Here is a 108,249-nt window from a genome sequence, read left to right as displayed (position 1 = left end):
GCGCGGCAGCACGATCGCCTACATCTTCCTCGGCTGGTCGCTCGCGGCTGCGATCGGGCTGCCGTTGATCACCTTCATCGCCAGCCGTTACGGCTTTCGCACGACCTATGGCGCGATCGCGCTGACCGGGCTCGTGAGCTCGCTGCTGCTGTGGTGGCGGCTGCCCGGCGGACTGCATGGCGCGCCGGTGGCCTTGCGGACCTGGGCCGAGCTCGGCCGCAATCCGACCGTCATCCTGCTGCTGTCGGTCACGACGCTGCAGATGTCCGGCCAGTTCGTGGTGTTCACCTTCATGGGCCCGCTGCTCGCCAAGCTGACCGGCGCCAATGCCGACGCCATCAGCATCGTGTTCGCGCTCTACGGCATCTTCGGATTCGTCGGCATCGCGATCGCAACGCGCATCGTGGATACCTGGGGAGCGTGGAAGACGTCGGTGCTGTTCACCGCGATGCTGCTCGCCGGCGTCGCCGGCTGGGCACTGAGCGCCGGCGCCTATGCGTTGATGGCGGCCTCGGTTGCGGTGTGGGGGCTCGGCTTCGCGTCGACCAATTCGATGCAGCAGGTGCGGCTGGTCGGTGCCGCGCCGGCGCTCGCGTCGGCATCGGTCTCGCTCAACACCTCGGTGCTGTATGTCGGCCAAGCCATCGGCTCCGCGATCGGCGGCTTGCTGTTCGCGCGCGAATGGCTCTACAGCGCGGGCTACGTCGCCACCGCCTTCGTTGCGGCGGCCCTGGTGGTCGTGCTGATCACGCGGCCGCGCCCGGTGCGCGCTGCCGCGGCGGAGTGAGCAAGCGCTTCACCACTTCACGCTCTGGCTCGGCACGATGAATGCCGTCGTGCTCGGCTTGCTCGAATTGTGGGTGAAGTAGCCGTAGGCACCAACAATCACGACGAGCAGGGCAAGCACCGCCAGCAAATCGATCTGCCGGGGATCGTGACCATTGTGGCTGATTTTCCAGCGCATTGTTGCTTCCTCCCCAAAGGGGATCCCAAGAGGGCAGAGAAACAATGCGCAAGGTATCGCCACAGTTCCGCCGAACCAGCAATGCGCGCCGCGCTTGGAAGCGCCGCAGCAATCGATCAGCTGTCGTTGACGCCGCGCCAGCGACCATAGCGCCAGGGTAGATACCAGTGTGCGCCCGGTGGCTTTGCCGCCGGCACGTTATCGATTCCCGACGTGCCCCAGGGCTGGCAGCGCAGCAGCCGTGCCAGCGTCATCCATCCGCCGCCCCATAATCCGAAGCGCTCGATCGCCTCATCGCCATAGACCGAGCAGGTCGGCAGATGCCGGCAGTTGTAGCCGACCAGCGGCGACAGCGTGTGCCGGTAGATCCAGATCAGGGCGCGGCCGAAATTGCGCGGCAATCGGCGCGCGGTGGTGGCACAGTCCATGCATCGTGGATGATGAGATGTTGAATGATCTGTCGACGGCATACGCAAGTATGTACGTAGTCTTGCGGGGGTTCCAAGCGAAGGAACTGTTCAATTGCAGATATTTACGCCACAGTTCGTGACTATTGCACAGCGCAAATGGCGCTGCAGCAAGGGTCCTATGGACGGTCCAGGTCAGCAAGGCTACCGTTCCCATAACGCGCCGATGACGGAATCGTGGCGCATTGCCATGGGGCCATTGCCACCGCTCGCATCACCAAGGGCTTGGGGGAAGGAACCAAATTGAGGCTCGTCAAGTCGCTCTCGTTGCGCAGTTGGGCGCTCACCGGCGCCGTTGCTCTTTGCTTTGCAGTGTCCGGCACCGTCACGACAGCGGGAAGTTCCGCACAGGCGAGCTCCACCCTCGAAGAGCGCAAGCTGCCGATGAAGTTCAGCTGGATCTCATGCCAGCCGAATTGCCGGGGCTGGGTATCGGCGGTCGGCATCATCACCGCCGACAGCCCCAAGGATTTCGACGAGTTCGCGCGCAGCCGCCAACTCAACGGCGCCACCATCGTGCTCGACTCCAGCGGCGGTTCGGTCAATGACGCGATCGCGCTCGGGCGCCGCTTCCGTGGTCTCGGCGCGCTGACCACCGTCGGCACCAGCGTCGTCAATCAGGCCGCGCAGGGCGACCGCGCCAGCGTGCTGCCGGATGCCTATTGCGAGTCGATGTGCGTATTCCTGCTGTTGTCCGGCAAGACGCGCTACGTGCCGCCGGCCGCCCATGTCCGCGTGCATCAGATCTGGATGGGTGACCGCGCCGACGACGCCAAGGCCGCGAGCTACACCGCTCAGGACCTGATGATCGTCGAGCGCGATATCGGCCGTCTTGCCAAATACACCTTCGACATGGGCGGAGCAGGTGAGCTGCTGTCGCTCGCACTCAGCGTGCCGCCGTGGGAAGACCTGCATGAATTGTCGGCGGCCGAATTGCGGCTGACCAATCTCGTCACCACGGATGCGGTCGCCGACGTGCTGCCGCGGCAGGATGACACAACCCCCGTCGCCGAAGCGAAGCCGAAGAACAGCGATCGCTTCGTGAGCAGCGCGATGGAGGGTGAGGCGTTGCCGCAGGTCGCGAAGGCGACCAAGACCGCCGAGGCCGTGGTGCCGACCGGAGGCACCGCAGCGCCGGCGCCGGTTCAGCCGGCTCAGTAGGGCTGACGCCGGCAATCAGTCTTACGCCGGCTGCTTCGCCTTGGCCTCGATCTGGCCGATTGCATCGACCACGGCATCGAAGGTCAGGAGCGTCGAGGCGTGGCGGGCCTTGTAGTCGCGCACCGGCTCGAGCAGCGCGATGTCGGCCCATTTGCCGCCCTGCGGGGGCTGGCCATTTTCCTTCAGCATCTTGCGGACGGTCTCGCGCAAGTCACGCAGCTCGTCCGCGGTCGAGCCCACCACATGGCTCGCCATGATCGAGGAGGAGGCCTGGCCAAGCGCGCAGGCCTTCACGTCATGGGCGAAGTCGGTCACCACGGGGCCGTCCATCTTAAGGTCGACCTTGACGGTCGAACCGCACAATTTCGAGTGGGCGGTGGCGCTGGCGTCGGGGTCGGCGAGCCGTCCGAGGCGCGGAATATTGCCGGCCAACTCAATGATCCGCTTGTTGTAAATGTCGTTCAGCATGGGGACAGATGCCTGGTTCCGGCCGAGCCGGGCGCTCTTGGCGGCTGGGTTTCACCGTCCTATATATGGACGGTAGCGCCGGAAACATAGCCCGGCCATGCGGCCACCGCGGCCCACATACGCCACGATGGTGCTACAAGAATGGGACTCAGGCGCCCGGCGGTTCGACGATCCGCCCCGTCTGCCCGGTGACACATCCGGCCCGAGGGCAGTGCCAGGGCCGGTCGAACGGAGAAGACATGGACGCCTTGATCAAACCGATTCGCCCCAACAAGCCCGCCGACGCGAAAGCCAGCGAGCTCGACCCCTCAGAATTCATGGCGGCGGCCGTCCGTGCCGACCAGCCGCGCCCGTCGCGGGCGGAAGCCGAGGAGGCCGTCAAGACGCTGCTCTCCTATATCGGCGAGAACACCTTCCGCGAGGGCCTGCTCGACACGCCGCGCCGCGTCGTCGAAGCTTATGACGAGCTCTATCAGGGCTATCATCAGTGCCCGGCCGAAGTGCTCAACCGCACCTTCGGCGAGACCGCCGGCTACGACGATTTCGTGCTGGTCCGCGACATCGAGTTCACCTCGCAGTGCGAGCATCACATGATGCCGTTCTACGGCAAGGCGCATATCGCTTATACGCCGGTGGAGCGGGTCGTGGGTCTCTCCAAGTTGGCGCGGCTGACCGACATCTTCGCCCGCCGCCTGCAGACGCAGGAGCATCTCACCGCGCAGATCGCCGCCGCGATCGACGAGGTGCTGAAGCCGCGTGGCGTTGCGATACTGATCGAGGCGGAGCATACCTGCATGTCGGTGCGCGGCGTCGCCAAGCACGGTGCATCGACCTTCACCAGCCGCTTCACCGGCATGTTCCGCGACAATCCGGCCGAGCAGCAGCGTTTCCTGTCCCTGGTGCGAGGACCGAACCGGTAACCTCGCATTGTCCTGAGCGAGGTTTTCCGTGTCCGCATCGACCCACGATCACGACCGCGAAGAGGGGCTGGCCTTCCAGCCCAAATTCGACGCGGCAGGTCTCGTGACCTGCGTCGCGACCGATGCTGCGACCGGTGACGTGCTGATGGTCGCGCACATGAACGACGAGGCCCTGCGCAAGACCATCGCGACCGGCGAGGGCTGGTACTTCAGCCGCTCGCGCAATGCGCTGTGGCGCAAGGGCGAGAGCTCGGGCCAGACCCAGCGCGTGGTCGAGATACGCTTGGATTGCGATCAGGATGCGGTGTGGATCAAGGTCGAGCAGATCGGCGCCGCCTGCCACACCGGACGGCGCTCCTGCTTCTATCGCGCGGTGAAGGGCGAGGGCGGCGATGTCAGCCTGTCCTTCGTCGACGCCGATCGGCTTTTTGACCCGGCAGCAGTCTATCGCACCTAACCATTGATCTGAATCAAGGACGACGCGCTGAATTTTGCGCATCGTAGCCTCCGGTTTCGCGACGCGGTCTCATCGTCGCGCTGGGGGCCAAACGGTGACTTGTCTTCTCATTCGGCTGGCTGCGTTTCTGGCGCTCGTTGCGCTGCAAATCGGTGCTGCCCGGTCGCAAACGACCGAGCGCGCGCCCGATACGATGGCCGCGCGTGTCCTCGCCTGCGCGCCCTGTCACGGCGCCGAAGGCGAGGGCACCAGCGACGCCTATTTTCCCCGTCTTGCCGGCAAGCCGGCCGGCTACCTCTATAACCAGCTCATCGCGTTCAGGGACGGACGGCGGAAATATCCGCCAATGAACTACCTGCTGGAATTCCAGACCGACGATTACCTGAAGAAGATCGCCGAGTATTTCGCTTCGCTCAGGCCGGCATTTCCGCCGCCGGTCCCGCCAGTCGACAGCAAGGAGATCCTGGCGCGCGGCGAGTCCATCGTGAAGAACGGCGATGCGCAGCACGGTATTCCGCCGTGTTCGGCCTGTCATGGTCAGACCTTGGGCGGCATGGAGCCGGGCATTCCCGGCCTGCTTGGCCTGCGCGCCGCCTATATCAGCGGCCAGCTCGGCGGCTGGCGCTACGGAACGCGGACCGCGTTCGCCCCCGATTGCATGCAGATCGTCGCAGGCCTGCTGACCGAGGACGACGTCAAGGCGGTTGCCGCCTATCTGTCATCGCGTCCGGCTCCGGCCGATCCATCCTTCGCGCCGCGAGGCAGCCTGCCGATGCCGCTCGAATGCGGCAGCGAACCGCACTGAAGGGATCGTGCCGATGTCGCGAATCTCAACAGGACTGCTTGCCGGGCTGATGCTGGTGCTGTCGCCGATCGCAACATCGGCGCAACAGCCAGCCGATCCCGCCGTCATCGCCAAGGGCGAGTATCTCGCGCGCGCCGGCGATTGCATCGCCTGCCATACCGCGCGCGAAGGCAAGACCTTCGCCGGCGGCCTTCCGATGAAGACGCCATTCGGCACGCTCTACACCTCGAACATCACGCCCGACCCGCAGACCGGGATCGGCACGTGGACGTCGGATCAGTTCTACCAGATGATGCACAGTGGCCGCTTCCCCGATGGCGGCCTGGTCTATCCGGCGATGCCGTTCGCCTCCTATACCAAGGTGACGCGCGAGGACAGCGACGCGATCTACGCCTATTTGCGCACGGTGACGCCGGTCAAGCAGCTCAACAAGCCGCATGACCTGACCTTCCCGTTCAACAACCGCTCGCTGATCCTCGGCTGGCGTACGCTGTTCTTCAGGGAGGGCGAGTTCAAGCCTGACCCAACGAAGTCGGCAGAGTGGAATAGAGGCAACTATCTGGTCGAGGGGCTGGGTCATTGCGGGATGTGTCACACCCCGATCAATGCGCTTGGCGGCAGCAAGCAGTCGCAGGCCTTCGAAGGCGGCCTGATCCCGATGCAGAACTGGTACGCGCCGTCGCTGACCTCGAACAAGGAGACCGGGCTCGGCGACTGGACGATCGAGGAGATCGTCGACTATCTGCGCAAGGGCGTGTCCGCCAAGGGCGCCGTGTACGGGCCGATGGCCGAGGTCGTCTACAACAGCCTGCAATATCTCAACGATGATGATGTGCGCGCGATGGCGGTCTACCTGAAAGGCCTTGCGCAGGGCGGTCCGCCAGAAAAGGCGTCGACCTCGCTGCCGTCGGCCGAGAGCAGTCTGCTGCTGTCCCTTGGCAAGTCGATCTATGACCGCGACTGCGCGAGCTGTCATGGCGCGACCGGGCAGGGCATGCCGCCGGACTATCCGCCGCTTGCCGGCAACCAGTCGATCCAGATGGTCTCCTCGGTGAACCCGGTCCGGATGGTGCTCAATGGCGGCTACCCGCCGGGCACGTCGGGTAACCCGACGCCTCACGGCATGCCGCCGTTTGCGCAGAAGCTCTCGGACGACGAGGTCGCGGCCGTCGTGACCTACATTCGAACCGCCTGGGGCAACCGCGGCGAGCCGGTGTCGGCGCGGCAGGCCAACGAATTGCGTGCGGCAACGCTGAACTAAAGCATGATCCGGAAAAGTGCGAAGCGGTTTTCCGAAAAGATCATGCTCAGACAAGGAGCTAAAGCGCGATCATGATCAACTCATCTTCGCCGCAACCGAACACATCCGTCTCAGAGGACGAGGCCGTCGAGACCATCGTGCGCAGCGGCCCAAGCGGTGCGGTCGCGATCGCTGGTGTTGCGACGGCCATCGTGGTCGGATTGTGGTTTGCATTCTACCTGCTGGTCTTCCTGCCGCGGAGCGCTCCGTGATGGCGACCGAGACGGACCATAGCCTCGGCGAAGCGGTCGCCGCCCGGATCGAGCGGCGCTGGGCGACACTGTCGATCGTCATCGTCGGCGTGCTGGTCGGCATGGCGGCCTATATCGGCATCCATCAGGCGACGATGCCGCAGGGCCGGGTCGAGACCGCCGATCCCAGGACTCTGCACCTGTCCGGTGAGTTCATCGAGAGCAATCTCGGCAGCGAACTGGCAGCCGACGGCTCGGTCATCGTGCGCGCGATCGGTCAGCAATATTCCTTCACGCCGCAATGCGTCGTGGTGCCGGCGGAAACACCGATCACATTCCGCGCCACCAGCGCGGACGTCGTCCACGGCTTCCTGATCGAGGGCACCAATATCAACACGATGCTGGTGCCGGGCTACGTTACGGACCTGCCGGTGCGCTTCAAGGCACCGGGCGATCATCTGATGCCGTGCCAGGAATTTTGCGGCATCGGCCACCAGGGCATGTGGGGCAAGGTCAAGGTGGTCGACAAGGCCGCGTTCCGCGACATGGCGGCGGCGAAGCGGAGGCTGACCTGTGTTGACTAGCAAGCGGCTCATTCTCGCTCACTTCTGGCTCGCGTTCATCGTATTCGGTGCCGCGCTGGTGCTCGGCGCCTGGCAGATGTTCGTGCGCAGCCCGTTGAACGCCTGGCATTTCAATCCGGAGTTCTATTATCGCTCGGTCACCGCGCATGGCTCGGCGATGGGATACGTGTTCCCGACTCTGATCGCGATGGGATTCGGCTACGCGATCACCGAAGCATCGTTCGAGAAGGCGCTGATTGGACGGCGCTGGGCTTGGACGGGCTTCTTCCTGGTCGCGGTCGGTGCCGTCGTCGCGATGATCCCGGTGTCGCTCGGGCTCGCCTCGGTGCTCTACACCTTCTATCCGCCGATGGTCGGCAATCCCTTCTATTACATCGGCGTCGTCATGGTCGTGGTCGGCTCATGGATCTGGGTCGCGCTGATGGTGATCAATTTCGTGATCTGGAAGCGCGAGAACCCGGGCAAGCCGGTGCCGCTTGCGATGTACGCCAACGTCGCGGGATGCTTGCTCTGGGGCTGGACTGCGGTCGGTGCGGCGCTGGAGATCCTGTTCCTGATCCTGCCCGTGGCGTTGGGGTTCAAGTCGACGATCGATGCCGGGCTGGCGCGCGTGTTCTTCTCGTGGTCCCTGCATGCCATCGTCTATTTCTGGCTGATTCCGACCTACATCGCCTATTACACGATCTTCCCGCGGGCGATCGGCGGCCGGCTCTACAGCGACGCGATGGCGCGGATTTCGTTCATCCTGTTCGTCGTGGTGGCGATGCCGATCGGCGTGCACCATCTGTTTGCTGACCCGCAGGTCGGCGCCGGCTTCAAGTTCATGCACTCGGTGTTCACCGGTCTCGTCGCGCTGCCGACGTTGCTCACGGTGTTCACGATCTGCGCGTCGGCGGAGATCGCGAGCCGCCTGCGCGGAGGCCGCGGCGCATTCGGCTGGATCGGCGCGCTGCCATGGTCCAATCCGATCATGCTGGCGACGGCGCTGTCGCTGGTCATGCTCGGCTTCGGCGGCGCCGGCGGTCTGATCAACATGAGCTATCAGCTCGACGCCACCGTGCACAACACGCAGTGGATCACCGGCCATTTCCACCTGATCTTCGGTGGCGCCATCGTGATCATGTATTTCGCCATCGCCTATGATCTGTGGCCGCATCTGACCGACCGCGCACTGGACAGTTTTGGCCTGATGCGCACGCAGCTCTGGCTGTGGTTCATCGGCATGATCGTGACCACTTTCCCATGGCACTATGTCGGCATTCTCGGCATGCCACGCCGCATGGCCTATTACGACTATGCCAACCCCGCGATCTCACCGCAGGCCTTCTCGGTGACGATGTCGGCGATTGGCGGCTTCATTCTGCTGTTGTCGGGCCTGCTGTTCCTGCTGGTGCTGATCCGCGGCCAGTTCGGCGCGCGAGGCGAGGCGGGTGCCTATCGCTTCGCGGTGCCGCTCCACATGCCGGCGCGGATTCCGGTCGCGCTCAACTCGTTCGGCCTGTGGCTTGCGTTGATGGTCGGTCTCACGGTGGTGAACTATGGCTTCCCGATCGCGCAGCTGATGGCGCTGAACGAGACCAGCGTCCCTGCCGTCTATGTCGGAGCCGGCCGATGAGCGATCAGCCGCTGTTCTCCCCGCGCAATCCGTGGTTCGGCATCAGCGTCGGCGTTACCGCCGCCATTGCCGTGTTGTCGGCCGTCGCGGGCCTGATCTGGTTGCCGCTGGCGCAACCCAACCTCAAGCTCGCCAGCGTCTGGGACGCGATCTGCAGCGCGGCCGGCGTTCCGCGCGCCGCTGTGCAGGAGGCAGCCGTCAAGCCGGATTTCAAGACTTCCAATGTCGTGATGACGTCGGAGATGCTGACCAAGGTCGATCAGGTCTCGATCGGGCGAGGGGCGACGCTGGCGCAGCGTTGCGCGATCTGCCACGGACCGCAGGGTGTCAGCGACGCCCATTCACCGAACCTCGCCGGGCAGTTTGCCGCGGTGACCTACAAGGAGCTCAACGACTTCAAGACCGGCGCACGGGTCAGTGTGGTGATGAGCCCGTTCGCGGCGGCGATGAGTGACCAGGACATGAAGGACGTCGCGGCCTACTACGCCTATCTGCCGCGGGTGCCTTCGAACAATCTGGATACCGGGCGCGCCGCGCCGGCGGTCGTGGTGACGGGCGCCCCGCTGCGTAACATCCCGCCCTGCGGCTCGTGCCATGGCGATATCGACAACAAGGCGGGGAGCCCCTGGCTCGGCGGCCAGTCGGCGGTCTACATCAAGGCGCAGCTCGAAGCCTTCGCGTCAGGGACCCGCCGCAACGACATCAGCCAGCAGATGCGCAATATCGCCCGCCAGATGACGGCCGAGGAGATCGACCAGGTCGCGCACTACTACGAGGCCCAGCCTTGAGGGGTATTAACGCGCCGTTAACCATAATTACGGCAGCTTAACCGGATGTGGGTGCCGATTGCCGGCGCCCGGCAAGGCACCCGGACAGATGGCGGTCGACCTCTCCATTGCGACGGCTTCGGCAGGTGTCGATCCGTCGCGTCTGAAGGTCGCGAGCTCGATCAAGCAGGCGGCCGCGACCACCGGCACGAGCTTCGAATATCTGCTCACCACCGCGAAGATGGAATCCAATTTCAATCCGCGGGCCGGCGCCACCATCTCGTCGGCGCATGGGCTTTATCAGTTCATCGACCAGACTTGGCTCGGCACCGTCAAGGAAGCGGGGAGCCAGCTCGGCTACGGCCAATATGCCGACGCCATCACCAAGAATTCCGACGGCAGCTATTCGGTTAGCGATCCCTCCGCAAAGAGCGCGGTGATGAAGCTGCGCGACGATCCCGATGCGGCCTCGTCGATGGCGGCGGTGCTGACGCAATCCAACAGCTTCAAGCTCACCGGCACGCTCGGCCGTCGTCCGACCGATGCCGAACTGTACATGGCCCATTTCATGGGCGTCGGCGGCGCCGGTAAGCTGATCTCGAGCGCCGAGGACAGCCCGAGCGCCAACGCGGCCGCGATGTTCCCGAAGGCGGCGGCCGCGAACCAGTCGATCTTCTACGACAAGTCCGGCAGCGCACGCAGCGTCAGCCAGGTCTATTCGGTGCTGACCACGCGCTACGCCGCGGCGGCAAACGCGACCGACACGCGCACCGCCTACGCCGCAGCAGGCGGCGACACCATGAGCCCGTACGCGATCGCAAGCGCGGCGCCGACATCGGCGCCGGCCACCGACACCGCGTCGTTTCTCTCGAGCTTCCCGAATGCCCGCGCGGTCACGCCGGCCGCTGCAAGTACGGCTGCGGCATCGACGCAGTCGGCGCCGGCCTTCCGCTCGCTCTACCAGGTCGGCGACCGCTCGGAGCCGATCTCGCCCGCGGTGCAGGAGCTGTGGGGCAATTCCGGCTCGCTGACCGCGTCGGCGACGCCAAAGGTCCGCGCACCCGGGCGGCTCGATCTGTTCAGCGATCCCAGCGGCACCTACAGCAACAGCTAGCCTGGCGTGCACGGATCCTGATCGGATCAGCCCGCCAGAGGGCGGCGGTAGCGCAAATCCAAAACATCGAAAACAACCCCATGCAAAGTAGCCGGCGGAGGTCGCCGGCGGCCGAATGACGACTTGACATGTCGGGCAACTCAGCGCCACACTTCCATTATTCCGAAATTTTGCAAGCCGCCCTTGGCGTCCAGCCCGAGTTGATTGAAGGCGGGGCGAGGCGGCTTGCCGGCAGGATCATCCGCTTGCTGCGCGTGCGAAGCCGCGCGCCCCGAACGCATTAACGAAACGTCAACAATCCCAAACGTTTATGGTGAACCCTTTGTTAAGCGTCATGGTTTATTTTTTCTTGTAGTTGGCATCGTCAGTCGATGCCGTTTCGTTGCGTAAGCCGGAAGGACCATGATCGTTCGGCAGTTCATTAGTTGGATTAGGACCGCTCCGGCAGGCGAGCGGGCAGAGGCGACGCGGGCGTTGGCCCGGGCTTGGCTCATTTCAGATCTCACCGAGGACGACCGCATTGCGGCGGAAGGCGCGCTGCTGATGCTGCTCGACGATCCGTCGCCGCTGGTTCGCCAGGCGATGGCCGAGGTGTTCGCGCACAGCACGGAGGCGCCGGCTGCGATCGTGCAGGCGCTGTCGGCCGATCAGCCGGCGATCGCGCTGCCGTTGCTGGAGCATTCACCGCTCTTGATCGATGCCGACCTGGTCGACATCGTCGCGACTGGCTCGGACGAGATGCAATGTGCGATCGCGCGCCGGGTCAATCTGCCGGCTTCCGTTGCAGCTGCGATCGCCGAAGTCGGTTCGGCCGCGGCCGCGCTCGAACTGATCGAGAATCCCTATGCCGGCCTCGCGCCGTTCTCCTGGGACCGCATCGTCGAGCGCCACGGCCATCTCGCGGCGATCAGGGAATCGATGCTGGCGCTGGAAGACCTGCCGTCGGCGACGCGGCTGGCGCTGGTCGCCAAGCTCTCCGACACGCTGGCGCAGTTCGTCGTGGCGCGAAACTGGCTCGGTGCCGTTCGTGCCGAACGGATCGCGGACGAGGCGCGCGAACGCTCGACGGTGAACATCGCCGCGCGCGCGTTCGGCGACGACATGCAGAATTTGATCACGCATCTGCGCGCCACCGGTCAGCTCACCGCTGGGCTGATCCTGCGCGCGCTGCTGTCCGGTAATCTCGATCTGTTCGGCGCGGCGCTCGCCGAACTGTCCGGGCTGCCCTATGGCCGCGTCTCCGCGCTGTTGAACGACCGCGGCGGCAACGGCCTGCAGGCGCTGCTGCGCCGCGCCGGCCTGCCGGAATCCACCTACGCCGCGTTCCGCGTCGCGCTCGAAGCCAGCCACGAGGTCGGCTATGTCGACAGCGGCGACGGCGCGGCGCGGCTGCATCGCCGCATGGTCGAGCGGGTGCTGACCCATTGCGAGACCGATCATTCGGCGGCCGAGCCGCTGTTGATCCTGCTGCGCCGCTTCGCGACCGAGTCGGCCCGCGAGGATGCGCGGATGTTCTGCGAGGAGCTCGCCGCCGAAGACGCGGTCGCGGTGCTGCCCTACGACGACGATCTCATCGCGGCCTGAGGGCCGCGTTTCCCACAATTGATGATGATTGAAGCCGTGGCCTTTGGCCGCGCCGCTATTCGCCTGGCGCGATGCTCGGTGCGAGGATTGCCTCGAGATGCTCGGGCCGGTCGCGGTTGGCGTGGGTCAGGAATTCATCGGCGATACCGCGGAGCTGCTTGCTCAGCACGCCGGCCACAACAGCGGTATCGAGCTTGGTGCGGTTGCGCACGATCGCCTGCACGGCATTGATGTGGTGGGCAATCAGCTGCGGCGGCACGGCGGAAAGATCCGGCGCGTGCTCGATGATGCGGCACAGGCTTTCGGCCGCCGCCGCCGCCGACGGATAGCCGAACGTCGCGGCATCGCCCTTGATGTCGTGCGCGGCGCGGAACAGCTCGTCGCGGGTCTTGTCGCTGAAGCCCTCGCGCAGCACGGTGGCATGCGCGGCGGAGAGGCGGTCGGCCTCGATCGTCATCCATTCCTTGAACTCGCCCGACAATCCGGCAAGCGCTTTTTCGGCGCGGCCTACGGGATCGTCGAGATCGCTCTCGGGCACGCGCAGCAGCATCTTGCGCAGCGGGTTCGGCTGCGTGATCACGTGATGCGTGCCGAAGCTCTTGATCTCGATGCTGCCGGGTTTGTCCTTGGAGTTGTCTTTGGCCATGACGGTTTCCTAGATCGCGGAGCGCGCCTTCTCGAGCAGCGACGGCTGCTGCAGGATTTCGACCTCGCCGCTGCCGCGGCGTTCGGGGCCGATATAGGTGTTGGTGGTGTTGCGGCGGCGGTCGGGGCCGAAATAGGTCTTGGTCTTGATGAACGGGCGCGGATTGGCAACCACGTTCATGATCCGCTGGTAGAGGCCCTTGGCCGAGATCGGCTTGGCCAGGAATTCGGTGACGCCGGCATCGCGCGCCACCGTGACGCGGCGCTTCTCGGAATGCCCGGTCAGCATGATGATCGGTGCGTAGGGATTGCCCTTGGATTCCGGCTGCCGGATCATTTGCGCGAGCTCGAGCCCGTCGAAGATCGGCATCGACCAGTCGGTGATGACGATGTCGGGCACATAGTGCGTATACATTTCGAGTGCGGTGGCGCCGTCCTCGGCCTCATAGACTTCGCGTGCACCGAACGAATGCAGCAGCGTGCGCAGGATGCGGCGCATGTGCGGATTGTCGTCGCAAATCAAGAACCGCAGCTTGTTGAAATCAATGCGATACATGGTCCGGTCCCGAAGGGGCATACCGGGCCAAACGCGGTATTACCCAACGTTAACCATATCCCGCCCGGGGTTAATGATTGGTTGCCGGGCAAGGCGGAGCTAGGGGAGGCGTGCCGCGGTCAATATCCGAACTGCTCGCGCAGGATACGCTCTTCCAGCGAGTGGCCGGGATCGAACAGCATCCGCATCGCGATGGTCTTGTCGGAGAGGATCTCGACGCGGCGGACGTCGCGGACCTCGTCATGGTCGGCGACCGCAGCGACCGGGCGCTTCTCGCCCTCGATCACCTCGATCACCACGAAGGCGGAGTTCGGCAGCAGCGCGCCGCGCCAGCGTCGTGGCCGGAACGCGCTGATCGGGGTCAGCGCCAGCAGCGCGGCGTTGATCGGCAGGATCGGACCCTGGGCGGAGAGGTTGTAGGCGGTCGAGCCGGCCGGCGTCGCCACCAGGATGCCGTCGGCCATCAGCTCGGGCATCCGCTCGTGCTCGTCGATCAGGATGCGCAGCTTGGCAACCTGGTAGGTCTGCCGGAACAGCGCGACCTCGTTGATCGCGTGATGCAGATGCACGGCGCCGTGGATGTCGGTCGCGCGCATCAGCAGCGGATTGATCAGCGACTCCCGCGCGGCGGAAAGCCGGGTGCGCAGATCATGCGTCGAATATTCGTTCATCAGGAAGCCGACGGTGCCGCGGTGCATGCCGTAGATCGGCTTGTTGCTGCGCATGTTGGCGTGCAGCGTTTGCAGCATCAAGCCGTCGCCGCCGAGCGCAACCACGACGTCGGCATCGGCAGGTAGATGGTTGCCGTACATCGCGGTCAGCTGCTCGAGCGCGGTCTGCGCTTCCGCGCTCGCACTGGCGACAAAGGCGATCTTGTCATACCGCTTGGGGCTAGCCATCGCTCACGAACTCGTTTGGCCCGGAATACGCCGCGCTCGTCTATACATCCCGGGCGACCTTGTCGAGATGGTCCGGAAACGGACCAGATGCCATACCGGTGTCGCCAAGCTACCGCAGTTTGAAGGCGGAATGCGTAAACATCGGCCCAGGGAGTGAACGGCATGGCTAACAGTTTTGCGACACGGCTCACCGCGGCGTTGCTGGTGGCCTGCCTCGCAACCGTGGCGAGGGCCGAGGATGAGGCCCCGCAGCCATCGCCGTCGCCGAGCGCGCAGGCGCCAAGCAGCCAGAACCCGAGCGGCCAGAAGGGGCGGGCAGGGCGCGGCGAGGCCGGCTCCGGCGCTGCGGCCAACGCGCCGACCCCCGAGCAGCACCGCCTGCCGCCGGATTCCACCACAAAGCAAATGGTGGCGCTGCCCGGCCGCACGCTGAACTTCAGCGCGACCGCGGGTTCGATCCGCGTGTTCGACGACAAGGGCGAGCCGCTCGCCGACATCGCCTACACGTCCTATCAACTCGACGGCGCCGATAAGGCCAACCGCCCGGTGACCTTCCTGTTTAATGGCGGGCCGGGCTCCGCGTCGGCCTGGCTGCAATTCGGCAATGTCGGGCCGTGGCGGCTGTCGTTCGATGGCGACGGCGCGGTGTCTTCGGCCTCGCCCGATCTGCAACCCAATGCCGACACCTGGCTCGACTTCACCGATCTCGTCTTCATCGATCCGGTCGGCACCGGCTACAGCCGCTTCGTCACCACCTCCGAGGAGGCGCGCAAGCGCTTCTTCAGCGTCGACGGCGACGCCAATTCGGTCGCGCTGGTGATCCGCCGCTGGCTGGAGAAATACGACCGGCTGACCTCGCCGAAATATGTCACCGGCGAAAGCTATGGCGGCATTCGCGGGCCCAAGGTGGTGCGCAATCTGCAAATGCAGCAGGGCGTCGGCGTGCGCGGCCTGGTGCTGATCTCGCCGGTGCTGGATTTCCGCGAATATACCGGCTCCAGCATCCTGCAGTATGTCGCGAGCCTGCCGACCATGACGGCGGTCGCGCGCCAGGTGAAGGGGCCGGTGACGCGTGACGATCTGGCCGACGTCGAGCGCTATGCGCGAAGCGATTTCATGCTCGATCTCATCAAAGGCCAGGCCGACACCGAGGCCACCACGCGGCTCGCCGACAAGGTCGCTGATCTGACCGGCATCGATCAGGCGGTGAGCCGCAGGCTCGCCGGCCGTTTCGACATCGGCGAATTCCGCCGCGAGTTCGATCGCAAGAACGGCAAGGTCACCGGCCGCTACGACGCCTCGGTCGAAGGCTTCGATCCCTATCCGGATTCGAGCTACTTCCATTTCAATGACCCGTCCGGCGACCCCCTGATGGCGCCGCTGACCAGCGCCGCGGTCGATCTCACCACGCGCAAGCTGAACTGGCGGCCGGACGGCTCCTATCAGCTGCTCAGTGAAAGCGTGAACAAGGCCTGGGAGTTCGGTCACGGCATCAATCCGGCGGAGTCGGTGACGCAGCTGCGCCAGATGCTGGCGCTCGATCCGAAGCTGAAACTCCTGATCGGCCACGGCCTGTTCGATCTCGCGACGCCGTATTTCGCTTCGAAGATCATCCTCGACCAGCTGCCCGCCTTCGCAGGTCCGAGCCGCACCAGGCTCGTGGTCTACCCCGGCGGCCACATGTTCTACTCCCGCGACGGCTCCCGCCAGGCGTTCCGCAAGGAGGTCGAGGCGTTGATGCGGTGAGGGGGGCGTGGATAGCGAATTGGGCTGATCCGATTGCCGCAATGGCAGTGTCGTCCCTGCCTAGTGCGCAATTGCGCACGGGAGCAGGGACCCATAACCACAGGCTCCCGTTGTCGGAGCGAGCTGTGGCCCCAGCTTCGCGCAGCAATTGCCATTTGGGGTAATGGGTCCTGGCCTTCGCCAGGACGACGGCGAGTTTGATACGGTATCAAGAGCCGTATTCGCCCTCTCGCGACATGCAGCTGGCGGGATCGTGAAGTCCGCCGCATTTGCAGGCAGCTCGGGAACATGCGACAAGTGGGCATGCATCTGAGGCGGCTCGCCAATCTCTGGATTCTGTTGCTGGTCACGGCCGGGCTGTTGCTCGCGCCCGTGGCGCCGGCGTTTGCCCGGATGATGCCCGATGCCTCGGCCGCCGCGATGCAGGCGATGCCCGGTCACGAAGCCATGTCGGACCACGTTATGTTCGATCAGGCCATGTCTGACCAGGCGATGGCGGAGAACATGCCGTGCTGTCCGGACCAGTCGAAGAGCAAGGGCTGCGAGGACTGTCCGTTCCTCGCACTCTGCATGCTGAGCATTCCGCTGCCGATTCCTGCCGGCACGGCGTCGCTGGTCAAGCGTGATCCGCAGCTCAGCAGATTTGCCGCGCGTGACGACCGCCTGCTCGACGATCTCGGCGCCAAGCCGCCCGATCATCCGCCTCGAACCCACGTCTGACAGGCGCTGAAAGCGCCTGATCGCTGACGCGTGCGCCTGACGGCGCGCGTGCCTTTGCATGCCGCTGACGCGGTTCATCAGACGTATCGAGGATCACAACCAATGAAGTCTTTGCAGCTTGCGCGCGCCGCTGCGGCCGCGCTGATCGGCGTTGCCGTAACGGCATTTCCCGCCCACGCCGAAATCAAGAACTACGAATTCCAGCTCGTGCAGCCGACGGTCAAGGCCGGCGCCGACCGCGTCGTCACGGTGCGGCTGGTCGACAAGGCCACCGGAAAGTCCGTGCCGGATGCGGTCATCTTCTCGACCCGGCTCGACATGGCGCCCGACGGTATGCAGGAGATGGCCACCAAGGTGACGCCGATGCCGGGCACCGAACCGGGCACGTATCGCTTCAAGGCGACCTTCGGCATGGCCGGCCGCTGGCAATTGTCACTCGGCGCCAAGGTGCAGGGCGAGACCGGCTCGGTCGAGAACAAGCTCGTCGTTACGGCCGAGAAATGAGCCGCCTCATCTGGGCCGGCGCTGCCGTTGCGATCGCCGCATCGGCAGGCGTCGCATGGACCGCTCGTGGCCTGTCGCCGCGACCGGCGACCGCTGCCATCGTCTCCGCCGCGCGTGCGGCGGAGAGCGCTGCGCCGATCTACTACCGCGATCCCGACGGCAAGCAGCTGTATTCGGCGACGCCGAAGCAGACGTCTGACGGACGCGATTATCTGCCGGTTTTCCCGGACGCCGACAAGGAAGCCGACGACGCCATGCAGCCGGCGGAGATGAAGGCCACCGCCGCGAAGAGCGAGCGCAAGGTCAAATATTATCGCAACCCGATGGGCCTTCCCGACACCTCGCCGGTGCCGAAGAAGGACTCCATGGGGATGGACTACATCCCCGTCTACGACGGTGAAGACAGCGATGACGGTTCGATCACGCTGTCATCGGGCAAGATCCAGCGCACCGGCGTCACGTCGGAAGCCACGGAAATGCGCCGCATCCGCACGCTGGTGCGGGCGCCCGGCACGATCCAGCTCGACGAACGTCGCGTCTCCGTCATTGCGATGCGCGCCGAGAGCTACGTGCAGGGCGTTGCGGACGTCACGACCGGAAGCCGGGTGACGAAGGGACAGCCGCTGATGGAGATCTACAGCCCGACGATCTCGTCTGCCGCGGCCGAATATGTCGCGACCATCAGCTCGAAGGCGACCGCCGGGATCGAGCCCTATGGGCGCGGCTCCAAGCAGCGGCTGACCAATCTCGACGTGCCTGAGCCGGTCATTGCCGAGATGGAGAAGAGCCGCACGGTCCCGATCGCGATCCAGTGGCTGTCGCCGCGCGACGGCATCGTCTTGCAGCGCGCCGCGATCGAGGGCATGCGCGCGCAGCCCGGCGACGTGCTGTTCCGGATCGCCGATGTGTCTGTCGTGTGGGCGCTGGTCGATGTCGCTGAGCGCGATCTCGGCAGCATCGTGGTCGGGCAGCAGGTCACGGTGCGTGCGCGGAGCTATCCGGGCCGCAGTTTCACCGGACGGATCAGCGTGATCTATCCGCAGGTCAACAAGGAGACGCGCACCGCGCGGGTGCGGATCGAGTTGCAGAACGCCGATCTCGCGCTGCTGCCGGACATGTATGTCGACGCCGAGATCGACACCGGCAGTGCGGCGCCGGTGCTCGCGGTGGCCGACAACGCCATCCTCGATACCGGGAGCCGCCAGACGGTGCTGCTCGATCGCGGTAACGGCCGGTTCGAGCCGCGCGAGGTGAAGCTCGGGCGCCGTGGCGAGGGCTATGTCGAAATCCGCGAGGGCATCGCCGAGGGCGATGCGGTCGTTACGTCGGCGAACTTCCTGATCGATGCCGAAAGCAATCTGAAGGCGGCGATCAAGGGCTTTGCCGAAGCCGGCACAAAGCAGGCGGCGGGCGAGGGCGGGATGACGATTGGAGGCAAGCCATGATCGCGCGCATCATCGCCTGGTCAGCGCGCAATCTGCTGCTGGTGCTGTTCGGCACCGGCTTTGCGGCGGCCGCCGGCCTCTACGCGTTGCTGCATCTGCCGCTCGATGCGATCCCCGATCTCTCCGACACCCAGGTGATCGTCTACACCGAATATCCCGGCCAGGTGCCGCAGGTGATCGAGGACCAGGTCACCTATCCCCTGACCACGGCGATGCTGACGGTGCCGAAGTCGAAGGTGGTGCGCGGATTCTCATTCTTCGGCGTCTCCTTTGTCTATGTCATCTTCGAGGACGGCACGGACATCTACTGGGCACGCTCGCGCGTGCTTGAATTCCTCAATGGCGCGGCGGCACGGTTACCTGCAGGCGTGTCGCCGACGATCGGTCCCGACGCGACCGGCGTCGGCTGGGTCTACCAGTATGCCGTGATGTCGAAGCAGCTCAATCTGGCTGATACCCGCACAATTCAGGACTGGAACCTGAAATTCGCGCTGGCCAGGGCGGAAGGCGTCGCCGAGGTCGCGAGCGTCGGCGGCTTCGTCAAGCAGTACAACGTGATCCTCGATCCGCAGCGCATGCGCGACCGCGGCATCACCATGCAGCGGATGCGCGATGCGATCCGCGCCAGCAACGCCGATGTCGGCGGCCGCACGGTCGAGCTCTCCGAGTTCGAATATGTGATCCGCGGCAAGGGCTATTTGAAGGACATCAACGACCTCGGCAATATCGTGCTGAAGGCCGACAACGGCACGCCGGTGCTGCTGCGCGACGTCGCCCGCGTCGAGCTCGGCCCTGACGAGCGGCGCGGCATCGCAGAGCTCAACGGCGAGGGCGAGGTGGCCAGCGGCATCGTGCTGCAGCGCTTCGGCGTCAACGCGCTCGACGTGATCGAGAACGTCAAGAAGCGCTTCAAGGAGATCGCGACCAGCCTGCCGAAATCGGTCGAGATCGTGCCGGTCTATGACCGCTCCAATTTGATCTATGCGGCGATCGAGACGCTGAAGCGCACGCTGTTCGAGGAGAGCGTCGTGGTGGCGCTGGTCTGCATCGTGTTCCTGCTGCATGTCCGCAGCGCGCTGGTCGCGATCCTGATGCTGCCGGTCGGCGTGCTGATGGCGTTCGGCGCGATGAAGTTTTTCGGCATCGGCTCCAACATCATGAGCCTCGGCGGCATCGCGATCGCGATCGGCGCCATGATCGATGCGGCGATCGTGATGATCGAGAACGCGCACAAGCATCTGGAGCGGGCCGAGCCCGGCCGGCCGCGGGTCGCGATCCTGATCGAGGCGGCGGCAGAGGTGGGGCCGGCGCTGTTCTTCAGCCTGCTGATCATCACCGTGTCGTTCATGCCGATCTTCACGCTGGAATCACAGGAGGGCCGGCTGTTCTCGCCGCTCGCATTCACCAAGACGTTCGCGATGGCGGCGGCGGCGCTGTTGTCGGTGACACTGGTGCCGGCGCTGATGGTGATCTTCGTCCGCGGCAGGATCATTCCCGAGCACAGGAATCCGATCAACCGCTTCCTGATCTGGATCTATCGTCCCGTCATCAACGGTGTGCTGCGAGCCAAGACGTTGGTGATCCTGCTCGCGTTCGGCGCCGTCGCCGCCACGGTCTGGCCGGCCCGGCAACTTGGTACCGAGTTCATGCCCGATCTCAACGAAGGCACGCTGCTCTATATGCCGACCACGCTGCCGGGGATTTCGGTGACCAAGGCCGCCGAGCTGTTGCAGATGCAGGATCGCATCATCAGGAGCTTTCCGGAGGTCGTCTCGGTCTACGGCAAGGCCGGCCGCGCAGCGACTGCGACCGATCCGGCGCCGTCGGAGATGTTCGAGACCGTCGTCAACCTCAAGCCGAAGGAGCAGTGGCGCGCCGGTCTTACGCTCGACGGCCTGATCGCCGAGATGGACAAGGCGCTGCAATTCCCCGGCGTCTCCAACGCCTGGACCATGCCGATCAAGGCGCGGATCGACATGCTGTCGACCGGGATCCGGACGCCGGTCGGCGTCAAGGTGATCGGCCCTGATCTTGCCGTGATCGACAAGCTCGCGCGCCAGGTCGAGCAGGTCGTGAAGGGCGTGCCCGGCACCTCGTCGGCCTATGCCGAGCGTAGTCTAGGTGGTTACTATCTGGAGATCACGCCGAACCGCGAGGCGTTGTCGCGCTACGGCATCGCGGTGCAGGACGTGCAGGACACGATCGCGACCGCGCTCGGCGGCCAAAGCGTAACCACGACGGTGGAAGGACGCCAGCGCTTCACCGTCAACATGCGCTATCCGCGCGACCTGCGCGACAATCCCGGCGCGATCGCGAGCGACATCCTCGTGCCGATGCCGGCGGGCGGCGCGGTGCCGCTCGGCGAGGTCGCCGATATCAAGCCCGGCCGCGGGCCGACCACGATCCGGACCGAGAACGGGCAGCTCGCGACCTATATCTATGTCGACATCCGCGATCGCGATCTCGGCGGCTATGTCGCGGATGCGCAGCGCGCGGTGCAGGCCGGCGTGCAGTTCCCACCCGGCACCTATGTGGTCTGGAGCGGGCAGTACGAATATCTCGAGCGCGCCACGGCGCGGCTGAAGATCGTGGTACCGGTGACGCTTCTGATCATCTTCCTCTTGCTCTATCTCAACTTCCGCTCGGTGGCGGAGACCATGATCGTGATGCTGTCGCTGCCGTTCGCGCTGGTCGGCGGGCTCTGGTTGATGTGGGCGCTCGGCTTCAATCTGTCGGTTGCGGTCGCGGTCGGCTTCATCGCGCTGGCCGGTGTCGCCGCCGAGACCGGCGTCGTGATGCTGATCTATCTCAACCACGCGCTGGCCGACATCACGGCGCGCCGTGCCGCCGAGGGACGCACCGTCGGCCCCGATGATCTCAATCTCGCGATCATCGAGGGTGCGGTCGAGCGGGTCCGGCCGAAGATGATGACGGTGGTCGCCATCATGGCCGGGCTGTTGCCGATCATGTGGAGCACCGGCACCGGTTCCGAGATCATGCAGCGCATCGCGGTGCCGATGATCGGCGGGATGATCTCGTCGACACTGCTGACGCTGATTGTGATTCCCGCGATCTTCGCCGTCGTGAAGGGCATCGAGCTCCGGGCGAAGGTACCGGAACGAGAGGCCGCTGTGGCCGTCGCGCGACAGCAAGCGCAGTTGTGAGCGGAACAGGGAACCTGCTTGCGATTTGGGCTGGATGAACGATACCCTAAGGGGGTATACGTGATGGCGCAGCAGGCTGATTTGCGGTTAGCTTGCCGCGCGGATGAATGGGAGCGATCAAGCGGGTGTTGGTGCGGTTGAACAGGCGAGGGCGGGTGCGGGCGGGATGTTCCATCATCCTGGCCTATCTGTTCTGCGTGCTCGCACCGTCGTTTGCGCTCGCGCTCGGAGCACCGTTTCCGTGCCTGACCGACGAGGTCCAGCCGGCCGTCGCGGAGCACATGCACGATGGCTCAATGCCGATGATGCATGCCGATGGCACTGCACACGATCATGCCGCCCACGATCACGGCGGCATGCATATGCATCACGCGGCCGATGGTGCACAACCCGCCAAGCACAGCCACGACGGCAAGACCATGCCGGGACCGTGCTGCGCCTTGATGTGCGTGTCGGCGCTGCCGGCCGATCTTCCCTCGGTCGCCGGTCCCTTGCACCCGATCGCGACCCGTCTCGCCGAGGTCATTCAGAGCCTGCGCAGCGAGGCGCCTGCGCGGCACTATCGTCCCCCCATCGCCTGATCCTGAGCTGACATCGTGGCTGCGCCGCGCGCTTGCGTGCGTAGGCCTGTGATTCATCCAGTGATCGGGACAGACCCATGTTTTCGCATCTCGGGGCGAGGCTCGCCGCCGTGGCCACCAGCTTTGGCTACCGGCGTGGCCGGCGCGCGCCACCCACATTCGTGCGGCGGATGGCCGCTGCCATGCTCGCGGCCGCGCCGCTTGCCGGCTGCATGGCCGACGGACCGCCGGTCGCCGTCGCAGGCGATCCCGCCAATCCGTCGGCGCGCACGGCCGGCGTCGGCTATCGCTCGACGATCGCGCCCTACGAGAGCCTGCGTCCGGCGACGCCGCTGCCCTGGCGTGAGCGCAATGACGGCGTGACGCCGCCAGCCAAACCGGACCGGTAGGAGGGCGCCATGCGACATCTGGCCATCGCGCCGATCCTGCTGCTGACATCTGCGCTCGCGGGCTGCGCTTCATTTTCTCCCGACACCGGCATGGGCGTCGTCTCCGAAGTGACGGAGAAGGCGATCGGCAAGGACGTCGCCTTCGTTCGCTCAGTGGACGAAGCCGCCACCGCCGACGCCGCGGTGAAGCGACTGCTGACGCGCAATTTGACGGCAGATGCCGCCGTGCAGGTCGCGTTGCTGAACAACAAGGGCTTGCAGGCGGCCTATAACGAGCTGGCGCTGGCGGAGACGGATCTCGTCGCCGACAGCCTGCCGCCGAACCCGACCTTCTCGGTCTCCCGCATCACCGGCAACGGTGCCAGCGAGGTCGAGCGCCAGGTGGTCGGCGACATCCTCGTGCTGGCGACGCTGCCGGTCCGCTCCGAGATCGCGCGCGAGCGTTTCCGGCAGGCGCAGCTCAAGGCCGCGCTCGCCACCCTGCGGCTCGCTGCCGAGGTGCGGCGCAGTCACGTGGCGGCGGTGGCGGCCAACGAGACGGTCGCGCTTTTGACCGACGCCAAGGCCACCGCCGAGTCGACCGCGCAGCTCGCCAAGAAGCTCGGTGAGACCGGTGGCATGAACAAGCTCGACCAGGCCCGCGAGCAGGTGTTCTACGCCGAGATCACCGCCGACCTCGCCAGCGCGCGGCAGAACGCGGCGAGCGCGCGCGAGCGGCTGGCGCGCCTGCTCGGATTGTGGGACGGCGATCTCGGCTTCCGGATTCCGAACCAGCTGCCGACACTGCCGAAGCGACCGCTCGAACAGCCGTCGATCGAGGTCGCCGCGGTCGGTCATCGCGTCGATTTGCAGATCGCGCGGATGGACATCGTCGCACTCGCCAAGGCGCTCGATCTCACCGAGGCGACGCGCTTCGTCACGCTGCTCGACGTCGCCGGCATCGACAGACGGACGCAGGATCCCGAAGGCCCGCCGTTCAAGGAGCGCGGCTTCGACGTCCAGTTCCAGATTCCGATCTTCGACGGCGGCGAGGTGCGCGTCCGGCAGGCGGTCGAGACCTACCGGCAGGCGATGAACCGCCTGACCGAGAAGGCGATCAACGTCCGCTCCGAGGCGCGCGACGCCTACCGCGTCTACCGCTCGACCTACGACATCGCGCGCCACTACCAGCGCGAGGTGCTGCCGCTGCGGCAGATCATCACCGAGGAGATGCAGCTGCGCTTCTCCAGCATGCAGGTCGACGTGTTCGCGCTGCTGACCGAAGCGCGGCAGCGGCTCGCCTCGCTGCGCGCGGCGATCGACGCCAAACGCGACTTCTGGCTGGCGCAATCCGATCTGCAAACCGCGATCAACGGCGGCGGCTCGGCCGGCGCGCCATCGACACCATCTTCCGTCGCTTCGGCCGCACCGGCGGCTGGCGGCGATCATTAAGGGAGACAGCTGATGTTCTCACGACGTGGATTCCTGGGCAGCGCGGCGCTGGTGACAGCGAGCGCAGTCAGCGGCCGGGTGCAGGCCGCCGCGATTCCCGAAGCACCGACCATGGACAAGGCGGTGATGCAGCCGCCGCTGCATCCGACCAGCGGGCCGGACTATCGGCCGGTCGTCACGCTCAACGGCTGGTCGCTGCCGTGGCGGATGAATGGCGACTGGAAGGAATTCCATCTCGTCGCCGAGCCCGTGGTGCGCGAATTCGCCGACGGCATGAAGGCCAATCTGTGGGGCTACAATGGCCAGGCGCCGGGCCCGACCATCGAAGCGGTGGAGGGCGACAAGGTCCGCATCTTCGTCACCAACAAATTGCCTGAACACACCACGGTGCACTGGCACGGCATGATCGTGCCCGCAGGCATGGACGGCGTCGGCGGCCTGAACCAGCCGCACATCAAGCCGGGCAAGACCTTCGTCTACGAGTTCGAGCTGAAGCATAGCGGGACCTTCATGTATCACCCGCATTCCGACGAGATGGTGCAAATGGCGATGGGGATGATGGGCATGTTCATCGTGCATCCGCGCGATCCGGCGTTCCGCCCGGTCGACCGCGATTTCGTCTTCATCATGAGCAGCTACCTGATCGACCCCGGCACGTACCTGCCGAAGGTCAACGAGATGACCGACTTCAACATGTGGACCTGGAACAGCCGGGTCTATCCGGGCATCGATCCGATGCCGATCCGGCTCGGCGACAGGATCCGGGTGCGGATCGGTAATCTGACGATGACCAACCATCCGATCCATGTGCACGGGCATAATTTCAAGGTGACGTGCACCGACGGCGGCTGGGTGCCGGAGAGCGCGCAATATCCGGAGACAACGACCGACGTGCCGGTCGGTGCGGTCAGGGCCTTCGACATGCTCGCCGACAATCCCGGCGACTGGGCGTTCCACTGCCACAAGTCGCACCACACCATGAACGCGATGGGCCACGACGTCAGGAATTTCATCGGCGTGTCGCGGCAGGATCTGGCGAAGGCGGTCGGCAAGCTCGCGCCCGACGCGATGGTGATGGGGTCGACCGGGATGGCGATGGGCAACATGGAGATGCCCGCGCCTGACAACACGCTGCCGATGATGACCGGCACGGGCCAGTTCGGCCCGATCGAAATGGGCGGCATGTTCACAGTGATGAAGATCCGCGAAGGGCTTGGCCGCGACGATTACAGCGATCCCGGTCCCTACAATTATCCGCCGGGCACCGTTGCCTATGAAGTCGACGCGCCGGCCGCCGAGCCCGCGCGGCAGCGGCCGGCCGCGCCTGAACCAAAAGCCAAGCCATCGATGAAGGGAATGAAGATGTAGCGGATCAACACGCCATCCGACGACAAGCACGCATCAAACACCAAATGGAGAATCCAATGAACCGCCGCATGACGATCGGCATCGCGCTCCTTGCGCTGTCGATCAGCGCCGCGCCGTCGCGCGCTCACGAAAAACACGATCACCAATCCTATTCGGCGGGCGAGCCCGGCGATCCCAGCAAGCCGTCGCGCACGGTCGAGGTCGAGATGAAGGAGATGGAGTTCACGCCGTTCCGCATCGAGGTCAATCGCGGCGAACAAATCCGCTTCGTGATCAAGAACGCCGGCACCGAGGATCACGAATTCCTGCTCGCGACCACGGAGGAGAATTTGAAGCATGCGGAGGTGATGAAGAAGCACCCGCATATGGAGCACGACGATCCGAACGGCGTGCGCGTGGCGCCGAAGAAGAGCGCGGAGATCGTCTGGAAGTTCACCAAGGCCGGGACGTTCGAATATTCCTGCCTGATCCCCGATCACCGCGAATACGGGATGACCGGCCGCGTCATCGTGAAATGAAACGGACAACGAGAAGGACGACAACGATGAACAGGATGATCCGGATTGCAGGCGCTGCCGCCGTCGCGCTGGCGCTGACACTTGGCGGGACGTTCGCGCAGGCCGCAGCGATCAATGGCGAGGTCAAGAAGATCGACGAGGGCACGGGCAAGATCACGCTCAAGCACGGCCCGGCCAAAAGCCTCGGCATGGATGAGCCGATGACCATGGTCTACCGGGTCAAGGATCCCGCGCTGCTCAAGCAGGTGAAGGTCGGCGACAAGGTCAAGTTCGAAGCCCAGGAGGGCGACGGCGGTTACACCGTCACCGCGATCCAGAAGACGAAGTGAGGCGATGACCGGCGTCGCGGCGTTCGGCGCGCGATGCCGGTCGCGCCGTTCGTCAGCCGATCATTGGCCGCCACACGCGGCATCGCCGCAGCATTTTCCGTCCGCCTGGACCGGAGGGCAGGGCACCGAGCCATAGGAGCAGAACACGCAGCAATCGCCGGACCTGGGCTTGAGGCGAATGCCGCATCCCGCGCAGTCGTAGAAGAACTGGCAGGCGTCGGGCGGCATGGTCTCGGCCTTGGCGAAGCCGCAGGCCGGGCAGGTCAGGGTGGAGACAAGCTGCATGTTGTTTTCGTAGGCTCCGGTTGGGGCCGTCCCCGCGGGAGCGATCATATCCGGCGGGACGGTAATCGCGCCGGCCCAAGCCTTCGGCGGCGACGGATGTTAACTCTATCACGCCGGCGCTGCCCCGGCGTTGGAACGCGATCGGTACTGGCGCGTTGCAGTGCATAGTTGATGTGCAGAAAGCCCCCTCCATGACGGTCAACGCGGCGATACTGATGGCGGCTCTGGTGCTATCGGGGACCGTGTTGGCGCAGAGCTCCGGTCCTTCGGCCGGCACCGGGCAGGCGGCCCAACTCACCACCACCGGCCAGGCGCTGAACGACACGAGGAAGACAAGCGAGGGCGGGCCGCCGATCGAGCGGGCCGCGCGCCCGGCAAAGCCGGGGGACACCGCCAATGGCGGCACGGTCGGCGCGAGCCGCCCGCAAAAGCCGGACCGGCGCCTTGAGCACTACCCGTAACTTTCTGCAACTGTTCGTATTCTTTGGATTTCTTCTTGGGGATTTAACTGCTCCCGAAGCGGCTCGATGAGCCGCTGTCTTGATCCCGTCATGCCAGGTCGGTTAGCCCAGCGTTCTGGTTGAATGCGATGGACAGGTCATGGCCGGGAAGAGCCGGGCGGAGTTTCTTGGGCAGTTTCCTGGGCAGTTTCTTGGGCGATTTCTTCGGCGGTTTCTTGGGATGGACCGGCAGATCGCCGGCGTGCTGCTCGTCCTTGCGGTCGCGCAGATCGTCGGCTGGGGCACCCTCGGCCTGCCGGCGATTGCCGGCCACCGGATTGCGGCCGACCTCCATTTCTCGCTGCCGATGGTGTTCGGCGGTACGTCGACGCTCTACGTGACCATGGGCCTGTGCGGGCCGCTGCTGGCGGAACCGTTCCGGAGGGTCGGCGCGCGGCGGGTGATGATGATCGGCAGCGCGGTGGCCGCGCTCGGTTTCGTCGCTCTCGCCTGTGCGCATGAGGCGGCGGGCTACTTCATCGCCTGGACGATGCTCGGGATGGCCGGAAGCGCGGCGCTGAGCACGGCCGCCTACATCATGCTGAACGAGGTCGCCGGGCGGAACGCGAAGGGTGCGATCGGCGCGCTGATGCTGGTCACCGGGCTTTCCAGCAGCATCTTCTGGCCGACCACCGCGTTCCTCGCCGAGGCCCTGGGCTGGCGCGGGACCTGTTTGATCTATGCGGCGGCGATGCTGCTGATCTGCCTGCCGCTCTACACGTTCGGACTGCCGCGCCGTGTGGCCAATGAGGCCGAGACTGCATCGGTGTCGGACAGCGCGGCGGCAACGCCGTCGCCGGGCAGGGGCACGTTCGTTCTGGTGGTCGCGGCGATCGCGCTCAACGCCTTTGTCAGCTTCGGCTTCAGCGCGGTGCTGGTCGAACTGTTGAAGGCGCAGGGGCTGTCGGCGGCCGAGGCGGTCGCGTTCGGCTCGACGCTCGGCATCGTGCAGGTGTCGGCGCGCGCGATCGACTTCCTCGGCGGCGGCCGCTGGGATGGCATCACGACCGGGCTCGTCGCCGGCACGCTGCTGCCTGTCGCGATGCTGATCCTGATCGTCGGCCACGGCAGCTACGCGGCGATTGCGGCCTTCATCCTGATCTACGGTCTCGGCAGCGGCGCGCTTGCGGTGGCGCGGGCGACGATCCCGCTGGTGTTCTACGACAAGAGCGCATTCGCCAAGGCGACCTCGCATATCGCGCTGCCGCTCAACCTGATCTCGGCGGCCTCGCCGCCGGCGCTCGCCTATCTGCTGACCCGGTTCGGCAGCAACGCCGTGCTGGAGCTCGCGTTCGCCTGCTCGGTCGGCGCGCTGGTGATGCTCGCCATTCTCGGCCGCCGAAGGCGCGAGGTCGGGATCGCCGCAATGTCGTAGTGAAAAGCCGGCGCGGTCGTCGTGACCACGCCGGCTCGATGCAGGAGACGGTTGCCTTGGCTCAGTAGACCAGGCCGGTGCCCGGGGGCTTCTCCAGCGCTGCGGCGAGCGAGCGGTACTCGTCGCTGTTGGTGCCGGCGAGCTGGGCGATGCGGTTCAGGTGATACTGCGCCTGGTCGCGGTTGCCCTGTTCGACCTGCCAGAGGCCGTAATATTGCCAGGTGCGCACATGGGCCGGGTCGGCCTTCAGCGCCCGCTCGTACCAGACCTGCGAGACCTTGTAGTCGCCGAGCTTGCGATAGGAGTAGCCGATCAGATTGGCGACATCGGCACGGTCGTCCTGGCCGAGCGCCTTCAGCTGCTCGATCGCGGCGGTGTAATCGTGCTTGTCGTAGATCGTCGTATAGGCGGCGCGATAGCCGGCCAGGAACTTCTGATCGTCGATCGCGGAGCTCTTGTCCTTCTTGGCCTTCTTACCCTTGTTGCCGCTGTCGGAAGCCGGCGGCGAGGGATTGTCGCTGCCCGCGGCGTAGGCCGAGATGACCGGCGCGGCGGCGAGGGTCATCGAGAGCACTGCGAGGCCCAAAAACTTCGTCGTCTTGCTCATTCCTGGTTGCTCCTGATCGTTCCAGATCGTGCTCGGTAATCCTACACCGAAGCCTGATGACTTGAACACCCAAGGGTGCAGAACATTCCCGGCCGAATCCACGATTGCGTGATGTCAGCGCGTAGCGGGCCGCGCCGGCAACATGACCAAGATGTCATTCACATGAATGAATTCCGTCCATGCCCTTCAGAACGGGTTCAGTGCGCGGCCCCTAAGGTCACGTGCATTGATCGGTGAGGCCGACCATCCGGCCGGAAACCTCTCGATCCCGACGAGGAGGACCACCATGTTGAAGACGATTTCCGCAGCGCTGCTCGCCATGTCCGTGATCGCAGCGCCCGCGCTCGCCGCCGAAACCGGCAAGACCGCAACGCCCGCACCGGTCACCACGACCGCCCCGGCGACCAAGGCTGCCCCGGTCGTCAAGAGCGAGCAGTTGCCCGCGAAGGTGCGCAATGCCAACGCGAAGATGCACCACAAGCACTATCGCCATCACCACCACCACAAGCACATGGGCATGCTGAAGGTGAAGTCGCCGAAGCATGCGTCCAAGCACGTCTCGGCCAAGGTCGCCACCAAGCACGTCGTGCCGGCCAAGCGCGGCTGATCAGCGCGACTGAGCCTGATCCGAGGGACGTAGTTCGATCCACATTGCCCCGCTGCTTCCCTTTGGATGCAGAACCGGCCCGCTTGTCCATTGCTTCCCCAATGGCGGCGGGTCGGAGTGCGTCCGGGCATTGGCTGAGACCCGTACGGCGACCATTGCAGCCCGGCAATAACCGAGTTGCGAATTCCCTTCCGCCGCCCGGCGGTTTATGAGACCCGCCGGGGACCCATGAAACAGCTGACTTTGCGGACTTCATCAATACTGGCGGCGGTCTTGCTGCTTTCGATCCCGCTTGCCGGCTGCCTTACCAGCGACGATGGCGACGGGCCGACCACCTTCACCGATGATCGCGGCGTCGCCAACCAGCCATTCCCGGACCGCTACCGCGACCAGATCCTCGCCTTCATGCGAACCTATCTGAACAACCCGGTCGGGGTCCGGGAGGCGGCGATTGCCGATCCGGCGCAGCGCACGGTCGGCGGCCGGCTGCGCTACGTGGTGTGCCTGCGCTACAGCGCGAAGGAGACCGACGGCAATTACCGGCCGGCCCGCGAGCGCGGCGTCATGTTCGTCGACGGCCGGCTCGACCGCATCCTCGACAATCCCGCCGAACAGTGCGCCGGCGCGTCCTACGCGGCGTTTCCCGAGCTGGAAAAGTTGACGCGCTGAAGCGCGCGCGGCGGCTTGTCGCAGCCCTGACCAGATCCTTAGCGAACTCCGATCACTTTTCGCGGAGCATTGAACTTCAACTTAGCCGTTTGCGACTTACATGCAGCCGAAATGCGGCTGCTTAACCGGTGAAAAAACCTTCTGTGCCAAGGAACAAACGGGCGTTGTTGCGACCTCGTCACAGCTTGGAAACATCACAGGTCCGGCATTGCCCCAAAGCAACCTAATTGGCGTCACGTTGTTTGGTTTAACAGCGCAGCGTTCGTAACGGGGATCAGAGATGAAGAAGTTTTTGCTCGGCACAGTCGCGCTGGCCGCCTTTGCGGGCCCGGCGTTTGCGGCTGACATGCCGGCCCGCACCTATACCAAGGCACCGCCGCCCTATACCGCACCGGCGCTGGTCTACAACTGGACCGGCTTCTACATCGGCGGCCATGTCGGCGGCGCGTTCACCGACGGCAACAATCTGATGGGCAGCGACGCGCGCTTCATGGGCGGCGTGCAGGGCGGCTTCGACTATCAGTTCGCCCCCAACTGGGTGATGGGTATCGAGGCGCAGTACTCCTGGCTGCCGAGCTCCTCGAACAATGGCCTGACGTTCCCCGCCGGAACCGTCGTGACCGGCAATTCCGACCAGCTCGGTTCGGTGACCGGCCGGCTCGGCTACACTTGGGGGCCGGCGCTGCTCTACGCCAAGGGCGGTTATGCCTGGCGCGACAATAACAACATCACGGCCTCGGTCGGCGGCGTGCCGACGGCCTTCACCACCGATGGCGGCCACAAGGACGGCTACACGGTCGGCGCCGGCCTCGAATACATGTTCGCCCCGAACTGGTCGGCGAAGGCCGAGTACCAGTATTACAATTTCGGCAAGACCACCTTCACCAGCGGTCCGGCCGACATCGTCGGCGCGAGCTTCCGGAACGACGAACATACCGTCAAGCTCGGGGTCAACTACCGCTTCGGCTGGGGCGGCCCGGTCGGCTCCCGCTACTGATCGTCGTCGTTTAGAGATCGATATCGAAAGGCCGGCCTTCGGGTCGGCCTTTTTTGTTAGCCGGACGTTTTTGTTGGCCTGACGTTTGCTTGTTCAGCCGGTATTCACGCCTGATCGTGCAATGCAAAAAATAATTCCTGCATTGCACGGAACTTTCATCGTGATGCGTTATTATGGGAACGCTAGGGCTGGTGGACAAACAAACATGCGTAGTTTTGCGTTAGGGCTGATCCTCTCTGCGGTCGTTGCACCGTGCGTTGCCCAGACCGTCCTTAAATCCGAACCCTTGTCGCTCGCGCCCTATGAGGTCGTGCTGGTGCAGGATGCGTCCTGCACGGCCGGCAAGGTGCTCAAGGTGACGGGTGCGATCCGGGGTCTGCATCGGCGGAAGATTTGCGTGTCGCTCGCAGCCGAACAGGCCTCGCTGGCGACGGCGACACCGTAGGCAATACCGACCGCGTTTTCGGCATCCGGCCCGCCATGCGCCGCCGGCCGGAGCCGCATCGCTAGTTCAACCGCGGCTCCAGGCGCGCTTCCCGATCGGCATCGGCCTTGTTCTTGACCGGATCCTCGTCAGGCTCGAGCTGGCAGGCCCGGATCTCGTAATCATTGTCGAGCACCGGGCGAGGCGAGGACTTCTCCTCTTCCGAGATGGCATCGACCACCAGTCCGGATTTCCTGGCGAGCGTCCAGACATCGGCCTCGGTTGGATACGCCTTGCTCAGCTTGGCGTCTTGATAGAACAGCGCGTACGGCATTCGTCGTTTCCCCAAACAACCCACGACAACGCCAAGGCCCGTCCCGGGTTTCAGCCGATAACGCTGTTCCGATCACGGAACCGTGAGCGGCGATCCGGGCAAGCATCTGAAAATATGAGTCATTTCGGGCCTTTGGCCGAAGGGCCTGAGTCCTTAATGAGCGGTAAACCCCGGAAAAAAGAATCCCCGGGACTCTCCGGGTAGAATCGCCGGATGCTCCGACCCATGAGAGCGATCCTTCAGACCCCCGATGAACGCGTGCAGCTCGCGCTAGCGGTCGCGCTGCTCGCAGCCTGCGCCGCGAACGTGGCGCTGGTCTGGTCCTGGCTTTAGGGGATCTGGCTCTCGATTTCCCGGCTCTAGCCAAAATCCGTATGTGGCGGCCCGCGCGAAAACGCCGTGGCCGCGCGACGCCGGCGCCGATTGACGGCACCCGCATTCCTTCCATCATTGCACGCAGAACAAGCCGCCGCAGAACGGCGGCCGTCGGGGAGAGCAAGCATGATCGAAACGCTGCAGGAACGGGTCAATAGCGACGCTGGCCTGGTGCGGCGTGGCCGCTTCCTCACCACGACATTCCTTCTCGAGGTCGGCAAGGCCGCCTGGCTGATCGCGATCCATGACGGCCGCATCGTGTCGGTGACCAAGGGTCCGTTCGTGATGCCGTCATCGTCGTTCGCGCTGCGCACCTCGGACGAGGAGTGGGACAAGTTCTGCGAGACGCGGCCGCCGCCGGGCTCCAACGACCTGATGGCGCTGATCAAGCGCCGCGTGCTGAAGGCCGAAGGCGACCTTCAGATCTTCATGGCGAACCTGCGTTACTTCAAGGAGGCGCTCGGCAAGCTGCGCGGCGAGGGAGCCGCGGCATGAGCGCCAAATTCGAACCGATCGTCGGCCGCTACATGCAACTCGAACTGTCCGGCCGGGCACACCGCGTCTATGTCGAGGAAGCGGGCGAGGGTACGCCGCTGCTCTGCCTGCACACCGCGGGCGCCGACGGGCGGCAATATCGCGGCCTGATGAACGATGTCAGCATCACCCGCAATCATCGCGTCATCGCCTTCGACATGCCCTGGCACGGCAAGTCGTCGCCGCCGCAAGGCTGGCACGACGAGGAATACCAGCTGACCTCGGCGCAATACACCGCGATGATCCTCGCCGTGATCGACGCGCTCGAGCTCGACAGACCGATCGTGATCGGCTGCTCGATCGGCGGGCGGATCGCTCTGCATCTCGCGCTCGAGCATCCCGAGCGCTTCCGCGCCATCATCGGCCTGCAGGCCGGCGCGCATGTCGATCCCTATTATGACCTGAACTTCCTGCACCGGCCGGACGTCCATGGCGGCGAGGTCGCGGCCGCCATCGTCTCGGGCCTTGTCGGGCCCGACGCGCCCGACAAGGAGAAGTGGGAGACGCTCTGGCACTACATGCAGAGCGGGCCCGGCGTGTTCAAGGGCGACCTCTATTTCTACAAGATCGACGGCGACATCCGCGCCCGCGTCGCCGAGATCGACACCAAACGTTGCCCGCTGTTCCTGCTGTCCGGCGAATACGACTATTCCTGCACGCCGGAAGAAACGCTGGCCGTGGCGAACAGCATCGCCGGAGCCGAGGCCACCATCATGAAAGGCCTCGGCCATTTCCCGATGAGCGAGAACCCCGGCGAGTTCTTGAAGTATCTGCTGCCGGTGCTGGAGAAGATCGGCGGCCGCTGACTTTGGCTCCGGGTCGTCCTCCGTCATGGCCGGGACGAGCCAGGACATGACGAGGTCGTGGTGCAGGGCGGTGTGCTATTTACCTGAGCGCGGCGGCTTGTTGTAGTCGCGGATCGCGAGAGGGTGTGACAAACTGCGCATCCATGGGATTGGCGTGAACCGGTTGCGCTGGAGGTCTCGATGCTTCCGAAAGCTGAAGCCGCATATTTCGCGATTGCCGACATCTCCGGCTACACCAACTTCCTCGCGGCGGTCGAGCTCGACCATGCGCAGGATATCATCGCCGATTTCATGGATGTGGTGGTGAAGGGGCTGCGCCCGCCATTTCGCCTCGCCAAGTTCGAGGGCGACGCCGCGTTCGTCTACTCGACTGGGACAGTCGACGGCTCGCTGCTGCAGGACGCGATCGAGGGCGCCTATTTCAAATTCCGCCGGCGGCTGCGCGACATCCGCCAGGCCTCGACCTGCGAGTGCAAGGCCTGCGTCGCGATGGGCGATCTCGATTTCAAATTCGTGATCCATCACGGCGAGATGGTGAAGCAGAAGATGGGCGGCAGGGAGGAGCTCGCCGGGCGCGACGTCATCCTGGTCCATCGGCTGCTCAAGAACAGTGTTGGCGAAAAACTCGGCGGCCGCGCCTACGCGCTCTACAGCGATGCGGCGATCCGCGCCATGGGCGTCGATCCGGTGGCGCAAGGGTTGATCCCGCATCAAGAGACCATCGACATCATTGGCGACGTGACGCTGTGGGCGCGCGATCTCGAAGCGGCGTGGCAGCAGGATGACGCGCAGGTCCGGATGGAGGTGACGCGCGACGACGCCTACGCGATCCTGGAGTTCGACATCGCCGCGCCCCCGCAGACGGTGTGGGAGTTCATCACCGTGCCCGGGCAATGGCAGAAGTGGTGGGACGCCGACGACATCGTCGAGGAGTCGGGCAAGGGGCGCCGTGGGGTCGGCACCAAAAATCATTGCGCCCACGGCAGCCATACCAATGTCGAGGAAACGCTCGACTGGCGCCCGGTCGATTACTTCACGGTCGGCATCACGCTGCCGGTGCCCGGCGCGCCGCGCATCATCATGACCCGGGCCGTTCTGGAACGCCCGGACGGGACGTCGCGTTTCGAGCTGCGGATCGCCAAGCCGAAGCCGAAGGACAAGGCATTCCTCGATGGCGCCGCCGTCAAATTCGGCGAACGCATGACCCAGGCGATGGCGAGCTTGCGATCGATGGCGGAAGGCAGGCAGCCGGCCGGTGATGCCATGGAGGAGCCGGCGCTGGCGCGACCAAGCGGGCGCTTTCTGACCGAGCCGGTGAAATCCGGCGCGCGGGGCTAAAGCCAGCAGACGGTGCGGAGAAAGGGGCTCCGGTTACTTGCCGGAGCGCGGCAGCTCGCTGTTGTCGCGGATCGCAGCGCGGACCTTGGCCATCGTCGTGGTGCAGTATTCCTCGCGCTCTTTGAGGAAACGCTGCTGCTGGGCGCGGAAATTGGCAACCCGTTCCCGCACCTCGGATCCGAAGTCGCCGCTGATGTCGAGTTTGGCAAATTGCGGCGGCTGCGCCGGGGGTGGCGGCACCTCGACGACTGTCACCGCCAAGGGCGGCGGTGTGGCGGGCAGGCCCTCGAGCACGGTCGGCACCGGAAGCGGGGGCGGCATCACCATCCGAGTCTCGGCCGCAGGCTTGATCTCCAGGGCGGGCTTGATCTCCAAGGCGGCCTGCATCTCCAGGAGGGCTTTGTCGTCCAGTACGGGTTTAGCCTCGGTCACGGCTGCCGGGGTGGCGGGCAGCGGGGCAGGCGCCGGTGGCGCGGCCGTCCGTGCGGCAGGCGTCGGCAGCTCGGCGTCGGGCAGCTTGCCCTTCACCGATTGTACGAAAGCCATTGTCTGCGCGATCAGGAGATCGCGTTCCTTCATCCACTTCATGGCGCACCTTGAGCGCGCGGATTCCAGCAAAGCAACCGCCCGGAATCAAGCGCTCGCCATCATGATGGTTGACGAAGACGCCTGTTTCACAGGTGCGGTGACATAATTGTGACAATTGGGGGGTGCGTAGGGCGGTCCGTGCCGGCGGGGGGTGGTGTTCGGGGCGAACCGGGTACCGACGGTCGGGGCCGGGGTCGGATGGCGATCGGTGCCTGATTCGCGGCCAGCCGGAGTTCGGCGTTCGCCGCAGATTGCGGTTGGCTTCGCGGACTCTCGTGCGAGGAAAATCGCGCGAGAGTGCATAACGTTCCGAGCAAATCCTCAGGCGTTTTCGCCGGAATTCGGCCGCCGCTTAAGGCCTTGCATCAAGCGGTGGTCGGCGGAGCCATGGCGCGTCCTGATCAGAAGATGAGCCAGCCCAACGGGACCAGGATCGCGGCGGTGATGGCGAAGCCAAGCGCGAGGCGGCCGATCTTGTGAAGGGTCGATATCTGCGACGGGTCGCGATGCGGCTGCCGATCCAGCCATCGGCCGATCCACCGGATCGGCCAGCCCAAAATCGACGCGAGCAGGAAAAGGATGCCGTCGAGAGCTTCCAAGCTTGTCCCTGACGCGTGAACTTGCTGACCGCTGACGGAACAGGGCGGCCTAGTGGGTCACCTGGGCAGCCAGGCCCGGCTCGGTGCTGCGCGCTTCGATCAGGTCGGCGTAGCGGCCATACTCCTCGGCCATCTCGAGCAGCTTCTCGCGCACCGCGGCATCGGTGACCTGGCGGGCCAGCCGTCGCGCCTGGTCGGACTGGAAGCGGTAATGTGCTGTGTCGGACATGGTAGGCTCCTCACACATGTGTAAGGGCCATCCGACAAAGGTTCACCGAAGGACGTGGTTCATTGCAGGGTCTGGGACGACCGATCGGTCAGCGTGCCGGGGACTGCATCGCCGGCCTTGTCCTCGCGGACCTCGACCTCGAACCATCCCATCTCCTTCAGCTCGCGCGCCTTCTTCTCGGCCGCGTCTTCGCTGTCGCGCTTCAACACGATCTGGCTGGTGCCGTCCCGGGCAAGGATCAAATAGGTCATTGGCTGATGTCCCATCCGACATTCTGCATACCCCGTTTTGGGTTGCAAGAACAGCAGCAAGGTGCGGGATGGGTGATGCTACGGGAAGGATCCCACGATTCCTGCCAGTGAGCCGGACGGTGGGCGCGACCCTGGAACAGAGGTTGCGCAACGGGACAATTCGTCGTGGCGCAGGCCGTGACCCATTACGCGCTCGACGTGGCATGGCATGCAGTGCAGCTGCGCGATCGATGATGTGAAGCATCTGCTGAATACCGGAATAATACGGTTCTCTCTGTACTTGTGGGCAATCAAGCGAAGCGCTTTGATTGAATCGCAACGACGTGTTCGGATTGGACCTGGGGACGACGCACGGCGTGAGCCACAAGAAACCGCGTGAGCCACAAGAATCTGGATGGAGGACTCGATGCCCAGGCACTTCGGTTTGAAGGCAATATCGGCCGCAGGACGGTCGGCGTTCACGGGATCATCAAGAGATTTGCAGCAGCGGACTGCGTCGGCGTCTGCATCGAAGAATCTGGTGCCGGACGTCTCACCGGTGTCAAAGCAGGCTTCGCCGGATTCGGAGCTGCCGTATTCGCCTGCGAGCTGGCGCGGCTGCCGCGGCCGGCGGTCGATCTCGGCTGACTGAAGATCAGCGCGCGAGGCCTGGCTGGCCAGTGTTATGGCGGGGACGGTTCGTGCTTGTTCTCGCGCTTGAAGTCCATGCGCTCGATGCGTTCATCGATCAGTCGATTCAGCCGCTCGTCCTGCAGCGTGTCCTTCCTAAACAGCCCGCCATGGAGGCGATAGGCCAGCAGGAGCAGGACAACAGCACCACCCACGAGATAGTAGGACCAGTCCATCGTCGTCAGAACCGCGCCTTGGCGGCCTCTGTTGCCGCGATGGAGCGAGCTTAGGGCGGTTTGCGGCGCCTTGTCCAACGCGATCCTCGGCCGCGGCGGCCGAACATGTTTCGAAACATCAATGGGATGTGACAACAGTGCGACACGGTCACTGTGCGACGGCGGCCGGCCGGCATCAGCCCCAGAGCATGATCCGGAAAAGTGCGAAGCGGCTTTCCGAAAAGATCAGGCTCAGACGACAAGCTAAAGCGCGATGACGATCAACTTGGTCTCATCGCGCTTTAGGGTCAGCTAATGGGTGCCCGCGAGGATGATCAGATTGTTGTAGACGGGCGTCGCGATGAAGGCGACCACATAGGCCATCTGGCGCTCGCTCTTGCCGCGCCAAAGCATCCACATCATGAGATAGGTCAAGCCCAGCTTGGCGATGAGCCACCATTCGCCCAGCCATTGCTGGGTGAACCGCATGAACGGGTTGAGCTCACCCATTCCGCGCTGCAATATCTCATTGGTGGTGATGAGATCCGAGTAGCCCATCAGCAGCGCGCAGACCAACAGCGTTGCCTTCAGCAAAGATGTCCGCGCCCGCAGTTGCTGTTCCGTCATCCGGTGCCTGCCCGAGTCGGTGTGTGGCTCCCTGTTGCCCAATTTTGCGGAACCTTTTCGGTGAGTGCAAGCCTCAAACCTCGAGGTCGAACGCCACGCCCGCCAAACCGGGGCTCGGTGGCGCGCCTATTGGCGGTGAGCTGGGGTCGAAAGCTGGTGCCGGCTGAGGGGATTGAACCCCCGACCTTCAGTTTACAAAACTGCTGCTCTACCGCTGAGCTAAGCCGGCGAAATGGTGTGATTTGCGGGCTCGCATAGCAGACTTGGTGCGCCAGAGCCAGAACCAACGCCGGACCCCGCTCGGCTCGGCCAGAGCGTTTCGCCTCCAGCTGGATGGCAAAAGGCGGCCCGAGAGCCGCCTTTTGCGCAGTTAGCCGTTTGCCCGAGCTACTGGCAGGGGTGCTGGAGGCCGTCGCTGCCGCGGAACCAGGTGCCGGGGGTGCAGACAAAGCCATTCTGCCGCGCATATTCCTCGCCGCCCATCGGGGCGCTGCGATAATAGTCCGGGCCGCCGAACGGGGCGGTGGCGATCGCAGCCGCGGTGCCGACCGCACCGCCGACCACGCCGGCGGCGACGTCGGCAGGGCCGGGATCATAACGATTGTAGCTGTCTTGCCAGCTCGGATTCTGCCAGTCGCGGTCCCGCCGGTAGGCGCGGTGGTGATAGGTGGTCGCGGTGGTGCCCGGCGCCATCGTCTGGCATCGGGCGTCCGGCGTGGCATTGGAGCAGCGCACGGCGGTGCCGATGGTCTGTTGCGCCATCGCGGGGGTGGCCATGGCCGTCGCGAGCAGGGCCGCCGCACCAAGAATTTTGAGTTGTGTCATGCAAGGTCTCCTCTCGTCGTAGTGGTGAGCTAATTTCGCTGTGCCGCGCCTGTTCCGACGCAGCCTTGCTCTGCGTTCAAACCGGTGTGAAGTTCCGGCCCCGCGCGCATGATGCGTTCCGGATCACGGTCGATTTTTTGTTTGAGCATGATCCGTATCGGAAAACCGGTGCCCACTTTTCCGGATCACGCTGCCTTTGACGAGAATTGCATGCACACAGGTGACATCGACTACGCCGGCGGCGACGCCAATCTGCGCGGCTATCTCGCATTCAAGGACCGCGGCGCAAAGCGCCCGGGCGTGCTGGTGTTCCATGAAGGACTCGGGCTCGGCGATTTCGCGATGGAGCGGGCGCGCAGGCTTGCCGAGCGCGGCTATGTCGCGCTCGCGGCCGACATGTTCGGCGAGCGGCGACAGGCTGCCGATCTGCAGCAGGCGATGGCGCTGATCGGCGAGCTGCGCACCAATCCGGCGAAACTCCGGGCGCGGGCGCGCGCCGCGTTTGCGACACTGATCGCACTGCCCGAGGTCGATGCCACGAGATGCGCGGCGATCGGCTTCTGCTTCGGCGGCACTGTCGCGCTCGAGTTGGCGCGCGATGGCGCCGAGCTGAAGGCCGCCGTGAGCTTCCACGGCGTGCTCTCGACCACGCAGCCTGCGGCGGCAGGTGCGGTGAAAGCGAGCGTGCTGGTGTTGACCGGCGCCGACGATCCGCTGGCGCCGCCCGATCAGGTCACGGCGTTCGAGACCGAGATGCGCGCCGGCAAGGTTGCCGACTGGCAGGTGATCAGCTACGGCAACGCGCTGCATGGTTTTACCAATCCGACCGCGGACGGCTCGATCATGAAGTCGGCGCTCTACGACGCGCGGCCGACCGCCGCTCCTGGGCGGCGATGCAGGGCCTGTTTGACGAGGTGCTTGTCTGAGGATGTGCTGGCCTGACAAGATCAGCGATGTGGTGTTTGATCTGTCGTCACGCGCCGGCGCGGAGGGTTGATGTTCGGAATCTTGAGTCTTGGTTTTCTGCTCGGCATGCAGCATGCGCTGGAGCCGGATCACATCGCAGCCGTTTCGAGCATCGCGGCGCGCCGCACCCATGTCGGTGACATCGTCAAGCACGGCCTGACCTGGGGCCTCGGCCACACGCTCACGCTGTTCGTCTTTGCCGGTGCGGCGATCCTGCTCGGGCACGCGATCCCGGAGACCGTCGCGGCGCCGATCGAGACCGCGGTCGGAATCATGCTGGTCGGCCTCGGCGCCCATGTCTGGTGGCGGCTGTGGCGCGACCGCGTGCACTTCCACGCCCATTCGCATGGCGCCACCACGCATTTCCACGCTCATAGCCATGCCGGCGAAACCCTGCCGCACGTCCGCGCCGCGCACAGCCATGCGCACGGCTTCCGCTGGCGCACGCTGCTGGTCGGCCTGATGCACGGCATGGCGGGCTCGGCGGCGCTGCTGGTGCTGACGGTGTCGCAGGCGCCGAGCCCGGTGATCGGGCTCGGCTATGTCGCGCTGTTCGGCATCGGCTCGATGATCGGCATGGGCGTGCTGTCCAGCGTGATCGCGGTGCCGCTGGCGGCATCGGCGCGCTGGCTGACCTGGGCCAATCGCGGCCTTCAGGTCGCGGTCGGTGCGGTCACGATTGCGATCGGCATCCACTCGATCATCGAGAACGCCTTTACCTGATGGGGGCCCGGAGGGCCGGCCGTTAACGATTTCTGATCCCGCCCGGCCGCATTGACCGGATGCCGATGCTTACGCGTTAGGCTTACCGCCAGTTTGGCCCGCGTCCTTAACCCTTCCGCCAAGCCGTTGGATTAGGCTGCGGATGGAACAATTCGGGACGCTGGGTGAACATGCGCGCAAGTCTTGCGCTGGCGATATTGGCTGCGATGACCTCGACGGCGCTGGCCGGCGGCGGCTTCGACATCGTCGTGCCCTCGCGCCCCGGCGTGCCCATTATCATCAACGGCGTCGACGCCTCCTATGCGGTGGTTGAAAGCGCGATGGGGCTTGCCCGCAACGACTCGATGGTGCCGACTGTCTATGGCGGCCGCCCGATCGATCCCGAGCCGAATGTCGGCCATTATTATCCGAGCCTCGGCCGCATGCCGGGTTACGGCCGGCTCGAGATCGAGCCGCCGGCCAACCGCAAGCTGCCCAAGCCGGCCGAGAGCTATCACGAATCGTGGGGGGCGCACTCCGCACCGCTGCCGGCGCAGTCCAACGTGCCGGTCGATCCCCCGCCCGTGATCTACGCGCCGCAGTTCAACGGGCCGCGGCCGCTGCCGGGTCCGCCGATGCGGCCACCGCGACCGAGAGGCCCCTAAATCAAGAGCCCTCCGGCAGAGGGCCCTTCATAGCCACCAAGAGCTACGCGACGACAACAAGACCTACAGGCAAGATCTACAGGAGAGAGTAATGCGTCAAATGATCAAAGGACTGATTGCGGCGGTGGCCGTCATGGTGACCGCGCCCGCAATGGCGTGCGGCTTCAACCCGTGCGGCTATTCCGCGCCCGTCGTGAATTACGGCTGTGGCGGTTGCGGCGGCTATAGCGGTTACGGTTATGGTTACGGCGCGGTCGAGCGTCTGCCCGATCCGGATGCTGCCTATCCCAGCGCGCCGCAGCAGTACTACTACGTCAACCAGGGCCCGACCTACACCGGCCCGGGCAATTGGGCACCGCATCCGTACTACCGCGAAGGCTACGGCCGCCCGTATTACGGCCATCGGCACTATGGCTATGGCTACCGTCATTACGGTTACCGCCATCACTACGGTTACCGCCCGCACTATGGCTATCGCTACGGCTACGCGCCGCATCGCTACGGCCATCCGGTGCTGCGCCGCTACTACTGATCCGGCGACCAATCGACAATATCAACGCCCGTTCGCGTCACGCGAGCGGGCGTTTTTCGTTCACATCAGCCCAAGCCGGCTGGCGCCGATATAGAGCGCGAGCACGCAGGCGTTCGACACGTTCAGGCTCTTGATCTCGCCGGGCATGTCGAGGCGGGCGACGACGCGGCAGGTGTCGCGCGTCAATTGCCGCAGGCCCTTGCCTTCGGCGCCGAGCACCAGCGCGAGCGGCTGCTGCAGCGCGACCTTGCCGAGATCTTCCGTGCCCTCGCTGTCGAGGCCGACGGTCTGGAAACCGCGATCGTTCAATTCGTTCAGCGCGCGTGCCAGGTTCTGCACCGTGACCATGGGAACCAGCTCGAGCGCGCCGGAGGCGGACTTCGCCAGCACGCCGGTCGCCTCCGGGCTGTGGCGGGCGGTGGTGACGATCGCCTTCACCGCGAACGCCGCGGCCGAGCGCAGGATGGCGCCGACATTGTGCGGATCGGTGATCTGGTCGAGCACCAGCACGATGCCCTCCAGCGCCAGCGTGTCGATGTCGGGCGAGGGCAGGGGATCGGCCTCCGCCAGGAGGCCCTGATGCACGGCATCGGGGGTGAGGCGGCGGTCGATATCACCGGGGCGGACGATTTCCGGGGTGACGCGGGTGGCGATGTTTTCGTCGGCGAGCCGCTTGGCGGCGTTCTCGGTGAGGTAAAGCTTGCGGATCTGGCGCTCCGGGTTGGCCAGCGCCGCCGCCACCGTGTGCCAGCCATACAGAATCACCGGTCCGTCGGAACCGGATTCGCGCTCCCGGCGGCCGGGCGGGCGGCCGAATTTCGGCCCTTTTTGGAAGGGTTTACCGCCCTTGCCTCGGAAATTGGGTTTGCGGTCGCGATCGCTCATGTGAGGCTTGTGTCACGGCTCCCGATTATTGGCAATTTAACCGGCAAATCGGGTGCTGGCTTGGTTGACTTTGGGGACCGCCTTCGCCCATAAACGCGCCCGACCGCGCACCCGCTTCGGGTCGGCCGGTTATCAGCGTCATTTCGATGACCCGGTCCGCCGCCACTCGCGCGGCCGGTCTGATGCTGTTGGACGGGGGAGTGTCCCGAGTGGCAAAGGGAGCTGACTGTAAATCAGCCGCCTCATGGCTTCGCAGGTTCGAGTCCTGCCTCCCCCACCAATCAAATCAATCTCTTAGAGACGGTGTGCTTCCCAACCGGTCCGTGCTTCCCAGAATTGGGAAGCGTATGGGAAGCATTAGCGCTGAGGACGGTGATTCTACTGAATCCTCAAAAGTTGCGGGAAACTCTCGTCTACACGTCGCCGGGGCTAGATTTCATTCCGATCCAATTTTCAACCGGCAAGGGGCCGCTGCGTGAGTGGCCCCTTTCGATTCAGCGCCTACAAGAAGGGCTGGTTGAGATGCATTTTCTTTTGGCGATTATCGCCTTCATCGCTTTGGTGGCTATCAACGTCGGCTTCAAAAGCATACGGGCGTCAACTATCCGTCGAACAGCGCTTTGCGTTCTATGCGGCGTCGTGCGCGAAAGGCCGGCAAGAACGAATGGCAGGCCGTTGTTGACAACATCGCGCGCAAGCAGACGCGAAACGCCACGAAGCAGCAGTAGCCAAAGCCGGCGTCTCAGTAGCTCAACTGAGAACATCGGCACGCACAGCCACATCGCGCTCTATGTCACCCATCCAATTTTCGACCGGCTGGACAAGTAAACGAAACGGATGGAAGGTTTCCGTTGCCGCTGAGTCAAGTTGCGCAGGAGGCGATTTTCGGCTCTAGGGGCGCAGCGTTCAGCCATTGCGCTGCTCCGGTGCAACTCGCGGGGCCGATTCAGCACATAATTTGATTGCACCAATCAATAAATATAGAGGTTTGCTCGCCGGATTTGGGCAGTTGACCTTTCACTGACTTGACCTTGAACGAAAGGTTCCGCCCATCATAGGCCGGATCGCTAAGTTGCATCACCGACACCTGGTAGGCTCCATCGACCCAAACCGTGAATCCGGCATTTGGGGGGCTGCTCTGGAAGCTATTGTCTTTGCCCTTCGCCCATCCATCGACAAAGTCCTGCACGGACACCGTATCGGCCACCCGGCGGGGTCGGTCGGCAAACATCACGATCCGCGGCGAAACCTCCGATAGGGTCACGGTCGTTCCATTGAACGACAGTTTGTTTGCAGTAGAAATGAAGAGCCAACTGGTATTCTTGTCATTACGCGCGATGGTCTCGGCCATCTCGGCGACTGCGGAAGAAGCGAAAACCATCACTCCCAGAAGGGCGGTGACAAAAGTCTTCAACATGTTGAACACTCCGCGTTTTGTGCCAAATAATTGAGGCCTGCGCGCTCTCCTTGTCAATCGCTCTACCCGGGATCAGAACGTACCGGGATAGGCGCCACCGTCGATCAGGATGTTCTGGCCGGTGATGTAGCCCGCCTGCGCCGAGCACAGGAACGCGCAGGTCGCGCCGAATTCGTGCGGATGGCCGAAGCGTTTGGTCGGGTTCGTGGTGCGGATCTCTTCCGTGACCTCCGCTACGCCGCGCGAGGTATTTTTCGCCAGTGCCGCCAGGTTTGACTTCAGGCGGTCGGTGTCGAAGGTGCCGGGCAGCAGATTGTTCACGGTCACATTGTGTTCGGCGACCGAGCGTGCGAGCCCGGCAACGAATCCGGTGAGGCCGGTGCGTGCGCCGTTCGACAGCGCGAGCATCGCAACCGGTGCCTTCACCGCATGCGAGGTCACGTTGACGATGCGGCCGAACCGGCGCGCGATCATGCCGTCGAGCGTCGCCTTGATCAGCGCGATCGGCGCCAGCATGTTGCCGTCGAGCGCCTTGATCCAGTCGTCGCGTTCGAATTTGCGGAAGTCGCCCGGTGGCGGCCCGCCGGCATTGGTGACGAGGATGTCGGGGGCGGGGCAGGCGGCGAGCAGCGCGCCGCGCCCGTCCGCCGTGGTCACGTCGGCGATCACGGGCCTGGGGCGGTTGCCGGTCGCGGCCGCGATCTCGTCGGCCGCGCTCTCCAGGATGTCGCGCCGGCGCGCCGCAATGACCAGTTCGACGCCTTCACGGGCGAGAGCCATCGCACTTGCCTTGCCGAGCCCCTGGCTCGCGGCGCAGACGATCGCCGTGCGCCCCTTCAATCCCAGATCCATGCGTCCTCGCTGTGCGGCGCCCTGACGGGTGATGCGGTTGTCAGTCGTTGGGAAGCGTCATGCCGGCGGGCTTTGCGCCCCACATGCAGAAGCTTGTTGGTTCAAAGCCGAACTGCCGCGGCCGGTGCGTCGCCTCGTCCTCGATCTCGTCGACGCCGACGGAGTATTCGAAGATCATGCCGTCCGGTCCCCTGAAGTAGAGGAAGCGGGCGCCCGACGTCGGGTGCCGGCCGGGTCCGAACACGATCGGCACGCGCTTCTCGTTGAGGAAATAGTAGGAGCGCAGCACGTCGTCGCTGCTTTCGACCTGGTGGTTGATGTGCTGGATGCCGGCGCGCGGCGCCCGCACCAGCGCGATGGTGTGGTGGATGGCGTTGACGCGCATCAGCGGGATATCGCCGATGCGGTCGCTGACGCGCGCGTTGCAGACCTGGGTCCAGAACCGTTCGTCACGCGCGGGATCGGTCGAATTCAGTCCGATATGGCTGAAGCCGGTGATCCCGGCGTCGCGGCTGGCGAAATAGCGCCGCCCGCTGCGCTCCGGCCGCACCACGAGTTCGACGTGATTGCCGGTCGGGTCGCGAAAGCCGATGAAGGCCTTCACCTTGCGCTGCTCGGCCTCCTCAGCGGTGCCGGCATGCACGGGATGACCGAGCTGCTCCAGCGTGGACGCTGCGTCCTGCAGGCTCGCCTCGTCTTCGACCTCGAAGCCGACGGTCTGGCTGTTCGGATCGCCTTCCGAATAGCACAGCGTGTGGGCGCGCGCGTCGGAGCGCAGATAGAGATCCTTCTTGCCGCGATCGGCGACCTGCAGGCCGAGGCAGACGGTGGCAAAATGCTCCGCCGATTCAAGGTCAGGCGAACCGAGGCGGACGTAGCTGACATCCTTGAGCTGGATCATGCGTGGTCTCCGTTTTCCGCTTCAGCCGGGCGCGTCGAGTTCGGGCACGTCGTTGCTGGCGCTGCCCCAGTCGCAGAGCGAGGTGGCAAGAAGCGGGAATTGCCGCGCCAGCCGCGGCTTGTCGCCGAGCTCGGCCATGCCGTTGACGTAGGAAAAGATCAGGCCGTCCGGCCCCTCGACATGCAGGAAGATCTGCCGCGACGCCGGCTCGCGGCCGGGACCTTGCACGATCTTGATCTGGCTCTCCTGCATGAAATGGCTGTTCTGCATGATCTGATCGAGCGCCTCGACCTCGAAGGCGGCGTAGAGCAAGCCGTTACGCTTGGAGGGATAGAGCGCGATGCGGTGATGCATCGCGTCGATCCGCAAGTATGCGATGTCGCCGACCCAGTCGCTGACGTCGGCGCCGAGGGCCTTCCAGAACGCCGTGTCGCGGACGTGGTCGGTGGTCCGCAGACCGACGCTGTGGAATTGCACGATGCCGGCGTCGCGTGCCGGGAAATAGCGCCGTCCACTGCGGCGCGGACGCACCACGAGGTCGATCCGATTGCCGGAGGCGTCCTGCGCCAGCAGCGCCGATTGCACATGGCGACGGCGGCATTCCGCCGGCGTCGCCTCGGCAACGGTGAAGTGAAGATCGCGCAATCGCGTTGCGATCTCCGCCAGTGCCTTGTCGTCCCATACCTCGATGCCGATGCTCGCATCATCCATCGAATCCTTGGCCGGATTCTTGGCGAAGCTCACCGTGCGGAAACGATCGTCGGAGCGGAAGGCGATCTCGCCGTCGTCATCGGCGACGCGTTGCAGGCCGAAAATGTCGGATACGAACCGCGCGCCGGCAGTCGGCTCGCTGACCGCGAGGCGGACGTAGCAGACCGACGTGATCAGCGGGGTCGCCGTGCCGTTGTTCATCGTGCCCGCGCTTTCGGCGTTTGCGCTTCGAGGAAGATCTTGATCATGCGCCGCCAAACCGCGAATAACTCGTCGAACCATTTCGGATCGTTATCCCAGAGCGTGCGCAGGGCCATGCCGCGGACCAGGCTCAGTGTCAGCGCGACGATGTCGGGCGCCAGTGCCGCCGGCACGCCGCTCGCGGCCAGCGCCTCGGTCCAGGCCGTCTCCACCGGCCGGCGCGCCTTGCGCGAGATCTCGAGGATCTGCTTGCGCACGGCGTCGTCGGTCGAGGTCGACAGCACGATGTCGATCGCCACCATGAAGTGCTCGCTGAAGAAGAATTCGCGGGCGTCCTCGATCACCGCCTCGATCAGGTCGCGCGGCCGGTTGACCGCGGCGGCGCGCCGGCGGCTCAGCACCTGGGCCTGTTCGAACACATATTCCAGCGTCGCGACGACGAGCGAATCCTTGGTCGGGAAGTGATGCAACTGCGCGCCGCGCGAGAGGCCGGCCTCGGCCGCGACGTCGGCGGTGCGGAAGCGGGCATAGCCGCGGCGGCGGATCAGGTTGGCGGCCGCTTTGAGGATCAGCGTGCGGGTGGCTTCGGTGCGTTCGGCCTGGGTACGCCGCCGCGTCGGAGCGATGGGGCGGCGCGCGGATTTCTGCGGAGCGGTAAGGCGGTCGGGACGGCTTGCCATATTCAAACCTCGATCTGAACGTTCCCGTCGACGATGCTGACGGGATATGTCTTCAACGGAATTTCACAGGGCATGCCGGTCGGCAAGCCGGTGGTCACGTCGAATGTACCGAAGTGGAAGGTGCATTCCACGATCTTGCCGTTGAGGATACCTTCCAGCGATAGCGACGCTTCGCCATGGGTGCACATGTCGGCGGTGGCATAGATCAGGTCCTCGACGCGGTAGAGCGCGACGTTGGAGCCGTCGGGCAGGGGGGCCTGCTTGATCTCGCCTTCGACCACGTCGTCCGCAGCGCAGAGGATCACTGTTTCAGCCATCGCCGCGTCCCTACAACATGGTGCTGCCGCCGTTCACGCTGATGACCTGGCCGGTCACGAACGAGGCTTCGGCGGAGGCAAGGTAGGAGACCATGGAGGCGACTTCCTCCATCTCGGCTGGACGGCCCATCGGAATGACGCTGACGAATTTGGCGGCAAGCGCGGGATTGCTCTTGGTGATCGCAACCATCTGCGGCGTATTCACCGCGCAGGGCGCCACCGTGTTGACGGTGATGTTGTCACGGGCGAATTCGCGCGCCATGCCGGTGGTCAGCCCGTGCACGCCGCCCTTGGCCGCATTGTAGGCGGCGTGGTCCCACAGGCCGTTGCGGACGGAGTCCGCGCCGAGATTGACGATCCGGCCGTATTTTTGCGCCCGCATCTTGGGAACGGCGTACCAGGAGCACCACAGCACGGTCCACAGATTGCGGTCGATCGTGGTCTTCAGCGTCTCCGGCGAATGCTCGGCGAACGCCTTGATGATGCCGCCGCCGGCATTGTTGACCAGGATGTCGAGCCGGCCGAAGGCCTCCGTCGCCAGATTGATGGTCTTCTCTGCGACCGCCTGATCGGAGAGATCGCCGGCATGGCTCGTCACCTCCGCGCCGAACTCTTTTCTGAGATGCGCAGATGCCTGGCTCAAGCCGGCCTCGTCGAGATCGGCGATCACGAGCCTGGCGCCGTCCCGCGCCAGCCGCTCGGCGATGGCAAGGCCGATACCCTTGGCGGCGCCGGTGACGATGGCAACGCTGTTGTGAAGCTTTCTGTCCATGTCCGTCATGTCGCTAGAGGATGATACTGACCCGGCCCTGCGTGCGCAGGCCTTCGCTGTCGAGCAGGCAGCGCTTTTCCCTGATGCGCAGCCGGCCATTCTCCGCCACCAGACGGTAGCGGTGGCTGCCGAAATAGGTGTCGGTCACGCCGTCCTTGGTCCGATAGGTGATGAAGGACGATCCGACCTCGATCTCGTCGTCGCTGCGGTTGCGGATCCGGACATTGCTGACGAGGTGACGGGTGCGCGAATGCGGAAACTCGGCATGCGCGGTGCGCTTCATCAGCCGCTTGACGCGCTCGGAGAGGCGGAAGCGGTCGTCGGCGACGTAGAACAGGTTCTTGTCCGGCGAGGAGTCGGGGGCGACGTCGGTCGACGGCACGTAGTAGATCGCATCCTCCGTGAACAGTTCGAGCCATTCCGGAAGCCGCCATTCGTCGAGCAGATCGGCCTCGGTGAACAGGAAGTCCTCGATATCGGCGCGTGAGATGTCTTGCATGGTCGTCTCCATCTCAGGCCGACGCCTGGAACACGTGCCTGTTCCAGTTCGACCAGAACGCCCGCATCTGCAACTCGTCGTCATAGGACGGTGTGGCCTTACCCATGCCCTTGGAGATGTCGTTCCACTGCGCTTCCGCGGAGTTGCGGAAGCCGCGCTGGCACTGCTCCAGCGCCTCGACGTCGTCGGGGGTTGCGAAGCCGCCCGGTCCGAGAAATTCGAGGAAATTGTACAGGCGGTATTTGCGCGCCCAGTCGGTTTCCTCGCGCGGCGCCAGCGCCCAGGCGCTGATGTTCATGAAGTCGGGCGCGAGCGGGTAATAGGTGCGGATCGTCACCGCCATGATGTCGTTGACGACGAGGTTGGGGAACACGAAGAGGTTGCGGTTGTAGAGGGCGATGCGCTTGGCGCGGGCCTCGCCGTGGCGCTGCACGAGCCCCTGATAGAGGCGGTCGATCTCCGCTTTTCCGTCCTCGCCCCACATCGGGATCCATTGCGCGACTGGGCGCCCCCACGGCGCCTTGTATTCGAGCACGGCGTGGCCGTTGCCGAGATCGTGTGCGGCGCCGTCGAGCGGCACCGGCGCGAGGCCGCCATTGGTGGCCTTCAGGTAATCGAAATAGGTCGCGTGCGTGGTCAGCGCATGATAGCCGTCGATCGAATTCTCGGTCAGCAGCTTCCAGTTGGCGCGCATGGAATATTCCTGCGTGCCGCCGACGATGGTCATGCCGGTTTCGGCCTGGTCGGCGATAACGTCGAGATATTCCTTCACCGGGCCGAGGTATTCGTCGAGGCTGACGGCGTTGCGGTCGAAGCAGATGAAGTTGAAGTCGCGATAGCCCTCGAAGCGGCCGACCTGCTGCATGTTGGAGGTGCCGCGTTCCTTGAAGTCCGGCGCGTAGGACGCTTCGCCCGGCTGGCTGCGCAGCGCGCCGTCGAGGCCGAACACCCAGCCATGGTAGAAGCACTGGAACGACTTGGCATTGCCGCGCTTTTCGCGGCAGACCTGCGCGCCGCGGTGCGGGCAGGTGTTGAACATCGCGCGCAGCGTGCCCTTGGCATCGCGCGCAAACAGGATGGTGCGGCCGCCGACCTGGCGGGTGACGAAGTCGCCCGGCTTCGGGATCTCGGAGCTGTGGCCGAGATAGAGCCAGCATTTGTCGAAGATCTGCGCGCGTTCCGCTTCGAGGATATCCGGATCGACAAAGGCCTGACGCGAGACCTTGAAGATCTGCTTGGATTCGTCGACCATGAGGGCCGTGTTCATTCGCTGGAACGCGTTCATCGCTGTCTCTCCCTCAAAGGTTCTTGTCGTCATTTCAACGCGGCCCGCAGGTCGTAGGCCGGCGATTCCAGGTCGGACCGGGCCGGGCGCCGGGCGGCTGCAATGACCCGCCGCAACATCGCCATCTCCTTGGCTGAATTGACCGACAGGGCGCCGACGATGTCGCTGCCGCGCATCGCGATGACTGAGAATTTGCCGGATGCGACGTCGCCGCGGAGGATGTGGTCGCTGTCGAGCATGTCGCCGGCGACCTGGATGTTGAGGTCGTATTGGTCGGTCCAGAACCACGGCGGGTCATTGTAGTCCCGCGGCTCGCCGATCATGTTGGCGGCAACCGCGATGGCCTGGTTCTGGGCATTGGCCCAGGTCTCGACGCGGATGGCGCGGCCGTGACAACGGCTCCACTGCAACGCCGCGTCGCCGGCGCAGAATACCTCAGGCGCCGCCGTGCGGCCGCATGAATCGACGGCGATGCCGCCCGCGGCCGGCAGGCCGAGCCGCTCGGCAACGGTCGCAACCGGCTCGACGCCGATGCCGACCAGCACGAGATCGGCCGCAATCTCGGTGCCGTCACTGAGCCGCAGGCCGTTGGGCGTTGTGCCGCTCACGGTGGCTCCGAGCCGAAACGTGACGTCGTGACTGCGATGCTTGGCCGCAACGAGGTCGCTGACGACGGCGGGAAACGCACGCGCGAGCAGGCGCTGCTCGCTCTCGATCACCGTGACCTGGCAGCCATGCTTGGCGGCGGCGCAGGCCGCCTCCAGCCCGATCACGCCGCCGCCGACGATCACAATGCGCGCCTTGCCCTGGATCGACTGACGAAAGCGCAGCGCATCCTCGACATTGCGCAAATACTGCACCTCGAGCCCGCAGCTCTCGAGCTGGGCGAGCCGGCGAGGGCGGGTGCCAGTTGCCACCAGCAGCCGGTCGAACGCGAAGACGCGGCCATCGGCGGTTGCGACGGTGCGGCGGCCGGCATCACAATCGGTGACGGGCGCGCTTGTCTCCAGCTTGACGTCGAGATCGTTCCAGGCGCTGGCCTGCTTGATGTAAGCGACCGGCTTGTCGGCGGCCGCGAGCATGTCCTTGGAGAGCTGGGGCCGTTCGTAGGGCGGGTGAGGCTCATCGCCGAGCATCGTGATCGCACCTGCGAAGCCGCGCGCACGCAACGCCTCGGCGGCGCGCCCGCCGGCCTGGCCCGCGCCTGCAATGACGATATGTCGAGGGGGGGCCGACACCTTTCGCTTTCGCTCCCTGATCCTGTTGCGGTGTGGCGGCGCGATGTCAGCGGCAGCCGGCAACAATTGTTTCGATTGCGTCCAAGTTAAAAACAGTCCAACCTGATTGTAAAGTGATATCGCGCGCTGCCCTGCCGGACCTGTCGCCGCGGCGCATAACAATCGAGGAAGCGTCTTGGCCGAGGCAATCGATACCCACACCCACTTCGTGCCGCGCAGCATCCCGCTCGAGCCCGGGCGCAATCCGCTGTGGCCGTCGGTCGAGCTGCGGGGCAGTGACGGCGCCGCCGCGGTGATGGTCGGCGGAAAAGTGTTCCGCGTGATCGATTCCAGGAGCTGGGAGGCGAGCCGGCGCATCGACGACATGGCGGTCGACGATGTCGACGTGCAGGTGATTTCGCCGATGCCCGAACTGCTGTCGCATTGGTTTCCGCCCGGAGACGCGGACGTCCTCGCGCGTCATGTCAATGAGGGCATCGCGTCGCTTTGCGGTGCGCATCCGCGTCGCTTCATTGGGATCGGAATGGTGCCGATGCAGGATCCATCGCTTGCGGCAAAACGTCTCGATGAGGTCAAGGCGCTCGGCCTCGTCGGCATCGAAATCGGGACCCACATCAACGGTATTGCGCTCGGCGACGCCAGGCTGGACGAGGTCTACGCGGCGGCGGAGCAGGCGGGGCTGATGGTGATGATCCATCCACTGCATCCGCTCGGTCTCGACCGCATGGGCGGCCGGTTGGAGCTCGCGGCGGTCGCCGCATTCCCGCTCGAGACGGCCTTCGCCGCGGTGTCGCTGATGACCAACGCGATCCCGGAGCGCTTTCCAGGTTTGCGCATTCTGCTCAGCCATGGCGGCGGTGCGCTGCCCTGGATCCTGCCGCGACTGCGCCATGCGCGCAGCATCGGACCGCCGCTGGATGGCTTGTTTCCAAGGGATCCCGGCGAGATCGCCAAGGCGTTCTACTACGACAGCATCCTGTATGACCGCGAGGCGCTCGGCTATCTCGTCGCCAAGGTTGGAAAGGACCGCATCGTTGCCGGCTCGGACTATCCGTTCACCATCAAGCAGGATCGTCCCGCTGCATTCGCCGAGGAAGCGCTCGGCGTTGCCCGCGAAACCTTCGCCGCCAACGCGCGCCGTCTGCTTGGCTTCGAGGTGGGAGGTTGATCGTGAGGGACGGGTCGATGACCGAGGGCAGTCAGGATAGTTGTTATTCCCATCGCCAGTTCTGCTCGCTCGGCCCGTTGCCGCCGCGCACGCCGGCGCGGCCGGACCCGCAGGTGCCGCGCGAACGTGCGCTCGGGCGTTGCGCGCACGGCAAGATCGGCGCGTTCTATTTCTTCCGCGATGGCTCCGAGGACGATCCGGCGTTCGGCTTCTGCGACATCGAATTGTCGGTCCAGCACGTTGCACCAGGCAAAATGCGGCTCGAGCTCTATTGTATTGCAGACGGTTACCAGAGCCTTCGCGGCATCGGCGCGCGCCATCCGCTCAAGATTGCGGTGATGGCAGGGGATCGCGTGCTTGGCGTGGCCGACTGGCATTTCGCGGACGTGATCTGCGGCCATGCCGATCCGATGAGTTTTGCTGCTGATCTTGATATCGCTGACGAATTGTTCGCGCAGATCGATCGGGTCGAGCTGATGAAAACCACCGGCGAGGCGCGGCCGTGCGAATGACGCCGGCTTGCGACAAATGCGGGCGCGCTAGCTGCGACATAAGAAACAGGATAGACTGCTTGTAAGTTGCAAAGACGTGAGCTAGCGTTCGGCCGGCCATAAGACCCGCGGCAATCGGGCGATGGCGAGAGGGAAGAGAAACGTTGCGGGAGGCTTCATCATGCTCGGGCTGATGATGGACGCGCCGTTGCTGACGACGGGCATCCTCAACTATGCCGCAGTCGCGCACGGCGACACGCAGGTCGTATCGCGCTGCGTCGACGGCAGCATCTTCCGCTATCGCTATTCGGATGCGCATGCCCGCTGCCGCAAACTTTCCGCCGCGCTGTTCTCTCTCGGGTTGACGCCGGGCGACCGCGTCGGTTCGCTGCTGTGGAACACGCACCACCATTTCGAGCTGTTCTACGGCGCGACCGGCCAGGGCTTCGTGCTGCACACCATCAATCCGCGGCTGTTCGACGATACGCTGGTCACCATCATCAACCACGCCGAGGACCGCTGGATCGTGGTCGATGCCGCGACCCTGCCGCTGGCCGAGCGGCTGGCGCCGCGGCTCAACACCATCGAGGGCTATATCTACGCCGACAACGGCGAGGGACTGCCTGAGAGCACGCTGCCGAAGCTGATCTCCTACGAGGCGCTGCTGCAATCGCAGGCCGACGATCACCAATGGCCGGAGTTCGACGAGCGATCGGCCAGCATCATGTGCTACACGTCGGGCACGACCGGCGATCCCAAGGGCGTGGTCTATTCGCATCGCTCGATCGTGCTGGCCTCACTGTTCATGAGCACGGCCGATATGGTCGGCGTGTTTCGGCCGGGCGAACTCGAAGCCGTGATGCCGATCGCCCCGCTGTTCCACGCCAATGGCTGGATGATGCCGTTCACGGCGCCGATGAGCGGCCAGAAGCTGGTGCTGCCCGGACGCAATTTCGAGCCCGCGATGCTGTGCGAGCTGATCGCGGCAGAGGGGGTGACCGCATGCGCCGCGGTGCCGACGGTCTGGCTCGGCATTCTCCAATATCTGAAGGACACCGGGACTGAGATCCCGTCGCTGCGGGCGGCGCTGGTGGCCGGCACCAAGGCGCCGAGGCTGATGGTCGAGGATCTCGAACGCCGCGGCATTGCGGTCGGTCAGGTCTGGGGCATGACGGAGGCGGCCGGTGGCGTCCGCGCGACGCCGACGCCGGGCACCGCGCGGCTCGGCAGGGACGAGCAGCTCGATCGCAAATTGCGGCAAGGGCGGATGGGTTACGGCACGGAGCTGCGGATCGTCGGCGACGACGGCGCGCCGCTGCCGCATGACGGAGAGACACAGGGACATCTCGAGGCGCGCGGGCCGTGCATCGCATCCGGCTATTACCGGCACGCGAGCAACTCCGCGTCCGGCTGGCTGACCACCGGCGATGTCGCGCGTATCCATCGCGACGGAACCATCGAGATCGTCGACCGCTCCAAGGACGTCATCAAGTCCGGCGGTGAATGGATATCCAGCATCACGGTGGAGCAGGCGGCGATGGAGCATCCGGCGCTGGCGCTCGCGGCCGTGGTCGGTGTCTCGCATCCGCGCTGGCAGGAGCGGCCGCTGCTGTTCGCCACGCTGAAACCGGGCAGCTCGGCGTCGCGCGACCAGGTGATCGACCATCTCGCCGCGCGACTGCCGAAATGGTGGCTGCCGGACGACGTGATCTTCGTCAACGCGCTGCCGCTGACGGCGACCGGGAAGATCCGCAAGGCCGAACTGCGCGATGCGATCGCAAGCGGCGCCTATGGCGCGCTGGCGCTGCCGGAGGTCGCGATCTCCGCGACGGGACATTGAACTTACAAAAGAGGATATTGGGGAGGCATCGATGAGCCGGACATTTCGATTGGGCACTGCGATCGTCGCGCTCGGACTGCTGGCGGGCGGCGGGGCACTGGCTGCGGACAAGAAGTACGGGCCCGGCGTCAGCGACACCGAGATCAAGCTCGGCCAGACCGTGCCTTACAGCGGCCCGGCCTCGGCGTTCTCGAGCTACGGCCGCACCATGACCGGCTATTTCCAGATGATCAACGAGGCCGGTGGCATCAACGGCCGCAAGATCACGCTGCTCTCGCTCGATAACGCATTCAGCCCGCCGAAAGCGATCGAGCAGACCCGCAAGCTCGTCGAGGACGAGGGCGTGCTCGCCGACGTCGGCACCGTCGGCACCACGCCGAACGTCGCGATCCAGCAATATCTCAACCGCGCCAAGGTGCCGCACATCTTCATCTCGGCAGGCGGGCGGCGCTTCGCCGACGCCCAGAATTTCCCCTGGAGCGTGCCGATGTATCCGGGCTTCGAGATGGAGGGCCGAACCTTCGGCCAGTACATCATGAAGCACAAGCCGAGCGCCAAGATAGGCGTGCTCTACCAGAACGACGACTACGGCAAGGATTTCCTGGTCGGCCTGAAGTCCGTGCTGGGCGACAGCAACAAGCCGGTTGCGGAAGTCGCCTATGAGATCACCGAGCCGACGATCGATTCCCAGATCGTGCGCCTGAAGAATTCAGGCGCCGATGTGCTGCTGTATTTCTCGACGCCGAAATTCACCGCGCAGGGCCTGCGCAAGGTGAAGGAATCCGGCTGGACGCCGCTGCAATTCCTGGCGAGCCCGACCAATTCGGTGAAGACCGTGCTGGAGCCGGCCGGCTTCGAAAATGCGCAAGGCATCATGACGACGCAATTCACCAAGCAGGCCGGCGATCCGGCCTGGGACAATGATCCCGAGGTGAAGGAATACGTCGCGTTCATGAAGAAGTGGGTGCCGAACGACAATCCGGGCGATTTCGTCGCGCTGTCCGGCTACGTGATCGCGCAAGGCATCGCACAGGGCATCAAGCAATGCGGTGACGATCTGACGCGGGAAAACCTGCTCAAGCAGGCCACCAGCATGAAGGGGCAGCGCTTCAAGATGATGCTGCCGGGCATTCAGCTCAGCACCACGCCCGAGGACTACACGCCCTATCGGTCGCTGCGGATGGCGAGGTTCGAGGGCAATTCCTGGAAACTGATCGACGAGGCAGAAACTGCCGCCATGGCGAAGTAAGCACGACATCCTGGCGGCCAACCGAGCGGATAGACCGACATGCATTTCACCGAAGATCAGATCGCGTTCCGGAATACGTTGCGGCGGTTCATCGACAAGGAGGTCGTGCCGATCGCCGACGAGGTCGACCGCAATGACCGCTTCCCGAAGGAGTTGGTGCCGAAATTCGGCGACATGGGCCTGCTGCAACTCCGCCTGCCCGAAGCCTATGGCGGGCCGGGCGCCAATTTGACCACCGTCTGCATCGCCGCCGAGGAATTCGCCAAGGTTTCGGAATCGATCGCCCTGATCAGCGGCCAGAACGGCATCGCCATGATCGTGCCGCTGGTCTATTTCGGCAATGAGGAGCAGCGTCGGCGCTTCTTCCCGGAGATCGCCGAGGGACGAACCTTGACGGCGGTCGCGATCACCGAGCCGCAGTCCGGCTCAGACGTCGGCAGCATGAAGACCCGCGCGGTGAGCGACGGCAACGGCGCCTACATCCTCAATGGCGAGAAGTGCTTCATCACCTTCGCTCCGGTTGCCGACTACATCCTGGTGTTTGCACGGGTCGGCGATCCCTCGGGGGGCACGCGCAATATCAGCGCGTTCATCGTCGATGCCAAGTCACCCGGCGTCACGATCGGCAAGAACGAGCGTAAGCTCGGCCTCAACGGCATCCCGAATGCCCCGGTCTATCTAGAGAACGTCAAGGTCCCGGTCGAGAACCGGGTCGGCGAGGAGGGCGACGGCTTCAAGATCTCGATGCGCATCCTCGACATGAATCGCCCGACCATCGGTGCGGTCTCGGTCGGCCTTGCGCAGGGCGCGCTCGACGCCGCGATCAAATACGCCAAGGAGCGCAAGCAATTCGGCAAGGCGATCGCTGAATTCCAGGGGCTGCAGTTCATGCTCGCCGACATGGCTATGCATGTCGAGGCGGCGCGCTCGCTGGTCTATGACTGCGCCAGCATCGCCGATGCCGGTTTCGATTCGGATGCGGCGTTCCGCGCGTTCTCGGCCAAGGCCTCGATGGCGAAATGCTTCGCCAGCGACATGGCGATGAAGGTGACGACCGACGCGGTGCAGATTTTCGGCGGCGCCGGTTACATGAAGGATTTCCCCGTGGAACGCTACATGCGGGACGCGAAGATCAATCAGATCTTCGAGGGCACCAATCAGATCCACCGGCTGATTGTCGCGCGACATCTGTTGGCTTGAACGGCCGCAGCAGACCGCGGTCGCAATCAGGTGCCGGGCGCGAGGCCGACCAACCCGATCTTGACGCGACGATTGTGGCGGCCCTTGTTGTCGATCTTCAATACGCGGACAAGGCGCGATCCTCCGGTGGAGGGCAGGTGAGTGCCGCCGCAGGCCTGCCGATCGAGGTCCGCGATCTCGACGATGCGGATCTTGCCGTCCAGGGTCGGCGGCGGCGCGACGCTACGGGTTCTGATCAGCCCGTGCTGATCGATGGCATCGTCGATCGGCATGTAGCTGTCACCAACCGCCAGGTCCTGACGGATCGCATCGTTGATCGGGCCGTCAAGCACGCGCAGGCGTTCATTGTCGGCGTCCGGCAGGTCGAAATCCATGCGGGCCGTCCCGTCGGGATTCATCTGCACGCCGGTGACCAATGCGCCGTTGAACTGCTGGTAGACGAAGGCGTTGAGCAGATGCGTGCCGGTGTGGAGCTCGCGCATCATCTGGCGGAACTCGGGATCGACCACGGCTTCGACGCCGCCCGAGAGCTCGACCGGATCGGCCAGCAGGATCCAGGTTCCTCCGCCATAGGGTTCGAAGCCGGTGACGACTGCCTCTCCGCCGTTCCAGCGGATGAATCCCTTGTCCGGCAATTGCCCGCCGCCGCCGGCGAAGAACGGCAACTCCGCCAGCATGACCCGGCCCGGCTCGGCCTTGATGACGCGGGTCTCGAGCGTCAGCGTTTCCGGATGTTCATGGTAGAAGAGCCGCGACATGCGTTGTGCACCTTGAGCCTGTTCGAATTCGATCGCGCCTATCTCGGATGCAGCCGCTCCGTTGTATTGGCAAAAATTGCGGGTTTGCCATGTCAGGCCGCGGCGCGGGCGTATTGCCGGGGCGTGATGCCGTAGCAGCGCTTGAAATGATGGGTGAAGGCCGCCTGGTCGTAGAAGCCGCACACGATCGCGGTATGGGCGATGGCATCGCCCCTCGCGAGATGATCGCAGGCGCGCGCGAGGCGAATCTGGGTCAAATAGGCGTGCGGCGTCAATGACACCGTGCGCTTGAACAGGCCGATCAGCTGAAATGGCGTCAGCCCGACCTGGTCCGCCAGATCGTCAAGCGTCAGAGGCTCGCCGTAGCGATCCTGCATCATCGCATCGACCAATGCGAGCAAGCTCCGATCCCTGGGCGCCGCAGGTGGCGGCGGATTGCCATCGGCATGGCGCTCGAACAGCGTCGCGAACCCCTCCAGGAACAGCTCGCGGGTGCGGAGGCGGTCGGTGCCGCGTTCGAGTTCGCCGTGCAATCGCAGCAAGCGGCCGATCAGGTCTGCGTCGCCGAACTCGTTGCGGCAGAAATAGCCTGATCTGTAGGTGCCGAGCCCGCGGGTGAGATCGTCGATCGCGCGCTTCGGCACGTAAAATGCGCGATAGCGCCATTCGCTGCTGCGGCCCATCCAGCCCGAATGAGGTTCGCCGGGATTGAAGACCAGCAATTTGGAGGTCTGGGCGCGACCGACCACGCCGCGGCTTTTGACCTCGGCGCCGCCGGATTCGGTTGCAGCCACCACGAAGCCCTCGTGAACGTGAGGCGCGAATTCCTGGGTCGTGAAATCGGCGCACATCAGCGACAGGCCGGGCATCGCAAGGTCGTTCCAGTAGCGCGCGGTATTATGGGGATCGTGGCGGGCCATGGCCGATGCTCGGGTTGGGCCCGGAAGCGGGCGCTGTTTCGACGCTCCGGCAAATACTTGCCGGAGTCAACTATCTTGTCCGCTCAACCCGATGCAATTTTTGCCAATACGCGCGGCGCGGCTGCACCCTAGTTTTGGTCAGATGAGGCCGGAGATCAGGATGCTGACGGAAGGACAACGCCGGGTGCGGCAGATGGCGCGCCGGTTCGCGCAAAAGGAGCTTGCTCCCGGAGCCGCCGAGCGCGACCGCGCGCCGCGGTTTCCGCGCGAGGCGTTCGACAAGATGGCCGAGCTCGGCATGATGGGCATGGTGGTGCCGGAAGAGCATGGCGGCTCCGGGCTCGACTATGTCTCCTATGCGCTGGCGGTGATGGAAATCGCCGCTGCGGACGGCGCGGTATCGACCGCCTTCCAGGTGCACAATTCGCTGGTTTCTCTCGCCCTTCTCGACCATGGCAATGCGGATCAGAAAGAGCGCTATTTGCGTCCGTTGGCCCGAGGCGAAATGCTGGGCGCGTTTTGCCTGACTGAGCCGGATGCGGGATCCGATGCGGCTGCGATCAAGACGCGCGCCCGTCGCCGGGGCAATCGGTTCGTTCTCGACGGATCAAAGCAATTCATCACGTCGGGCCAGAGTGCCGACCTCGCCATCGTGTTCGCGGTGACCGATCCAGCGCTCGGAAAAAAGGGCCTGTCGGCGTTCATCGTGCCGACGAATTCGCCGGGCTACAAGGTGGCGCGCGTCGAACATACCATGGGCCAGCGCGGCTCCGATCACTGCCACATCGTGTTCGAGGATTGCGAGGTGCATCCCGAGCAGATGCTCGATGCGGAGGGCCGGGGACTGATGATCGCGCTCGCCAGCCTTGCTGCGGGGCGCATCGGGGTTGCCGCGCAGTCGGTCGGCATGGCACGCGCCGCCTATGACTGCGCATTGGCTTACGCCAGGCAACGAAAGACCTTTGGCAAGGCCATCATCGAGCACCAGGCGATCGGGTTCCGCCTCGCCGACATGGCGACCTCGCTCCAGGCCGCCGAGCTCATGGTGCTGCGCGCGGCTGCCTTGAAGGACGCCGGCGAGCCGTGCCTCAAGGCGGCGTCGATGGCGAAGCTGTTCGCCTCCGAGGCCGCGGAGAAAATCTGCTCCGCCGCGATCCAGATCCATGGCGGTTATGGCTATCTCAACGACTTTCCGGTCGAGCGCATCTATCGCGACGTCCGGGTGTGCTCGATCTATGAGGGAGCGTCCGAAATCCAGCGGCTGGTGATTTCGCGTCAGCTCGCCGGCGAGGCGCAGTTCGAGGGAGTGACCTAGCGATGATCGCGCGATTGTGGTGTGGCCGCGCCGGTGCGCAAGAGGCGCCTGACTATCTCAAGCACGTTGCCGAGACGGTGTTCCCACAGTTGCAGCGGATGCGGGGATATCGCGGTGCCGAGCTGCTGAACCGGACCGTCGGCGACAAGGTCGAGTTTCTTGCCGTGACCTATTGGGCCTCGCTCGACGACATCAAGCAGTTCGCCGGAAGTGACATCGATGTCGCCAAGATCGAGCCCCGGGCCGAGGCGCTCTTGTCGGACTACGATTCCTTTGCGCGGCATTATGAGCTGGTTCATCGCGCCGGCGATCCCGGCCGGGCAACCGGCGCATGACCGGGAAGGGCAAAGCCTGAGCGGCCAAGGAAAGGAGCTTCATCGTGCAATTTCTCGTGCTGGCCCATGACGGGACCGACAAGGATGCCAAGGCCCGTCGGCTGGCGGTGCGCCCGGCCCATTTCGCAGGGATCCAGCCGATGGTCGAATGCGGCGAGCTGCGCGCGGCCGGTGCCATCCTCGACGACGCCGGCGACATGATCGGATCGGTCATTCTTGCAGAGTTTCCAACCCGTGCGGATCTCGACGCGTGGCTGGCCCGCGAACCCTATGTCACGGAGAAAGTCTGGCACACCGTCGAGGTACGGCCATTTCGGCTTGCTGTGCTCGACGGCAGGATCACGCCGTGAACCAATGCGCGTGAGCCGTTTTGATACCTAGGTGCTCGACGGATTGTCGCGCTTGCGCGTCGCGGCCCATGCCATGAACGGGTAGGCCAGGAGGGCCAGATAGCCTGACGGCATCGGGTGATCGACGCCGAATGTCTTCGGCTTCTGTCCCTTCGGAAGGTGAATGCTTCCGAACAGCACATCGTAGAACGAGAACAGCCCGGCGAAGTTCTTGTCTCTGGCTTCCTGCTCGCTGCTGTGGTGCCAATGATGGAATTCCGGCGAGACCAGCACGTGGCGCAGCGGTCCATAGCCCAGGCGCACATTGGCGTGCGCGAGCCACGCCTGCCAGGAATAGATGAGAATGTAAGTCCCGATCGCTTCGAGGGAGAAGCCGAGTGCAAACAGTGGGAATAGCGAACCGGCCTTCATGAAGATCACATCGAGCGGGTGCTGGTGAACCGCAGCGAGCCAGTCCAGTTCTTCGACGGCATGATGCACGGAATGGATCTGCCACATCGCGGGCACGGAATGCAGGATGCGGTGCGTCCAGTAGACGCCGAGATCGCCGATCAGGAGCGCAAGAAGCACTTGGACCAGATAGGGAAGGTCGGCGACCGCCTGCTTCACCGCCGAAGGCACGATCAATTGATTCACCAGCGTGGCCACGGCGACGACGACGATCACGCCGATCAGCACCAGCCACCCGTTGAGAAACAGGAAGCCCATATCGGTCAGCAGACCGCGCCTGAAAATCTTCTGAGGCCTCGCACTGAACAGCTGCTCAAGCGGCAAGAAGATCAAAAGTGCCAGCAATAGAAGCTGATACTGTTTCAATAACTCGTGCATTCAAATGGCCACCTGAAATGGCGCCAGCCTATCACCTGGGCCCCCGATACCGTCAATCGGAAAGCGGGTCTAAGGACAAGCCGCACCGCAAGAGCGTTAATCGGCATCCCCGTGTCGTTACGGGGGCCGCCGCCGACGGAACTCAGGCGCGCAAACCCCGCCGCAGCAGTTTGGCGAAATCCTGCGCCATCTTTGACGGCGCTTCATGGGTCGGGGAGAGGATGGCGACCTGGTACTGGATCCTTGGCTTGAACGGCCGGATGGCGAGGCCTTCGGTGAACGGCTTGCTCACCACGGGATCGACGATGCCGACGCCACGGCCCTCGGCGACGAGCTGGCACGCGGTCGAGAAGAATTCAGTCTCCGCGACCACGTTCCAGCGCGCGCCATATTCGGAGAAGGCGGATGCCAGCTGCTGGTAGATCGGATCACCACGGAACAACGTGACGAACGGGACGCCATCGAGGTCATCAGGGGTGATCTGCTTGAGCTTCGCGAGAGGATGCCCATGCGGCAGCATGCATGCGCAGTCATACGAGAACACTTCCATGTGCGAGGTCGGATAATCCAGCGGCAGCTCGGCAACCGCGAGATCGAATTGCTGCGTGGCGATCAGCTCCCGGACGGTCGCGGAATTCCGAGTGATGATCTTGATCTGCAGCTCGGGCTTGTTCCTGGCGAATTGCGACAGCAGGCGCGGCAGCAGGTTGATCGAGATGCTTGGATAGGCCGCGATGGCGAGGTGACCGCGCCGGCCGGACCTGATCTCGGCCGCAACGCGCGATGCGTTCTCGACGGCTTCGAGGGCGCGTGCGGCCTCGACATAGAACAGCTTGGCTTCCGGGGTCGGTTGCAGGCGGCCGCCACGGCGCAGGAAGAGACTGAGGCCGGTCTCGTGCTCGAGGCCTGCGATCATCGTGCTGATGCCGGGTTGCGACATGCCGAGCAATTCGGCCGCCCTGGTCATGGTGCCGTGGAGCATCAGGGCGCGGAAGCATTCGAGCTGTCTGAGGCGCATGGGACGACTATACGAATCTGCTATAATGGACACAATTAATATTATTGGAATTGCATGACGGGCGGTGCTCCAGTGGTGCGACGAGCCATTGAGGAGGCACCACGTGACCGCAACAACCATCGATCTGACCCGTGCGCGTCTGATTCCTGCACGCAATGGCGTGGCGGCTCGCGTGGATGCGGGAGAGACCGTCACGGTCGTCAACACCCACGGCAAGCAGGTCGTCGACACCTGGGCCTTCAATGCCCGCGACACCGACGAGTTCATGTCGATGGAGCATAGCCGTGCGTCGATGCTGCGCCTCATTCCGCGCGTGGGCGACACGATGACGACCAACAGGCGACGCGCGATCCTTACTTTCGTCGCCGACACGACGCCGGGAATCCACGACACGCTGATCGCGGCCTGCGACATTCACCGCTATCGCCAGCTCGGTGCGGTCGGCCATCATGCCAATTGCACACAGAATCTGGCGCAAGCGCTCGAGGCGGTCGGCCTGTCGGCTGCGGTGACGCCGGCTCCGTTGAACCTGTTCATGAACGTCCCCGTAACCGACGGCGGAAAGCTCGACTTCAGATCTCCCGTCAGCGAGGCCGGGCAGTATGTGGCGCTGCGCGCCGAGATGGATCTGGTCATCGTGTTCTCCGCCTGTCCGCAAGACATGGTGCCGGTGAACGACATGCGGCCGACCGACGCACACTTCCTGATTGCTTGATGCAGGGCCCGGTCCTGCGGAGAACCAATTATGCGCAAGCTGCCGCCGCTCAATGCCGTCCGCGCGTTCGAAGCCGCCGCGCGCCACGAAAGCTTCACCGCTGCCGCCAATGAACTCTGTGTCACGGTGACGGCGATCAGCCACCAGGTTCGTCAACTCGAAGCAATTCTGGGACACAGACTGTTCGAGCGCTCGGGTCGCGCGGTGGTGCTGACCGCGGACGGCCACGCGGTGTTCCCGTTGCTGCGCGACGGCTTCGACCGCATGGCGAGCGCGTTTGCCGCGATCCGGCCGCCGGCCGACGGCGATGCGATCACCGTTTCGACCACGCGGGCCTTTGCCGAACGCTGGCTGATGCCGCGGCTCGCCGGCTTCAACGCGGCGTTTCCTGATCTCGTCGTCCACATCGATGCGACCGAAGAGATCAGGACGCCGGGCTCCGACGGCGTCGATCTGGCGATCCGTTACGGACGCGTTGACCGCGCCGGTGAAAAATCGGTGCTGTTCAACGACCGCTATATTGCCGTTGCGGCGAGCGCAATCTGTCCGCCGAATGGTCGCCTCTCCATTGACGACCTCCGCACACGATCGCTGTTAGCCTTCCGCTGGAAGAACGCCGCGTTGGATTCGCCTGCGTGGTCCTCGTGGCTCGCGGGCTCCGATCATGATCTCGGCCGCGAGTTCCGGATCTCCTGGTACAGCGAGGAGCCGTTGGCGTTGTATGCCGCGGAGCGCGGGCTCGGACCTCTGCTGTGCAGTGATGCGCTGGTGGACGAGCAATTGCGCGAGGGCACGCTACGCCGGCTCGACGGCCCCGCGCTTCCGGGATTCGCCTATCGGCTGGTGGATGCGCCCGGCACTGCCCGGCGCAAATCGGTGACGGCGTTCGTCGATTGGCTGCGCGGAGAGGCAACCGCATTCCGCACCGCCCCGCAGCAGATCATGACACGGGCTGCGTGAAATAAGGCAGGGTCTCGACCCTGACCTGATAGGTGCCCGTCTTGAGCAGGCCGTCGACATGCGCGGCGATTTCCTCGAGCGATGCGAACCACACCTTGCGCTCGGCAACGATCCGCTCGAGCCAGCGCTCCACGACGCGCCAGCGGGCGAGCCGGCCGGTCAGAAACGGGTGCCAGATCCCCATCCAGAATCCGCCGGCCTCATAGGCCGCCTCGAACTCCTCGAAGGAGCCGGCAAGGCCTTCGCTCGGCGATTTGACCGGCATCATGTAGCCGATCTCGGCGTAATGGGCGAAAGGCGGCCAATCGTCCGATCCCCAATGCGGCGGCATCTCGTAGAGCGATCCGCGCGCGGTGCGCATCTGGTAGGGGATGTCGTCGGCCATCAGCGACGAATCGTAGACGAAGCCGTGCTCGATCAGGAGGTCGATCGTGGCCTGGTTGGCATTATAGACCGGCGCGCGGTAGCCGCGGGGCTTGCGCCCGGTCATCGCGACATGAATGCCGAGCGCGCGCTCGAAGGCCTCGCGCTGCGCCGCCGAGGAAATCTCCGTCGGATCCTCATGGATATAGCCGTGATGGCCGATCTCGTGGCCATCCCTCAGGATCGCCTCCACCGCATCCGGATAGCGCTGCATGGTCCAGGCCGGCATGAAGAACGACTGTTTCAGGCCGAGGCGCCGATAGGTCTCAAGGATGCGCGGCACGCCGACGGTCGGTCCGTATCGTCCCATCGTGATCGGATAGAGCCGGTCGAACGAGTCCTTCGGGCGGGCGATGTGGATCAGACTGTCGGCATCGACGTCGAACGTGATCGCACAGGCGCAACGCGCGCCGTTCGGCCAGGGGATGGGATTCTTTATCATTGGATCATCATCATTGGATCATCCTCGTGCGGCCGGCAGGCCGGGGTGCATCATTCTGCTGCGACATTAACAGGCCCGTCGATTCCAAGACACTGCCGGACCAGCATCGGAATTGCCGCAAAGGCATCGGCGACCGACCGCCGGTAGCGTTCGTCGTTGAACTCCTGGTAGTCGACCGCGATCAGATGGCTTTCCTGCACCCCAAGATAGTGGGCGCAGGTGAAGATGTGGGTCTCCAGATGATTCATCGTTTCCCGCACCCCGCCGGGGCCGAAGCCGAATTCGCCGCGCGAGCTCAATACCACCAGCGTCTTGCCGCGCATGATCGGCTCGAGCGGAAAGTCGCCGCGTGCGAGATCGAAGCTGAAGGTCCTGCCGATGCGGATCACCTTGTCGAACCATGACTTTAGCGCTGCCGGCATGCCGTAATTGTGCATCGGCGCCCCGATCACGATCACATTGGCGCGGTCGAGTTCGTCGATCAGTTCGTCGGAGAGGCGAAGCTCGTCGTGCTGCTCCGCCGTGCGATCGCCGGGCGCGGTGAAGGCGGCGGCCACCCAGGCCTCCGTGATGAGGGGCGGCGGGGTGCGGCCGACATCGCGCGAGATGATCGTTGCGCCGGGCTCGTGCGTCAGCCAGTGCTCGACAAACGACCTGGAGAGTTTTCGGCTGACCGAACGGTCGCCGCGCGGACTGGCATCGATATGCAGAAGTGTCGTCATCCCTGGCCTCGGCTGATTGGGAGCAATGCGTCGGCTCCACAATGACCGAGTGCCGCCTGCGGCGTGATTGACGAATCCGGCAAGTGAGTTGAGAAAATCTCAACAGTGAAGCTGCGCGCCATGGTGACGCGCCGTGCGAGCCCGATTACGACACGATCTGTCACTATTCAGCACGCAGGCTTCACTCTCGATGTCGTCTCAACCCGGCTTGAGGATTTCTCATTATCACCTCGCAGCCGCCTGCTGCTCAGATGTCCCATCCCGGCGCAAACCAATGCGCCGGACAACGGGGGAAACATGTTGCTCAAGCAGACACAGCTTCCGGCACAGGATGAGGCCGGCTTCGACGCCCACGGAATTGAGCCGGTGCCGGCGGCGCATCGCACATCGTCATCGTTCGATCAGTTCTGGATCTGGACCGGCGCGAACATCGCGCCGATCAACTGGGTGCTGGGCGCGCTCGGCATCCAGCTCGGCCTCAGCCTGCTGCAAACGCTTGCCGTCATCGTGGTCGGCAATCTGTTCGGCGCTGCGCTGTTTGGCGCGTTCTGCCTTATGGGACATCGCACCGGCGTGCCGCAGATGGTGCTGGGTCGGCTGGCGTTCGGCCGCCGTGGCGCCTATCTGCCGGCACTGGCGCAGGTGCTGATGCCGATGGGGTGGGTCGCGATCAACACCTGGATCGTGCTCGACCTCTGCATGGCGGCGCTCGAGCGGATGGGGATCGGCGGCGGCGTCGAGCTCAAATACGCGATCGCGGTGCTGGTGATGCTGTTTCAGGTCGGCATCGCGGCCTGGGGCTTCAATGCCATCAAGGTGTTCGAGCGCTACACCATGCCGGTCATCCTGCTGATCATGGCCGCCATGACCGTGCTCGCGTTCCTGCACGTCGATATCAAATGGCAGTCTGCGACCGTGATCGGTATGCCGGCCTTCGCCGCGGCGACGCAATTGATGACCGCAATCGGCATCGGCTGGGGCATCTCATGGCTCACCTATGCGTCCGACTATACGCGCTTCACCAGGCCCGCGCTCGGCGCGGCCAAGGTGTTTCGGGCGACCTTCCTCGGCATGTTCCTGCCGACCGTCTGGCTCGCGTTCCTTGGCGCTGCCATTGCATCCGGCGGCGCCGGGTCCGATCCGTCGAAGCTGATCATCGCAGCGTTCGGCACGATGGCGCTTCCGGTGTTGCTGGTTCTGCTCCATGGTCCGATCGCGACCAATATCGTCGTGATCTATTCGGCGGCGCTGTCGTCGCTCGCGCTCGATCTGCGACGGCCGCGCTGGGTGATCTCGGTGGTCTCCGGCCTGATCGCCACCGCGATCCTCTACGGCTTCCTGCAGTCGGGCGATTTTGCTCACTCCTTCGACAATTTCATGGTCGCCTTGATCGTCTGGATCAGCCCATGGGCCGGGGTCACGCTCGCCGACTTTTATTTGGTGCGACGCGGCCGGATCGATGTCGCGTCGCTCTACGTGGAGCCGGACCAGGATCGTGACTTCAACTGGGCCGGGCTGATCGCCTTTGCCGCCGGCTTCGCAGCGGCGTGGGCCTTCCAGATGGGCACCATCAAGGCGATGCAAGGCCCGCTGGCGTTGGCGACCGGCGGGGTGGACCTGTCCTGGCTCACGGGCATCGGCGTTGCGATGGCGAGCTATCTTGTGCTGCATCGGCTGTTTGGGCGTCCGTTGGCGCGAAGCGTCCCGTCACCGGCCGCAGACGTAGCGTCGATCGAGCCTGCGCCCACATCGACCTGACAGAGGCACGCCTTGCGCCGGTTCACTCCATCCGCGCAAACAGCTCCACCAGGGTCTCGCGCAGCCAGCGCTGCGCGGGAACCGTGTCGTTACGCTGGTGCCAAAACAGGCTGACGATGCGCGGCGGCGCCGGCAGCGGGACCGGCATCGCGTGCAGATGCGGTGCGTGGCGGGTCTGCGCGCTGAGATCGCGCGGCAGCACCGCGATCAGGTCCGACTGGCGCACGATCTCGTAGGCGGCATTGTAGTGATTGACTGTCGTGACCAGGTTGCGCGACAGGCCGCGCGAGGCGAGGAACTGGTCGTAGGTCGGCAGCGTCTTGCCGGCGAGGCTGACATCGACATGCTTGGCGTTGAGAAAGCTGCGCGCGCTGAGCCGCTTCCCGTTCGCCAGCGGATGATCCCGCCGCATCATGCAGGCATACTCCACGGTCCACAGCGAGCGAGAGCGGATCGCGGCCGGCGGTTGCTGCGCCTCGTTGACATAGACGCTCAGCACGCAATCGACCCGGTTGTCCTCGAGGCGGTCGCCGATCTCGAGGATGGTATTGGGCAGCGTATGGATGCGCGCGGAAGGCGCCACCTCGCCGAAGCGGTTGAGCAGCCGCGGCATCACCAGCGAGGACACGTAGTCCGACATCGACAGGCTGAATTCAGCCTCGGTGCGCCGCGGATCGAACGCGTCCTCGTCGAGTGCGTGGCGAACGTGCTCCAGCGCATCGCCGATTGGCTGCCACAGCGCCACCGCGCGCTGCGTCGGGCGGATGCCGCTCGCCGTGCGCACGAACAGGGGATCGCCGAGCGCGTCGCGCAGCCTTGCAAGCGCGTTGCTGACCGCGGGCTGGGTCATCGTCAGCGCGCTCGCGGCGCGCGTCACGCTGCCCTCGGTCATCAGCGCCTCGAAGACTTTCAGCAGATTGAGGTCGAGGGTGCGGAAGGACACGGGCAATATTCACAGGGGTGATGTACCAGATAATAATTATAAATTATTCCCATAATATTGATTTGTCTATCATTCCCCTCGCTGACCCCGTGGCGCGTGCCGACCGCGGGGCGGAGGGGGGCTATTTCATGTCGATGATTTCGGCGCGCATCGAGCGCCTGCCATTCGCGCGTTTTCATGTGCACCTGCTGCTGATGGGTGGCCTCGGCTATCTGTTCGACGCGATGGATGCCGCGGTGCTGGCGTTCATCCTGCCGGTGTTGCGCACCGCCTGGAGCCTGACCAATGTCGAGACCGGCGTGCTCGGCAGCAGCACCTTCGTCGGCTATCTGTTCGGCGCGCTGCTGGCGGGGACGCTGGGCGACCTGATCGGCCGCCGCGCGGTGATGATGTCGGCGCTGGCGCTCTACAGCGTGGCCTCGCTGGTCAGCGCGGCGGTGGATAGCTGGCCGGCGTTCTTTGCCGCGCGCGTCGTCGCCGGCATGGGCACCGGCGCTGAGAGCGCGATCATCGCGCCGTATCTCGCCGAGTTCGTGGCGCGGCGTTACCGCGGTGCTTTCACCGGCGCGCTGGCGGGCTTCTTCTCGTTCGGCTTCGTCGCCGCCGCTCTGCTCGGCTATTTCATCGTGCCGGCTTATGAGAACGGCTGGCGCATCGTGCTCGTCATCACCGCGGTGCCGGTCGTGATGCTGCTGTGGTGGCGGAGATCGCTGCCGGAATCGCCGCGCTGGCTGGAAAGCCGCGGCAGGGAGAAGGAAGCCGAGGCGGTGCTCGACAAGGTCGAGGCCAGCTTCGCGCGCGAGGGCCGCGTGCTGCCGCCTCCCGTCGTGGAGCCGGCTGCACCTGCCGTCTCGTCCGGCACGCTGCTGAGCAATTTTGCCGCGCTGCTCGCCGGCCGCCAGGCCCGCATCACCACCATGACATGGATCATGTGGCTGTCGATCACCTTCAGCTATTACTCTTTCTTCGTCTGGATTCCGGGCCTGCTGGTGCAAAACGGCATGAGCATCACCAAGAGCTTTGGCTATTCGCTCGCGATGTATTGCGCGCAGGTGCCGGGCTATTTCACCGCCGCGTTTTTCAACGAGCGGATCGGACGGCAGGCGACGATCGCGACCTACATGCTGTTCGGCGGCATCAGCGCGCTCGGGCTCGCCTTTGCGTCCAGCGACGGGCAGATCATGACGGCCGGCCTGCTGCTGTCGTTCTTCATGAACGGCACCTATGCGGGCGTCTATGCCTACACGGCCGAGGTGTTCCCGACATCGATCCGGACCACGGGGGCAGGGCTCGCATCCGCGATCGGCCGTATCGGCGCGATCGCAGCACCCATCCTGGTCGGTTACCTCTATCCGAATTTCGGCTTTGCCGGCGTGTTCGGCGTCACCACGAGCGTGCTGTTGATCGGCGCGCTGACCGTCGTGCTGATGGGCGTGCCGACCCGCGGCCGATCGCTGGAAGACATCGCAAGCGAAACCGCGTGATCATTCGAGCTGCGCGCTGACAGGAGACCTTTATGACAAGCATCCTCTTCAAGAATGCCGCGCTGCTCGACCCGCTGCGCTCCGATCTGCTCGAAGGCCATCACGTACTGGTCGAGGATCGGCTGATCAAGGAGGTCTCCGACCGGCCGATCGAGGCATCAGCCGATCGCGTCATCGACCTCAAGGGCAAGACCCTGATGCCCGGCCTGATCGACCTGCATGTGCATGCGGTCGCGGTCGAGCTTGATCTCTCGCAGCAGGCCCGGATGGCCAACGTGCTGGTGACGCTGCGCTCGACCATGCTGTTGCGTGGCATGCTGAAGCGCGGCTTCACCACCGTCCGCGATGCCGGCGGCGCCGGCTATGCGCTGAAGCAGGCGATCGACACCGGCCTGACCGATGGTCCGCGGCTGTTCGTCTCCGGCCGGGCGCTGAGCCAGACCGGCGGGCACGGCGACGGGCGCGCCCGCTCGGACTATCTGGCCGACCCGACCTGCTCCTGCTGCGTGCGGGTCGGCGCCATCGCGCGCGTCGTCGACGGTGTCGATGCAGTGCGCAAGGCGGTGCGCGAGGAGCTGCAGATGGGCGCCGACCAGATCAAGATCATGGCCTCCGGCGGCGTCGCGTCGCCGACCGATCCGATCGGCGCCTACGGCTACTCCGAGGACGAGATCCGCGCCATCGTCGCCGAGGCGAAGGCGCGTCACACCTATGTGCTGGCCCATGCCTACACCGCCGAGGCGATCGAGCGCGCAATCCGCTGCGGCGTGCGCACCATCGAGCACGGCAATCTGGTCGACCTGCCGACCGCGCGGCTGATGGCCGAGAAGGGCGCCTATGCGGTGCCGACGTTGGTCACTTACGAGGCATTGGCCAACGAAGGCGCGAAATACGGCCTGCCTGCCGCGAGCGTCGCCAAGATCGCCGACGTGCGCGATGCCGGCTTGCGCTCGCTCGCGATCTACCGCGAGGCCGGCGTCAAGATGGGGTATGGCTCCGACCTGCTCGGGCCGTCGCAGCGATTGCAGAGCGACGAATTCCGGATCCGCGCCGAACTGCTCGGTCCGCAGGCGGTGATCGCCAGCGCGACCATCATCGGCGCCGAGGTGCTCGGCATGGAAGGCAAGCTTGGCCGGATCGCGCCGGAGGCGTTCGCGGACCTGCTGGTGGTGGAAGGCAATCCGCTGCGCGACGTGTCATGCCTGCTCGGCCAGGGCGAGCAGATCCCGCTGGTCATGAAGGCCGGCAAGGCCGAGGTGGATAGGTTGGGCGGGTAGGCTCCGCTTCACCTCGCCCCGCGTCCGGGGAGAGGTCGGATTGCATCGGAGATGCAATCCGGGTGAGGGGGAGCTTCCGTAGACGCCGCTATCAACGTCGATGCGGAGACGGCCCCTCACCCCAACCCTCTCCCCGTAAGAACGGGGCGAGGAGGCGCAGCGCCGTTGCCGCTCGAACTCAACTCAATCTCATTGCGCTCCGGCCTCACCACACCACGCGGAATCCCGCGCTGCCCTTGTAGCTGTAATTGGCCGACGCATCCTGCAGGCTGGCGCGATAGGTCGCCTCGCCGAACAATGTGTAGCGCCCGCCCGCCCAGCTGTAGCTGCCGCCGCCGCCGATGCTGCCCCAGAGGCGGTCGTTGGCGCTGGCGAAGCTGGTGCCTGCGACCGCGACGTTGGTGCCGTCGAGGAATTCGTAATGCAGATTGCCGATCGCGTAGAGGTCGGAGCGGCCGCCGTCGCCCCAGCTCTTCTGGTGATTGAGCGAGAGGCCGACGCGGCCGAGCAGGCTGTCGGCATTGGTCAGCGAGACCAGCGCGCCGAAGCGGTCGGCGAACCCGTCGAAGTCGACCTTGGAGTAGGCGAGCTGCGCCTGCGGGGTCAGCGTGAAGCCGTTGCCGATGGTGTATCGCTTGCCGCCTTCGACACTGAACGCATAGCCGAGGCCTTCATTGCCATGGGCCATGCTGCCGACGAGGTCGGAGGTGAGGTCGCCGCGATAGAACATGGTCTGCATCTGGCCGTCGATGTAGATGCCGTTGTCGCCGTACCAGGTGGCGGTGGCGCCGACGCCGGTGCCTTCAGCGCGGATCCGGCCGTTGCCGAAGAACGAGTTCACGTAAGCCGTGGTCAGGCCGTATTGGAGCGTGAGGCTGACGATCAGGCGGCCATAATTGTTCTCGAGCGCGAGACCGTCGAGCCCGGCCTGCGCCTTGAAGTCGTCGCTGTTGGTGGTCGAGCCCGTCGTGTTCGACGGCCGCAGGCTGGTTTGCCCGCCCTCGACGCGGCCCCAGAATGCCGATTGCGTCCATGAGCTGTCTGATGTCGCCGCGGGCGTCACGCCCATCCGCGCCATCGCCTCGCTCGGGTTGCCGTTGCCGCCCCAGTAGCGGTTGCCGACGCGCTCCTGCATCGAGGGCAGCGCGTTCATGCCGAGCAGCACCTGGGCGTAGTTCTCGTACAGCGGCACGCCGGGCTGATACAGCGGACCTGCGGGCACGCCCGCCGGTGTCGGCGCGGTCGGGTCGCTTGAGGGCACCAGGGTGGAGCGCAGATACCAGTCGCCGTCGGTCGGCGTCGAAACGCCGTTCTTCTGCAACGTATAGGCATAGGCGCCGGCGACGATCGCCTGCTGCCCTTGCAGCGAGTAGTTGCCGGCCAGCGCGAATGTGCCGTTGGAGGCGCCGGTGACGTCGATCAGCTTGATGCCATTGACGGTCTGCGCGCCGCCGCCGCCGGCATTGGCGATCCGGACCGTCGAGGTGCCCGATGTGCTGCCCGCAATGAGGCGATCGGTCGCCGAGCCGTCGCCGCCGAGCACCGTGTTGAACAGCAGCGTGCCGCCATTGCCGGCATAATTGCCGGCAACTGTCAGCGTCGTGCCGGGCGTGGCGCCAAACCTGATGGTGCCGGCATTGCTGAGCGCGCCCATGGTCTGGTTGAAGCCGTTGAGGTCGAAGGTGCCGCCTGTGCCCACTGTCGCGGCCGACGCGGCGCTGAAGGCATTGGCCGCGCCGGCTTGCAGCGTGCCTGATGTGACCGTGGTCGCGCCGCTATAGGTGTTGACGCCGGACAGCGTCTGCGTGCCGCCAGAGACCGCGAGCCCGCCGGTGCCGCCGATCTTGCCTGCAAAATTGTCGCTGCCATTGGTGATGGTCAGCGTCTTGCCGCCGAGCGCGACGCTGCCGGTGCCGGCAAGGCTCTGGATGCTGGTGCCGGCACTGGTGAGGCCGGAGATGTCGAACACCGAATTCGCCACCACATGGCTGGAATTGCTGATCGACCCGGTGCCGGTCAGCGCCAGCGTGCCTGCGGAGATCGTTGTTACCCCGCCATAAGTGTTGGCGCCGGACAGCGCCTCGGTGCCGCCGGCGAGCGTCAGTCCGCCACTGCCGCCGATCACGCCGGCGAAGGTGTCGTTCGCCGCGGTCAGCGTCAGCGTCCTGGCGCCGAGATCGACGCTGCCTGTGCCGGACAGCCGCTGGATGCTGGTGCCCGCACTGGTGAGGCCGGCGATGCTGAACGTGCCGTTCGCGATCACCTGGCTGGAGGCGGAAATATCGCCAGCGCCGGTCAGTGCCAGCGTGCCGGCCGTGATGGTGGTCGCGCCGCTATAGGTCTGCACGCCGGATAGCGCCTGCGTGCCGCCCGTGAGCTGCAATCCGCCGGTGCCGCTGATCGTGCCAGCGAACGTATCGTTCGCATTGGTGATGATCAGGTCCTTGGTGCCCAGCGTGACGCTGCCCGCGCTGCTGCCGGCGAGGCTCTGGATGTGCGCGTTGGGGTCAGACATGAACGAAAGATCGAAGATTGCGTTGTCAACCACGCGGCTCGAACTGGCAACGCCATTGCCGGAGCCGGCGAGGGCAGACAGTTGGAGTGTGCCCTGCTGGATCACCGTTTCGCCGGTGTAGCTGCTGCCGGCGCCACCGAATCTGAATATCCCGGCGCCGGTCTTGGTCAATCCGCCGACGCCGCTAAAGCCGTTCGCTTGGAGGATGAGAAACCCGTTGTTATCGATGGTCAGTCCACCCGCAGCAATATTGTTCTGGGCGGCCGTTCCGGTTGATACGGCGGTGGTATTGATGAGCGCGCGGAAAATGGCGTTGTCAAAATTCACCCGGCCGTGCGCGTTGCCGACCGAGATACCAGCGCCGTGATTCTCCACCGTCGCGTTGCTGACGTTGAGGGTGGCTGAGCCGGCGCCAGCCGGACTGCCCACGATGATTCTGCTTGTGACGGAGACGGTCGCGCCGTCCGTAATGTTGAGCACGCTCGTGGCGCCAGCGAACAGGGAGATCGTGCCGGCGTTCCACCGGGTGCCGGCCCCCGTCACGGTGACGGTGGCAGTGCCACCTGCGACATCGCCGATCGCGGCGGTGCCGGTCATCGTCAACGTGCTGCCGTTTTGGATCGTGAGATTGGTCGCGCCTCCGGCCAAGTCGCGAACATTCAACGAGGCAGCCGTACCGGTGGCACCGGGATTCACGCCGAGAACGACGTTTGAACCCGGCACAATGTTAGCGGCCCCACCGGCGACCGGGGCCGTGCCGCCGGACCAGTTCGAGCCCACCGTCCAGTCATTGCTGGTGGCACCGGTCCAGCTCTGCGCCGCGGCCGAGCCCGGCATCAGTGCGGAGAGTGCGGCGACCGATACGTTCAGCAGCAGCAGGCGCTGGAAGTGCGCGCGCGTGCGGGCCGTCGAGGCAGTCCGGTGCGGATCGAGTGGATTGTCACCAACGTGTCGCGGTTTCGTCGCAGCCCCGATGCATTCGCGCATGGCGCTCAGCCCTTTGTTCTTGCCGCTGCCCGGCAGGTTGCATTCCGGCAAACCTTCGCCGGCAGCGGATATGTGTTACGCTATGTGACTCACTGTGACCTGACAAATGAAGCTTATCGTTCCCCGGGTGAAACCAAGCGCAGTGTGCTCACAATGCAACGTCCGCGCGCTGCAATTAATCGATCGCTAACCAGTTGAGCTAGGCCGGCGCGATCATGTGTTAAGCGGGAGTGAAAACCGCCGGGGAGGGCCGAATGACCCCGGCTACGCAGCGCTCGACCCGCCCGATCACATTACCGCTGGTAGCGTTGACGTTGCCGGGCGGAACCACGACATATCGCCTGCCAACCGCCGCTTCGGAGCCAGCCATGAACGCCCCCAATATCGAGCCCGTCACGCCGCAGTCCGACGGCGACGTCGTGGCCTGGCTGACCAACGAGACGCGTGACCAGCGCTTCATCGACAACATCTTCGCCGAGCTGTGCCTCCGGTTGCAGAACGCGGGCATCCCGATCAAGCGGGCGACGATGAATCTGCTGATCCAGCATCCGCAGTGGCTCGGCGCCCGGATCATCTGGACCGACGGCAAGCGCGAGGCCGAGATCACGCGGGTCGACTACGAGGTCAGGGAGCGTTCGGAATATATCGGCAGCTCCGTCTACGAGATCCAGGAGGGTGCCAGCGAAGTCCGCGAGCGGCTCGAACGCGCGGGTGGCCGACAGCACGCGCTCTATGACGAGATGCGGGCGCAGGGCCTGACCGACTATGTGGCGTGGGCGCTGCTGCATACGCTCGGCAAGCGGCATGTCGTGACCTTTGCGACCGACCGTCCCGGCGGTTTCGATGACGCCCACATCGCCAGCCTGAAGAAGGTGCTACCGGTGCTGGCGCTGGTCAGCGAGATCCGGATGAAGAACCGCCTGGCGCGGACGCTGCTCGAGACCTATGTCGGCACCCATGCCGGCGAGATGATCCTGGCCGGCGCGACGCGGCGCGGCAGCGGCACGACGGTCCGCGCCGCGATCATGATCTGCGACCTCAGAGATTTCACCCGCATCTCGGATAGCTGGCCGCGCGATGACGTGATCGATCTGCTGAACGACTATTTCGACGCGATGTCGGAGCCGATTGCGCGGCATGGCGGCGAGATCCTGAAATTCATCGGCGACGGGCTGCTCGCGATCTTCCCGCTCAGCGAACCCCGGGCCTGCGCCAATCTCCTGCACGCCGTGTCCGAGGCGCGGGTGGCGATGGCGGAGCTGAGCGAAAAGAACAGCATGATGGGCAGGGCACCGATGAATTACGGCATCGGCGTCCATGTCGGCGACGTCATGTACGGCAATATCGGATCGCGCAGCCGGCTCGACTTCACCGTGATCGGTCCTGCGGTGAACATGGCGTCGCGGCTCGAAACCCTCACCAAGCAGCTGAAGAAGAAGGTGCTGCTGTCGCGCGCCTTTGCCGATCTTGTCGAGCACGATTTCGCGCTCGAACATGTCGGCGAGCATGCGGTGCGCGGCTTCAGCGAGCCGATCGAGCTGTTTGCCTACAACGGCTGAAAGCAGATTGGTCCGCTAGGTCAGACCGGCGTCGTCCTCTGCGGTGACGAAGCGCGCTCGATGAATCCCTTGGCGAGGGCGTGATAGACGCCCTCCTTGCAGATCAGCTTCGAACTCGCATTGGCGATCAAGGCCGCGGCCATCAGCGGCACGACCATCGCGTGGTTGTCGGTCATCTCGGTGACGATCACGAAAGCCGTGATCGGGGCCTGAACCACGCCGGCGAAATAGGACACCATGCCGAGCAGCATGATGGCCGGCAGCGGCGCGCCGTGAAACAGCGGCGCGATGTTGGAGCCTATTCCGGCGCCGACCGCGAGCGAGGGCGCGAAGATGCCGCCCGGCATGCCGCTGATCGAGGCAAAGATGGTCGCGAGGAATTTCCAGACGCTGAAGCTCTCGGGCAGTTGCGATCCGGCCTCGAGCGCGGCTTTGACCTGCTGATAGCCGGTGCCGTAGATCGCACCGTCCGAGGCGATCCCGCAAATCGCGGCCGCCAATCCGCAGACCGCGGCAAAGCCGACCGGATAGCGCTTGATCGCGCGTCCGACCGGATTGGCGAATCCGCGCGCCATGACGATCAGGATGCGGCTGAACAGGCCGCCGGCAAGGCCTCCAGCCACGCCGCAGAGCGGCACCGCCAGCCAGTCGAGGCCATTGCGCAAGCCCGTCGCGCTGGTGCCGAAATACGTGTAGTTGCCCATCAGCGCGAGCGACGTCAGGCCGGCGGCGATGACCGCGCCGATGATCAGGCTGGAGGTTCGCGTCTCGAAGGCGCGACTCATTTCCTCGATGCCGAACACGATCCCGGCCAGCGGCGTGTTGAAGGCTGCCGCGACACCCGCGGCCGCGCCGGCGAGGATCAGGCCGGGTTGACGGCGGGGCGAGAAGCGGCCGAGCGCGAACATGATCGACGCGCCGATCTGCACCGTCGGCCCCTCGCGTCCGACCGAGGCGCCGCAGAGCAGGCCGAGCAGCGTCAGCAGGATCTTGCCGACCGCAATGCGCAGCGAAACCAGGCTCTCGCGCGCGGTCTGGTCGGTCAGGTTGCGGGCGGCGATGGCCTGCGGGATGCCGCTGCCTTGCGCGTTCTGAAAGAAGCGGTTGGTCAGGAAGACCGAGAGGGCGAAGCCGGCGGGCGTCAACAGCAGCGCGGCATAACGGAGATGCGACACCAGCGCGGAGAAGGCGATCTGTGCGAGATCGGCGAGCTGTGCCAGCGCGACCGCCGCCGCACCGACCGCAATGCCACCGAGCAGGAAGATGGCGCGGCGCTGCCAGCGCGTGGAGACAATCTTGAATAACCGCCTGTGGCGGTTGGAGGGGAAGGTCATTCCGACAATATTCTGGCTGACGACGTGGTCCGGTACGGACCGATCACGTCATTCCTAGCACGCGTCGATGTCATGCGAAGCTCAAGAAATCAGCATGGCGTGCCAAACGGTCGTGCTGTTCGGCGACCTTCGGCAAGCTCGCGCATGAGTTTTACGATCTGAACGACTCCGCCCTGGCGCGTGCCTTGCCGGCGCGATCCCGCCTTGAGGCATGAAGCCGCAGAACTACGGGGGAGGGGAAGGTTGGCACAAACTGCACTTTCCGTGGTTCCCGCGGAGGCATAGCCTCCGTGTCCCCATTGAAGGGCGCATGTCATGTCCGAAATTATTTTCCGAGCGGGCATCGTCGTATTGGGACTTTGCCCGATCGCAATGGTTGCCGTTGCTCTTTTGATTTGATGAACGTCCCACCTGGCCCGACTGCGCCACCCGGGCCGGTAGATGGCCCCAGCACCTGCCTCCCAGGCCCCCAAAGGTGCTGGGGCCACTCAAAAATGAGGCCGCCAGTTGGCGGCCTTATTGTTGGATGGGGCGAGTATCCTCGATGAGGGAATGGCTGTTGTCGCCGGTATTGATGCCGTCTCACCAACACGGGCCTTGAATCGAAAAGGGCCGTCGCATGGGCGGCCCTTTTCTGCCGGTCGCAATAGATCCGTAAAAACTCAGCCGTGAAAAAATGCTCTGTAAAGAATGGCAATTGCCGGCAGGGTTTGTATTACGACCGTCCTGTCTCTGCAGAAATCCGGATCAGTACGGTGTTCCCTTGGTGGAACCAGCGGTCTGGGCGAAACCAAAACAAGCGCGACAGCAGCGTCTGCAATGGGAGTGTGGTCGACAGCGTGCCGTCTATCGCGGCCGCGGCTACTATCTCGGAAACAGCCGATCGCGGATGTAGCGCGAGGTCGCCGTCATGCGAAGGCCGCGCGGCTTCTGCCAGGCGGCGCGATCGATCTCCTTCTTGTCGCCGATCGCCAGCCGTCCCTTGGCGTTCTTGGCGATGAAGATCGCATCGCTCATCCTGCGGCCCGAACGCTTGTTCTTGGCCGTCACTTCCTTCCAGAGGCTGAGCCGGCCGAGCTTGAGCTTCGGCAGCTCTTCCTTGATCTCGCGCTTCAGACAATCCTTGCCGGTCTCGCGCGCACGCCTGCGGCCGCCGGGGAACATCCACAGCCCGTCAGATCGGCGTCGAACCAGAAGAACCTTGCCGCGCTTGGCGGCAACCAATTTGGAAGACTTGGTCATGGACTGCGCAAATGTCGAAACAGAATCGACTCCATTTTAATTTGTCTACTTGAGTAGACAAGTTCTAATGGCGGACTGTTCCACAACCATGTGTCGGCTGTTTGTCCAGGTGCAAACGAATGAGGCCGCCGGCTGTGACGCTCTGTCGCGACGCGCTCGCTCACCGTCGCGGTGATCCTCGCGATGATCCGGCGTCATGTCCGACATTGCCGCGTTGATTTGCTGAGCACGCCGGTTCCTGCAGCAGGAACTGGCCGCTCGCGTTCGGATGACGACGACCGGTGATTCCACCCGCCTGACTTAATCGCTTGACTTGATGTTCTTGTTTTGTTCTAATTGCCCTCCACCGTGAATTGGAGGTCGCCATGGACAACCGCATCAGCGAAATTCGCAGGCAGATCAGGGCGCTGCGCGTCAGCATGCTCGAGGCCGAAGCCATCATGCGCCAGCAGATCAACCGGGATGAGGACTGCGCCTTCGTCGCCGGCGACCTCCTGAAGATGCGCCTGGTGATGAGCCGTCTGGTCGAGGAGCGGGGCAGACTGGGTGATCGCGAGCCGATCGTCGTGCATGCAAGCGTTGCCCCGCGCCGGCGCGCCGCGGCACCGATCTTCCTTCGCGCGGCGAAGCGAGAGCTGGTCGCCGGCGAAGCGCGTGCGTGACGACGCGGTCAGGATGCAACAGCTGCGCGCCGAATTGCGCGCACTCGATTCATCGGTGATTCAGCTCAGGCGGGCCGGCCGCGACAGCGCATCCGCACAGCTGTTGCTGTCGCGCAAGCGCGCCGAGCTCGAAGACGTGATCTGCCGGAGGAAAGATGAGAGAGCCGCTTCGGTATTTCCACGACAGCGATGATCACGCGCCCTGGATCAAGGCGCTGGCCGACGTCCGGCACATGGCGACGCGGGAAGGCTGGTGCTTTCAGCACGTGCAGGCGATCATCGTGGCGATCGACCAGTATGCCGAGGCCGCGCTCGGCAACCGCGAGTTCTTCCTTAACCGGCCGCAGAGCGTTGGTCCGATCAGGCGAGGCGACGTGCCTTGATCGGCATGCGTCGCGACGATGCCGACCTCAGTTCAATCCGCCAGCCGCAGTCGTCCTGATCTGCTGGCCGTGCAACACATTCGGTGTCGTCCCTGCCTAGTGCGCACTTGCGCACGGGAGCAGGGACCCATAACCACGAATGGTTGTTGGTGAGCGACGCCGGAACGACAAATCCCACTCACAATATCCGCCGCGGAGTATGGGTCCCGGCTTTCGCCGGGACGGCGGCTGTGAATGCGGAGCCATCCGGGCCGCCAGCCGGGATGGCCAATCCGCCGCAGGCGACATATCGTGACGGTTCGCGGCCGAATCTGAGGCGAATCGTTCATCGCCGGGTCATCTACATCAGGCCATCGTCAGCGCCGCGCCCGCCGGGGCGGCGGCACATTTTGCGGAGGAGGTTTCGGATGATCAGGGGCTGGCAGATTGCGGCGTCGGCGCTCGCCATCGTCGTGATGGTTGCAACGCTGGGCACGGAGGCGAAAGCGGCGCAGTGCGGCAACGGGCCCGGCGGGTTCGAAGCCTGGAAGGAGCAATTTTCCGGCGAGGCGAGGGCCAAGGGCGTCGGCGCCACCGCGATCGACGCGCTGATGCAGTCGCATTACGCCAGCGCGACGATCGCCGCGGATCGCGGCCAGCGCAGCTTCGGCCTCTCGCTCGAGCAGTTCATGGCCAAGCGCGGTTCTGCGACCATCGTGGCGCGCGGCCGTTCGCTGAAGCAGTCGCAGGCCGCGATGTTCGCCTCGATCCAGCAGCGCTACGGCGTGCCGCCGGGACCGCTGATCGCCATCTGGGGCATGGAGAGCGGCTTCGGCAGCCAGCGCGGCAACCAGAACATGCTGTCGTCGATCGCAACCCTTGCCTATGACTGCCGTCGTCCGGAGTTCTTCACCGAGCAGCTCTATGCCGCGCTGAAGCTGATCGATCGCGGCAGCCTCTCCGGCAGCACGCGCGGTTCGATGCATGGCGAGATCGGTCAGACCCAGTTCATGCCGAAGAACGTGCTGGCCTATGGTGTCGGCAACCTCGACGTCGCCGCCAATGCGCTGGCCTCGACGGCGAACTTCCTGCGCGCCAATGGCTGGCGCGCCGGCGCCGGTTATCAGCCCGGGGAACCCAATTTCGCGGCGATCGAGGCATGGAACGCGGCAGGGGTCTATCAGAAGGCGATCGCCATCATGGGCCGGCAGATCGACGGCCAATGAGCGCAGGGCACGGTTCCTTCATCCGCTGTTAACGCAACGGTGCCCAGATCGTCCGTGGTGAAACGGAGCAGGTGGAGACAGGCTCCATGCTCAAGAACGGCACCTATGCGGCGTGGTTTCGCACGTCGCTCGCGGACGGCACCGGCATCGTGCACGTGGCCGACGGCAGGCTGTGGGGCAGCGACGCCATCATGCTCTACAGCGGCACCTATGAGGTCGACGGCGAACACTTCTCCGCGGTTCTCACCACCAGGCGGCATTCCGCAGGTCATGCGACCGTGTTCGGCACCGACGATCTCGTGGTGCGGCTCGAGGGTGCCTTCAACGGCGCGATCGCGACCTGCACGGGCAGGGCGGATGCCGTGCCTGATCTCGCTTTCGAGGTGACGCTGATGCCGAGCCACGACGTGCCGCCCGAGCCGCCGCCGGATCTGCCGCTGCCGAAGTTCGACCCGAGCAAATTGCCGAAGCTGCCGAAGCGATCCAGCCGCTGATAAGCTGCTACGGGTCGCTCGGGCCCGCGGTTTCCGGAAACGCCGCGCCGGGGATAAAGAGCTTCAGCGGGCGGATCTCGTAGACGGCCGACGGGTTGACGCTGCGCAAGTCGCGCGCCGCGGCGATCGCCTCCGCCTCGTCGGCGCAGTCGATCACGTAGAAGCCGAGCAATTGCTCCTTGGTTTCCGCGAACGGTCCGTCGATCACGACGCCATGGCCGGGCCCGCGCAGCGTGCTGGCCTTGCGGGTCTCGCCGAGCCGTGCAGCCGGGCCGAGCCGGCCCTTCAGCCGTTGGTGGACCTCGCGCAGGCCGGTCATCACGGCTGCGTCCTGTTCGGCGTTCCACGCCTTGACTTCGGCTTCGACGTGGTAGGCCAGGATGGCATAAAGCATCGCGTGAGCTCCTGATTTTTGATGCGGCAGGCCGAAGGACGTCTCAAGGCCATCCACGCCGACATTCATACGTAGCTGATCGGACGGTTTTTTGAGCTGCGACAAGCCATCCCGCGGACGCCTGGTCGCACGGGCCGGCCGACAAAAAGGCGCGGCGGAATCGCTTCCGCCGCGCCCCCGATATTGATGTCTCGCTGGTCCAGGGCTGAGAGCGCCCCGATGCCAGGCTGATTACTCAGCGCCTAGCGGGCGATCCCAGCGAGGTGACAGCGCTTGAGACAAGACACTAGATCACCTCCTTTCTTTGTTGATGGGACCATCAATATAGGTAGCGAATCCGCCGCTGTTAAGGCCGCTATCCGCCCCATCCGCGCCAGGAACCGGCAGGATCGCGCGGAAATATTCTCGTTGACCGGCACACAAGGACCCAGGCCGAGGCAGTTGAGGCCGCCGCCCGGCCGTGTTAGGGGAACGCGAGATGCGGGTGTAGCTCAATGGTAGAGCAGCAGCCTTCCAAGCTGAATACGAGGGTTCGATTCCCTTCACCCGCTCCAATAATTTCAAGCACTTATCGGACTTTGTGATTTCCATTCCGACAAGACTGCTGAATCCATTCCGACAAATGTTCACTTTCTGGCCGCTTGCTTGCACCGCTTGATGCGCTTGATTTGCGCGTCCTGCTTGGCCTCATCGTCGTGATGAAGGTAGTACTCCATTGCCTTGGTCGATGACCATTGGCCCTTCTTCATCAGCTGCGCTTCAGTGAGTCCGGATGTGCTCGCCTCGGTGATCCCGCCGTGTCGACCAAACGACGCGAAGGTCAGCTCAGGACGCAAGCCCGCGGCAAGAATGATCTTCTTCGAGATGCGTTCGACTTCAGTCAGCAATCGGAGCGCCGTCATGGAAGCCGAGGCTTCGACGGCTTCCTGCCGTCCGGCGGTCACACAACTCGCGCAAGCGGGCGATTCACGGAGCGCTGTTACGGGAGCGCGGCGATCAGAACAGCGCTTGCCGTCGACGAGGCTCACAGCAGCGTTTCCCGCATGTCTGTTCGACCCGGATCAGACGACCCGATGGCTAGGATTGCTCTCGCCGGCGTCCTAGCCTGGTTGCGCGCGAGTCCAAGACGGCTTCCCCTCGGTTGGCTTATCTCTTTCCTGAACCGCGTCACGCGGCGTTTCGACGAAACCGTCGATCTGGGAGCGCTCGAGGTACCAATGAGATTTGCGGGACGAACCGCCCTGGTGACGGGCGGTGGAACCGGAATTGGCGCGGCCGTTGCGCGGCGCCTTGCCGCGGAGGGCGCCAAGGTCGCTGTCATGGGCCGGCGTCGCGAGCCTCTGCGCGGCCTTGCTGATGAGACCGGATGCCTCGTCGTGCAGGCCGATGCGGCGGACGGCGCTGCGGTCCGCGCTGCGCTTGGCGAGATTCAGGGCAAGTTTGGCAAGCTCGATATTCTCGTCGCCAATGCGGGTGGTCATGGGGTTGGCCCGACGATTTCGATGACCGACGAGACCTGGGCGCTGTCGACGCGCCTCAACCTTGATACGGCGTTCGTCTGCGCGCGCGAAACCCTTCCGGACCTGATCGAACGAAGGGGCGCGATCGTGATCGTCGCGTCGATTGCCGGTCTGTTCGCGGGCCCGCAGGCCGCCGGCTACGTCACCATGAAACATGCCTGTATCGGATTGGGCAAGTCGCTGGCCCGCGACTACGGCCGCAAGGGCGTGCGGACCAACACGGTTTGCCCCGGTTGGGTCGCGACTGCCATGGCCGACGAGCAGATGCAGATGCTGGTCGAGAAGCACCGGCTTTCCTCGATCGAAGAGGCGTATCGCCTTGTGACCAAGGACGTGCCCCTCGGCCGGCCAGCGACGCCGGAAGAGGTGGCCAATGTCGTTTGCTTCCTGGCCTCGGACGAAGCGAGCGCGATGAACGGCTCGATCTTGACGGTGGACGGCGGCGCCACCGTGGTCGATCTGCCGACGCTGGCGTTTGTCGAGTAAGGAGGAAGTGTGAGATGGAGCAAGCAAGCAGGCCTGCGGACTGGAAGCATTTCGATGACTTCGCCGCCGGCATCGCCACCAATCGCCTGCCGGTTACGGACAGACTCGCGGGCAAGCCGCTCGATATCACGCTGCAAAACGGGCGTGCGGTCAGACTGAACTTTGCCTCCGCGGATCGGGTCGAATGGGCGGAGGGGAGCGCAGCGGGGCAGGACTGGTACGAGGCGATCGATGTGGCGCCGGACGTGCTGTTCGTCAACATGACATTCTCCGGGCGCCCTGATGAGGACGAGGCCTTCATCGTCAATCTCAAGACCCGTCGGGTCCTGTCGGTGCGGGAACGGGTGCAGCCGGCGAGTGAAGCGCCCGGCGAGCCGCGCGTACGGCAAGACTATACGCCCGGCATCGTCGGCGACCCCACGGTTCCGGCTACAGGGATCGAGCCCGCGCCAACGAGGGATCTGATCGGATTGACCGCGCATTACGAATACAGCCCACAGCACGTCTACGAGCACGTCTATCTGAGCTCACAGCGCTATGCGTGGCAGAATATCGTCGGCGTGCAGCGTGGGCACGGCGATGTCGATCTGGCCACCACCTACAAGTTCGACCACAACCAATATGTGTTCGGGTTTCGTGAGTTCATCATCCCGGTGGCGTCGATCTTCTTCTACAACTGGGATGCCATGCGTTCGACCGGAAAATTTCTGGGCGTGACCAGCCAGGGCACCATCGAGAACAAGCCCGCCGGGGCGTTCATCCAAATGAAGTCGCGGACCGCCTACGACGACAACAAGCAACCGGTTTGACGGGAGGCAAGGCGAAGTGAGTTCGAACTACGATGCAATCAAGGCGCACTACGCGGCGTCCGACCGCAAGGATGTTGCGGCAATGATGGCGCCCATCACGCCAGAAACGCGCTGGACCGAGATGGCGGGCTTTCCGTATGCGGGTACGTATGTCGGCCCCGGTGCCATTGTGGATGGCGTGTTCAAGCGTATCGGCGAGGAGTGGACCGACTATACGTTCGCACTCGAACGGCTGATCGACGGTGGTGCAACGATCGTCGGTATCGGGACCTATTCGGGCCGTTACAAGCAGACGGGGAAATCCATGACGGCACGCGTGGTGCACGTTTGGGACATGAACGAGGGGCGGGTCGTTCGTTTCGAGCAGTTTGCCGACACCAGCCTCGTTGCCGATGCGGTGACCTAGAGCCGGGAGTCCTTCCTCCTCGGCCTTCCTTGGCGCGGTCCACGATGTGGGCCGCGTCTTTTTTTACGCCCGGATGCTCGTTTGCGTCCTAGGCAGGCCGCGTCGGAGTCCAAGACGCCCGCACTAGGTCGAGCCTACGATCCGCCGGCTCGATAAGCGTCGGACGATTGCGGACGGCTTCGCTCCAAGGAGCGCCGCGATCTCAAACGGACGCACCGGTGCAACGTCGCCATCCCGCAGGGTGGCCTAAGGAGGGGAAGCGTATGACCTTGAGGAACACGATCCTGGGAATCGTTACGGCAGCGCTGTTCGGCTGTGCCGGCGGCGTGGCCCATGCCGCGGATGCCAAATGCGGCGCTACCACCGGCAAGGCGGCAACCGGCGAGCCGATCGTGATCGGCGGAATCGTCAGCGTCACCGGACCGGATAATTTCAGTTCGTCCGGGCTGGCAGCCACGGCCTATTTCAAGTGCCTGAACGCCAACGGCGGCGTCAACGGACGTCCGATCAAGTACCAGATGGAAGATGACGGCTGGAATCCCGAGCAATCGTCGCAGGTCGCAGCCAAGCTCATCCGCGATCAGAAGGCCGTGGCGCTGGTCGGCAATATGAGCTTTGTGGATTGTGGCGCGAACCAGGGCATCTACGAAAAGGAAGATATCATGGTTATTGCGGGGGTCGGCGTCCCTCGCGACTGCTTCTTCCAGAAGAACTACGCACCGACCAACGCCGGTCCGCGGGTCAGCAATACCAAGGCCGTGATGGATGTGGCGCAGACCTATCCGGGCAAGATCAAGCGTGTCGTTTGCATCGCGCCGAACATCCCGAACCTCGGTGAATGGTCCTGCTCCGGTGCGGTGGCCTGGATCAAGAAGCAGGGTGGTGACGGCAAGATCATCACCTTCGACCCGGGCTCGCTCGACGCCACCTCGGTCGTCCTCGAGGCAATGGCCTTTAAACCCGACGTCATCAGCGTTGGTACGCCCAAGGGCCTGGCCGTTCCGATCTTTGCCGCGGCGGAAGAGCAGGGGCTTGCCGACAAGGTGCATTTCACCGGACCTGCCTCGCTCTACAATCCGGATTTTCCCCGTGCGATCGGAAAATACTGGGACGGCAAGGTCACCGTGGACATGGAGCTGAAGGCGGCTGATGCGGGCACCCCCGACATGCTGAACTGGCTCGCGGTCATGGACAAATATGGCCAAGCCTCCGATCCAAGGGATACATTTTCGCAAGCTGGTTACCTGGCCGCGCGGGTCACCGCTGAAACCCTGCTGAAGATGGATGCTACCAAGATCGATCGGAAATCGGTGACGGCGGCTTTGCGGAACATCAAGCGGTTCGAAAGCGATATGTGGTGTTCGCCCTGGTACGTCGGCGATGGGCCTCGTCACAACGCAAATCATGCGGGTCCCGTGTCATTCGTCAAAGACGGCAAGCTTGTCGCAAAGCCGGTGTGCATCGAGTCGGAGGATCCTGAGCTCGACGACGTGCATGCTTACGAGAAGACGATCGGCATCGCGAAGTAAGCAGCCATGCCTGATTTCACGCCCTTTCTCGTCTCGGGCCTCGCGACCGCGGCAACGTACGTCCTCTCCGGCGTCGGCATCGTGGTGCTCTACCGGGCTGCGGGCGTTGTCAATTTTGCGCAGGGCGCCGTCGGTGCCCTGGCGGCCTTCATCTCCTGGTCGATCGTCGAACACGGAGGGCCTCCTGGCTGGTCGTGGGTCGCGGGCGTCGTCGCCGCGGCGCTCGTCTCGCTGTTCTATGGTCGGGTCATTGCTCCCCGTCTTGCCTACAGCGATCCGATCATGCGTGCGGTGGCAACGCTTAGCTTTGCGCTGATCCTGCTCGGCTTCATGGGCTACGTCTGGGGGGAGGCGCCACGCCGGCTTCGCTTGCCCACGGATACGATGAGCTTTGAGCTGCTGGGCGTCCGGATCACGATGACGCGGGCGATTGCATTCGGCCTCGGAGTGCTGGCGACGAGTGCGGTGATGTTGTTTCTCGCCTACAGCCGTGTCGGCCTGCAGATGCGCGCGCTCGCCAGTAACCGCGATCTCAGCGCGATGCTCGGGGTTCGCGTGCTTCGCGTCGACAGCTGGGCGTGGGTGATCTCCGGCTTGCTGGCGGGCGTCAGCGGCGTGCTGCTGGCCGATCTGCAGCGCTTGAGCGGGCAGGCCCTGACTTTCGCGGTCATTCCTGCGATCGCAGCCGCGGTGCTAGGGCGCTTCGTCTCCCTGCCTGCGACCGTCGCCGGCGGTGTTACGATCGGGGTCTGCGAGGCACTTCTGACACCGATCCCCGTGATCGGCCCGTTCCGCACCGCGATCCCATTTCTGTTTGCGGTAGGCGCCATGCTGTGGATGCAGCGTCGAATGACCTTCGTCTACAGGTGAGCGGCGTGACTGATCGAAGTTTGGAGACAATCGCACTGATTTCCTCTGCACGAATGCCGTTTCGCGAGCTCGCTGTATGCATTGGAGCGCTCGCTGCGCTGTATGTCCTGCCGGCTGCCCTCAGCGACTACTGGCTGCGTACGCTGATCTCGGTCACCGCGCTGACCGTCGCCAGCTTGAGTGTCAGTGTTTTGTTTGCTCAGCTCGGCATGGTCTCGCTGGCCCAGTACGGCCTGCTCGGAGTTGGCGGCTGGTTCGCGCTCAGAATATCGCACGGCCTCGGCGTACCGTTCGAGCTGGCGCTCCTGACTGGCGGCTTCGCCGCGGCGCTGGTTGGGCTCGTCATCGGCTTGCCCGCACTGCGGATGCGCGGACTTTATCTCGCTATCATTACCTTGATGATGGCCGGTGCAATCCAGGTGCTGATCAGCGCCTTCGGCTTTCCGGATGGAGGCTCGGGCATCCTCGGCAAGAGCACGGGAATGCGGATGATGATGGCGCGTCCTTTCCTCGCGCAAAACGACGAAGCCTATCTGCGCTACGCCATCGTCATCGCCGGGCTTTGCTACCTGCTCGTGCTGTTGCATGTTCGCGGGCGTCCAGGCCGCGCGTGGGCGATGATCCGCCGCAGCGAAGTCTGCGCGCTGGCCGGCGGCGTCGACATCACCGCCTACAAGGTGCGGGCGTTTGCGCTGGCCGGCTTCCTTGCAGGAATAGCCGGCGGTCTGCTCGCGGGTGGCGTCGGCCAGCTCGATGCAAGCGCATTCCCTGCAAGCCAGTCGATCATGCTGTTCGCGCTGACCATCGTCGGCGGAGCCTATTCCTGGTTTGGTCCGATCATTGCCGGGCTGCTGCTGCGAGCATTCCCGGCGTTGCTGAACGACTTTCGTGTCGACGGCAATATCGCGACGATGATCTTCGGCCTCGGCCTCCTGCATGCCCTGATCACGGCGCCGCGCGGCGTGGCCGGCCAATTGGCGGATCTGGTCCGGACGGTTCGCCGGCTTGTGAGCGGCAAACGAAAGGCCGAGCCATGATCGAGATCGACGACGTGACGGTGCAATTCGGAGGCGTGCTCGGCTTGAACGCCTTGACCGCCAATCTGGCGGAGCCGGTCACCGGTCTGGTCGGGCCGAACGGCGCCGGCAAGACCACCTTGATCAATGTCCTTTCCGGATTCGTGCGGCCGACGAAGGGCCGCGTGCGCGTGGACGGGCGGGACCTGAAGGATATTCCCATTCGCAAGCGCGCCGCGTTCGGCCTCCGACGAACATTTCAGAATGAGCAGATCGTCGAGAATCTGACTGCCGGCGACAATGTTGCCGCGGTGCTCGACAACGTGTCGACGGACGGCCAGCCGCGGCGGCTGTTGATCGACAAAGCGTTGGATTTCGTTGGCCTTCTCGCCAAGCGCAATACGCCCGGACACGACCTGAACGCCTATCAGCGCCGCATGCTCGAGATCGCGCGGGCGACCGCAGGTCTCCCTCGATTGATCATGATGGACGAGCCCGGGGCAGGGCTCGCACAGCATGAGAGCGAGCATCTGCGCGATGTCATCAAGGCCATTCACGGTCATTGCGGCGCGCAGGTGCTGCTGGTCGATCATGACGTCGATCTGATCTCGGCAACCTGCACAGCGACGTTGGTGCTCGATTTCGGCTCCGCGATTGCCTGTGGGCCGACGGCCGAGGTCCTTGCGAATCCGAGGGTCAGGGCGGCGTATCTCGGGGTCCTGGAGCAAGCGACGTGAGCGCAGGGTTGAACGTGCAGGGCCTCAATATCGCTCGGAACGGCAAGACCGTCCTGCACGATATTGATCTCACCGTGTTGCCGGGCAAGGTCACGGCGCTGCTGGGCGCCAACGGCGCCGGCAAGAGCAGCCTGGTTCTCGCCATCGCCGGCGTATTGCCCGCCACGAGCGGTTCGATTGCAATGGATGGCCGGTCGCTTGTCGGGCTAAGGCCGGAAGTCATCCGCGCCGGCGGTGTCGCCGCGGTGCCCGAAGGGCACCAGGTGCTGAACGACTTGAGCGTCGAGGACAATCTCAAGGTCGCAGGCAGTCATCTTGCCCGCGCTCAGCTTGACGCAGCCCTCGACACGGCACTTGCCACCTTTCCGGAGTTGCGTGATCGCCTGAAGGCGAGATCAGGCAATCTCTCGGGCGGGCAGCAGCAGATGGTTGCGCTCGGGCAAGCGATCATCGCGCGACCACGTTATCTCCTCGCGGACGAGCTATCGTTCGGCCTCGCGCCCGTCGTGGTCGCGCGTCTGGTCCCGATCCTGCAAAGCCTCGCCGTGCAGGGTGTCGGTGTCCTCCTGATCGAGCAATTCACGCACATCGCGCTCAAGATCGCGGACAGAGCCTATGTGATGGAGCGCGGAAGGATCTGCTTTGCCGGCGCGCCACAGGAACTGATCGACAAGCCGGACATCCTGCACAGTGCTTATCTCGCGTGACGTCGCGACCAGGATCGGCGGTCGCGCACGCGGTTTCCTGCACGATACCGACCATTGACAGCTCGGCCGAGTTGCTTAACATGTTATGAAAAGGCCGCCGGACGGCCCTTCCAAGGGAGGAGCGCTTGCAGCTCCAGGAGTTTAGCAACTGGACTCCGCAAGTCTGGAGTCAAGCGCCGTTTGAGGAGTGGAGGCACAAGCTCCACTCGGTCTGCGGACGATTCAATCCGTTCGGGTGGGAAAAGCGCAACCTGGTCAATGGCGGCGTGCTGGTACGCAATGCGGCCGGCATGGAGATCGCCCAGGTTGCCGGAGACATCGGCGTCGTTCGTCGGGACGAGCAGGACATTCGCCACGACTATGGCGAGTATTTCTTTCTGCTGGTCCAGTTGCAGGGCACCTGCGGAGTTGAGCAGCAGGGGCAGCAGAGCATCATCTCGCCCGGTGACTGCATCCTGGTCGACTCCTCGCTGCCGTCGAACTTCTATTTCAACGGCCAATTCATCAATCATTTGTCGGTGCATCTGCCGCGGCAATTGCTGCTTGCGGAACGGCCGAACGATTTTGAAGTGTCTCGACGCCTGGGCGCCGAGGACCCGATGTCGACCATGCTGCGGGCACTCGTCGCCAAGATGCTGCAGACGCCCGCCAACCACCAGCGATCGGGCGAGTTGCGGCAACTCCTGCTCCACGCGACGCGGCAGGCGTTCGCCACGGATACCGCAAGTGCACCTTTATGTCCGAAGGAGCGTGCCTCGGGCAGGCTCGAGTTCGCCCGCGCGCTCGTCGACCGTCATCTCACGGCGGAGTGCCTGACGCCGCAATGGCTGGCCGGCCGTCTCGGCGTGTCGATGCGGACCCTGCAAGAGGATTTCAGCACGGTCGGGACCACCATCACGAGCTTCATTCGCGATCGCCGCCTGCGGCTTGCGAGGGATCGGTTGATCGAGAAGCAACGCGGTGCCGAAGGCGGGACCATCGCCGAGATCGCATTTTCATCGGGGTTCAACGATATTTCTTACTTCAACCGATGTTTCAAGAAAGCCTTCGACTGCTCTCCCACGGATGTGGTGCGCAGATAATCGCGCTTCCGTCCAATCGGAGTCGCGCCCTTTTCCAAGACAGCCTGTCCATGATCGTCTTTCCTCGGCCGCATTACTTGCGCTTAGGAGACCTTCGCATGCAGCGCTCAAGCCTGGTCATCGGTGGCCGTAAAGTAGAGACGCCCAGTTCCCTGAACGTGATCAATCCGTCGACCGGCGTCGTCGTCGGTGCAATGCCGCTTGCCACCGCGAAGGATCTCGATTCCGCGATATCCGCCGCGACCAAGGCGTTTGCCACCTGGAAACAGACCGCCGAAGTCGAACGAGCCGACGCGTGTCGAGCCGTCGCGAGATCGATCGAGACGCATTCCGAGGAACTTGCCCACCTGTTGACACTCGAGCAGGGCAAGCCACTCAACGGCCTGGGATCTCGCTTCGAGATCGGTGGCGCGGTTGCCTGGACGCGCTTCACGAGCGATCTGTCGCTTCCGGTGGAGGTCTTGCAAGACGGCGCTGAAGGGCGCGTAGAGCTTCATCGCAAGCCGATCGGCGTGGTCGGCTCCATCACGCCCTGGAATTGGCCGGTCATGATTGCATGCTGGCACATCATCCCTGCAATCCGAGCGGGCAACACCGTCGTCATCAAGCCGTCGCCATTGACCCCGCTGAGCACGATCCGGCTCGTGGAGCTGATGAACGAGACGTTGCCGCCTGGCGTGGTGAATGTCATCACCGGCGAGAACGAGATCGGCAGCCTGATGTCGTCGCATCCCGGCATCGCGAAGGTGACGTTTACGGGCTCAACGGCGACGGGCCGCAAGATCATGCAGAACGCGGCAGGCACGCTCAAACGCCTGACCCTTGAGCTCGGCGGCAATGACGCGGGAATTGTGCTGCCTGACGCCGACCCGCAGAAGATCGTCGAAGGCCTGTTCTGGGGTGCGTTCATCAACGGCGGTCAGACCTGTGCGGCGCTGAAGCGGCTCTATGTCCACGACAGCCTCTACGACGAGGTCTGCGATGAACTCGTCAAATACGCGAGCCAGGTGGTCGTCGGCGACGGATTGTCGGAAAAGTCGACGCTTGGTCCGGTACAGAATCGACGTCAATTCGACATCGTTTCAACCTTCGTCAATGAGGCCCGCGACAAGGGCGGTCGCGTGCTGATCGGCGGTAATCCCTCGGAAGGACCTGGTTATTTCTACCCCGTCACGCTGGTTGCCGACGTGGACCATGGTTGCCGCCTCGTCGACGAAGAGCAGTTCGGACCGGCGCTTCCGATTGTCCGGTACAGCGACATCGATGAAGCCGTGGCCAAGGCCAATGCGAGCTCGATGGGGCTTGGTGGCTCGGTCTGGGGTACGGACCTTGCGGAAGCGAAGCGTGTCGCAGGGCGTATCGAAGCTGGTTCGGTCTGGATCAACAAGCACGGCGCCATTCAACCCAACGCCCCATTTGGCGGTGTCAAGCAGTCGGGCTTTGGCGTCGAGTTCGGCGTCGAGGGGTTGAAGGAGTTCACCACCGTACAGACCGTTTTCTGTTGAAGCGGACGCCGCGCAACGCGCGCCGGGGAGGGAAGATGCAGGACTACGACTACATCGTCGCGGGCGGCGGTTCTGCAGGGTGCGTCCTTGCTTCGCGCCTCTCGGAGGATCCCCGCAATCGCGTACTCCTCATCGAAAGCGGCCAGCGTGACACCGACAAGTACATCCACATTCCGGCAACCTTCTTCAAGGTTCTGGAGAAAGGCCGCGACGCGCTATTTTATTCATCCGAGCCGGAGAAAGGCCTGAACGGTCGCCCGTCGATCGTGCCGCAGGGGCAGGTGCTGGGTGGCGGCAGTTCGGTGAACGCGATGGTCTACATCCGCGGTTCGCGGCAGGACTACGATACGTGGGCGCAACTCGGCTGCCGCAACTGGAGCTACGACAAGGTGCTTCCGGTGTTCCGCGACCTCGAGAACAACCAGCGGCTCTCGGGCGAGTATCACGGGGTCGGAGGCGAACTCACCGTATCAGACCGCGCCTACGGTCATCCGCTGTCCTGGGCCTTCATCCGCGCAGCCCAGGAGGTCGGGATCCGCTACAATGAGGATTTCAACGGAGCCCGTCAGGAGGGCGTCGGTTTTTATCAAACCACCACGAGCCGCGGCCGGCGGCGCAGTTCGGCGGAAGCGTTCCTTCGTCAGGCAGAAGGTCGCGCCAATCTGACCGTCAGAACGGGCAGCCGCGTCCACAAGGTGCTGTTTGATGGCAGGAAGGCCATCGGAGTGCGGCTCGAAGACGCGACGACGCTCGCAGCGCGGCGTGAGGTGATTCTGACCGCCGGTGCTTTGGCCACACCGAAGATCCTGCAACTGTCTGGGATCGGGCCGGCTGGCCATCTGCGCGAACACGGTATCGAGGTCGTGTACGACCTGCCCGGGGTCGGCGAGAACTATCAGGATCACCTGGAGGCGACGGTTCAGTGCGAGACCAGAGATCCAATTTCGATCTTCGGTGAAGACAAGGGCCTGCGGGCCGCATCCCATATGATGCAATACCTCCTGACGAAGACGGGTTTGCTGACGTCGACGGTCGTGGAGTCCGGCGGCTTTGTCGATACGGCTGGCACGGGCGAACCGGACATCCAGTTTCATGTGCTGCCTGCATTCAATGGCTTTGCCGATCGGTTGGCTCATCCGGGCCATGGTATCTCGATCGGCCCCTGCGTCCTGCGGCCGCAATCGCGCGGATCCGTCCGATTGCGCTCGCCGAATCCGACTGACGCGGCTCTGTTCGTCGCCAATTCGCTTGCCGAACACGCCGATGTCGAGACACTCGTCCGCGGCGTGCAGATTGCGATCCGCATCTCCGAGGCTCCGTCGCTTGCCCGTTTGGTGAAGCGACGTGTTCTTCCGAAGCCGGGGCTCGAAGCGGATCCCGACGCACTCCGCGACTATGTTCGCTCAATATCCAAGACCGTGTTCCACCCGTCGGGCACTGCGAAGATGGGAGCGGCCGATGATCCCATGGCGGTTGTGTCGGAAGACTTGCGGGTGCGTGGCGTGGAAGGGCTTCGTGTCGCCGACGCCTCGATCATGCCGCGTCTCGTCTCGGGCAACACCAATGCTCCGACGATGATGGTCGGCGAACGTGCTGCACGCTTCATCCTGGGCAAGGAGACCGCCGCTTAGCGGCGGCGGCCGCCGCACCGATCGCGTCAACAGGCTCGCCCTTCCTAGTCGAACCGCCACGAGAATATTTTTGCGAAAGTCCTGCGAACCGCTGTCACACCCCAGTGGGCCGAGGGTGACAGATGAGCGAAAAGTTGAACACCTCCAAGTGCGCGACGGCCGAATGGTGGGCCCGGCAGGACTCGAACCTGCAACCAGACGGTCATGAGCGGGAAGGGGGTGCCGGACGATGCTGAAAAATTGACAAGTTCGGTGATGATTGGTGGCGTTTGTTCGCGATTGGTGTCGTAGCGTTAGTTGCTGGGCAGGCTGTCGACCGGGGTAAGGTCGTTGGAAGAGCCGACAGGCCTTTCGTCGGCGGACCTCCGCTCGTTCTCCTTTTCGCGCCTGCGCTTCATGAAGCCAACTACGTGAGGCGGAAAACCATCCATCGAAACCTCCCATAGAAAAACCCCGTGCCGGAGGGCGCGAGGTCTTTCCAATCCGACAGCGTCGCCAAACACTATCGATGGAAACGTAATTCGACTGAGGGAAATTAGTTCCACGACGCGGTCAGTATGTTGTCGACGATCGCAGACGCGGCCGAGAATGACGGATCATTTGAGGCCGTCTATCTCGGAAAGCGCTACCGAGACCCAGCCATCGCGTGGGTACGGCTTCTGGATGGCGCCATCGGTGGAGCGATCGGCCAATTCCAACTGGTTGGCGTCGTCCTCGTGCTTTTGGGCAACTTCCGTCAGCGTCCTGGACGATTGGGTATCGCTAACGGTTTGAGATAGGCGCCGCGCCCGGATGGCTTTGTCCCTCAGATATTCGCTCTCTTTGCTCATGGCTCACCCCCGATCGGGGGACAAGGTGCATCCGGAGAGCAAGTTCCGGATCGGGCGGGGGCGATATCGAAATCGCATTCGAATTGGTTGCCGTTTCCTTAACTTCTACGGGACTTTACGTTCCATGCCGGGCCGATCACTGCTTGGCGCAGAGCGGGGCTGAAAGGCACGGTTTGCCGAAAGGCTGCAAAATATCGGAATGGCGTTAGAAAACATTGCCGAAATTCGAAGACTTCCAAGCTGAATACGAGGGTTCGATTCCCTTCACCCGCTCCAGCGTTTTCAATTACTTGCAGCAATGCCTCGACGGCGTTCGGATAATGGTGCTGCGGCTCCTCATTCGGACGGGGCATCCCGCATTGAACTGAGCGCGGGATCATCGAGACCTACGTTGGTAGGCTGCTGGAGGATCGCGACATGCCTGACTGGATTCTCGCGCCGATCTGCGTGATCGGGTTGGTCGGCTTTATCTGGTTCGCGTTTCGGCAGGGTTTCAAGGTGAAGCCTGACGAGGACAAGCGCGACCATCCGACCTTGCCCCTTGGGCCGGACGGGTCGTGGCGCTAGGCATCGTGCTGCCTGCGGCATAGCGCTTGGCGATCTCGCGACCCTGGCCCGCATCGCGCGCGGAGGGGGGCTGAACGTCTTGCCTTCCGGAATGTAAAGCCCCCGTTTGTTTCGAGGTGATAGCCCTTTTGGGGCATGTTCCGACCGCACGCCTTGTGCAAGCTAAGGCTACCGGGATTTTGCATTTCCTTCCTGGGGCCAGAGCCAACGCCGCCCGCAAATATTTCAAGCGAGCGCTGTTGTGCTGATGAGAACCACCGCCCCATCACAGCATCCTGCTCCCGCGTGCGGAGGCGGCCATCAAGCACATGCCCACGAGCGAAGCGATCATCACCGTCGCCTTGTTGGTGATATTCGCGCTCGTGATCTGGTATGGCGCCATACCGTAAGGACACACAGAAAATCGGGCGCAGGATGCGTGCGCCGCCGCCGGCTAGTCGAGAGTCGCCCAGCTGCGCAAGCCGTCGACGGTGTGAAACCCGTCGGCCGCGTAGCAGCGGATCGAGGGCAGGAAGGCCTGCGCCATCTCGGCGAGCGCATGTCCCGGGCCGAGGTCAAGCAGCCGCGTGATCCCCAGTTCGGAGAGCGCGGTCAGTGTAGCCGACCAGTCGATGGGCTGGGCGATCTGATGCGCGAGCTTTGCCGTTGCCTGGCTTGGCGTGAAGATGCGTTCGCCATCGCCGCCCGCGAGCAGGATGCGCTGGCTTGAGATGGCGGAGCGCTTGCCGGCGTCGAGTGCCTGTTGCAGCGGGCCGCAGGCCTCCGCGAGCCGCGAGGTGTGCGAAGCGATTTTCACGGCAAGAAGGCCGCTGCGCGCTCCCGCTGTTGCGGCCTCATCGCAGAGCGCGATCACATCCCGCTCTGCGCCGCCGACCACGAACAGCAGATCCGGATTCCTGATCGCGATCTCGCAGCGGTGTTTTTCGAGCAGGCGGTCGAGCGTGGTCCGGTCGAGCCCGCGGACATAGCCGAGGCGGCCATCGGGTCCCGACGCGCTGTCCATCAGCCGCGCGCGAATCTCGGTCAGCCGCAGGGCCTCGTCGGCGGTCCAGATTCCCGCAATGCTCCAGGCCGCCATCTCGCCGACGCTGTAGCCGGTGACGGCGGTCTCCCGCGTGAGCAGGTCGGTGAGACAGGCATGGATCGCGAGAGCCGACGTGACAGTCAGGATCTGGCTGACGCGATTGGCGGACAGTTGGTCGGCGCTTCGTGCCTTGACCAGCGTCCGCGGGTCCTCGCCGAGACAGGCCGTTGCTGCGCCGAAAACCGGCTCCGCGGCAGGCTGACCGGCGACCAGATCGAAGATCGTGTCGGAGAGGGTACCTTGTCCGCCGCAGAGCAGTGCAAGCATCAGCGTTCCAGCCAATCGATGAAGAGCGCCATGGCCAACAGGTCCGCCGAGCCGCCAGGGCTGAGATTGCGCGCCACGAATGCGCGATGAATCTCGGCGGCGCGCGCGCGCCAGCCGCATGATCCGACGCCTCCAGTGGCCAGGAATGCCGACGCGCTGGCTTGTGCAAAGCGCAATCCCTCCGCGCCGCCACGATGCAAGAGGTTGGTGTCGGTGACATCGGCGATCAGCGTCATGCAGGTCTGAACCCGCACCGCTTCCTCATCATGCGGTGCCAGCGTCCGCGCCGCATGCAGGGCGGGAAGGGCGATGTCATAGACGGAGCAGAAGCCGCCGGCCGCTTCCGCCCTTGCTCCGCCAGCGCCGTGTCGGCGTGCGGCCACAGCGCCATGGCTGCGCAGCGAGACCGGGCCGGCCAGGATGGCGTCGCCCCAACGTTGCGACACCAGCTCGCCGAGTGATTTGCGGATGCCGAGCGCGCCCCGATACCCGGCCGCGGCGCACAGCAGACCCAGTCCGAAGATCGCGCCGCGATGCGTGTTGACGCCGGAGGTCGCGACCATCATGGCGCGCTCCGCGGCAACCCCGATCGCGCGCAACCGGTTCATGCCGGCACCCTCGGCGCCGGCGGCCGCCAGATCGCGGAAGAAGGGCGCCAGCGTGTCGGCGCTCACGCACAGCAGCGCGGCGTCCATATCCCCGTGCGCGCCGTTATCGACATGGCTGACCAGCCCCGGCTTCGGATAGGTTGCGACCTCGAGCTTCAGGCAAAGCGCGGCAAGCCGACCGATCTGCTCCGCATCGGACTCGTGTCGAGGCGGTGACCGCCATTTCAGTGCAGCGTTCATGACGTGCACCCCGACAGAAAGGCCGCGCGCGTCGTGCCGATGACGCCGACAGCTCCCTTCACGACAACTTCGTCGTCGTCAGCGCCGGTGAGTTCGCGCCACTGCACGCCACCCAACGCACCGACGATCTCCCCATCCAGCCGCATCGGCGCCTGCGCCGCAATCCCGGCGATGTCGGACGGCAGGGTATGCGCGTGCCGGGCTGACGACAGCGGCCAGAGCAGATCGAGGTCTGAATTGTCCGACAGATAGGGCAGCCCGGTGAGATGCTGCCACGCCAGGCTGCCGAAGGTGTGGGTCTCCGGCACGAGCCGCACGAGGTGCGCGATCGTTTCGCGCCAATGCGCGGGCGCAGCGGCGGCCGCGTCAGTGAGCAATGGCGGCGGCGCAGATGCGACGATGTCGCCGGGCGCGAGCACCAGCGCAATGCGTCGTTTGCCGTGGCTCGGCGGCAGCGGCAGGCCGAGCGGAATCATGCCGGCCGCATCGCTGCAAGCCGGCCGCCGAACAATGAGTGGGCGGTCCGCGCGCGCCCAGCCTGCGATGATCGGCTCATCGGCGAGTTCGGGATAGCGGTGCATCGCAGCACTCCATCCCGTAGCCGAGACCTTCACCATGGTGTGGCGATCCAACGCGTCAGCCATGTTGCGTTCCCTGCGGCGCGCACGCTGCGAGCGCAACGACCCGGTCGGCGATCTCTGCAGCCTTCCGCCGTCCGCCACGCTCGGCACCGAGCCGGCTGCGCTCGTCCAGTCCCTGCGGGCGCTTAAGGATGGCGGCAAGCTGCGGCGCCAACGGCGCTCGCTCGTCCAGGACCAGATGAATGCCGCCGGTCTGCACCATGTTCTCGAGGCCCGGAGCGAACACCGGGGTCGCTTCCGCCTTGGCCTTGAGCACGTCGATCGGAAGCTTGGTGACCCGCGCCATCGACGGCAGATCCATCACCGCGGGATGCGCGCCGGGCAGCCCGACCAGCGTACCGGCGGCAAGGGCGGTGGCGATGAACGCGCCGGCCGCGCTGCCGCCGTAGAGCAGGGCGACCGTGCAGTGTCCTTCTGCTTCAGCGAGCAGCAAGGCCTTGGCGAGATGCGAGAGGTATTCGCTGAGGCCGAGCAGTTCGTCGCGCCGGCTCATGCGCTGGCTTGATGAATCCACCAGAAACAGGATCGGCGCGCGATCGCCTGATTTGACGATCTCGAGCACGCGCCTTGCGAGCGCAACCGCCTCGTCGACGCCGAGCGGCTGTCCCTGGGTGATGCCAAGCACATGGATCGGACCTGCACCGGGAAGGATCGCCGATCCTGCAATCATCGCACCACTGATGTCGATCTTGCTTCCGTTCGGGAACAGGCCGGCCAGGATATCATCGAGCGTCATCGGCGTTCTCCCTGTTGTTCGCCGCGGCAAGGAACGCGTCGGTCGGAAGCGCGGGGATGTCGGTCGACGTGTCGATGCCGAGCGCCTGCCAGATCTCGACGGCGTCCCTGGCTGCGCCGAAGCGTTGCAGCCGCCGCTCCAGGCGCGTCTGCTCGGCTTCGAGAACCGCGACGCCGCAACCGCGCGTGACCTTGAGCGCGTCCATCGCAGCCTGGCGAAACGCCAGCGCCTCGTCGTCGACGAACGTATCGGCGCCGCCGATCAGGTAGCGGTGCTTGCCGCCCATCGTGCGCCAGACCAGCGCGCGGTCGCGCGAGTCGAACTCCTCGATGCCCTTGTTGGTCTCGATCACCTCGGGGCCGCTGACGCTGATCCGGCCCTGTTCGGAGACGATCAGGCGCGAGCAGGTGCCGGCGATCAGGCTGCCGCCGCCATAGCATCCGGCGCGTCCGCCGATCAGTCCGATCACGTTGGCGCCGGCGCGCCGCGCCTCGATGACCGCGCGCATGATCTCCGCGATGGCGAGCTCGCCGGCGTTGGCTTCCTGAAGCCGCACGCCGCCGGTGTCGAACAGGATCAGCACGTCCTGTTGAAGCGCGCGCGCGGCGCGCAGCAGTCCGGTGAGCTTGGCACCATGGACCTCGCCGAAGGCGCCGCCCATGAAGCGTCCTTCCTGCGCTGCGACCAGCACCGGCGATCCCTCAAGGCGGCCGCGTCCGACGACGATGCCGTCGTCGAATTGCTCCGGCAGGTCGAAGATCGAAAGATGCGGGCTCATCTCGCGCTGCTCGGGGCCAATGAATTCGGCAAAGCTGCCGGGATCGACCAGCGCATCAATGCGCTGCCGGGCACTCGCCTCGTACCAGCTCAGCGAATCCGTGTTGGCTGTGGCCGCGATCATCGTTCCGGCTCCTCGATCTTGCGGACGCCCTGGGCGAGGCGCAGCGCGACCGTGTCGGGCCGGGCGCCGCCGTCATTGATGGAGATGCGCAGGCCACCGGCAGGTCGGCGCGCGACGAAGTCGCGAACCACGGCGTCCCAGACCGCGCCGAAGCCGTGGGCTGCAGTCGTGATGTCGATCATGCAGCTATCGGCCGGCGCGGCGCGTTCCAGCAGCACTTCGAGATTGCCGGAGGCGACGACGCCGACGATCGCCTGCATGCGGGTGCCGCCGGCGCGCGTCGGGGCGGATAGTCGGAAGCTGAGCGTTTCCATGCGAAACTCCTCACCAGTTGCGGAAGCGGCTGGGCGGGCGATAGAGTCCGCCGGACGCCAGCATGAGATCCTTGATCGAGCGGGCGGCGAGCAGGCGGCGATCGGCATCGAGTGGATCGATGCCGAGATCTTCGGGACGCCGGATCACGCCACGCGCGCGCAGCTTTTCGACGAGCTTCGGATCGCGGGCGCGGCCGATGTCGGTGTAGCCGGCAACACCGCGGATCGCCTGCTCGCGCTCGTCCTTGTCCCGGCACATCAGGAGGTTGGCGATGCCCTCCTCGGTGACGATGTGGGTGACGTCGTCGGCGTAGACCATGACCGGCGCGAGATCGAGCTTGAGCGCGCTTGCGAGCTCGAGCGCGTCAAGCCGCTCGACGAACAGTGGCGCGTTGCGCTCGCCAAAGGTCTCGCCGATCTGCACCACCAGCTTGCGGCCGCGGCGCAGCGCGGCATCGGAATCGGGGGCTGCCTCGGCGCCGGCCTTGAGCCAGGGTTCGCTCGGGTGGCGGCGGCCGCGCGGGTCGGAGCCCATGTTCGGCGCGCCGCCGAAGCCCGCGATGCGGCTGGTCGTCACCGTCGAGCTGTGGCCTTCGAGGTCGATTTGCAGCGTCGATCCGATGAACATGTCGCAGGCATAGAGGCCCGCGGTCTGGCAGAAGGCGCGATTGGAGCGCAGTGAGCCGTCGGGCCCGGTGAAGAACACATCCGGGCGCGCCGCGACATAATCCTCCATGCCGACTTCCGATCCGAAGCAATGGATCTGCTCGACCCATCCGGCTTCGATCGCCGGAATCATCGTGGGATGCGGATTGAGCGCGAAGTGGGTGCAGACCTTGCCCTTGAGCCCGAGCTTCTCGCCATAGGTCGGCAGCAACAGCTCGATCGCGGCGGTGTTGAATCCGATGCCGTGATTGAGCCGGCGCACGCCGTAGGGCGCGTAGATGCCCTTGATGGCGAGCATCGCGGTCAGGATCTGGGTCTCGGTGATGGCTGCGGGATCGCGCGTGAAGAGGGGCTCGACATAGAACGGGCGGCCGGCTTCGACCACGAAATGGACGAGGTCGCCGGGGATGTCGACGCGCGGGACCTTGTCGACGATCTCGGTCACCTGGGCCACGACGAGGCCGTTCTTGTAGCTGGTCGCCTCGACCACCGTCGGCGTGTCTTCGGTGTTCGGCCCGGTATAGAGGTTGCCGTCCTTGTCGGCGCTGACGGCTGCGATCAGCGCGACGTGCGGCGTCAGATCGATGAAGTAGCGCGCGAACAGCTCGAGATAGGTATGGACGGCGCCGAGCTCGATCTTGCCGCCGAACAGCATCCGCGCGATGCGCGCCGATTGCGGGCCCGAATAGGAGAAGTCGAGCCGCCGCGCGATGCCCTTCTCGAAGATGTCGAGGTGGGACGGTAGCACGACGCCCGACTGCACCATGTGGAGATCGCTGATCTCGGCGGGGTCGAGGTCAGCGAGCGCCGAGGCGAGGATGTCGGCCTGCTTCTGATTGTCGCCCTCGAGGCACACCCGGTCACCTGACCGGATCACCGCGTTCAGAAACGCAGGCAGGCTCGGGATCGGGACGATCTTTCCGCTGGCGTGCCTTTGGCCGGCGGCCAGGCGCTCAGCCAGGGCGGCCTTTTGCATACCCCAATCGCTCATTTCGGGCTCCTCGGCATGCGAGACGGGCTTCGATATCGATCAATGTATGCGTATTGCGTCGTATTGTCAATTAATGTATACGACACCTCATAAGCGACGGATATTCGCATACACAGGAGGAAATTCACGATGCGAATGCATACCAAGCGTCCAAGTCCTGCTGCCGGCGTCCTGCTCACCCCGGGGAGGCGCCCGTGACCATCTCCGGTGTTGCGCTGCTCGCGATCTGCACCCTGCTGGGGGGCTTCCTGGGGGACCTGCTCGGCGTCGCCCTCGGCGTGAAGGCCAATGTCGGCGGTGTCGGCATTGCGATGATTTTTCTGATTGCGGCCCGGCTCTGGCTGGTGCGCCGCAAGCTGCTCAGCCACGGGCTCAAGACCGGCGTCGAGTTCTGGGGCAGCTTCTACATTCCGATCGTGGTCGCGATGGCCGCGCAACAGAACGTCGTGGCCGCGGCGAAGGGCGGTCCGATCGTCATCATCGCCGGCGTCGGTGCTGTCGCGGTGTGTTTCGCGATGGTCGCGCTGATCGGCCGGCTCAGCGGTCGGGTCGAGACGATGGACGAGATCGAGGCCCGCGAGGCCGAGACGCTTGCCGCGCCTGTGCCTCACTTCAAGTCCGGGAGGGTCGCATGACCATGCTGGCTCACGTGCTCGTCGCGAATTCGCTGATCACCGCGTTCGCCGCCGTCGGAATCCTGATGTGGATCTCCGGAGCGATCTCGAAATACTTCACCTTCGGGCGCATTCACGGCTCGGCGATCGCGATCATGTTGGGTCTTGCGCTGGCCTTTCTCGGCGGCCTGTTCACCGGCGGCGAGAAGGGCGTCGCCGACCTGCCGGCGCTGACCGGGATCGGTCTGATGGGCGGCGCGATGCTGCGGGACTTCGCCATTGTCGCCACCGCCTTCGAGGTCGACGTCGTGCATGCGCGCAAGGCCGGGCTGATCGGTGCGGTCGCGCTCGGGTTGGGAACCGTGGTCCCGTTCATTCTCGGCGTTCTCGTTGCCGCGGCGTTTGGCTACACTGATGCCGAATCATTGACGACGATCGGTGCCGGCGCGGTCACCTACATTGTGGGGCCGGTCACCGGGGCGGCGATCGGTGCATCCTCACCGGTCATCGCTCTTTCGATCGCGACCGGTGTGTTCAAGGCGGTGATCGTGATGATCGGGACGCCGTTCGTGGCCAAGATGATCGGCCTCGACAATCCGCGCAGCGCCATGGTGTTCGGCGGATTGATGGGGACGGTCAGCGGGGTTTCCGGAGGGCTTGCCGCAACCGACCGGCGTCTGGTGCCCTACGGGGCGTTGACTGCGACATTCCATACGGGATTGGGATGCTTGGTCGCGCCGTCGATCCTTTACTTCGCGGTGCGTGCGATCACAGGAGGCTAAATGGCAAGTTTGCTCAAGGTCGCGACTGATCCGGAAGACGATGGGGGATTGCTCTCCGATCGGATCCGGAACGCATTGACCGACGAGATTGCGTCGGGCGCGCTGGTCGCCGGTTCGGCCCTGGAAGAACAGCAGCTTGCCGATCGCTTTGGCGCTTCCCGCACGCCGGTGCGGGAGGCGCTTCGCCAGCTCGTGGTCAGCGGCCTCGTGGAGGTGCGCGGCCGCCGCGGCCTGGTCGTGGCGCGGATGACGCCCGAGCGCATCATGGACATGTTCGAGACCAGCGCCGAGGTGGAGGCGATGTGCGTCCGGCTCGCGACCTATCGCATGACGCCGCTCGAGCGCAGCCATCTGATCGAGCTCCACGAATCCTCGCGAGCCATGGTCGAGGCCAACGACGTCGATGCCTATGATGCGTTCAACCGGCAATTCCACGAATGCATCTACAGCGCGACGCATAACTCGTTCATGGCGGAGCAGGCGCAGGATGTGCGCGCGCGGCTCAGCGCCTTCCGCCGGACGCAACTGCGGCAGGGCGACCGCATCCGCAAGTCGCGGGATGAGCACGACGCCATCATGCAGGCGATCGCGGAAGGCGACGGCGAGACCGCATCACGCAGGATGCGTGCGCACATGTTGAACGCCGCAGCGGCGCTTCGACGCTATATCGATGATCGCCTCAGGCCCATCGATGGGCCTGTGTCCGACGACGTCTGACCGTTGTGGTGCGGAATGAGCGCGCAGTCCATCGAGATCCGGCGCTTGTTGCCCGCGGATGCCGCGCTCTATCGCGACATTCGTCTCGAGGCGTTGCGCGTGAGTCCGGAGGCGTTCGGCAGTGCGTATGAGACGGAAAGCGCGTATCCCGTCGAATGGTTCTCAGACCGGCTCGCGCGCGGCGCGGTGATCCTCGGCGCGTTTCGCGGCGACGAGATTGCAGGCATCGTCGGCTTCGTCGCGGCGCAAGGGCCGAAGCAGCGACACAAGGGCGAGCTGGTCAGCATGTATGTGCGGCCGGCGGCACGGCGCGCCGGTGTCGGCCGCCGTCTGATCGACGCCGCGCTCGAACTTGCCGCTGAAACGGTCGAACTGGTGCTGATCGCGGTGGTGAAGGGCAATGAGCAGGCCCATCGGCTCTACCGGAGCGCGGGCTTTGTCGAGTACGGGCTCGAGCAGCGCGCGCTGAAGCTCGACGGCCGCTACTATGACGAAATCCTGATGGCGAAGGATCTGGCTGGACGCGGCTGACGGCGCGCGCGATCAAGCGACACAATTCCGGCATGCGATTGCGATAGGCACATTGGTCTGCGGTCACCGCCCCGGGAAAATGCCATGCCGAAGATCGATCTTGCAAACGTGCCGGAACGCAAGGGGACGGGCTATCCGGCCGAGTTCGCCGCGCTATCCGCTGAGCGGGTGCGACAGCGTCTCGGCGATGCCGGCGGGCTCGCCGATTTCGGTGTCAATCTGATGCGGCTGCCGCCCGGCAACTGGTCGAGCCAGCGCCACTGGCATTCCGACGAGGACGAGTTCGTCTATGTGCTCGCGGGTGAGGTGGTGTTGGTGGAGGACGGCGGCGAGACGGTGCTGCGCGCCGGCGATTGCGCGGCATTTCCGAAGAATTCCGGCAACGGGCATCACATGATCAACAGGTCGCAGATGACAGCGACCTATCTCGAAGTCGGCTCGCGCTCCCGCGCCGATGTCATCACCTGCTCCGACATCGACATGATGAGCCCGAGCACCGACGGCCGCTTCCTGCACAAGGACGGGACGCCGTATGGCTAGCCGGGATCGCGTAGTCATCGCTTCAACGCACGCCGCGAGATAGGCAGCATTTGCAGTGCAGGCAAGATTTGCCGATTGCACATCAGGCAGCGATTCAAGACACGCGAAGAAATGTCGGTCGATGCTGTTGTGATATTCGAATCTTTTCCAGAATTCGTTGTCTCGACATTGCTCACCGTCGTTCTGGAAATGCTCGAACACAGCACGCGAGATTGGACGCATAGAAAATTAAGTACGTCTGTTCATGTTGCGGCGGGGCTTGTTATTGGGGATACGAGATGACCATCACATCCGCAGTGGGCGCGAGCAGCTACAGTTCTCCTTTGCAGAGGTTGCAGACTGAACTCCAGTCCGAAGTTGCTTCCGGCGCCATCAGCTCGTCCGACGAAAGCGCACTTTCGACGGCGTTGACCAGCATCGATGCCTCGCTCAACGCAGACCGGCAATCGGCGACTGGCGCATCATCGGGGGCATCCTCGAGCTCGTCGACGAGCTCAACGGCGACGCCGACCGATATGCAGACCACGATCGACAATCTGATCCAGGCGCAAGTCTCGAATGGCAACCTGACCAGCGCGCAGGCGACCGAGCTGCAGAACGTGTTTGCCAATACTTTCGGCAATTCGGGCAGCGATGGCGGCGCGAGTGCCGGGCTCAACGGCGCCGGTGGTCCGCCGCCCGGACCGCCGCCCGGACCACCGCCATCCGACAGCTCCTTGACGGGCGCCCGCTCATCATCGTCGACGGCTGATGCGTCGAGCGACAGCTCGTCATCGAGCAGCAGCGACTCGCAGGTCCTGCAAGACTTCATCAAGCTGCTGCAAGACATGCAGTCTGCGAGCTCCGGTTACGGCGCAAGCGGTTCGAGTACCACGGCCTCGACGGCAAGCTCGATGCTGCTCAACTACACGGCCTGAGGCGGCCAATATCGAAACAAGGCTCCGCCAATCGTGGCGGAGCCTTGCGTCGTTTTCGAACCAGGCGTGATCGATCGCTTGCGATCGGGAATGGCGGGAGCGTTGCGGTTTCGCCGGCGAAGTGTCAGCTTAGGGGCATCCCGGTCGTTGGACGCTCACAATGGCGGAATGGTATTTCATCTGGATCGACGGCCCGCGCGGGCCTGAGCCGCAGAAATGGTCGTCGGACGCGCTGTGGGGGCAGGTGGCGCGTCAGGACATCATTGTCCGGTTTCCCTTGAGCGATCGCGAGGCCGGATTGTCGCTCGACCAGCTGGCGCGGCTGCACCCAGTGCCGCAGTGATCCGATGCGAAAGCGCCAAAGCACCGAGCATCAAACCGAAAGATCGAAGCCGGGCGTCGCGACGTCGATCATGAATGAGGCGAGGAACATCTTTCCGAGCACGTGCTTGGCTGCCGGCGTGCCGACCCTGAGGCGGCCGGCGCTGACGGCCTCCGCGAGCTCGGCAAGCGTCGGTCCGGCGAGGCCGGTATCGGGTGTGCTGCGCGGCGCCGTCGCGGATGCGCTGAGCAGCACGCCTGCGTAGTAGAGCCGGGTGAGGGCGCGGACCAATCGCAGCCGGGCGCGCAGGGTGTCATCGAGCGGGCGGCCGAGCCAGGCGCGATGCAGAATGTCTTACAGCTCCGGCGTTCGCGCGATGCTGTCGCCGACAATGGCGAGATCGACCAGCGGATCGGTGCGGTAGGCGGATTCCCAGTCGATCATCCAGAGCCTGCTGCCGTCGAACAGGATGTTGGCGGGAAGCGAATCGTTGTGACTCGAAACAGAGTTCGCCTCATCCCACGCATAGGCCGTCCGGATGCGTTCGAGGTGATCGTTGCAGCGGTCGAGCACGCCGGGCGCGAACAGGCCGGTGCGGCAGAC

Annotated in this window: 125 protein-coding genes and 3 tRNA genes (2 of these 128 only partly in view); 78 read left to right on the top strand and 50 right to left on the bottom strand. The window is 64.6% G+C overall.

The window, feature by feature from the left end; translation table 11 throughout:
- Positions 1-787, top strand: partial view of an MFS transporter gene (locus JQ616_RS13730; RefSeq protein ID WP_212016270.1) — the 3' portion only. It extends 347 nt beyond the left edge of the window; the window shows 787 of its 1,134 coding nt (coding positions 348-1,134); its start codon lies off the left edge, out of view; it ends in the stop codon at positions 785-787.
- Between the two features lie 9 nt (positions 788-796).
- Here JQ616_RS13730 and JQ616_RS13725 read toward each other — a convergent pair whose 3' ends face one another.
- On the bottom strand, positions 797-964 hold the full coding sequence (locus JQ616_RS13725; protein ID WP_212015161.1) for a hypothetical protein: 168 nt from the start codon (positions 962-964) through the stop codon (positions 797-799).
- A gap of 116 nt (positions 965-1,080) precedes the next feature.
- Positions 1,081-1,434 carry a membrane protein insertion efficiency factor YidD gene (yidD, locus tag JQ616_RS13720; RefSeq protein ID WP_433995965.1) on the bottom strand — a complete coding sequence of 118 codons (354 nt, stop codon included), beginning with the start codon at positions 1,432-1,434 and terminating at the stop codon, positions 1,081-1,083.
- Between the two features lie 240 nt (positions 1,435-1,674).
- On the opposite strand from yidD, the gene JQ616_RS13715 reads away from it, so the two are divergent.
- Positions 1,675-2,592, top strand: a complete 918-nt coding sequence (locus JQ616_RS13715; protein ID WP_212015157.1) for a hypothetical protein — start codon at positions 1,675-1,677, stop codon at positions 2,590-2,592.
- 21 nt (positions 2,593-2,613) lie between these two features.
- Here JQ616_RS13715 and JQ616_RS13710 read toward each other — a convergent pair whose 3' ends face one another.
- Positions 2,614-3,060 (bottom strand): iron-sulfur cluster assembly scaffold protein, encoded by a 447-nt coding sequence (locus JQ616_RS13710; RefSeq protein ID WP_212015155.1) that lies wholly within the window; start codon positions 3,058-3,060, stop codon positions 2,614-2,616.
- A 239-nt stretch (positions 3,061-3,299) separates the two neighbouring features.
- Between JQ616_RS13710 and folE the strand changes: the two genes are divergently transcribed.
- The 10 genes from folE to JQ616_RS13660 all read left to right on the top strand — a co-directional run bounded on the left by folE (position 3,300) and on the right by JQ616_RS13660 (position 12,397).
- Entirely contained in the window at positions 3,300-3,980 is a 681-nt protein-coding gene (gene folE / locus JQ616_RS13705; protein ID WP_212015153.1) for a GTP cyclohydrolase I FolE, read from the top strand.
- Positions 3,981-4,008: 28 nt separating this feature from the next.
- Positions 4,009-4,437, top strand: a complete 429-nt coding sequence (gene hisI, locus JQ616_RS13700) for a phosphoribosyl-AMP cyclohydrolase (RefSeq protein ID WP_212015151.1) — start codon at positions 4,009-4,011, stop codon at positions 4,435-4,437.
- 193 nt (positions 4,438-4,630) lie between these two features.
- On the top strand, positions 4,631-5,242 hold the full coding sequence (locus JQ616_RS13695) for a c-type cytochrome (protein ID WP_212015149.1): 612 nt from the start codon (positions 4,631-4,633) through the stop codon (positions 5,240-5,242).
- Positions 5,243-5,291: 49 nt separating this feature from the next.
- Complete coding sequence (locus JQ616_RS13690; RefSeq protein ID WP_212016269.1) at positions 5,292-6,503, top strand: c-type cytochrome; 1,212 nt, start codon at positions 5,292-5,294, stop codon at positions 6,501-6,503.
- 71 nt (positions 6,504-6,574) lie between these two features.
- The gene (locus JQ616_RS13685; RefSeq protein ID WP_212015147.1) at positions 6,575-6,754 is read left to right on the top strand and encodes a hypothetical protein; all 180 of its coding nucleotides are present in this window, start codon (positions 6,575-6,577) and stop codon (positions 6,752-6,754) included.
- Positions 6,754-7,317 (top strand): cytochrome C oxidase subunit II, encoded by a 564-nt coding sequence (locus JQ616_RS13680; RefSeq protein WP_212015145.1) that lies wholly within the window; start codon positions 6,754-6,756, stop codon positions 7,315-7,317. The genes JQ616_RS13685 and JQ616_RS13680 overlap by 1 nt, the downstream gene beginning before the upstream one ends.
- Positions 7,307-8,932, top strand: a complete 1,626-nt coding sequence (locus JQ616_RS13675) for a cbb3-type cytochrome c oxidase subunit I (protein ID WP_212015143.1) — start codon at positions 7,307-7,309, stop codon at positions 8,930-8,932. Before JQ616_RS13680 ends, JQ616_RS13675 begins: the two co-directional genes overlap by 11 nt.
- Entirely contained in the window at positions 8,929-9,720 is a 792-nt protein-coding gene (locus JQ616_RS13670) for a c-type cytochrome (protein WP_212015141.1), read from the top strand. Before JQ616_RS13675 ends, JQ616_RS13670 begins: the two co-directional genes overlap by 4 nt.
- A gap of 88 nt (positions 9,721-9,808) precedes the next feature.
- Positions 9,809-10,813: a lytic transglycosylase domain-containing protein gene (locus tag JQ616_RS13665; RefSeq protein WP_212015139.1), complete on the top strand. Its 1,005-nt coding sequence runs from the start codon at positions 9,809-9,811 to the stop codon at positions 10,811-10,813.
- 402 nt (positions 10,814-11,215) lie between these two features.
- Positions 11,216-12,397: a DUF2336 domain-containing protein gene (locus JQ616_RS13660; RefSeq protein ID WP_212015136.1), complete on the top strand. Its 1,182-nt coding sequence runs from the start codon at positions 11,216-11,218 to the stop codon at positions 12,395-12,397.
- A gap of 55 nt (positions 12,398-12,452) precedes the next feature.
- On the opposite strand, the gene JQ616_RS13655 is transcribed toward JQ616_RS13660, so the two are convergent.
- The 3 genes from JQ616_RS13655 to JQ616_RS13645 all read right to left on the bottom strand — a co-directional run bounded on the left by JQ616_RS13655 (position 12,453) and on the right by JQ616_RS13645 (position 14,497).
- Positions 12,453-13,043: an Hpt domain-containing protein gene (locus JQ616_RS13655; RefSeq protein WP_212015134.1), complete on the bottom strand. Its 591-nt coding sequence runs from the start codon at positions 13,041-13,043 to the stop codon at positions 12,453-12,455.
- Positions 13,044-13,052: 9 nt separating this feature from the next.
- Complete coding sequence (locus JQ616_RS13650; protein WP_050402868.1) at positions 13,053-13,598, bottom strand: response regulator; 546 nt, start codon at positions 13,596-13,598, stop codon at positions 13,053-13,055.
- Positions 13,599-13,717: 119 nt separating this feature from the next.
- Positions 13,718-14,497, bottom strand: a complete 780-nt coding sequence (locus tag JQ616_RS13645) for an NAD kinase (RefSeq protein WP_212015132.1) — start codon at positions 14,495-14,497, stop codon at positions 13,718-13,720.
- Positions 14,498-14,659: 162 nt separating this feature from the next.
- On the opposite strand from JQ616_RS13645, the gene JQ616_RS13640 reads away from it, so the two are divergent.
- The 11 genes from JQ616_RS13640 to JQ616_RS13590 all read left to right on the top strand — a co-directional run bounded on the left by JQ616_RS13640 (position 14,660) and on the right by JQ616_RS13590 (position 26,692).
- The gene (locus tag JQ616_RS13640; RefSeq protein WP_212015130.1) at positions 14,660-16,243 is read left to right on the top strand and encodes a S10 family peptidase; all 1,584 of its coding nucleotides are present in this window, start codon (positions 14,660-14,662) and stop codon (positions 16,241-16,243) included.
- Between the two features lie 303 nt (positions 16,244-16,546).
- Positions 16,547-16,963: a hypothetical protein gene (locus tag JQ616_RS13635; protein WP_212015128.1), complete on the top strand. Its 417-nt coding sequence runs from the start codon at positions 16,547-16,549 to the stop codon at positions 16,961-16,963.
- 102 nt (positions 16,964-17,065) lie between these two features.
- Entirely contained in the window at positions 17,066-17,467 is a 402-nt protein-coding gene (locus tag JQ616_RS13630) for a FixH family protein (RefSeq protein ID WP_212015126.1), read from the top strand.
- Complete coding sequence (locus JQ616_RS13625) at positions 17,464-18,912, top strand: efflux RND transporter periplasmic adaptor subunit (RefSeq protein WP_212015124.1); 1,449 nt, start codon at positions 17,464-17,466, stop codon at positions 18,910-18,912. Before JQ616_RS13630 ends, JQ616_RS13625 begins: the two co-directional genes overlap by 4 nt.
- Positions 18,909-22,076: an efflux RND transporter permease subunit gene (locus JQ616_RS13620; RefSeq protein WP_212015122.1), complete on the top strand. Its 3,168-nt coding sequence runs from the start codon at positions 18,909-18,911 to the stop codon at positions 22,074-22,076. The genes JQ616_RS13625 and JQ616_RS13620 overlap by 4 nt, the downstream gene beginning before the upstream one ends.
- Before the next feature lie 107 nt (positions 22,077-22,183).
- Positions 22,184-22,657 (top strand): hypothetical protein, encoded by a 474-nt coding sequence (locus tag JQ616_RS13615; RefSeq protein WP_249136764.1) that lies wholly within the window; start codon positions 22,184-22,186, stop codon positions 22,655-22,657.
- 110 nt (positions 22,658-22,767) lie between these two features.
- Entirely contained in the window at positions 22,768-23,046 is a 279-nt protein-coding gene (locus JQ616_RS13610; protein WP_433995964.1) for a hypothetical protein, read from the top strand.
- Positions 23,047-23,055: 9 nt separating this feature from the next.
- Complete coding sequence (locus tag JQ616_RS13605; protein ID WP_212015120.1) at positions 23,056-24,477, top strand: TolC family protein; 1,422 nt, start codon at positions 23,056-23,058, stop codon at positions 24,475-24,477.
- A 12-nt stretch (positions 24,478-24,489) separates the two neighbouring features.
- Positions 24,490-25,845: a multicopper oxidase family protein gene (locus JQ616_RS13600; protein WP_212015119.1), complete on the top strand. Its 1,356-nt coding sequence runs from the start codon at positions 24,490-24,492 to the stop codon at positions 25,843-25,845.
- Between the two features lie 56 nt (positions 25,846-25,901).
- The gene (locus JQ616_RS13595; RefSeq protein ID WP_249136761.1) at positions 25,902-26,363 is read left to right on the top strand and encodes a cupredoxin domain-containing protein; all 462 of its coding nucleotides are present in this window, start codon (positions 25,902-25,904) and stop codon (positions 26,361-26,363) included.
- 26 nt (positions 26,364-26,389) lie between these two features.
- Positions 26,390-26,692, top strand: coding sequence for a copper-binding protein (locus JQ616_RS13590; protein ID WP_212015117.1), 303 nt, complete (start codon positions 26,390-26,392; stop codon positions 26,690-26,692).
- A gap of 60 nt (positions 26,693-26,752) precedes the next feature.
- Here the strand turns inward: JQ616_RS13590 and JQ616_RS13585 are convergent, their stop codons facing one another.
- Positions 26,753-26,977: a GDCCVxC domain-containing (seleno)protein gene (locus JQ616_RS13585; protein WP_212015116.1), complete on the bottom strand. Its 225-nt coding sequence runs from the start codon at positions 26,975-26,977 to the stop codon at positions 26,753-26,755.
- A 191-nt stretch (positions 26,978-27,168) separates the two neighbouring features.
- Between JQ616_RS13585 and JQ616_RS13580 the strand changes: the two genes are divergently transcribed.
- Complete coding sequence (locus JQ616_RS13580; RefSeq protein WP_212015115.1) at positions 27,169-27,438, top strand: hypothetical protein; 270 nt, start codon at positions 27,169-27,171, stop codon at positions 27,436-27,438.
- 220 nt (positions 27,439-27,658) lie between these two features.
- On the top strand, positions 27,659-28,852 hold the full coding sequence (locus JQ616_RS13575; RefSeq protein ID WP_249136760.1) for an MFS transporter: 1,194 nt from the start codon (positions 27,659-27,661) through the stop codon (positions 28,850-28,852).
- A gap of 61 nt (positions 28,853-28,913) precedes the next feature.
- Here the strand turns inward: JQ616_RS13575 and JQ616_RS13570 are convergent, their stop codons facing one another.
- Positions 28,914-29,459: a tetratricopeptide repeat protein gene (locus JQ616_RS13570; RefSeq protein ID WP_212015110.1), complete on the bottom strand. Its 546-nt coding sequence runs from the start codon at positions 29,457-29,459 to the stop codon at positions 28,914-28,916.
- 286 nt (positions 29,460-29,745) lie between these two features.
- On the opposite strand from JQ616_RS13570, the gene JQ616_RS13565 reads away from it, so the two are divergent.
- The 4 genes from JQ616_RS13565 (at position 29,746) to JQ616_RS13550 (ending at position 32,177) form a co-directional block, all read left to right on the top strand.
- The gene (locus tag JQ616_RS13565; RefSeq protein WP_249136758.1) at positions 29,746-30,066 is read left to right on the top strand and encodes a His-rich protein BRANT; all 321 of its coding nucleotides are present in this window, start codon (positions 29,746-29,748) and stop codon (positions 30,064-30,066) included.
- A 228-nt stretch (positions 30,067-30,294) separates the two neighbouring features.
- Entirely contained in the window at positions 30,295-30,735 is a 441-nt protein-coding gene (locus JQ616_RS13560) for a hypothetical protein (protein ID WP_249136756.1), read from the top strand.
- Between the two features lie 280 nt (positions 30,736-31,015).
- Positions 31,016-31,732 carry an outer membrane protein gene (locus JQ616_RS13555; protein WP_212015106.1) on the top strand — a complete coding sequence of 239 codons (717 nt, stop codon included), beginning with the start codon at positions 31,016-31,018 and terminating at the stop codon, positions 31,730-31,732.
- 205 nt (positions 31,733-31,937) lie between these two features.
- Positions 31,938-32,177, top strand: a complete 240-nt coding sequence (locus JQ616_RS13550) for a DUF6719 family protein (protein WP_212015104.1) — start codon at positions 31,938-31,940, stop codon at positions 32,175-32,177.
- 61 nt (positions 32,178-32,238) lie between these two features.
- Here the strand turns inward: JQ616_RS13550 and JQ616_RS13545 are convergent, their stop codons facing one another.
- Positions 32,239-32,490 (bottom strand): hypothetical protein, encoded by a 252-nt coding sequence (locus JQ616_RS13545; RefSeq protein ID WP_212015102.1) that lies wholly within the window; start codon positions 32,488-32,490, stop codon positions 32,239-32,241.
- 501 nt (positions 32,491-32,991) lie between these two features.
- Here JQ616_RS13545 and JQ616_RS13540 point away from each other — a divergent pair.
- The 3 genes from JQ616_RS13540 to JQ616_RS13530 all read left to right on the top strand — a co-directional run bounded on the left by JQ616_RS13540 (position 32,992) and on the right by JQ616_RS13530 (position 35,543).
- Positions 32,992-33,360, top strand: a complete 369-nt coding sequence (locus JQ616_RS13540; protein WP_249136754.1) for a hypothetical protein — start codon at positions 32,992-32,994, stop codon at positions 33,358-33,360.
- On the top strand, positions 33,357-34,205 hold the full coding sequence (locus JQ616_RS13535; protein ID WP_212015100.1) for an alpha/beta fold hydrolase: 849 nt from the start codon (positions 33,357-33,359) through the stop codon (positions 34,203-34,205). Before JQ616_RS13540 ends, JQ616_RS13535 begins: the two co-directional genes overlap by 4 nt.
- A gap of 180 nt (positions 34,206-34,385) precedes the next feature.
- Positions 34,386-35,543: a DUF2652 domain-containing protein gene (locus tag JQ616_RS13530; RefSeq protein ID WP_212015098.1), complete on the top strand. Its 1,158-nt coding sequence runs from the start codon at positions 34,386-34,388 to the stop codon at positions 35,541-35,543.
- A 33-nt stretch (positions 35,544-35,576) separates the two neighbouring features.
- Here JQ616_RS13530 and JQ616_RS13525 read toward each other — a convergent pair whose 3' ends face one another.
- From JQ616_RS13525 to JQ616_RS13510, 4 genes are all read right to left on the bottom strand, one after another.
- Positions 35,577-36,131 (bottom strand): hypothetical protein, encoded by a 555-nt coding sequence (locus tag JQ616_RS13525; RefSeq protein WP_212016399.1) that lies wholly within the window; start codon positions 36,129-36,131, stop codon positions 35,577-35,579.
- A 401-nt stretch (positions 36,132-36,532) separates the two neighbouring features.
- Positions 36,533-36,730, bottom strand: coding sequence for a hypothetical protein (locus JQ616_RS13520; RefSeq protein WP_212015097.1), 198 nt, complete (start codon positions 36,728-36,730; stop codon positions 36,533-36,535).
- 49 nt (positions 36,731-36,779) lie between these two features.
- Positions 36,780-36,959 carry a hypothetical protein gene (locus JQ616_RS13515; RefSeq protein ID WP_212015096.1) on the bottom strand — a complete coding sequence of 60 codons (180 nt, stop codon included), beginning with the start codon at positions 36,957-36,959 and terminating at the stop codon, positions 36,780-36,782.
- A 59-nt stretch (positions 36,960-37,018) separates the two neighbouring features.
- Complete coding sequence (locus JQ616_RS13510; RefSeq protein WP_212015095.1) at positions 37,019-37,210, bottom strand: hypothetical protein; 192 nt, start codon at positions 37,208-37,210, stop codon at positions 37,019-37,021.
- 375 nt (positions 37,211-37,585) lie between these two features.
- Between JQ616_RS13510 and JQ616_RS13505 the strand changes: the two genes are divergently transcribed.
- On the top strand, positions 37,586-37,837 hold the full coding sequence (locus JQ616_RS13505; protein WP_212015094.1) for a hypothetical protein: 252 nt from the start codon (positions 37,586-37,588) through the stop codon (positions 37,835-37,837).
- A 35-nt stretch (positions 37,838-37,872) separates the two neighbouring features.
- Here the strand turns inward: JQ616_RS13505 and JQ616_RS13500 are convergent, their stop codons facing one another.
- The 4 genes from JQ616_RS13500 to JQ616_RS13485 form a co-directional block, all read right to left on the bottom strand.
- The gene (locus JQ616_RS13500) at positions 37,873-38,133 is read right to left on the bottom strand and encodes a hypothetical protein (RefSeq protein WP_212015093.1); all 261 of its coding nucleotides are present in this window, start codon (positions 38,131-38,133) and stop codon (positions 37,873-37,875) included.
- A 213-nt stretch (positions 38,134-38,346) separates the two neighbouring features.
- Positions 38,347-38,661, bottom strand: a complete 315-nt coding sequence (locus JQ616_RS13495; protein ID WP_249136752.1) for a DUF5658 family protein — start codon at positions 38,659-38,661, stop codon at positions 38,347-38,349.
- Positions 38,662-38,815: 154 nt separating this feature from the next.
- A tRNA-Thr gene (locus JQ616_RS13490) sits at positions 38,816-38,890 on the bottom strand.
- Between the two features lie 158 nt (positions 38,891-39,048).
- The gene (locus JQ616_RS13485; RefSeq protein ID WP_212015092.1) at positions 39,049-39,486 is read right to left on the bottom strand and encodes a hypothetical protein; all 438 of its coding nucleotides are present in this window, start codon (positions 39,484-39,486) and stop codon (positions 39,049-39,051) included.
- Positions 39,487-39,696: 210 nt separating this feature from the next.
- Between JQ616_RS13485 and JQ616_RS13480 the strand changes: the two genes are divergently transcribed.
- The 4 genes from JQ616_RS13480 (at position 39,697) to JQ616_RS13465 (ending at position 42,351) form a co-directional block, all read left to right on the top strand.
- The gene (locus JQ616_RS13480) at positions 39,697-40,428 is read left to right on the top strand and encodes a dienelactone hydrolase family protein (protein ID WP_212015090.1); all 732 of its coding nucleotides are present in this window, start codon (positions 39,697-39,699) and stop codon (positions 40,426-40,428) included.
- Positions 40,429-40,482: 54 nt separating this feature from the next.
- Positions 40,483-41,175, top strand: coding sequence for an urease accessory protein (locus tag JQ616_RS13475; RefSeq protein WP_212015088.1), 693 nt, complete (start codon positions 40,483-40,485; stop codon positions 41,173-41,175).
- 170 nt (positions 41,176-41,345) lie between these two features.
- The gene (locus tag JQ616_RS13470; RefSeq protein WP_212015086.1) at positions 41,346-41,819 is read left to right on the top strand and encodes a hypothetical protein; all 474 of its coding nucleotides are present in this window, start codon (positions 41,346-41,348) and stop codon (positions 41,817-41,819) included.
- Between the two features lie 91 nt (positions 41,820-41,910).
- Positions 41,911-42,351 (top strand): hypothetical protein, encoded by a 441-nt coding sequence (locus JQ616_RS13465; protein WP_212015084.1) that lies wholly within the window; start codon positions 41,911-41,913, stop codon positions 42,349-42,351.
- A 60-nt stretch (positions 42,352-42,411) separates the two neighbouring features.
- Here the strand turns inward: JQ616_RS13465 and rlmB are convergent, their stop codons facing one another.
- Positions 42,412-43,236, bottom strand: a complete 825-nt coding sequence (rlmB, locus tag JQ616_RS13460) for a 23S rRNA (guanosine(2251)-2'-O)-methyltransferase RlmB (protein WP_212015082.1) — start codon at positions 43,234-43,236, stop codon at positions 42,412-42,414.
- Between the two features lie 194 nt (positions 43,237-43,430).
- On the opposite strand from rlmB, the gene JQ616_RS13455 reads away from it, so the two are divergent.
- Together JQ616_RS13455 and JQ616_RS13450 are read left to right on the top strand one after the other, a co-directional pair.
- Positions 43,431-43,516, top strand: a tRNA-Tyr gene (locus JQ616_RS13455).
- Positions 43,517-43,608: 92 nt separating this feature from the next.
- Positions 43,609-44,064, top strand: a complete 456-nt coding sequence (locus JQ616_RS13450) for a hypothetical protein (RefSeq protein WP_212015080.1) — start codon at positions 43,609-43,611, stop codon at positions 44,062-44,064.
- Positions 44,065-44,182: 118 nt separating this feature from the next.
- Here JQ616_RS13450 and JQ616_RS13445 read toward each other — a convergent pair whose 3' ends face one another.
- The 10 genes from JQ616_RS13445 to JQ616_RS13400 all read right to left on the bottom strand — a co-directional run bounded on the left by JQ616_RS13445 (position 44,183) and on the right by JQ616_RS13400 (position 52,109).
- Entirely contained in the window at positions 44,183-44,653 is a 471-nt protein-coding gene (locus JQ616_RS13445; protein ID WP_212015078.1) for a hypothetical protein, read from the bottom strand.
- A gap of 72 nt (positions 44,654-44,725) precedes the next feature.
- Entirely contained in the window at positions 44,726-45,505 is a 780-nt protein-coding gene (locus JQ616_RS13440) for an SDR family oxidoreductase (protein ID WP_212015076.1), read from the bottom strand.
- A 40-nt stretch (positions 45,506-45,545) separates the two neighbouring features.
- Positions 45,546-46,406, bottom strand: a complete 861-nt coding sequence (locus tag JQ616_RS13435) for a VOC family protein (protein WP_212015074.1) — start codon at positions 46,404-46,406, stop codon at positions 45,546-45,548.
- Positions 46,407-46,427: 21 nt separating this feature from the next.
- Entirely contained in the window at positions 46,428-47,318 is an 891-nt protein-coding gene (locus JQ616_RS13430; RefSeq protein WP_212015072.1) for a VOC family protein, read from the bottom strand.
- Positions 47,315-47,998: a TetR/AcrR family transcriptional regulator gene (locus JQ616_RS13425; RefSeq protein ID WP_212015070.1), complete on the bottom strand. Its 684-nt coding sequence runs from the start codon at positions 47,996-47,998 to the stop codon at positions 47,315-47,317. The genes JQ616_RS13430 and JQ616_RS13425 overlap by 4 nt, the downstream gene beginning before the upstream one ends.
- Before the next feature lie 2 nt (positions 47,999-48,000).
- Complete coding sequence (locus JQ616_RS13420) at positions 48,001-48,315, bottom strand: non-heme iron oxygenase ferredoxin subunit (RefSeq protein ID WP_212015069.1); 315 nt, start codon at positions 48,313-48,315, stop codon at positions 48,001-48,003.
- 10 nt (positions 48,316-48,325) lie between these two features.
- Positions 48,326-49,087 carry an SDR family oxidoreductase gene (locus JQ616_RS13415; protein ID WP_212015067.1) on the bottom strand — a complete coding sequence of 254 codons (762 nt, stop codon included), beginning with the start codon at positions 49,085-49,087 and terminating at the stop codon, positions 48,326-48,328.
- 13 nt (positions 49,088-49,100) lie between these two features.
- Positions 49,101-49,586, bottom strand: a complete 486-nt coding sequence (locus tag JQ616_RS13410) for an aromatic-ring-hydroxylating dioxygenase subunit beta (RefSeq protein WP_212015065.1) — start codon at positions 49,584-49,586, stop codon at positions 49,101-49,103.
- Positions 49,587-49,599: 13 nt separating this feature from the next.
- Positions 49,600-50,871 (bottom strand): aromatic ring-hydroxylating oxygenase subunit alpha, encoded by a 1,272-nt coding sequence (locus JQ616_RS13405; RefSeq protein WP_212015063.1) that lies wholly within the window; start codon positions 50,869-50,871, stop codon positions 49,600-49,602.
- A gap of 29 nt (positions 50,872-50,900) precedes the next feature.
- Entirely contained in the window at positions 50,901-52,109 is a 1,209-nt protein-coding gene (locus JQ616_RS13400; protein WP_212015061.1) for an NAD(P)/FAD-dependent oxidoreductase, read from the bottom strand.
- A gap of 175 nt (positions 52,110-52,284) precedes the next feature.
- Here JQ616_RS13400 and JQ616_RS13395 point away from each other — a divergent pair, with 175 nt between their 5' ends.
- From JQ616_RS13395 to JQ616_RS13375, 5 genes are all read left to right on the top strand, one after another.
- The gene (locus tag JQ616_RS13395) at positions 52,285-53,277 is read left to right on the top strand and encodes an amidohydrolase family protein (RefSeq protein ID WP_212015060.1); all 993 of its coding nucleotides are present in this window, start codon (positions 52,285-52,287) and stop codon (positions 53,275-53,277) included.
- A 17-nt stretch (positions 53,278-53,294) separates the two neighbouring features.
- Positions 53,295-53,789, top strand: coding sequence for a hypothetical protein (locus JQ616_RS13390; RefSeq protein WP_212015059.1), 495 nt, complete (start codon positions 53,295-53,297; stop codon positions 53,787-53,789).
- 160 nt (positions 53,790-53,949) lie between these two features.
- Positions 53,950-55,608, top strand: coding sequence for a long-chain fatty acid--CoA ligase (locus JQ616_RS13385; RefSeq protein WP_212015058.1), 1,659 nt, complete (start codon positions 53,950-53,952; stop codon positions 55,606-55,608).
- 31 nt (positions 55,609-55,639) lie between these two features.
- On the top strand, positions 55,640-56,857 hold the full coding sequence (locus tag JQ616_RS13380) for an ABC transporter substrate-binding protein (protein ID WP_212015057.1): 1,218 nt from the start codon (positions 55,640-55,642) through the stop codon (positions 56,855-56,857).
- Between the two features lie 39 nt (positions 56,858-56,896).
- Positions 56,897-58,057 (top strand): acyl-CoA dehydrogenase family protein, encoded by a 1,161-nt coding sequence (locus JQ616_RS13375; protein ID WP_212015056.1) that lies wholly within the window; start codon positions 56,897-56,899, stop codon positions 58,055-58,057.
- 26 nt (positions 58,058-58,083) lie between these two features.
- Here JQ616_RS13375 and JQ616_RS13370 read toward each other — a convergent pair whose 3' ends face one another.
- Both JQ616_RS13370 and JQ616_RS13365 read right to left on the bottom strand, forming a co-directional pair.
- Positions 58,084-58,815 (bottom strand): alanyl-tRNA editing protein, encoded by a 732-nt coding sequence (locus JQ616_RS13370; RefSeq protein ID WP_212015055.1) that lies wholly within the window; start codon positions 58,813-58,815, stop codon positions 58,084-58,086.
- A 92-nt stretch (positions 58,816-58,907) separates the two neighbouring features.
- Positions 58,908-59,735: an AraC family transcriptional regulator gene (locus JQ616_RS13365; protein ID WP_212015053.1), complete on the bottom strand. Its 828-nt coding sequence runs from the start codon at positions 59,733-59,735 to the stop codon at positions 58,908-58,910.
- Positions 59,736-59,895: 160 nt separating this feature from the next.
- Between JQ616_RS13365 and JQ616_RS13360 the strand changes: the two genes are divergently transcribed.
- Genes JQ616_RS13360 through JQ616_RS13350 form a run of 3 tightly spaced genes read left to right on the top strand, consistent with a single transcriptional unit; the run spans position 59,896 to position 61,735 of the window.
- Positions 59,896-61,050 (top strand): acyl-CoA dehydrogenase family protein, encoded by a 1,155-nt coding sequence (locus tag JQ616_RS13360; protein WP_212015051.1) that lies wholly within the window; start codon positions 59,896-59,898, stop codon positions 61,048-61,050.
- Positions 61,051-61,052: 2 nt separating this feature from the next.
- Entirely contained in the window at positions 61,053-61,385 is a 333-nt protein-coding gene (locus tag JQ616_RS13355; protein WP_212015049.1) for an antibiotic biosynthesis monooxygenase family protein, read from the top strand.
- A 44-nt stretch (positions 61,386-61,429) separates the two neighbouring features.
- A complete protein-coding gene (locus JQ616_RS13350; protein WP_212015047.1) occupies positions 61,430-61,735 on the top strand; it encodes a YciI family protein in 306 nt (101 codons plus the stop codon).
- A 27-nt stretch (positions 61,736-61,762) separates the two neighbouring features.
- On the opposite strand, the gene JQ616_RS13345 is transcribed toward JQ616_RS13350, so the two are convergent.
- The gene (locus tag JQ616_RS13345) at positions 61,763-62,563 is read right to left on the bottom strand and encodes a sterol desaturase family protein (protein ID WP_249136749.1); all 801 of its coding nucleotides are present in this window, start codon (positions 62,561-62,563) and stop codon (positions 61,763-61,765) included.
- Positions 62,564-62,705: 142 nt separating this feature from the next.
- Positions 62,706-63,581 (bottom strand): LysR family transcriptional regulator, encoded by an 876-nt coding sequence (locus tag JQ616_RS13340; RefSeq protein WP_212015045.1) that lies wholly within the window; start codon positions 63,579-63,581, stop codon positions 62,706-62,708.
- A gap of 103 nt (positions 63,582-63,684) precedes the next feature.
- Between JQ616_RS13340 and JQ616_RS13335 the strand changes: the two genes are divergently transcribed.
- Positions 63,685-64,296, top strand: a complete 612-nt coding sequence (locus JQ616_RS13335; RefSeq protein WP_212015043.1) for a DUF1989 domain-containing protein — start codon at positions 63,685-63,687, stop codon at positions 64,294-64,296.
- A gap of 30 nt (positions 64,297-64,326) precedes the next feature.
- Positions 64,327-65,256 (top strand): LysR substrate-binding domain-containing protein, encoded by a 930-nt coding sequence (locus JQ616_RS13330; protein WP_212015042.1) that lies wholly within the window; start codon positions 64,327-64,329, stop codon positions 65,254-65,256.
- Here JQ616_RS13330 and JQ616_RS13325 read toward each other — a convergent pair.
- Positions 65,237-66,121: a polysaccharide deacetylase family protein gene (locus JQ616_RS13325; protein WP_212015040.1), complete on the bottom strand. Its 885-nt coding sequence runs from the start codon at positions 66,119-66,121 to the stop codon at positions 65,237-65,239. The genes JQ616_RS13330 and JQ616_RS13325 overlap by 20 nt on opposite strands.
- A 50-nt stretch (positions 66,122-66,171) precedes the next feature.
- The gene (locus JQ616_RS13320) at positions 66,172-66,843 is read right to left on the bottom strand and encodes an FMN-dependent NADH-azoreductase (protein ID WP_212015038.1); all 672 of its coding nucleotides are present in this window, start codon (positions 66,841-66,843) and stop codon (positions 66,172-66,174) included.
- 297 nt (positions 66,844-67,140) lie between these two features.
- Between JQ616_RS13320 and JQ616_RS13315 the strand changes: the two genes are divergently transcribed.
- Positions 67,141-68,601: a purine-cytosine permease family protein gene (locus tag JQ616_RS13315; RefSeq protein ID WP_212015036.1), complete on the top strand. Its 1,461-nt coding sequence runs from the start codon at positions 67,141-67,143 to the stop codon at positions 68,599-68,601.
- 22 nt (positions 68,602-68,623) lie between these two features.
- On the opposite strand, the gene JQ616_RS13310 is transcribed toward JQ616_RS13315, so the two are convergent.
- Positions 68,624-69,550, bottom strand: coding sequence for a LysR family transcriptional regulator (locus JQ616_RS13310; RefSeq protein ID WP_212015033.1), 927 nt, complete (start codon positions 69,548-69,550; stop codon positions 68,624-68,626).
- 122 nt (positions 69,551-69,672) lie between these two features.
- On the opposite strand from JQ616_RS13310, the gene JQ616_RS13305 reads away from it, so the two are divergent.
- Together JQ616_RS13305 and JQ616_RS13300 are read left to right on the top strand one after the other, a co-directional pair.
- On the top strand, positions 69,673-71,028 hold the full coding sequence (locus JQ616_RS13305) for an MFS transporter (protein ID WP_212015032.1): 1,356 nt from the start codon (positions 69,673-69,675) through the stop codon (positions 71,026-71,028).
- A gap of 32 nt (positions 71,029-71,060) precedes the next feature.
- Positions 71,061-72,305, top strand: coding sequence for a metal-dependent hydrolase family protein (locus tag JQ616_RS13300; protein WP_212015030.1), 1,245 nt, complete (start codon positions 71,061-71,063; stop codon positions 72,303-72,305).
- 205 nt (positions 72,306-72,510) lie between these two features.
- Here the strand turns inward: JQ616_RS13300 and JQ616_RS13295 are convergent, their stop codons facing one another.
- Positions 72,511-75,807: an autotransporter outer membrane beta-barrel domain-containing protein gene (locus JQ616_RS13295; protein WP_212015029.1), complete on the bottom strand. Its 3,297-nt coding sequence runs from the start codon at positions 75,805-75,807 to the stop codon at positions 72,511-72,513.
- A gap of 368 nt (positions 75,808-76,175) precedes the next feature.
- Between JQ616_RS13295 and JQ616_RS13290 the strand changes: the two genes are divergently transcribed.
- Complete coding sequence (locus JQ616_RS13290; RefSeq protein WP_212015028.1) at positions 76,176-77,366, top strand: adenylate/guanylate cyclase domain-containing protein; 1,191 nt, start codon at positions 76,176-76,178, stop codon at positions 77,364-77,366.
- A 20-nt stretch (positions 77,367-77,386) separates the two neighbouring features.
- On the opposite strand, the gene JQ616_RS13285 is transcribed toward JQ616_RS13290, so the two are convergent.
- On the bottom strand, positions 77,387-78,700 hold the full coding sequence (locus JQ616_RS13285; protein ID WP_212015027.1) for a chloride channel protein: 1,314 nt from the start codon (positions 78,698-78,700) through the stop codon (positions 77,387-77,389).
- Positions 78,701-79,564: 864 nt separating this feature from the next.
- Positions 79,565-79,942, bottom strand: coding sequence for an NUDIX hydrolase (locus JQ616_RS13280; RefSeq protein ID WP_212015026.1), 378 nt, complete (start codon positions 79,940-79,942; stop codon positions 79,565-79,567).
- Positions 79,943-80,307: 365 nt separating this feature from the next.
- Here JQ616_RS13280 and JQ616_RS13275 point away from each other — a divergent pair, with 365 nt between their 5' ends.
- From JQ616_RS13275 to JQ616_RS13255, 5 genes are all read left to right on the top strand, one after another.
- Entirely contained in the window at positions 80,308-80,604 is a 297-nt protein-coding gene (locus JQ616_RS13275; protein WP_212015025.1) for a hypothetical protein, read from the top strand.
- On the top strand, positions 80,597-80,797 hold the full coding sequence (locus JQ616_RS13270) for a hypothetical protein (protein WP_349629989.1): 201 nt from the start codon (positions 80,597-80,599) through the stop codon (positions 80,795-80,797). The genes JQ616_RS13275 and JQ616_RS13270 overlap by 8 nt, the downstream gene beginning before the upstream one ends.
- Positions 80,760-80,987, top strand: a complete 228-nt coding sequence (locus JQ616_RS13265) for a hypothetical protein (protein WP_212015024.1) — start codon at positions 80,760-80,762, stop codon at positions 80,985-80,987. Before JQ616_RS13270 ends, JQ616_RS13265 begins: the two co-directional genes overlap by 38 nt.
- A gap of 455 nt (positions 80,988-81,442) precedes the next feature.
- The gene (locus tag JQ616_RS13260; RefSeq protein WP_433995976.1) at positions 81,443-82,192 is read left to right on the top strand and encodes a lytic murein transglycosylase; all 750 of its coding nucleotides are present in this window, start codon (positions 81,443-81,445) and stop codon (positions 82,190-82,192) included.
- An 86-nt stretch (positions 82,193-82,278) separates the two neighbouring features.
- Positions 82,279-82,686 (top strand): hypothetical protein, encoded by a 408-nt coding sequence (locus JQ616_RS13255; RefSeq protein WP_212015021.1) that lies wholly within the window; start codon positions 82,279-82,281, stop codon positions 82,684-82,686.
- 7 nt (positions 82,687-82,693) lie between these two features.
- Here JQ616_RS13255 and JQ616_RS13250 read toward each other — a convergent pair whose 3' ends face one another.
- Complete coding sequence (locus JQ616_RS13250; protein WP_212015019.1) at positions 82,694-83,080, bottom strand: YciI family protein; 387 nt, start codon at positions 83,078-83,080, stop codon at positions 82,694-82,696.
- Between the two features lie 480 nt (positions 83,081-83,560).
- Here JQ616_RS13250 and JQ616_RS13245 point away from each other — a divergent pair.
- Positions 83,561-83,634 (top strand) — tRNA-Gly (locus JQ616_RS13245).
- Between the two features lie 72 nt (positions 83,635-83,706).
- On the opposite strand, the gene JQ616_RS39280 is transcribed toward JQ616_RS13245, so the two are convergent.
- Complete coding sequence (locus JQ616_RS39280; protein WP_249136748.1) at positions 83,707-84,108, bottom strand: hypothetical protein; 402 nt, start codon at positions 84,106-84,108, stop codon at positions 83,707-83,709.
- Between the two features lie 189 nt (positions 84,109-84,297).
- On the opposite strand from JQ616_RS39280, the gene JQ616_RS13235 reads away from it, so the two are divergent.
- The 11 genes from JQ616_RS13235 to JQ616_RS13185 all read left to right on the top strand — a co-directional run bounded on the left by JQ616_RS13235 (position 84,298) and on the right by JQ616_RS13185 (position 95,378).
- Positions 84,298-85,086, top strand: coding sequence for an SDR family NAD(P)-dependent oxidoreductase (locus tag JQ616_RS13235; RefSeq protein ID WP_212015018.1), 789 nt, complete (start codon positions 84,298-84,300; stop codon positions 85,084-85,086).
- 14 nt (positions 85,087-85,100) lie between these two features.
- Positions 85,101-85,895 carry a MoaF C-terminal domain-containing protein gene (locus tag JQ616_RS13230; RefSeq protein ID WP_212015017.1) on the top strand — a complete coding sequence of 265 codons (795 nt, stop codon included), beginning with the start codon at positions 85,101-85,103 and terminating at the stop codon, positions 85,893-85,895.
- 16 nt (positions 85,896-85,911) lie between these two features.
- Positions 85,912-86,301: a nuclear transport factor 2 family protein gene (locus JQ616_RS13225; RefSeq protein WP_212015016.1), complete on the top strand. Its 390-nt coding sequence runs from the start codon at positions 85,912-85,914 to the stop codon at positions 86,299-86,301.
- 263 nt (positions 86,302-86,564) lie between these two features.
- A complete protein-coding gene (locus JQ616_RS13220) occupies positions 86,565-87,830 on the top strand; it encodes an ABC transporter substrate-binding protein (RefSeq protein WP_212015015.1) in 1,266 nt (421 codons plus the stop codon).
- A gap of 6 nt (positions 87,831-87,836) precedes the next feature.
- Positions 87,837-88,700 carry a branched-chain amino acid ABC transporter permease gene (locus JQ616_RS13215; protein ID WP_212015014.1) on the top strand — a complete coding sequence of 288 codons (864 nt, stop codon included), beginning with the start codon at positions 87,837-87,839 and terminating at the stop codon, positions 88,698-88,700.
- Positions 88,701-88,705: 5 nt separating this feature from the next.
- The gene (locus JQ616_RS13210) at positions 88,706-89,737 is read left to right on the top strand and encodes a branched-chain amino acid ABC transporter permease (RefSeq protein ID WP_212015013.1); all 1,032 of its coding nucleotides are present in this window, start codon (positions 88,706-88,708) and stop codon (positions 89,735-89,737) included.
- Entirely contained in the window at positions 89,734-90,453 is a 720-nt protein-coding gene (locus JQ616_RS13205) for an ABC transporter ATP-binding protein (RefSeq protein ID WP_212015012.1), read from the top strand. Before JQ616_RS13210 ends, JQ616_RS13205 begins: the two co-directional genes overlap by 4 nt.
- Positions 90,454-90,467: 14 nt before the next feature.
- A complete protein-coding gene (locus JQ616_RS13200) occupies positions 90,468-91,160 on the top strand; it encodes an ABC transporter ATP-binding protein (RefSeq protein WP_349630014.1) in 693 nt (230 codons plus the stop codon).
- A 125-nt stretch (positions 91,161-91,285) separates the two neighbouring features.
- Positions 91,286-92,242: a helix-turn-helix domain-containing protein gene (locus JQ616_RS13195; protein ID WP_212015008.1), complete on the top strand. Its 957-nt coding sequence runs from the start codon at positions 91,286-91,288 to the stop codon at positions 92,240-92,242.
- A 98-nt stretch (positions 92,243-92,340) separates the two neighbouring features.
- The gene (locus JQ616_RS13190) at positions 92,341-93,747 is read left to right on the top strand and encodes an aldehyde dehydrogenase family protein (protein ID WP_212016263.1); all 1,407 of its coding nucleotides are present in this window, start codon (positions 92,341-92,343) and stop codon (positions 93,745-93,747) included.
- Positions 93,748-93,782: 35 nt separating this feature from the next.
- On the top strand, positions 93,783-95,378 hold the full coding sequence (locus tag JQ616_RS13185) for a GMC family oxidoreductase (RefSeq protein ID WP_212015006.1): 1,596 nt from the start codon (positions 93,783-93,785) through the stop codon (positions 95,376-95,378).
- A 596-nt stretch (positions 95,379-95,974) separates the two neighbouring features.
- Here JQ616_RS13185 and JQ616_RS13180 read toward each other — a convergent pair.
- The gene (locus JQ616_RS13180) at positions 95,975-96,208 is read right to left on the bottom strand and encodes a hypothetical protein (RefSeq protein WP_212015004.1); all 234 of its coding nucleotides are present in this window, start codon (positions 96,206-96,208) and stop codon (positions 95,975-95,977) included.
- A gap of 417 nt (positions 96,209-96,625) precedes the next feature.
- Between JQ616_RS13180 and JQ616_RS13175 the strand changes: the two genes are divergently transcribed.
- Positions 96,626-96,775: a hypothetical protein gene (locus tag JQ616_RS13175; RefSeq protein WP_212016398.1), complete on the top strand. Its 150-nt coding sequence runs from the start codon at positions 96,626-96,628 to the stop codon at positions 96,773-96,775.
- A gap of 433 nt (positions 96,776-97,208) precedes the next feature.
- Here the strand turns inward: JQ616_RS13175 and JQ616_RS13170 are convergent, their stop codons facing one another.
- From JQ616_RS13170 to mdcA, 7 genes are read right to left on the bottom strand one after another with little or no spacing between them, the layout of a single operon-like run.
- Positions 97,209-98,126: an acyltransferase domain-containing protein gene (locus JQ616_RS13170; protein WP_212015002.1), complete on the bottom strand. Its 918-nt coding sequence runs from the start codon at positions 98,124-98,126 to the stop codon at positions 97,209-97,211.
- Positions 98,126-98,974 carry a triphosphoribosyl-dephospho-CoA synthase MdcB gene (mdcB, locus tag JQ616_RS13165; RefSeq protein ID WP_212015000.1) on the bottom strand — a complete coding sequence of 283 codons (849 nt, stop codon included), beginning with the start codon at positions 98,972-98,974 and terminating at the stop codon, positions 98,126-98,128. Before mdcB ends, JQ616_RS13170 begins: the two co-directional genes overlap by 1 nt.
- On the bottom strand, positions 98,971-99,618 hold the full coding sequence (mdcG, locus tag JQ616_RS13160) for a malonate decarboxylase holo-[acyl-carrier-protein] synthase (RefSeq protein ID WP_212014998.1): 648 nt from the start codon (positions 99,616-99,618) through the stop codon (positions 98,971-98,973). Before mdcG ends, mdcB begins: the two co-directional genes overlap by 4 nt.
- Positions 99,611-100,351, bottom strand: coding sequence for a biotin-independent malonate decarboxylase subunit gamma (gene mdcE, locus JQ616_RS13155; protein WP_212014996.1), 741 nt, complete (start codon positions 100,349-100,351; stop codon positions 99,611-99,613). Before mdcE ends, mdcG begins: the two co-directional genes overlap by 8 nt.
- Complete coding sequence (locus JQ616_RS13150) at positions 100,338-101,252, bottom strand: biotin-independent malonate decarboxylase subunit beta (RefSeq protein ID WP_212014995.1); 915 nt, start codon at positions 101,250-101,252, stop codon at positions 100,338-100,340. The genes mdcE and JQ616_RS13150 overlap by 14 nt, the downstream gene beginning before the upstream one ends.
- On the bottom strand, positions 101,249-101,566 hold the full coding sequence (mdcC, locus tag JQ616_RS13145; RefSeq protein ID WP_212014994.1) for a malonate decarboxylase acyl carrier protein: 318 nt from the start codon (positions 101,564-101,566) through the stop codon (positions 101,249-101,251). The genes JQ616_RS13150 and mdcC overlap by 4 nt, the downstream gene beginning before the upstream one ends.
- A gap of 10 nt (positions 101,567-101,576) precedes the next feature.
- Positions 101,577-103,223 carry a malonate decarboxylase subunit alpha gene (gene mdcA / locus JQ616_RS13140; RefSeq protein ID WP_212014993.1) on the bottom strand — a complete coding sequence of 549 codons (1,647 nt, stop codon included), beginning with the start codon at positions 103,221-103,223 and terminating at the stop codon, positions 101,577-101,579.
- Positions 103,224-103,417: 194 nt separating this feature from the next.
- Between mdcA and madL the strand changes: the two genes are divergently transcribed.
- The 7 genes from madL to JQ616_RS13105 all read left to right on the top strand — a co-directional run bounded on the left by madL (position 103,418) and on the right by JQ616_RS13105 (position 107,667).
- Entirely contained in the window at positions 103,418-103,858 is a 441-nt protein-coding gene (gene madL, locus JQ616_RS13135) for a malonate transporter subunit MadL (protein ID WP_212014992.1), read from the top strand.
- Positions 103,855-104,619, top strand: a complete 765-nt coding sequence (gene madM / locus JQ616_RS13130; protein WP_212014991.1) for a malonate transporter subunit MadM — start codon at positions 103,855-103,857, stop codon at positions 104,617-104,619. Before madL ends, madM begins: the two co-directional genes overlap by 4 nt.
- Positions 104,620-105,336: a GntR family transcriptional regulator gene (locus tag JQ616_RS13125; protein ID WP_212014990.1), complete on the top strand. Its 717-nt coding sequence runs from the start codon at positions 104,620-104,622 to the stop codon at positions 105,334-105,336. It begins immediately after the preceding gene.
- A gap of 15 nt (positions 105,337-105,351) precedes the next feature.
- Positions 105,352-105,867, top strand: a complete 516-nt coding sequence (locus tag JQ616_RS13120; RefSeq protein ID WP_212014988.1) for a GNAT family N-acetyltransferase — start codon at positions 105,352-105,354, stop codon at positions 105,865-105,867.
- Between the two features lie 84 nt (positions 105,868-105,951).
- On the top strand, positions 105,952-106,407 hold the full coding sequence (locus tag JQ616_RS13115; RefSeq protein WP_212014986.1) for a cupin domain-containing protein: 456 nt from the start codon (positions 105,952-105,954) through the stop codon (positions 106,405-106,407).
- A gap of 278 nt (positions 106,408-106,685) precedes the next feature.
- Positions 106,686-107,324: a hypothetical protein gene (locus JQ616_RS13110; protein WP_212014984.1), complete on the top strand. Its 639-nt coding sequence runs from the start codon at positions 106,686-106,688 to the stop codon at positions 107,322-107,324.
- 160 nt (positions 107,325-107,484) lie between these two features.
- The gene (locus JQ616_RS13105; RefSeq protein WP_212014982.1) at positions 107,485-107,667 is read left to right on the top strand and encodes a hypothetical protein; all 183 of its coding nucleotides are present in this window, start codon (positions 107,485-107,487) and stop codon (positions 107,665-107,667) included.
- Positions 107,668-107,697: 30 nt separating this feature from the next.
- On the opposite strand, the gene JQ616_RS13100 is transcribed toward JQ616_RS13105, so the two are convergent.
- Complete coding sequence (locus JQ616_RS13100) at positions 107,698-107,937, bottom strand: hypothetical protein (RefSeq protein ID WP_212014981.1); 240 nt, start codon at positions 107,935-107,937, stop codon at positions 107,698-107,700.
- A 63-nt stretch (positions 107,938-108,000) separates the two neighbouring features.
- A protein-coding gene (locus JQ616_RS13095; protein ID WP_212014979.1) for a phosphotransferase crosses the window boundary here: on the bottom strand, positions 108,001-108,249 show its end. Its footprint extends 444 nt past the window's final position; 249 of the gene's 693 nt are visible here — the last part of the coding sequence; its start codon lies off the right edge, out of view; it ends in the stop codon at positions 108,001-108,003.

It is taken from the genome of Bradyrhizobium tropiciagri, from assembly GCF_018130545.1.
GTDB classification, from domain to species: Bacteria; Pseudomonadota; Alphaproteobacteria; order Rhizobiales; family Xanthobacteraceae; genus Bradyrhizobium; species Bradyrhizobium tropiciagri_A.
Note: the sequence above shows the minus strand (reverse complement) of the source record. Positions and strands in the feature narration are given on the sequence as shown.

Bases quoted from the DNA above. Each gene is read 5' to 3' on its own strand.
- JQ616_RS13725 (WP_212015161.1), bottom strand. From the start codon at position 964: ATGCGCTGGAAAATCAGCCACAATGGTCACGATCCCCGGCAGATCGAT.
- JQ616_RS13600 (WP_212015119.1), top strand. From the start codon at position 24,490: ATGTTCTCACGACGTGGATTCCTGGGCAGCGCGGCGCTGGTGACAGCG.
- JQ616_RS13590 (WP_212015117.1), top strand. From the start codon at position 26,390: ATGAACAGGATGATCCGGATTGCAGGCGCTGCCGCCGTCGCGCTGGCG.
- mdcA (WP_212014993.1), bottom strand. From the start codon at position 103,223: ATGAGCGATTGGGGTATGCAAAAGGCCGCCCTGGCTGAGCGCCTGGCC.
- JQ616_RS13370 (WP_212015055.1), bottom strand. From the start codon at position 58,815: ATGTCGCGGCTCTTCTACCATGAACATCCGGAAACGCTGACGCTCGAG.
- JQ616_RS13650 (WP_050402868.1), bottom strand. From the start codon at position 13,598: ATGTATCGCATTGATTTCAACAAGCTGCGGTTCTTGATTTGCGACGAC.
- JQ616_RS13365 (WP_212015053.1), bottom strand. From the start codon at position 59,735: ATGGCCCGCCACGATCCCCATAATACCGCGCGCTACTGGAACGACCTT.
- JQ616_RS13220 (WP_212015015.1), top strand. From the start codon at position 86,565: ATGACCTTGAGGAACACGATCCTGGGAATCGTTACGGCAGCGCTGTTC.
- JQ616_RS13630 (WP_212015126.1), top strand. From the start codon at position 17,066: ATGAAGTCTTTGCAGCTTGCGCGCGCCGCTGCGGCCGCGCTGATCGGC.
- mdcE (WP_212014996.1), bottom strand. From the start codon at position 100,351: ATGACGCTCGATGATATCCTGGCCGGCCTGTTCCCGAACGGAAGCAAG.
- JQ616_RS13290 (WP_212015028.1), top strand. From the start codon at position 76,176: ATGAACGCCCCCAATATCGAGCCCGTCACGCCGCAGTCCGACGGCGAC.
- JQ616_RS13390 (WP_212015059.1), top strand. From the start codon at position 53,295: ATGACCGAGGGCAGTCAGGATAGTTGTTATTCCCATCGCCAGTTCTGC.
- JQ616_RS13550 (WP_212015104.1), top strand. From the start codon at position 31,938: ATGCGTAGTTTTGCGTTAGGGCTGATCCTCTCTGCGGTCGTTGCACCG.
- mdcB (WP_212015000.1), bottom strand. From the start codon at position 98,974: ATGAACGCTGCACTGAAATGGCGGTCACCGCCTCGACACGAGTCCGAT.
- JQ616_RS13470 (WP_212015086.1), top strand. From the start codon at position 41,346: ATGCGCGCAAGTCTTGCGCTGGCGATATTGGCTGCGATGACCTCGACG.
- JQ616_RS13475 (WP_212015088.1), top strand. From the start codon at position 40,483: ATGTTCGGAATCTTGAGTCTTGGTTTTCTGCTCGGCATGCAGCATGCG.
- JQ616_RS13680 (WP_212015145.1), top strand. From the start codon at position 6,754: ATGGCGACCGAGACGGACCATAGCCTCGGCGAAGCGGTCGCCGCCCGG.
- JQ616_RS13660 (WP_212015136.1), top strand. From the start codon at position 11,216: ATGATCGTTCGGCAGTTCATTAGTTGGATTAGGACCGCTCCGGCAGGC.
- JQ616_RS13670 (WP_212015141.1), top strand. From the start codon at position 8,929: ATGAGCGATCAGCCGCTGTTCTCCCCGCGCAATCCGTGGTTCGGCATC.
- JQ616_RS13190 (WP_212016263.1), top strand. From the start codon at position 92,341: ATGCAGCGCTCAAGCCTGGTCATCGGTGGCCGTAAAGTAGAGACGCCC.
- madM (WP_212014991.1), top strand. From the start codon at position 103,855: ATGACCATGCTGGCTCACGTGCTCGTCGCGAATTCGCTGATCACCGCG.
- JQ616_RS13295 (WP_212015029.1), bottom strand. From the start codon at position 75,807: ATGCGCGAATGCATCGGGGCTGCGACGAAACCGCGACACGTTGGTGAC.
- JQ616_RS13440 (WP_212015076.1), bottom strand. From the start codon at position 45,505: ATGGATCTGGGATTGAAGGGGCGCACGGCGATCGTCTGCGCCGCGAGC.
- JQ616_RS13185 (WP_212015006.1), top strand. From the start codon at position 93,783: ATGCAGGACTACGACTACATCGTCGCGGGCGGCGGTTCTGCAGGGTGC.
- JQ616_RS13525 (WP_212016399.1), bottom strand. From the start codon at position 36,131: ATGAAGTGGATGAAGGAACGCGATCTCCTGATCGCGCAGACAATGGCT.
- JQ616_RS13685 (WP_212015147.1), top strand. From the start codon at position 6,575: ATGATCAACTCATCTTCGCCGCAACCGAACACATCCGTCTCAGAGGAC.
- JQ616_RS13305 (WP_212015032.1), top strand. From the start codon at position 69,673: ATGTCGATGATTTCGGCGCGCATCGAGCGCCTGCCATTCGCGCGTTTT.
- mdcC (WP_212014994.1), bottom strand. From the start codon at position 101,566: ATGGAAACGCTCAGCTTCCGACTATCCGCCCCGACGCGCGCCGGCGGC.
- JQ616_RS13205 (WP_212015012.1), top strand. From the start codon at position 89,734: ATGATCGAGATCGACGACGTGACGGTGCAATTCGGAGGCGTGCTCGGC.
- JQ616_RS13355 (WP_212015049.1), top strand. From the start codon at position 61,053: ATGATCGCGCGATTGTGGTGTGGCCGCGCCGGTGCGCAAGAGGCGCCT.
- JQ616_RS13385 (WP_212015058.1), top strand. From the start codon at position 53,950: ATGCTCGGGCTGATGATGGACGCGCCGTTGCTGACGACGGGCATCCTC.
- JQ616_RS13330 (WP_212015042.1), top strand. From the start codon at position 64,327: ATGCGCAAGCTGCCGCCGCTCAATGCCGTCCGCGCGTTCGAAGCCGCC.
- JQ616_RS13315 (WP_212015036.1), top strand. From the start codon at position 67,141: ATGTTGCTCAAGCAGACACAGCTTCCGGCACAGGATGAGGCCGGCTTC.
- JQ616_RS13235 (WP_212015018.1), top strand. From the start codon at position 84,298: ATGAGATTTGCGGGACGAACCGCCCTGGTGACGGGCGGTGGAACCGGA.
- JQ616_RS13175 (WP_212016398.1), top strand. From the start codon at position 96,626: ATGCCTGACTGGATTCTCGCGCCGATCTGCGTGATCGGGTTGGTCGGC.
- JQ616_RS13560 (WP_249136756.1), top strand. From the start codon at position 30,295: ATGAAACAGCTGACTTTGCGGACTTCATCAATACTGGCGGCGGTCTTG.
- JQ616_RS13495 (WP_249136752.1), bottom strand. From the start codon at position 38,661: ATGACGGAACAGCAACTGCGGGCGCGGACATCTTTGCTGAAGGCAACG.
- JQ616_RS13570 (WP_212015110.1), bottom strand. From the start codon at position 29,459: ATGAGCAAGACGACGAAGTTTTTGGGCCTCGCAGTGCTCTCGATGACC.
- JQ616_RS13180 (WP_212015004.1), bottom strand. From the start codon at position 96,208: ATGAGCAAAGAGAGCGAATATCTGAGGGACAAAGCCATCCGGGCGCGG.
- JQ616_RS13585 (WP_212015116.1), bottom strand. From the start codon at position 26,977: ATGCAGCTTGTCTCCACCCTGACCTGCCCGGCCTGCGGCTTCGCCAAG.
- JQ616_RS13325 (WP_212015040.1), bottom strand. From the start codon at position 66,121: ATGATAAAGAATCCCATCCCCTGGCCGAACGGCGCGCGTTGCGCCTGT.
- JQ616_RS13415 (WP_212015067.1), bottom strand. From the start codon at position 49,087: ATGGACAGAAAGCTTCACAACAGCGTTGCCATCGTCACCGGCGCCGCC.
- JQ616_RS13260 (WP_433995976.1), top strand. From the start codon at position 81,443: ATGGTTGCAACGCTGGGCACGGAGGCGAAAGCGGCGCAGTGCGGCAAC.
- JQ616_RS13275 (WP_212015025.1), top strand. From the start codon at position 80,308: ATGGACAACCGCATCAGCGAAATTCGCAGGCAGATCAGGGCGCTGCGC.
- JQ616_RS13545 (WP_212015102.1), bottom strand. From the start codon at position 32,490: ATGCCGTACGCGCTGTTCTATCAAGACGCCAAGCTGAGCAAGGCGTAT.
- JQ616_RS13375 (WP_212015056.1), top strand. From the start codon at position 56,897: ATGCATTTCACCGAAGATCAGATCGCGTTCCGGAATACGTTGCGGCGG.
- JQ616_RS13580 (WP_212015115.1), top strand. From the start codon at position 27,169: ATGACGGTCAACGCGGCGATACTGATGGCGGCTCTGGTGCTATCGGGG.
- JQ616_RS13250 (WP_212015019.1), bottom strand. From the start codon at position 83,080: ATGCTTTATGCCATCCTGGCCTACCACGTCGAAGCCGAAGTCAAGGCG.
- JQ616_RS13300 (WP_212015030.1), top strand. From the start codon at position 71,061: ATGACAAGCATCCTCTTCAAGAATGCCGCGCTGCTCGACCCGCTGCGC.
- JQ616_RS13340 (WP_212015045.1), bottom strand. From the start codon at position 63,581: ATGCGCCTCAGACAGCTCGAATGCTTCCGCGCCCTGATGCTCCACGGC.
- JQ616_RS13285 (WP_212015027.1), bottom strand. From the start codon at position 78,700: ATGACCTTCCCCTCCAACCGCCACAGGCGGTTATTCAAGATTGTCTCC.
- JQ616_RS13535 (WP_212015100.1), top strand. From the start codon at position 33,357: ATGAGCGCCAAATTCGAACCGATCGTCGGCCGCTACATGCAACTCGAA.
- JQ616_RS13230 (WP_212015017.1), top strand. From the start codon at position 85,101: ATGGAGCAAGCAAGCAGGCCTGCGGACTGGAAGCATTTCGATGACTTC.
- JQ616_RS13360 (WP_212015051.1), top strand. From the start codon at position 59,896: ATGCTGACGGAAGGACAACGCCGGGTGCGGCAGATGGCGCGCCGGTTC.
- JQ616_RS13345 (WP_249136749.1), bottom strand. From the start codon at position 62,563: ATGCACGAGTTATTGAAACAGTATCAGCTTCTATTGCTGGCACTTTTG.
- JQ616_RS13690 (WP_212016269.1), top strand. From the start codon at position 5,292: ATGCTGGTGCTGTCGCCGATCGCAACATCGGCGCAACAGCCAGCCGAT.
- JQ616_RS13410 (WP_212015065.1), bottom strand. From the start codon at position 49,586: ATGCAAGACATCTCACGCGCCGATATCGAGGACTTCCTGTTCACCGAG.
- JQ616_RS13465 (WP_212015084.1), top strand. From the start codon at position 41,911: ATGCGTCAAATGATCAAAGGACTGATTGCGGCGGTGGCCGTCATGGTG.
- JQ616_RS13510 (WP_212015095.1), bottom strand. From the start codon at position 37,210: ATGACCTATTTGATCCTTGCCCGGGACGGCACCAGCCAGATCGTGTTG.
- JQ616_RS13255 (WP_212015021.1), top strand. From the start codon at position 82,279: ATGCTCAAGAACGGCACCTATGCGGCGTGGTTTCGCACGTCGCTCGCG.
- JQ616_RS13710 (WP_212015155.1), bottom strand. From the start codon at position 3,060: ATGCTGAACGACATTTACAACAAGCGGATCATTGAGTTGGCCGGCAAT.
- JQ616_RS13425 (WP_212015070.1), bottom strand. From the start codon at position 47,998: ATGGCAAGCCGTCCCGACCGCCTTACCGCTCCGCAGAAATCCGCGCGC.
- JQ616_RS13120 (WP_212014988.1), top strand. From the start codon at position 105,352: ATGAGCGCGCAGTCCATCGAGATCCGGCGCTTGTTGCCCGCGGATGCC.
- JQ616_RS13575 (WP_249136760.1), top strand. From the start codon at position 27,659: ATGGACCGGCAGATCGCCGGCGTGCTGCTCGTCCTTGCGGTCGCGCAG.
- JQ616_RS13485 (WP_212015092.1), bottom strand. From the start codon at position 39,486: ATGACACAACTCAAAATTCTTGGTGCGGCGGCCCTGCTCGCGACGGCC.
- JQ616_RS13605 (WP_212015120.1), top strand. From the start codon at position 23,056: ATGCGACATCTGGCCATCGCGCCGATCCTGCTGCTGACATCTGCGCTC.
- JQ616_RS13320 (WP_212015038.1), bottom strand. From the start codon at position 66,843: ATGACGACACTTCTGCATATCGATGCCAGTCCGCGCGGCGACCGTTCG.
- JQ616_RS13435 (WP_212015074.1), bottom strand. From the start codon at position 46,406: ATGATCCAGCTCAAGGATGTCAGCTACGTCCGCCTCGGTTCGCCTGAC.
- JQ616_RS13280 (WP_212015026.1), bottom strand. From the start codon at position 79,942: ATGACCAAGTCTTCCAAATTGGTTGCCGCCAAGCGCGGCAAGGTTCTT.
- JQ616_RS13125 (WP_212014990.1), top strand. From the start codon at position 104,620: ATGGCAAGTTTGCTCAAGGTCGCGACTGATCCGGAAGACGATGGGGGA.
- JQ616_RS13110 (WP_212014984.1), top strand. From the start codon at position 106,686: ATGACCATCACATCCGCAGTGGGCGCGAGCAGCTACAGTTCTCCTTTG.
- JQ616_RS13430 (WP_212015072.1), bottom strand. From the start codon at position 47,318: ATGAACAACGGCACGGCGACCCCGCTGATCACGTCGGTCTGCTACGTC.
- JQ616_RS13530 (WP_212015098.1), top strand. From the start codon at position 34,386: ATGCTTCCGAAAGCTGAAGCCGCATATTTCGCGATTGCCGACATCTCC.
- JQ616_RS13405 (WP_212015063.1), bottom strand. From the start codon at position 50,871: ATGAACGCGTTCCAGCGAATGAACACGGCCCTCATGGTCGACGAATCC.
- JQ616_RS13635 (WP_212015128.1), top strand. From the start codon at position 16,547: ATGCATCTGAGGCGGCTCGCCAATCTCTGGATTCTGTTGCTGGTCACG.
- JQ616_RS13105 (WP_212014982.1), top strand. From the start codon at position 107,485: ATGGCGGAATGGTATTTCATCTGGATCGACGGCCCGCGCGGGCCTGAG.
- JQ616_RS13665 (WP_212015139.1), top strand. From the start codon at position 9,809: ATGGCGGTCGACCTCTCCATTGCGACGGCTTCGGCAGGTGTCGATCCG.
- JQ616_RS13655 (WP_212015134.1), bottom strand. From the start codon at position 13,043: ATGGCCAAAGACAACTCCAAGGACAAACCCGGCAGCATCGAGATCAAG.
- folE (WP_212015153.1), top strand. From the start codon at position 3,300: ATGGACGCCTTGATCAAACCGATTCGCCCCAACAAGCCCGCCGACGCG.
- JQ616_RS13565 (WP_249136758.1), top strand. From the start codon at position 29,746: ATGTTGAAGACGATTTCCGCAGCGCTGCTCGCCATGTCCGTGATCGCA.
- JQ616_RS13595 (WP_249136761.1), top strand. From the start codon at position 25,902: ATGAACCGCCGCATGACGATCGGCATCGCGCTCCTTGCGCTGTCGATC.
- JQ616_RS13480 (WP_212015090.1), top strand. From the start codon at position 39,697: ATGCACACAGGTGACATCGACTACGCCGGCGGCGACGCCAATCTGCGC.
- JQ616_RS13645 (WP_212015132.1), bottom strand. From the start codon at position 14,497: ATGGCTAGCCCCAAGCGGTATGACAAGATCGCCTTTGTCGCCAGTGCG.
- JQ616_RS13555 (WP_212015106.1), top strand. From the start codon at position 31,016: ATGAAGAAGTTTTTGCTCGGCACAGTCGCGCTGGCCGCCTTTGCGGGC.
- JQ616_RS13515 (WP_212015096.1), bottom strand. From the start codon at position 36,959: ATGTCCGACACAGCACATTACCGCTTCCAGTCCGACCAGGCGCGACGG.
- JQ616_RS13115 (WP_212014986.1), top strand. From the start codon at position 105,952: ATGCCGAAGATCGATCTTGCAAACGTGCCGGAACGCAAGGGGACGGGC.
- JQ616_RS13420 (WP_212015069.1), bottom strand. From the start codon at position 48,315: ATGGCTGAAACAGTGATCCTCTGCGCTGCGGACGACGTGGTCGAAGGC.
- rlmB (WP_212015082.1), bottom strand. From the start codon at position 43,236: ATGAGCGATCGCGACCGCAAACCCAATTTCCGAGGCAAGGGCGGTAAA.
- JQ616_RS13625 (WP_212015124.1), top strand. From the start codon at position 17,464: ATGAGCCGCCTCATCTGGGCCGGCGCTGCCGTTGCGATCGCCGCATCG.
- JQ616_RS13170 (WP_212015002.1), bottom strand. From the start codon at position 98,126: ATGCTTGCACTGCTCTGCGGCGGACAAGGTACCCTCTCCGACACGATC.
- JQ616_RS13615 (WP_249136764.1), top strand. From the start codon at position 22,184: ATGGGAGCGATCAAGCGGGTGTTGGTGCGGTTGAACAGGCGAGGGCGG.
- yidD (WP_433995965.1), bottom strand. From the start codon at position 1,434: ATGCCGTCGACAGATCATTCAACATCTCATCATCCACGATGCATGGAC.
- mdcG (WP_212014998.1), bottom strand. From the start codon at position 99,618: ATGGCTGACGCGTTGGATCGCCACACCATGGTGAAGGTCTCGGCTACG.
- JQ616_RS13380 (WP_212015057.1), top strand. From the start codon at position 55,640: ATGAGCCGGACATTTCGATTGGGCACTGCGATCGTCGCGCTCGGACTG.
- JQ616_RS13640 (WP_212015130.1), top strand. From the start codon at position 14,660: ATGGCTAACAGTTTTGCGACACGGCTCACCGCGGCGTTGCTGGTGGCC.
- JQ616_RS13265 (WP_212015024.1), top strand. From the start codon at position 80,760: ATGAGAGAGCCGCTTCGGTATTTCCACGACAGCGATGATCACGCGCCC.
- JQ616_RS13540 (WP_249136754.1), top strand. From the start codon at position 32,992: ATGATCGAAACGCTGCAGGAACGGGTCAATAGCGACGCTGGCCTGGTG.
- JQ616_RS13445 (WP_212015078.1), bottom strand. From the start codon at position 44,653: ATGTTGAAGACTTTTGTCACCGCCCTTCTGGGAGTGATGGTTTTCGCT.
- JQ616_RS13215 (WP_212015014.1), top strand. From the start codon at position 87,837: ATGCCTGATTTCACGCCCTTTCTCGTCTCGGGCCTCGCGACCGCGGCA.
- JQ616_RS13150 (WP_212014995.1), bottom strand. From the start codon at position 101,252: ATGATCGCGGCCACAGCCAACACGGATTCGCTGAGCTGGTACGAGGCG.
- JQ616_RS13695 (WP_212015149.1), top strand. From the start codon at position 4,631: ATGGCCGCGCGTGTCCTCGCCTGCGCGCCCTGTCACGGCGCCGAAGGC.
- JQ616_RS13620 (WP_212015122.1), top strand. From the start codon at position 18,909: ATGATCGCGCGCATCATCGCCTGGTCAGCGCGCAATCTGCTGCTGGTG.